The following is a 115,343-nucleotide window of genomic DNA, read 5'->3' on the forward strand; positions in this document are numbered from 1 at the left end:
GAATGCCGCCACTCGAGCTGCTTGAAGTCCGGGCATCAGCATTCCTTGGTGGGTCGGAAGTTAACGTGACAACACCGTCGAACGGTCTGTTTCAGCGTTCTGCATCTCCCGCTGTCTGTCAATCGTCAGGGATTTTGGCAACGCGCGCGATGATGCGATCGTTCGCTACATCCACGTTATGTTTCAGTTCCTGTGTGACTACGATCATCGGCGAGTGAAGGTTTTTTTGCGTATCCAGCGGCCGGAATTTGTCCAGTGCCTTGGACAGGTCACTTCCAATCCGTGCCGCGTCGCGCAGTTCCTGTTTCGATGCGCCTTTTTTTGGAATCTCGAAGTCCAACAAAAGCGCGTTGATCTCGGCAGTCTTGAAATATTTCGGGTCTAATCCTGGTTTCAATTTGACCGCGCTGGCTTTGATCATTGACCAGGACTCGATATTCATTTCGATATCGCATGGTAACCAGCTGACATCCGCGTTTGAGCCGATGGTCTCAAATTCCTTGTCCTGCAATGCCGCGCGAAGATATTCGACGACACCCTGACATACGTCATCGGAGTCTTCAAACACCTCGGGGGTCAGCCCGCAGCTTTGCAACGCCCGGCGCGCCTGTGCGTCACCGTCTATACAAGCACCATAAGCCAGCACACACTTGCCCAGCGTCGTGTTAACCTTGATCGCCTGGCGGGCCAGCCTCCGGTTTTTGGGTTCTGCCCTGGCCAGCAGGAACAACTCCCATCCCTCTTTGATCCGATCCCGCGAGTATTTCTCGAACCAGAATTTGTTCAGGAATTTTCCGATCTTTTCGATGCTGGTCATAGCTGCCGCGCCGACGTGAGTTTGATCGGCCAGACGCGCAGCTTCTGCACCGACACCAGCAATATCAGCAGCAACTTCGGCAGCGTCGTGTATGGTGCCTTTGATCAGCGCATCGCGTTCCCCAACCACAGCAGGTTCATATGGGCTGTAGCTTCCGGCGATCGCGTTCATTTCGCGGGACCACTTGGACAGGGATTTGCGTCGTCGGTGCAGCTTAACGCTATCCATGACCAGAGTTCGAATTTTACCAATCAATCCGGCCGCGGGTACCGCAGCCAGCATAATACCTGTCGCCCCCTTACTGGCCTGATCGGCAATCTTGATACGTTGTTCGGTCTTTTTCACCTCAAGTGTCAGCTGTTCGACCGCTGACATCGCCTTTTCATACTCTTCCTGATAGAGTTTGGGGTCCGCATTGAATTTATCCAAACGCTTCAAATCGGCCTGCTTTTTGAGGTCTTCAAGCCAGGCGTCTTCTTCCTCCATGTCGGCTTCGATAACAGCGCGGAACCCCGGGTCCTTGAGTAGAGTTTTCGAAATGTCGTCATAGAGACCGCGGATTTCGTCCTCGGTTTCTGGGTTGTCCCCGTCCGGATCATCCTGCAGCTTATCGACACGATCGCCCAAAAGCTCCATCTGACCCAATATTTTATTTTCATCTTCTTTCGACAAGTTCATATCTGCGACGGCGCGGACATCATTATGTGTAGCGCGTTCGCAAACAGTCAGCATTTTGTAAACCTCGACTGCGACCGTTTCGGGGTCAAGTTTGCCCGGATCCAGTGACATGAACAGCTTGAGGTCCTTTTGATCCTCGGGGATGTTCAGCCTTTTGGCCGTGTCCCTAATTTTTTGATACGCCTTCTGAACTTTGACCTTGTCCTTGCGAAAGCTCTCATCGGCCATCTGTTTCGAAAGTTCTCTTGTTTCCTCCATAATGTCGCGCTGGTCGTTGACTGTGGCCATGTATTTGCTCATCCCGAATTCGGATTGGCCTTCAGCATGTTCTTCTTCAATTCTGGCGGTGACGGCAAAATCTGCATCGCTGCCGTGGCCACCCCAGCCGGCCTCGATGTCATCGGCATCCTTGTCGTCACGGACCGCGTCGCCGATCAACCCGGCTGTTCCGGTAAACGGGCCAGAGGTCGTGAATAGAAGCACTTGTTTGGCGAAATCGTCCCAGTCGCCTTTCTGCGCGGCGGCTACCATCTTGTCGATCATTGTAACCGAAAGACCCATTCCCTTGGCCAGCATGCCCCAGGAGGATGCCTCATCCCGGCTGTCATTTCCGGTGTCGCCCCAGCCACCGTCGTCGCCCTTGGTTCCCGATGCTGACATCGACTCGCCCGCAGCGTCGCAGATATCGGCGATGGCTCCGACCACAAGCTCGCGGGGGTCTTTCAGGGTTTTCCTGCCCTCGGCGACCTGAGTGAGTTTGGACACCGCTTTCAAACCCGCTTTGCCTGCCAATATCCCGAATTTGGTTTTGTGTTGACGGTTCTGGGTATCTGCGTTCGTGGTCAGGTCTTCTGCTTCGGTTGCGCTAGTGATGCCTGCCGCGACCGAGTCAGCAAAGGCACCTGCCAGTTGAATACCAATATCGCGCCGTTTTTCCTGTTTCGCCCTATAGGCCTGAGCGGCCTCAACCGCTCCAATGGCTGCTGCGGCTCCGCATTTGCGTGCGGCGTCCTGAGCGACGAACTTTCCGTATTGCTGTGTCAGCTTCGCGGCTTCGTATTTCTCTTTTTCCTCGCCTTCCGCACTTTTGATCTGCGCGTCCAGCCATTTGTCGTAGTCCTTAACACCATCTTTCTTTTGCGCTTCGAATTCGGCGCGCGTCAGTTGTAACTGGGTGACTTTCTTGTCGTCTGCAGCGAGTTCATCCAGAGTTTTCTCGTCGTTAATTGTTAAACCACCGAACTTGAGGCGGTTTTTCTCGTATCGAACCCCGTCCTTTTCATTGCGAAGCTGTTCGACTTTTTTGGGGTCTTTTTCTTCTTCGATTTGCTCGGACAGCGAAGCTTCTTCCTTATCCAACCAGTCCTTATAGGGAATTTCCTCGTTTGGATTGTCCTTGAGGTATTTAGCCTGGGTCAGGTCGGCTTCGGTGATCTCGGGTCTGTCCGCTTTCGGCAATGCTTTGATCTCGGCGACGGTTTTACCTTCTATCACTAGGTCATTGTACTCGTCGGGCATCTCGTCGACGTCGAGGTCTTCATCCAGCGCAATGTTTTCTTCCTTGAAGTTGATGAACTTCGCCAAATCCTCGCGACTGGCTTCGGTGATCGAGATATTGGCGTAGTGAAGCGCCTGACTGGCCCCAAGATTGGCGGCCGTCATCAGCAGCTTGCCACGGCGGAGCGCCTTGTCGACCCCCGCCACCTTCATCTCCTTACCTTCTTCGCGGGCCATCAATTCGGTGTAGACGGCGGCCGCATTCTTGAACACCTGCATACCTTCCGAGAAACTGTCAGGCACAAGGTTTGACGGAATAACCCCTTCACGAACCAACGGTGTCCACAATTCTTTTTCGATATCTCGGTCGCTGAACAGGCGTTCACCTTTTTTGTCGACCATCGCCGCCAATTCGTTCGACTTTTCAACCAGCGGCCGCAACATGTCAAAGATTTCGCGGATCGCGGTGGCCGCCGCTTCGGACTTGAATTCGAATGTCTCCTCACCTTTCTTGAGGCTTACAAACTCGCCCGCGCGATCCGCAAAACTGTCCCATTCACTGTCCTCGATTTCGACCGGGATTTTGTCTCCGTCCACTTGCGCCAGTACTTTAATGGTCTTCGGGAATTTTACGTCTGCCGCGTTCCAGGCAGCCCCCAACACTGGATTGGAAAGAGCCATCGCCTGGTTAAGTTTGTGGTTCTTTTTTTCGACGACAAGACCCAACTCACGCAGACCGTCGCGCAGCGCTTGTTTTGTTTCTCCGAAGTCCTCACTGGAATTGAGCGCCTCAATAGCCTTTTCACGCGCGATGAGATTGTCGATTTCGTCTTGAAGATTCTGAGTCAACTGGCCGCCGTCGCCAAAGACCTTCGTCATCCAGACACGTTCTGCTTCAAATGACATTTCGCTCTCCTGGCTTAGGTCTGTTTAACTTCGGCGAGTAAGTCGGCTTCGGTCTTTTCCAGAAAATGTAGCAGGCGGCGCACAGGGCGGCCGTTGTCGAACGGGTTTGTCTTGATCAGACCGCCGATCATTGTTTCTTCCAGGAACCGTCGATTTCTTCGGATCACGGTAAAGGCTTCTTCGCGCAGGGCGATCAGTTCAGGCATGCCCAGACCCTTGGACCGTTTTATCAGGTCTCCACATTTGTCATCGAGGTCCATCCGTTCTTCGATCTGTTCGGCCACGGTGCCAATATTCTTTTTATTCGCGTCGTAAAGACTGACAAAGGCTTTGGCGGTCGGGTCTTCATCTTTGACCTTCCGGGCTTTCTTCGCGACCGCCGGAACATGCTCTCTGTGAAAAGCCTCAAGCCCGTCGTAAAAAGGAGAAAGGCTGTCACGGAGACGTTGCAAAATCAAAGCGAACTTTTCATTCGAGCTCTGATCTTTTGACATCTTCAATGGCACATTTGCTTCTGCGAAATCACGTGCTTCTGATAACAGACGTTCAGCCTCAATCGTTAATTCATCGAAGTCTTCAGGGGTTGCGGCGGTTTTAGCGCGTGTTTTCAATGCCTTGAGTAGAACCTCATTGCTTTCGAAACTGTCGCGTGCAGCCCCTTTCAGCTTTTTCTTTTCCTTGCTGACGAAGTTTTTCAGGGTCTTTTGCGCTTCTTTAAAGTTTGCTTCTGACTTGTTGAGGTTGTCGTTAAGGTCGCCTGAATTGTTTACGTCCAAGATAGTTCTAGCCAGAGCGCTGGCGTCTTGGCGTTTTAATTTGTCAGTCAGCTCATCCACGCTCAGCTGCCCAGATGGCAGCCCGGAAAGTGCTTTTTCGGTTCGAACCAGACTGTTTATCTTCCAGTCCATACGTTCGGTCAGTTTATCCAACTTTCGGTCAGCTTTCTTAACAGAGCTGTTTTTACCGATGTCGACTTCTCCCCAAATTCCGTCGAACAACCTGTCGTACAAACCTGCATAGTCTTCGCGGTCGGCGGCCTGTTCCAGGGATTTTTGCGTCTCGGAGTCAATCTTTAAGCCGCGGATGGTGTTTTCGCCGTTCTTTTGCGAAAGCTTCTCGCAAAACACTTTGAGGGTCTTCTTGAACTGAGCGATGAACGCCTTGGTCTTATCCTTCTTGGCTTTGTCGAACTTATCTTTGAAGTCTTTGTAGTCTGTTCGATAGGATTCGAGGGATTTGATACGAGCCTTCAGCAAATCTTCGTGTTTTTGCAATCGTTTCAAGGCTTCAGCCAGCTTTTCCGGGTCCTTGATGTTACGGTTTTGCAGGTCCAGTTCATCCTGGAAATATTCTTTTGCAAAGTCTGAATACTTAATCACCCGATGTTCGAGAAGGGCTTCGTAGCGTTTTGCGCATTTCTCGTAAGCCTTGTAGTTATCGGAATGCTTCTTCAGAACATCAAGATCCTCGGAGATTTGGTTTTCAAAATCTCGAAGTAGAAGGAAGTCGGCCTGACCCAATTCCTCTGAAGCAGCCAGCATCTGTAACACCTCGAGCTTGGCGGCCAACGGTTTCATGATATCCTGAGGCAAGCCCGAGACCCCGCGCGCTGTTTTGATATTGCCGTGTCCGGTTGCGTCGGCCTCTTTTTGCTGAACCTCGTGATCTTTCACTCTGAGGTAATTTCCGACAGCGCTTTCATGCGATTCTGCGCTTTTTCGGAAAACGGCTTTCAGGATGATTTCTCCGGTGTGGATATGCTTGGCCGCCTTATCTTGCCAGGGTTTAAGTTTCGACGGATCGTTGCCGAAGTGGCTCAGGACATCATCAGAGTCTTTCCATTTCAGATTGTAGCTCTTCGTTGCGCTCTGAAAATCGACCAGGGCTTTATAAGCCTTGGTTTTGGTTTGCGCCTTGTCGTTTGCATACCTGCGGCTCAGCTGTCCTGCGGCAGCGCGCATGTCCTTGAGATAGTTCAGTGTCGCCAGCGCGTCGCGCGCTGTGTGTTCAAGCTGATCTTCCTTCGCCTCTTCAGCCAATTCCTCGGTTGATTTTCGCTCGTCAACGGCTTGGGCGACATTGACTTTCACATCTGAATTGCCCTGAAGCTCTCCGTCTGGAGCGGCTGCGGGTTTTTCGTTGGACAATGCCAGCTTTTCCAAGGTCTCAAGATACAGAAGCCCATTCAACACGGCCTGTGCATCGCTATACCGACCCGCTTCTGACAATTTTTTTGCCAATTTCGCCGAACGTTTCAGTACCCGCTGGCCTCGTCTTGTGAACCGATCGTCTTCTTCCGCAAGATCCGCGCTGATGGTTTTCAGTTTAAGATCAATAGAAGTATTGAGCGCCTTGATTTTCTTCTTGAGCTGTTTTTCGTCTTGTTGACGTGCGCGAAAATCTATTGGGTGACGCCAGGCTTTCAGCAGTTTGACCTCATTCGTCGTCAAGTCGAATGCGTCAATCTCTTTGTCTGTGAAAGTGAAATTCCCACGTTTGAATTTTTCGAAATCGGTTCCGTCATCCGCAAGGGAATAAAGCGCCTCGGAGGCCTCGGCGATTTGCTCCTCAACATTGGCGGCGTTTGGAACTACAACGGCTTTCAGCCGCAATGCCGCCATCAGTTTGGCTGCGAAATCCTTTGCTCTGGCCTCATGCCAATCTTCGTCTTTTTCGCCGCGCATGCGCGCCCCCCGTTTTGAAAATCAACCTGCCCTCAGGACGTGTTTCATCTTAGTAACCGCATCACCCAGAACCGCGCCCAAAGACATGGAGACCCCAAGATCATTCGTGTCGATCAACTTGATTGCCGGATTGCTCGACAAAAAGCTGGCCATGTCGTCAAAGGCTTTTTCTGCTGTATCCAACGCATCTGGCAGGCGCGTTTCGTTTGCGCGGTCCAGTTCGATGAAGGCTGCGTTCAATTGCACGAACAGATTTTCAGAAAAACCGGTCAGACCGCTTTCCGACAGGGTCTGGCAATTTGGGTCGTCAAAGGCAGACAGTTCTTGCCTCAATTTATCGATCTGGCCAGATACATCCCGGTGCGCTTCGTCCCAGATGTTGCGAATGCGGGCCGCGACCTTTTTACCTTCTGTTTCAGGCGCCAGCTTTGCGGAAGGTTCATCCGGTCGTTTTGCCTGTGCGATGGCGTTTTCGACCTGTTCAAGCTGGATAAGAGCCGCCGCTGTATCGCCACCCGCGACCATGGCCTTGGAGGCCGCGAATGTGTGCAGTGCTTTCTCAAGCCCTTGAGTGCCTTCGTCCAGTGCCGACTTCAATAATTTGGCAACCCGCTGCAATTCGGATGTTGGATCGGGCCCATTCGTTGTTTCCGGCTTGGCAGTGTTTATGCCTGCCTTTTTGGCGGCAGTGATCTTATCGGAAAGGATTTTTAGGATCTTGAGTGCATCGGAATATTTGCCTGCCTTCGCCGCTGCTTCGGCCTTGTCCCAGATTGGGTTGGCCTTGTCGGGATCAAGAAGGCCCGCATTTAAAGCGGACTTGAAAACAGGTGCGAATTTTTCGGATCCGATTTGCCAGCGCTTCTTGTTGAGATCGACAGGTTTTGCGTCTTGTCCATCATCCGAGGTAACCGGGGCCTGCAGCGCGGTCCTGAGCCTTTTTGCGACCTTGATTGCCCCTGGATAGTCATTTTCCTCATCGCCTATCCTCAGGGCATAACCCCAGGCCGTGCGAATTTTGGACACGTCTCCTTCACCGGCTTTCAGAAACGCGGCTACGTCAGGGGCCAGATTGTCCTTCAACGTCTTCCATTCAATTGCGTCAGGGTCCGGCGCAGTATCATCGTCGGCGTCATCTGCAGCAGGCTCGGTATTGAACACTGGTTTTTCAGGTTTGTCTTCTGGACCGAGGACTTCAACCCGCATCGGAGCCTCGGCCAGTTTAAGGAACTCTTTCGTTTTCTTGGCCAGTTGCGCGACCACGTCACTTTGGCAATGGAGGTTAAGCGTGTTTCCGTCGCACCACATTGTGCCAGAGGAAAGTTTTTGTGTTTCACCTTCGCTTTTTGCGCGTTTGGTCAATGCGTCGGGCGCCAAAATGCGATCGACCAGGAAGACTAGGTTTTCAGTCGTCTTGCCCAGACAGATCGCAAAGTTCAGTTCCCGCTTTCGAGCAGCCGCAAAATGCCCCTTGAGTTCTTTTGTTTTCTTCTTGTCAATCGCCATGGCTTCCCCCACGTAACGATTTGACAAAAGATCACTTCAAAATTCAACTTAATTGCTGATTTCATCAGCGCCCTTCAGTTCACGAAAATCCCAAAGCATCCAGACTGAATCTGTCGTCGCACCCCTACGTCGACGAGATTTACGTTGTTTCCAAACAGCAGGACAAAAAACCTATCTGGCTTGTATGCTTATAATTTTTCGGTGTGGCGACTAGGTGATCAATTTGGGTTGCCCGTGTCGTACGGGGTCGCGGGCTACCGCAATACTTGTTCCAAGCTGTTGCTATTTGATTTTTCGAATAACCATCGCACCGGACCCAATGACGGCTATTCGGGCCAGATTGTCGTTGCATGCATCTATATTGTCGAGATTATAAGCTGATCGTTTCGGGGAACGCTGTGCCGGAGGTAGGGTGGGCTGCGACCATCGTTTTGTCCCGATTTAAGCCGATTGAAATGTAAAACGCGCGGATGCGCATTGGGGGGGTGGATTTTGGTTAAAGTTCTGCTGGTGGAAGACAATGAAATGAACCGCGATATGCTATCGCGCAGATTGACCCGTAAAGGGTTTGCAGTCGTGGTTGCAAAAGACGGGTTAGAGGGCGTTGCCATGGCGGGCAGCCAGTCTCCGGACATCATATTGATGGATATGAGCTTACCTGAGATTGATGGCTGGGAGGCAACACGGCGCATCAAGGCCAACTCAGACACAGCTTCGATCCCGGTTGTTGCGTTGACTGCTCACGCAATGGCCAGCGACAGGGAAAAAGCGTTGGACGCGGGTTGTGATGATTTCGATACCAAGCCCGTTGAACTTAGCCGCTTACTGGAAAAGATGGAAAACCTGTTGCCCGCGTCCTAGTGGCTGCACAATTATCCCGCTGCAGGTTTGCGCCGCATAACGAAAAACGTACGAACCTGACCTTTGCCTTTGACACGAATATCGGCAGGTTCGGAAAGGTCAAATCGGTGTTCGATCTGTTTGGCTGTTGTTTCGGAAACTTGAACCCGGTTTGGCGCACCGGTTGATTCCATACGGCTAGCCATATTCACTGTGTCGCCCCAAACGTCGTAGAGAAATCGGTGTGATCCAATTATGCCAGCGACCACGGGTCCGCTGTGGATGCCAATTCTGACATCCATGGGGTGATCCAATTCATGGTTCAGAAATTCGACCGCTGCCAACATGCGAAGTGCCATTTCTACGACCACTTCGGCATGGTCACCCCGATGATCCGGAACGCCAGCGGCAGCCATATACGCATCCCCGATTGTTTTGATCTTCTCTACGCCGAGTTCTGACGCGATTTCGTCAAAGTCTGAGAAAACGCGGTTGAGGTTGTGAACCACATGGGCAGGCGGCAGTTTGGACGACAACTCGGTGAATCCAACAAAGTCCGAAAACAGAACAGTTGCTTCACTGTGGCGATCGGCGATCATTGTTTCACCGTCATTCATGCGTGCCACGATTTTCTGCGGCAGGATGCTGTGGAGAAGTTCCATATATTTTTGTTTTTCCGATTCCACTTGCCGAAGGTACTCGCGTTCGCGGTCCCGCCAACGCCGTTTTTCGAGGGCGGCGCTGATCCGGGCTTTCAGTAGGACGGGGTTGAACGGTTTGGGCAAATAGTCCTCGGCTCCGGCCTCGATGCAGCGCGCGACGCTTTCGAGTTGGTCCAGGGCCGAGATCATTATGACCGGAATATCGCGGTAAGCGTCATCATCCTTTAACCGGGCCAAGACATTGAAGCCGTCAATATCGGGCATCATTAGATCAAGCAAAACCAGATCGAACGCGTGTTGCGCCATCATCTTCAGGGCTATTCGCCCTCCGTCCGCGGTTTTGACTTCATGGCCGTCCCGTTCCAACCGACGAGCCAAAAGATTTCTGTTTGCCTCAAGATCATCCACAACGAGGATGCGCCCGATCAGCCCGGCGGTATCCGCAATTTGTTGGGTAGACTGCATGCTCTGGGTGAGTTTTGTGAACATTTCGGCGGCGTCGTCGGACGCTTCCGGAAGGCCAAACCCCCCGTTCGGTTGATGGTCGGACAAAGCCGACAGCCTGTCGATATGTTGCAGCAAAGCGTCGGTGTGCTGAAGCAGGCCCAGAATGTCGGGTTTCAATTGACCTGCGTTCAGTGCTTCCAAATCCTCCAGAAGCATTTCGCTATAGCCCTTGATTGCGTTCATGGGTGTTCGCAAGTCGTGACGCAGTCGTTTTATTCCTTCATCACCGCTGATTGTCAGCTTTATCGCCATTTCGGGACGAAGCAGCTGATCGACAAATGCGTTCAATTCGGTTGCCGCTCTGGAAATACGGCTCAGGTCGGATACGGCATCCTCGGGGACCATCCGTCTAGCTTCGTTCTCAAGTATATCGCAAAGCCCGACAATCACGCTGACCGGAGATATCAGCGTCTGACGTAAATTCGCTAACCACAATGCTTGCGCTTGTTGGGCTTTGGTGTCCGGTCGGTCGGTCACGACCGAAATGTCCGTGAAGCTGAGCGTGGCAGAATTTCATTCAACTGATTCAAGATGGTTTCGATTTCATCTCCATCCTTGCGGATCAGCGTCTGAACGGAACCATTCAAACGTTTCCGATCTTCGTTCGACAGAGTCTTAGCAGTCACGATAACAACGGGTATCTCTTTCCACTGATCATTCTTCCTCATCCTCGCAAGGAATTCGAAACCGTCCATTTCGGGCATCATGAGGTCAAGTAATATTACATCGGGCACTGCTTCCGAAAGCTGATGCAACGCATCCAGCCCGTTGACAGCCTGATCTATCTTCCAGCCTTCCTTCTCAAGAACGCGGGAGATGAATTCGCGGGTCGCTGCTTCGTCTTCGACAACCAGAACGCTCGGCGTCGGCTGACTGGGGCAATGGTCCTTTAGGGCGCTCAGAAGTTCGATGGTATCAATCGGCTTGGCGAGGTATTCACTAGCACCCAAAGACAAGCCCCGTTGACGGTCTTCTGCAAAGGTAAGCATGATAACCGGGATATTAGCCAGTTCGGGATCATCCTTCAGTTTGGAAAGAACCGCCCAGCCGTCGACCTCAGGCATGAACACATCCAGGGTTATCGCATCTGGCCGCACTGTCCGAGCGAGCTCCAGAGCCTCCTCACCCCTAGTCGAAGCCAAAACCCGGTATCCTTCCCGATGCAGTCGCCGACCTAATAGGTCATGTACAGTAGGGTCATCATCCACCAGCAAGATAAGCGGAGCGTTCGGATCAATGTTCGGATCGTTTTGGGAGAAGTCCGAGACCTTTAGCCGATCAACTGACGGATCTTGGCAGATGCGCGGCAGTCTAATTGTAAAAGTGGAGCCTTCGCCCAAAGCGCTAGTGCAATGAACGTCGCCCCCCAACTGTTCACAGAACACCTTGGTAATCGACAAGCCCAAACCAGTCCCGCCATAGTTTCGTGTCGTAGAAGAGTCCGCTTGGGTGAATGCCTCAAAAACCCGGTCGACTTGCTCTGGCGTTATTCCGATCCCGTGGTCAATAACTGAAAACTCGATTAAATCAGCCTCGCTCGACGGTGTAACCGACAGCACGACGTCTCCGTTCTCGGTGAATTTGCAAGCATTGGACAACAGATTGAGAAGCGCCTGACGTATCTTGGTCAGGTCGCAGACCATGTCACCTATGCCTTCGGAGCATTGAATTTTCAGCGTATTTCGGTTTTTTTCGGCCAGCGGTTGCATAGTTGTGCCGACATCATTGACCATCTGGGCGACGTCGAAGGATTCGAGATTGAATTCCATCTTCCCAGCTTCGATTTTGGACAAATCAAGGATGTCGTTGATTAATGCGAGCAAGTGTTTGCCAGCCGACTGAATCTTACGAAGATCGCTCAGGTTTGCTTCGTCATTCTGGTCTATGGCTTCTTCCAGCATCAATTCGCTATAGCCGATAATCGCGTTCAGCGGCGTGCGAAGCTCGTGGCTCATATTTGCAAGAAAGGTGCTTTTGGTCTTGTTGGCAGTTTCCGCGATGTCTCGGGCCACACGCAACTCACGTTCCGCTTGCTTTTGGGTGGTTATGTCACGGCCATAAATGTTTGCGTACCCGCCTTCCGCAATGGGCCACAGCAGAAGGGAATAGATGAGGCCGCCCGCTTCATACTCGAAATCTTGTCGTTCATCATATTGCAAACCCTTGCTAACGCGTTTGCGCCAGCCGGTCCCTACGCGATCCCCGACTTTTAGTTGCAATGCGTTGATCAAGGGGGCGCTTGCTTTGTTTGCATAGATTAACTGACCCTGACTGCTGATGCGCAGTACAGGATTTGGATTTTCTTCCGGGATACGAGCCAATTCTCGCATCCGGTTTTCGGCTTGCTTCAGTTGCGTGACATCCCGGCCATACAGATTGACGTGTTCAGCGTCGGGAACCGGCCAGAGCAGCAAGGTATAGACCATGCCGCCTGCTTGGTATTCAAAGTCTTGCCGTTCATTTTCTCGCAGGCCCAATTCAACACGCTGCATCCAATCCGAGCCAACCTTCGTTCCCACTTTCAGGCTCAGCGCGTCCAACATCGGCTTGCTGGCTCTGTTGGCGTATATCAAAGTACCATCGCTACTGATGCACATCACCGGGTTGGGGTTTTCCTCGGGTATCTGTGCCAGCTCGGCATTGCGTGCTTCGACTTTTTTCAACTCGGACACGTCGCTGTAAATCGCGACTGTGGCGTTGTCGCGGGTTTTGCGTTCGCTTATTTTTATCCACCCCCCGGATGTTCGGCTTTGCATCTGGGTGCCTTCGGGATTGGCATGGCGTTTCAAGCGCTGCACCAGCCATTCTTCTTCGCGCCCGACCGCATCAGCAATCACATTGAGCGAAAGAGCTTTTCGAACAACCTGTTCAAAGCTCATACCTGGTTTGACCAGATCTTCATGCCCTGGATACAGCATTTTTCGATAGGTCTTGTTCGCAAGCACCAACCGGTCTTCGGAATCGTACAGAGCGAAACCTTCTGGAATTGTGTTTATGGCATCGACGAGTCCGTCCAGTTGTTGATCTGGTCGCGAAACACGTAATTGTCGGTCAAGAAACGCCGTTGCACAAAGGATCGCAGCGCTGTGTGCGACGTTCGTGTCGGTCTCACTGAATTCGGTCGCCCGCTCGCCTTGAAGTAGGATGGCGCCAATAACTCGTCCAAGAGATTTGACAGGCAACACCATCGTGGCGACGGAGGTCTTGCTGTCATGTGCGCTATCTCGCTCTGGTGAAGCAAAGTGTACTTGTCGGTTACCGGAAGTCAGCGCGTTGCCGATAAAGTCTTCGGCGATTGGGATTTGCTCAGAGCTCCAGACAACCCAATCCTTGTTGGCTTGTGCGGTAGTGCCTTCCAAATAGAAATCACCACCCGGACTGAGCAAAGCGAACGCGCATTCGTCCATGACCAACAAGGTCTTCAGCTTGAGTGCGACTTGAAAAAGAAGGTGATCGGGATCAGGTGTTCTTTCAACTATGGACGCAATCTCTTCCAACATGGCTTGTCTGGCAGCGTCTGATTGATGTTCATGACGGCTTTTGGACTGATTCATGTCGCGCTCTCCATTTGGCGAGATCAGCGCATCACCGAAACACTGTTCTTCAGGTTTCCAAACTCGAAAACAGTTGAACGGAAGTCGGAAAGCAAAACAAGGTTGATTTCGCTTTGTTCTGATGCGGGCGGAACGTCCGAGGCTGTCGCTGTGGCTTGGCGGCGTAGGACCGGCGGCAGGGGAATTTGGCGGTATGCGTTACTATTCAACGGCCCGAGTAATAGGTCGAAAGCTCTTTAGACAAGTCGAGGAATTGCTGATGCACCTCGTCTATCGAAGGTACGTCCAACTGATCGATGCGTTCGACATACGGGCAGTTAATGGCGCAAATAGCGGTGCCTTCATGATCGAAAACAGGATAGGCTAGATTGGTAACACCGACTGCAGTTGCGGATGGCATCCTTTCGTAGCCAACTTCTCTGATGCGGGCGACATGTTCCATGAACTCGCCCCGGTCAATTTGTGGTTCGCCTCGCGCCAGCCGGTGGATGTCCAGAAGAGCCTCAATCTGTTGATCGGTGCGAAAGGCGGCCATGACCCGACCTGTCCCAGTGTTGCCCAACCCCACGACAGTACCCACGCGCAACGAGAACACCCAGTCACCTGGTGCCGCAACCGAGGCCACCACAACGATGTCACCATTGCTTTCCATACTCAGGTGGCAGGACTGCCAGGCGCGTCGGGTCGTAACGCGCATTTTGGGTGTGGCAACTTCCAACAACCGCTCGACCGGTGGGTGGCGTTGCGACAGCGCAAACATCTTTAGGCTCAACGAATACAGGTCGTCGTCTTTGGAACGAATGACGTAACCGCGCCGGACCAGGGTGGACAGCATTCGGTAGATTTCGCTTTGCGACCGATCTAGAGCGCGGGCGATATCACCTTGTGTCAGTCCATCCCCGTGGAGCGACAAAAGCTCAATAATATCAATGCCTTTTTCGAGTGCTGGCGCACGATACTTTTCGGTTTGTTCCACCACGTCTTCCTCCTAGGGCGAATGCATAAAGCATCGTTTTGCCGACTGCAAAATGTCAATGGGGATTTATTAGTAAATACATGATTTAAATATGAACAGAGGTGGAGGAATCAAGCGCGTCGGAGTTTTAGGAGGCCCGGCGCCTGCCAAGCCTGAGATTGCGAAATATTGCTGACCCAATGAGGTTAGAAGCCATATGGCTAAGAGTTGGCTAAGCAATTGCGCGTTTTGGGGAATGTGCCTTGTTGCATGACTAAAATTTTGGGACCGAGGAAAATGAAGCCAAGAAAAGGCCGCCTGGCCGGAAAAAAAGCGCTTGTTACTGCGGCGGGGCAGGGGATCGGCCGCGCAAGTGTTGAACAATACGTGGCCGAAGACGCTGAAGTTATTGCTTGCGACATAAACGAGGATACGCTGGCCGAACTTGCGGCTGTCGAACGCGTCTCGGTGGTCAAACTGGATGTAACGGATGCTGTCGCGGTGGCCGAAGCAATCGCATCTGCGGGTGAAGTGGATATTCTGTTCAACTGTGCTGGATTTGTGGGCTCCGGAAACATTCTGGAATGCGACGACGCGCAATGGGATTTCAGTTTTGATCTGAACGTCAAGGCAATGTTCCGGCTGGCCAAGCTGGTTATCCCCGGAATGGTTGCCAGGGGCGGTGGTTCAATCGTTAACATGTCGTCGGTGGCGTCTTCGATCAAAGGGGTGCCAAACAGGTTTTCCTACTGTGCGTCCAAAGCCGCAGTGATCGGGCTGACCAAATCAATCGCGTCGGACTTCATTACAGACGGCATTCGTTGCAACGCGATTTGCCCCGGCACCGTAGACAGCCCCAGCTTGCACGATCGCCTGCGCGCGATGGGTGATTACGATCAGGCGTTGAAGGATTTCGTCGCGCGGCAACCTATGGGCCGGATTGGCCATGCAGACGAGATTGCAGCACTGGCGACCTATCTGGCCAGCGATGAAAGCGGATTTACTACAGGGCAGACTTTCGCCATCGACGGCGGCTGGACTGTGTGAGCAAGGAGAGACTTAGATGAAACTGCTGCGCTACGGACCCACGGGTCAAGAAAAGCCGGGACTGATGGACGGAAACGGGGCGATCCGTGATTTGTCGGGCGAAGTCGGTGATATCGCAGGCGCCGCGCTGAGTGATGACTGCCTCGCACGTCTGCGCGCGATCAACCCTGCAACCTTGCCGCTGGTCGAGGGCGACCCGCGCATCGGCGCGTGTGTGGGCCAGGTTGGCAAGTTCATTTGCATTGGCCTCAACTATGCCGATCACGCGGCGGAATCGGGCATGGATCTGCCCGCCGAGCCGGTGATTTTCTTCAAGGCCACATCCGCCATTATCGGCCCCAATGACACGGTTGAAATCCCCCGCAACTCGGTCAAGACCGACTGGGAAGTCGAGCTGGGCGTGGTGATCGGAAAAGAGGCCAAATACGTCTCGGAAGAGGACGCGCTGGACCATGTGGCGGGCTATTGCGTGGTCAACGATCTGTCCGAGCGTGACTTTCAGCTGCACCGCTCGGGGCAATGGGTCAAGGGCAAGTCGGCGGACACGTTTGGCCCCATTGGACCCTGGCTGGTGACCCGCGATGAGGTCGCGGACCCGCAAAACCTGCCGATGTATCTTGAGGTCAACGGGCACCGCTATCAGGACGGTTCGACCAAGACGATGCATTTCGGCGTTGCCACGGTGATCTCGCATCTGTCGCAATTCATGTCGCTGCAGCCGGGGGATGTGATCTCGACCGGGACGCCTCCGGGCGTGGGCATGGGGCAAGACCCGCAAACCTATCTGAAACCCGGCGACAAGATGGAGCTGGGGATCGAGGGACTGGGCGTGCAGCGGCAGGATGTAAAGGCCAGCGCATGACCCGCATCACCGGCATCCGAACCGAAGACTTGCGCTTTCCGACCTCGGACAGTCTGGACGGATCGGATGCGATGAACCCCGATCCCGACTATTCCGCCGCGTATGTGGTGCTGGAAACGGATGGTGCGCATGAGGGCCACGGCCTCACGTTCACCATTGGGCGCGGCAATGAGATCTGCGTGGCCGCGATAAAAGCGCTTGGCGCGTTGGTCAAGGGTTTGGAATTGGATTGGATCACCGAAGATATGGGCCGCTTCTGGCGTCATATCACCGGGGACAGTCAGCTGCGCTGGATCGGGCCGGACAAGGGTGCGATCCATCTGGCGACTGGCGCGGTGGTGAATGCCGCGTGGGATTTGTGGGCCAAAGAGGCGGGGAAACCCGTCTGGCAGCTGGTGGGCGACATGTCCCCCGAAGAGATCGTGCGCCTGATCGATTTTCGCTATCTGACCGATGCGATCACCTCGGACGAAGCGCTGGCCATGCTGCGCGCTGCCGCGCCGGGCAAGGCCGACCGCATCGCCAAGTTGAAAGCTGAAGGCTATCCCTGCTACACGACTTCGGCTGGTTGGCTGGGCTATCCTGACGACAAGCTGCGCCGCCTGTGTCAGGAGGCCAAGGACGCAGGTTTTACTCACACCAAATTCAAGGTGGGCCGCGACCTTGACGACGATATCCGCCGCCTGACCATCGCGCGAGAGGTTCTGGGCGAAGACATGAACATCATGATCGATGCCAATCAGGTATGGGAAGTGGATCAGGCCATCGACTGGGTCAAGGCCCTGTCCTTTGCGCGCCCGTACTTCATCGAAGAACCCACCAGCCCCGATGATGTATCTGGCCACAAGGCGATCCGCGAAGGGGTCGCGCCGGTCAAGGTGGCGACGGGCGAGATGTGCCAGAACCGCATCATCTTCAAACAGTTCATCAAGGAAGGCGCGATCGACATTGTTCAGATCGACAGCTGCCGGATGGGCGGGCTGAACGAGGTTCTGGCCGTCATGCTGATGGCCGCGAAATACAACTTGCCCGTCTGGCCCCATGCCGGGGGCGTGGGTTTGTGTGAATACGTCCAGCATATGTCCATGATCGACTACATCGCGATCTCGGGTGAGAAAGACAGCAAGCGGATCGAATATGTCGATCACCTGCACGAGCATTTCGTCGATCCCTGTGTGGTGAGGAACGGGGCCTATATGGCGCCGGAAAAGCCAGGGTTCTCGATCGAAATAAAACCCGAAACCATCGAAGACTTCCGCTTTTCAGAGGAACTGGCGGCGGAATGAAACAACCGCCTGACCGGGCTGAAGAAACCGGCGGGCATCTTAAATCAACCTGGAGGAACTACCCTAAATGTTTAACTTTGGAAAAACGGCCTTTGGGGCCGCCTGTATTTTTGCGCTTTGCGCAACGGCTGGCCTGGCACAAGAGACCCTGCGGTTTGGCCACGTCTATGAGGCTTCGACGCCTTATCACGCAGCAGCTGTACGTGCGGCCGAGCTGTTGGAAGAAAAGACCGACGGGCGCTACAAGATGGAGGTCTTCCCGGCTTCGCAATTGGGCAAAGAGGCCGCGCTGAACGAGGCGCTGTCGCTGGGTACGGTTGACGCGATCTATACCGGCGTGGCTTTTCTGGGTCAGTCCTATGGCCCGATCAGCATCTCGGACTATCCGTTCACAATGCGGTCCTATGATCACTGGCGAGCCTATGTGAACTCGGATCTGTTCAATGAAATGGCAGCAGAATACAAGAACATTTCGGGCAATACCGTCGCGGCAATGACCTATTACGGCGCGCGTCACGTGACCTCGAACAAGCCGATCCTGGCGCCCGCAGATATGGACGGGCTGAAAATCCGTACCCCGAACGCGCCTGCCTATCAGATGTTCCCCAAGGCCACCGGCGCAAACCCGACACCCATGGCCTTTGCCGAAGTTTATCTGGCCCTACAGCAAGGTGTTGTAGACGCACAGGAAAACCCGCTGCCCACCATCCAGTTCAAAAAGTTCTACGAGGTGCAGTCGAACATCAACCTGACCGGACATATCACCAACTCGCTTGCGGTTGTGGTGTCACCTGTGACGCTGGGCAAGATGGGCGATGACGGGCAGGCGCTGCTTGACGCATTGGCCGAAGCGGCCTCGAGCACATCGGATGAAATTGTTCAGTCAGAGGCTGAACTGGCTGATTGGTTCCGTGAACAGGGTGTTACCGTGAACGAGGTGGATCGCGCACCTTTCATGGCCGCCGTCGCGCCGCTGTTGACGGGCAATGACGTGCCTTGGGATGCTGAGACGTTCGAACGTCTTCAGGCAATCCAGGACTAATCTAGACTGTGCCCGGCCTCGCGCCGGGCGCATTCTGACCGCACAAGGTGGCCCCGAATGACCCAGACCGAAACCCCGCCCGAGATCGACTTTGACGCACTGGCCGCCGAAGACGACGCTCATTTCCAGAATTTCCGCATCACAATCGGAGACTACGGTCTACTGGCCCTGTTCGGGTTGCTGTTTGGCGTGGTCTTTTTGCAGTTTTTCACGCGCTATGTGCTGAACGATTCAGTCGCGTGGACGGAAGAGGCCGCGCGATATCTGCTGATCCTTCTGGGCTTTGCCGGGGCGATCCGGTGTCAGGTTGTCGGCAGCCACATCGTTTTGGAATTTGTCGACAAATACTATGGGTTCCGCCTGCGTTGGGTCCATATCTTTGCGCTGGCGGCAACCTTCGTTTTGTTTGCCGTGATCATGTGGTCCGCGTGGGAGCTGATCCAGAGGACATCGTTCCAGCAAATGGTCTCATTGCCTTTCCCGAAATACTACCTGCACGCATGCGTCATGGCCTTAGCCGGGGCAAACCTGTGCGTCGTCGGTTGGCAGATTGTCTCGCGTTTGAAGCAGATTGCAAAAGGTGAAGACAAATGGGTCTGACTATTCTGTTCGTATCGCTGTTCGGCCTGATGCTGCTGCGGGTGCCGATCGCTTTCTCGCTCGCGCTGTCCTCGTTTGCTTACATTCTGTATTCTGGCCTGCCACCGGTTCTGTTGATGCATAACATGGTCAATGGCATGGACAGCTTCCCGCTGCTTGCCATTCCTTTCTTTATCCTCGCGGGCGCATTGATGAACTCGGCCGGGATCACCGCGCGGATCTTCGGATTTGCGCGCGCCATCGTCGGCTGGATGCATGGCGGTCTGGGCCACGTGAATGTGGGCGCCAGCATCATCTTTGCGGGCATGTCTGGCGCTGCCGTGGCCGACGCTGGCGGACTGGGTGCGATCGAGATCAAGGCCATGCGTGAGGCAGGCTATGATGACGATTTCAGCGTCGGGGTCACTGCCGCTTCGTCGACTATCGGGCCGATCATCCCGCCGTCCTTGCCGCTGGTGATCTTTGGCGTCATGGCGTCGGTGTCGATTGGCAAGCTGTTTGTGGCCGGGATTGTTCCAGGGTTGTTGATGGCAGCGGCGTTATCGGCGATGATCTGGTGGATGTCACGCACACGCAACTACCCGCGTGATGTCAGCTTTAGCCCCTCGGTCATCGCCACCCGGTTTCGGGCCGCGTTCCTTCCGCTGATGACCCCGGTCATCATTGTGGGCGGCATCGTCTCGGGGGCGTTCACTCCGACAGAGGCCGCTATCGGGGCTGCCGCCTATGCGCTGTTTCTGGGCACCATCGTCTATCGCACCCTGACTCCGCGCAAGCTGGCGGTGATCTCGCTGGAAACCATTGAGACGACGGCTGCGATCATGATGATCGTTGGCGCGGCCTCGGTGTTCGCATGGATCCTGACCGCCAATCAGGTCGCCACGCATTTCGCAGAATTTGTGCTGTCATTTACCGACAGCAAGGCCGTTGTGCTGCTGTTGATCATGGCGGTTGTGCTGGTCGTGGGCCTGTTCATGGAGACCATCGCGGCGATTTCGATCCTCGTGCCGGTGCTGATGCCGGTGGCGGCACAGTTCGGGATTGATCCGGTGCATCTGGGCATCATCGTAATCTTGAACCTGATGCTGGGTCTGCTGACCCCGCCGGTGGGCATGGTGTTGTTCGTGCTGTCGCGCGTCTCGAAGGTGCCATTCGAACAATGCGTCCGCGCCACGTTACCGTTTCTGGTGCCGTTGTTGGCGGTCTTGCTGTTACTGACCTTCGTACCTTCGCTGGTTCTGTGGTTACCGAACCTTTTGTACGGCTCGTAAGGAGCGTTCAGGCGTTTGAGCAAGTTTCGAGCCGGTCATTGATTGCCGGCTCGAACTTTACTTGGACCGCCTTGGCATCGCATTGCCGCCTTTTGCCGCTGCAGCGCGCGCGCGATTTTTCTTGCTGCTCGGTTTGCCCTTTGGTGGCGGCGGGCCTTTTGGGCGACGCGGAGGTTTGGCCGCCTGATCGCCAGCCTTGCCAGAGTCGCGCTTGGGTTTAGCGTCGGTTTTCGGCGTGTCAGGGGACTTTCGCTCGGGCTTCTTCCACGCCTTGGCTGGTTTAGGCTCGACACTGCGCGGGGGCTTTTTGCCGGTTTTGGCAAATTCCTTCTTGCTCTTTTCGCCTCGCTTGAAGCTGGGTTTGCCTGCTGCCTGGAAATCGGGGGCGGCGTCCAGTTGAACGATTGCCTTTGTACTCTCAATCGTCATCTCGGGACCGATGGCCTCCAGAAAACCGGCAACGCTGCTTTCGCGGATTTCGATATATGTCTCGGTCTCAGCGATGCGGATCGCTCCGACGTCCGATTTGGTAATGTTGCCCGCTTTGCAGATCATCGGCAGCAGGTATCTTGGAGACGCGTTTTCGTTGCGTCCCTCGGACACTGCAAACCAGACGCTCGGGCCGAACGGAACACTTGGTTTGGGTCCAGGTTCTTTGACTTCGTTTAGTTCCTCGGGCGCAGAATGTTGTCGCGCGTATTGACGGACATAAGCCGCGGCAAGTTGTTCTGGTGAGAACTTCGACAGCAATTCATCCACGGAGTTACGTTCAGAGTCGGAGATGTCCAATTGCCAGTCATCTGAGTTGAACATTCTCTGCAGGTCTTGTGCATTCACCTCTTCGGCGGAGGGTGCGGCGCCCCATTCAGCCGTCAGCTTGGCGAATTTGAGCAGACGCTGAGCCTTTTTAAATGAAGCCGGGGGCACGATCAGTGCGCTGACGCCTTTGCGGCCCGCGCGCCCGGTCCGGCCAGAGCGATGCAATAGGGTTTCATGACTGTTTGGCAGTTCAGCATGGATCACCAGATCCAAGTTCGGCAGATCAATCCCGCGCGCGGCAACATCTGTGGCGACACAAACACGGGCGCGTCCGTCCCGCATGGCTTGCAGGGCATTGGACCGCTCACTCTGTGTCAACTCGCCTGACAGCGCGACTACGGGGAATCCGCGGTTCGACAATCTGGCGGTCAGACGGCTGACCATGGCACGCGTGTTGCAAAAGACGATTGCGTTGGGGGCTTCGTGATACCGCAGCACGTTAATGATGGCGTTTTCGCCGTCGCGTGGGGCGACGCTCATGGCTTTGTATTCGATATCGGCGTGTTGTGTACGCTCGCTGACGGTGCTGACACGCTGAGCGTCTTGTTGGTATCGTGTTGCCAGGCTAACGATGGCGCGCGGCACGGTCGCGGAGAACAAAAGGGTCTGACGGTCGATTGGGGTTTGCTCGAGAATGAACTCCAGATCTTCACGGAACCCGAGGTCCAGCATCTCGTCGGCTTCGTCCAGAACTACGGCGCGGACGTTCGTTAGATCTATCGAGCCGCGCATGATGTGGTCCCGCAAGCGCCCCGGTGTCGCCACAACGATATGCGCGCCTCGAGACAGGGCCCGGCGTTCATCCCGCATATCCATGCCGCCAACGCAGGATGTGATGTAGGCACCGGCATCTGCGTAAAGCCACCCCAGCTCTCGCTTAACCTGCATTGCAAGTTCTCGGGTCGGTGCGATGACCAATGCCAGGGGCGTATCCGCTGTGTCAAACGCCTGTGCATCGCCCAGAATGGTTGGGGCAATCGCCAAACCGAATCCGATGGTTTTACCCGATCCGGTCTGTGCCGATACCAACATATCCCGCATCTGCAGTTCGGGCGCGGTGACGGCCTGTTGGACGGGGGTCAGAGTGTCGTATCCCTTGCGCTTCAGCGCAGTTTCGAGCGTTTGTTTCATGGTTCAGCTTTCCTGGGTGATGCTGTCACCCTCAGAGCGTCCAACACACGGATCATAATCGAAGCGCTGCTCATACCGACAGAAGCTGAGGATGTATAGAGCGGAAAACGTGCGGCCCGACCGCTTGCGAACCTCGGAGCCTGTTTGCGCAACAGGTGGGTTTTCGCAGTCACAGAAGGTTGGTTACCCTTCAAAGTGATTGGCAAGAACCTGTTTCTTCAAGGCCGCACTGCAAAAGATTTAAGGCCGAAAGCGACTAGTCAAAAGCGGTTCTCAATTCCCCTGTGCGTCAGCTCGGACCAATCTTAAAACAGTTTCAATGTTGAAGGCCAAACGTTCGTCCAGCGCCTTTTCTTCCATAAGATCGCGCCCGAACAGAAACGAGCCCGTATGCCGGTTTGTCAGGTAATAATAGCCGATCGCGGCGATCGTGATATTCAACTGAGCAGCGTCGATGCCGCTTCTGAATTCACCTGTAGCCTGTCCCTTGACCAGGATTTCGTCCACCATTCCAACCAGACCGCGCATAGTTTCTGGCAGGTTATCAAGCGACTTTATGTGTCGCGCGCCATGCAGGTTTTCGCTGTTAACCAGTGTAATAAATTCAGGATTATCAAGATAATACTGCCAAGTGAACCGCACCAGGGTTTCCAGTGCATCAGTCGGGGACAAATCTTCGAGGTTCAATTCCCGCTCGGCCTTGCGGATATCCAGATAGGCTTCCTCCAGTACGGTTCGAAACAGGTCTTCCTTACTGCCAAAGTAGTGGTACAGCATGCGTTTGTTGGCTTCGGCCAGTTCAGCGATTTCATCAACGCGTGCGCCACCCAGACCCCGTTTGGCAAACTCACTCTTTGCGGCCATTAGGATTCTGGACTTGGTCGCCTCGGCGTCTCTTTTCTTTTTTGTTTTCGGTATTTCGGCCACGGCTAAACCCTTCTGATGAACCTTTCTATTACTCTGATGAGCCGCAGAGGTGTAGCCACATCTGTTTTGAATGAGCGATTGCCCCCTGTTTTCCATCATTCTTAACGCTTGACACATCATTTCGTAAAGAAGTAACTAGTTAGTGCATTAAAGGCGTGCATAGCCGCGATCAATGCCGCGCGTCCGAACCGGGTCATCAATCGCGGACCCAAGGTGCAGATCGTAATGGGAGGAAAATATGTCGTTCATCAAAAACTATATCGCGCAGGAGACGATAACCCGTCGTAACCTGTTGCTGGCATCAGCGTATGGTGTTGGCGGTGCAGCAATCTCTAGCATGTTGGGTGGAATGGCGCGTGCTGCCATCACGGACCCAACTGTTGCTTGGTCTTATCGCAATCGCACGAACCCATATTGGAATGAGATCGTGTCCGGCGGCGAGGCTTTTGTCGAAAGTCTGGGTAAACCCAAGGATTTCCTGACGCACCTGATCAACGAAGGCTCATCTGAGAAATCGCTGGCGGATGTAAAAGCGCTTTTGTCCAAGACAAATGGCGAACTCGCGTTGGCCATCGACACCAACGATGCTCCGAATGCGCGTCCGGTTGTGGAATCCTGTGTCGAAGCAGGGGCCTATGTTTCGACCCTGTGGAACAAGACCGACGACCTGCACCCCTGGGATTTCGGCGACAACTATGTCAGCCACATGAGCTGGTCCGACGAAGGCCCAGCCGAGCAAACCGCGCGCATTCTATTGGATGCCATGGGCGGTTCCGGTGGCGTTGTTCATCTGGGCGGTATCGCCTCGAATAACCCAGCGATCGAGCGGCTGGCCGGTCTGAAGAACGCGTTGAAAGACTACCCGAATGCCGAGTTGCTGGCGGCAGAGCCCGCCGACTGGGATACGCAGAAAGCCAATCAGGTCATGAGCGCGTTCCTCACCCGGTATGGGGATGACATCAAGGGTGTTCACTGCGCCAATGACACCATTGCTTACGGCGTGCTAGAGGCCCTGCGCGCGGAAGGAATCGAAGATATGCCCATCGTATCATATGATGGTAACCCGCAGGCGGTTGAGCTGGTGGGCGAGGGCAAGATCCTGGCCACCGTCTTCACCAACCCGCACTGGGGTGGCGGTATCACGGCGGCATTGGCGTATTACGCGGCCACGGGTCACTTCAAGCCCTCTGACGAACCAAACGAACACCGCGAATTCTATGGCCCGACCATCATGGTCCGCCCAGAAGACGCCCAAGCGTTCAAGGCCGAGTATCTGGACAGTGTCCCGACCTATGATTGGAAAGATTTCTGGTCCACGTCGAACGGCCAAATTCAATACAAATAATGTGATTGCGAGCCGGCCTCAGAGCCGGCTCGTACATTCGGGTCCGACTTGATCGACCACCACCAGTTCACTCAGTGGGAGGAAGCACGTGAGCAATGTGCTGACACGGGATGTTCTGATCAAATGGGCGCCCCTGATCGTCCTTTTGGTTTTGGTCCTGTTCTTTACGGCGATGGAGCCGCGCTTTTTTTCACTGCGCAACTTTGCGCGGATCGGAATTTCTTCGGCGCCGGCGCTGATGGTTGCTATTGGCGTGACATTCATCATCATAATGGGATCGATCGACTTGTCGATGGAGGGCACGGTTTCGGTTTGTGCCGTGGTGTTTGCTTTTGCTTTCATTGCTTTGGGTGGCACGTTGGCGTCCTGGGCGTGGCTTGCCATCCCTCTGGCCTTGCTTGTCGGCGGGGCAATCGGGTTAGTGAACGGGCTTGTGCATGTCTTGCTGAAGATACCGTCGTTTATGGCGTCTCTGGCAATGGGTTTCGTCGGCACTGGTTTCGCGCTGCTGCTGACAGGGGGCGACCGCATCCGAGTGGAGGACGACCTGTTCCGTTCGCTGCTGACCGAGCGTTGGTTCGGATTTCCCATCATGTGCTATGTCGCACTTCTGTTTCTACTGATCGCTTGGTTCATCCAGTCTCGTACGACACTGGGCCGTAACTTCTATGCTGTTGGCGGGGGCGAGGAACTGGCTCATGCTTCAGGTCTAAACGTCAACCGCGTGCGGATCATGGGGTTTGCACTGGCCGGTGTCTTTTATGCGGTCGGCGCGTTGTTGGCCGTGGGGCGGATCGGTATTGCCGAGACAGCGACAGGGTCGAATTTCATGTTCGTGTCGATCACCTCGGTTGTGGTGGGTGGTACTGCTCTGTGGGGCGGGATCGGCGGTGTCTGGAATACGCTGATCGGTGTGTTGATCGTGAATGTCATTAACAACGGCATGGTTGTGATCGGATTGCCCGGCTACGTGCAAGACGGTGTTCTGGGCATATTGGTCATCGCCGCGGTGGTTCTATCGACCGACCGCAAATCCGTAACCTTCGTGAAATAGGGGCGGGCAGATGTACGAACTGATCAATGTCGACAAGAAATTCCCCGGCGTCCACGCTCTGAAATCCGTGGACTTCAAGATCGGGCGCGGCGAGATCGTGGGCCTCGTTGGCGAAAACGGTGCGGGCAAATCCACCCTGATGAAGGTCATCTATGGGGCATACCAACCCGACGGCGGCGACATCACCATCGACGGCACTAAGGTTCGGTTCCAGAACCCGCGTCAGGCGATGGATCACGGTATCGGCATGGTGTTTCAGGAACAATCGCTGATAACCAACCTGACCGTGATGGAGAACATCTTTCTGGGGTTCGAGCAGCAATTCGTGAGCTACGGCGTTATCAACTGGAAAGCCATGGCCGAGGCCGCGCGCAAGCAACTGTCTAAGGTCAAACTGGACATCGATCCGGCGATGACAACGTCGAAACTATCCTTTGCGCAGCGCCAGCTGGTGGAACTGGCCAAGGTGCTGACCCTTGAAGAACGGATCGACGGCGATCTGGTCATCCTGCTGGATGAACCAACCTCAGTTTTGGCAAAGGAAGAGGTCGAGTTGTTGTTTTCGCTTGTGCGTGAGCTGACAAAACGGGCGTCGTTCATCTTTGTCAGCCACCGAATGGACGAGGTTCTGGACCTGTCCGACCGTATCTATGTGATGAAAGACGGCGAAGTTGTAGACGTCGTCGCCCACGACGATGCGAATGTTGATGCGATCCAACACAAGATGGTCGGGCGCGATGTCGACAAGGAATATTACCGCGAGCAGAAGCAAAAACCTTATCAGGTTGAGGCACAGCCGCTGGTTGCCTTCCAGAACGTGACTGCAACGGGAAAGTACTCGGACATTTCATTCGATCTGCGCCCCGGCGAGGTTTTGTGTCTGGTCGGTACCGAAGGCTCGGGACGCGAGGCGATCTTGCGCACGATCTTTGGGCTCGAAACTCCATCTACCGGTGCCGTAAGCATCAAGGGCGTTCCCGTCAGCAAATTCAACGCGCAAGTCGGGGTCGCCAACGGCGTTGGTTACATCCCTCGCGAACGCAAGGTTGAAGGGATCGTCGCAGGCATGAGCGTTTACGAAAACATGACGCTCAGCCAGATGGGAAACTATGCCAATTCGGGCGTGTTGCGGATTGGTGAGGAAAAAAAACTGGCTCGACAATGGATCGATCGTTTGGCGATCAAGACACCAGATGTCTACAAGGATTGTGGCGGGTTGTCGGGCGGCAACCAGCAAAAGGTTGTGCTGGCCAAATGGCGCTCGGCCGGGTCCGATATCATCCTGCTGGATCACCCGACGCGCGGTCTGGATATCGGCGCCAAAGAAGATGTCTATGACATGGTACGCGAGATGTCGGATGACGGCGTCGGCATCATTCTGGTCGCTGACACTTTGGAAGAGGCCATTGGCCTCAGCCACACGATTATCGTCCTGAAGGACGGTATCGCCCAGAAACGTTTCGATTGCAGCCCAGGGGACAAACCGTCGCTGTATGACCTTGTCCATCACATGATCTGAGGGCGAACACATGAGTTTTGAACGCATCAAACCGCATTTGCCCTGGATCACTCTGTTGGTTCTGGTTCTGGTCGTCGGGGCTGCAGATTCCAACTTTTTGCGCCCTTCCAACTTGATTTCGATGGCGGCGGATATCGTGCCGCTGTTCATCATGGCGCTTGGCATGACGTTCGCAATCTATATCGGCGGGATAGATTTGTCTGCGCAGTCGGTTGCCAACATGACCACAGTCGTGGCCACGATTGCCCTGCCAACCTTTGGCATTGGTGCTGCGTTGATCTGCATTCTAGCCGGTGTTGTGCTGGGCGGGGTTTCGGGCTTTGTCACGACGCGCTTGTTTGTGCCGTCCTTTATCTCGACCCTTGCGGTTGGCGGCATCGCCTTTTCCGCCGCACAATACATGTCAGGGCAGCGCGCGCTGTTCATGGACGCCACACTTCGGGATTCGACCTTTGGTTGGATGACCGGATCGCTGGCGGGCATCCCCAGCGAATTGTTCATCGCCGCCGCGTTGGTTCTGGGTGCATGGTTCCTGCAATCACGCACCACCTTTGGCCGTGCGCTCAAGGCTGTGGGGGCGGGGGAACCTGCCGCCGTGGCCTCGGGCCTGAATGTCAATCGCATCAAGATCATGGCGTTCGCTCTGTCCGGTGGACTGGCGGCGATTGCGGGCTTGCTGTTTGCAGTGAAATTGTCCGGAGGCTCTCCCACTCTGGCAAACGGGTTCCTGCTGCCTGCGATCGTCGCGGTTTTGGTGGGTGGGACACCGCTGACCGGTGGTGTGGGCGGAGTGATCAACACCCTGATTGGCACTCTGATCGTGGCTGTGATCCGGTCTTCGATGCTTTATTTTGAGGTCGAAGCGACGCAACAGCAGATGGTGTTTGGCCTTATTCTGATTGTGGCCATCGCACTGACCATCGACCGAACCAAGCTGAGGGTTGTGAAATGACCCCGACCATGCGAGCGGCGGTGCTGACCGAACCCGGTCGGTTCGAGGTCACTGACGTCGCACGCCCCAACCCAGGCCGGGGTGAAGTTCTGGTTCGCATCATACGGGTCGGGATTTGCGGGACCGACATGCATATCTTTAACGGCCACTACGCGGCCGACAGCCTGCCCCTGATACCCGGTCATGAATTTACGGGCACAATTGCCGAGTTGGGCGAAGGCGTAGCCGGCCTGACGGTTGGTGCGCCGGTTGTGGTCGATATGAATATCGGTTGCGGCACCTGCTATTGGTGCCGCCGGAATGAAATCCTGAACTGCCCCGAGATGCAGCAGATGGGTATCACCATGGATGGCGCCTTTGCCGAATACATCTGCGTCCCCGCGCGCCTTGTTATTCCAGCTCCGCAGGACACAGCTGCCGAAGTGTTGGCGTTGACCGAACCTTTGGCCTGTGTTGTGCGCTGTGCGCGTAAAGCCAACATCACATTTGGCCAGTCGGTCGTGGTACTGGGCGCGGGCCCCATCGGTAACCTGCACGTACAACTCTTGCGCACGATCGGGGCGGCGCCGATCATCGTTGCGGATTTGTCCAAGGCGCGTGTGAACATGGCGCTCGAGGTCGGGGCGGATGTTGGTGTCACCGATCCAGACCAACTGGAACAGGTGGTTAGGGATCATACGGATGGTCGCGGTGCTGATGTGGTGATCGAAAGCGTTGGCCTGCCTGCTCTTTATCAACAGGCCACCAAACTGGCTCGAAAAGGGGGTCATATCGCGGCCTTTGGACTGACTGGTGCAGGAGAGACCCTGCCTGTCGATATCCTGCAAACCATCCTGCAAGAGAATTCGATCAAAGGTTCTGTCGCTGGGATGGGGCAGGATATGCATGACGCGCTGACCCTGTTGACCCACGGTCGGATAAAAACTGAACGCTTTACCCAAGCGATTTATCCGCTGGATTGCATTCAGGAAGCATTTGACAGTTTCCAGGATCGTCCGACTGATCTGAAAACCCAAATAACGATGACGTAAACGCCAGAGAGGGAGGAGCTCAGCATGACCGTCGAAGTCTATACATCCAAACCAGAAGGCATGATCCCGAACAGCCGTTTTCCCCTGCTGATCCATCGAGGAGCGATCCCAGGTGGCGGCGTGGATGCCGTCAAGGCCCGGTTCCGCGCAAATGGCTGGGGCAACAACTGGGAATATCCGGGCGTTTACGAGTACCCGCATTTCCATTCGACATCTCATGAATGTCTGGGATGCGCGCGGGGCTGGATGGAGTTTAACCTATCTGTCGAAGGTTGGACTCGGGTACGGATCGAGGCTGGCGATGTTATCGTCATGCCTGCGGGTGTCAGTCATGAGATGGTCGGCCGATCCGACGACATCATGATGTGTGGCGGTTACGCCGGGGGCCGCGACTGGGACAATATTCAAGAGGCTTTTTTGACTCCGGAAATGTTCCAGGCGGCCGCCAAACGGATCATGATGCTGCCGATTCCGGATAAAGACCCTGCGACCGGTGAAATTCTGCACCAATAGCATGATGCGCCGTCCTCGGTGGATGGTGGGTGGAACGATTTCCGCGATGGCCTGGACGCCTCAGCCTGACGCTTTTTCTCGGAGCCCCGACTATGGACCAAAACGCACAGATACTTACACCGCCTTCTGAGCCCCGTGAATTTGGGTTCTTCATGGACGGCAAATGGGTTCCCGCCGGTGATCGCGACGTGTTCGAGCGGTCCTCGCCGGGTCATGGCGTGCCGGTCACGCGCATCCCGCGCTGTACCGAGGATGATCTGAACGAGATCGTCGCATCGGCGCGCACGGCGTTCGATGATCGCCGCTGGTGCGGGTTGTCCGGGTCTAACCGCGCGGCTGTTTTATTGAAAGCGGCCGATCTGATCCGCCAGCGCACCGATAAGATCGCCTATTGGGAAACGTTGGAGAACGGCAAGCCCATCGCGCAGGCGCGGGGCGAGATTGGCGGTTGCATTGGTATGTTCGAATTCGCTGCCGGTCTGGCGCTAGCTTTGCATGGGGAGAGTTTCAACAACAGCGGCGATGGCGCGTTGGGCATTGTCACCCGTGAGCCGGTTGGCGTTGTCGGTCTGATCACGCCTTGGAACTTCCCTTTCCTGATCCTGTGCGAGCGGGTGCCTTATATCCTCGCTTCGGGCTGCACGATTGTTGCCAAACCTTCCGAGGTGACCAGTGCCACGACTTTATTGCTGGCCGAGATCCTGTCGGAAGCAGGATTGCCGGATGGTGTGTTCAATGTGGTCACCGGATCAGGCAGCGTGATCGGCCAGAAGCTGGCGGAACACATGGATGTGGATATGCTGTCCTTTACCGGCTCGACCGCTGTTGGCCGCTCGGTCGTTGCGGCGGCGGGGCAGAGCAATTTCAAAAAGCTGGGGTTGGAACTGGGCGGTAAGAATCCGCAGATTGTCTTTGCTGATGCGGACCTTGAAGATGCAGCCGATGGTGTGGCCTTCGGCATCGCGTTCAACACCGGCCAGTGTTGCGTTTCCGGTGCGCGCCTTTTGGTCGAACGCTCGATTGCAGAAAAGTTTGCAGGCATGGTCGCGGACAAGCTGCGCAAGGTCCGCGTGGGCGATCCGTTGGACGAACGCACCCAGGCGGGCGCGATCACGACAAACGCGCAGAACCGCACCATCCTGTCCTACATCGCCAAGGGTCAGGAAGAGGGCGCGACCCTGCTGATCGGGGGCGGAACGCCCGAAATCTCGGGCGGGCAATATATCGACCCGGTGGTATTCACTGATGTGACCAACGACATGGCCATAGCGCGCGAAGAGATTTTCGGCCCGGTTCTGGTTGTGATCCCGTTTGATACGATTGACGAAGCGATCTCGATTGCCAACGATACTGAATACGGTCTGGCGGCAAGTGTTTGGACCAAGAATATCGACAAGGCGCTGACCATCTCTCGCCGCGTTCAGGCCGGACGGTTCTGGGTCAACACAACTTTAGCTGGGGGGCCTGAACTGCCGATTGGCGGGTTCAAGGCGTCCGGTTGGGGCCGCGAGGCCGGGATGCACGGCGTCGAGGAATATACGCAGATCAAGTCGATCCATGTCGAGATCGGCAAACGGTCGCATTGGGTAGAGTAATGGCAAACGGATTTGACTGTATCATCGTTGGTGGCGGATCAGCGGGCTGTGTTTTGGCCAATCGCCTGACCGAAGACGGCGCCGTCAGGGTGCTGCTGCTTGAGGCGGGCGGAAAGGACAATCACCCGTTGATCCACATGCCTGTGGGCTTTGCCAAGATGACGGACGGGCCGCATACGTGGGGTTTTAACACCGTCCCGCAAGTCAACGCCAATAACCGTGAGATCCCCTATGCTCAGGGCCGGGTGATCGGTGGTGGAAGCTCGATCAATGCCGAGGTGTTCACGCGCGGCAACCCGGTCGATTATGACCGTTGGGCTAATGAGGAAGGGTGCGAAGGCTGGGCCTTCAAGGACATCCAGAAGTACTTCATTCGGTCCGAACGCAATGCAATCCTGTCCGGAGACTGGCACGGGACCGAAGGGCTTTTGGGTGTGTCCAACATCCCGGACCCGCAAGAGATGACCCGCGCCTTTGTGCGCTCGTGCCAAGAGGCGGGCATCCCGTATAACCCCGACTTCAACGGGGCGGTTCAGGAAGGTGCAGGCGTTTACCAGACGACCACCTGGAACGCGAAACGCTGCTCGGCTGCTGTGGGATATCTGAAACCGGCGATGTCGCGCGGGAACCTGACGGTCAAAACTGGGTGTCAGGTGCATCGGATTGTCATCGAAAATGGCCGGGCGACCGGAGTGGAATTTGATCAGGGTGGACAGGTTGAAACCGCATCGGCGGATCAGGAGGTGCTGGTCACTTCGGGCGCGATCGGAACACCCAAGCTGATGTTGCTGTCGGGTGTCGGCCCCGCCGCGCATCTGCGCGAGCACGGGATCGAGGTGAAGCAAGACTTGCCCGGTGTGGGTGAGAACCTGAACGACCATTTTGGCATCGATATCGTGGCCGAACTGAACGGGCACTATAGTCTGGACAAGTACAACAAGCCTCACTGGGCGGCCTGGGCCGGAATACAGTATTACTTGTTCGGCTCGGGGCCTGTGACCTCGAACGTGGTTGAAGGCGGGGCGTTCTGGTATGGCGACGACACGGCCCCCGTGCCGGATTTGCAATTTCATTTCCTTGCAGGTGCCGGTGCCGAGGCCGGGGTGCCCAGCGTGCCCAAAGGCAGCTCGGGTATTACGCTGAACTCATACACTGTGCGTCCCAAGGCCCGTGGTACAGTGCGTCTGCGGTCAAACAAGGTCGAGGATATGCCGCTGGTCGATCCCAATTTCCTGGGTCACCCGGATGATCTGAAAATCTCGGTCGAAGGGGTGAAACACAGTGTCGAGATTTTCCGGCAGAAAAGTCTGCAAAACTACATCCGCAAAATTCACTTCCCCGGTGACAACGTGAAAACACAGGCCGAATACGAAGCCTATGCCCGCCAATATGGCCGGACATCTTATCACCCGACATGTACCTGCAAAATGGGCCTGGATGAGATGGCGGTGGTCGATCCGCAAATGCGGGTGCGCGGGATTGACGGGCTGCGGATATGCGACAGTTCAGCCATGCCCAGCCTGATTGGGTCTAACACGAACGCACCGACGATCATGATGGCCGAAAAAGCGGCGGACATGATCCGGGGCAATCACTGAAATCGATTTACCTCCCCGAACTGGCGGCGCCTTGAATGGGCGCCGCTTTTTTCTTTAGTCCCAATCGGGGGCCCAAGGCACCAAGTCTTCGGTGACGATCCGATAACCTGCCTGGGTCATGGCGTCGATCCGATCCATATCAACGTTGGACAAGATGAAATCCATCACGTCAAAATTGGCCTGAATGTTAGCGCGTTTTGTAGACATGGTGTTGATCGGAACACCTTTTTGCAAAATCCAACGCAACACGACCTGTCCGGCGGTTTTTCCGTAGCCTAGACCGATCTCGGCAAAAATCGGGTGCTTGAACACCTCTCCGCGCGCCACCGAGCAGTAGGACGACAAAGGGATGCCCGTTTCAGAGGCGGCTGCCAGAAGCACATCTTGGTTCAGCAACGGGTGAAACTCGACCTGATTGGACACGATCGGTGTTTCGATGATCTTGACTGCGTCTCGCATCATTTGCGCGGTATAGTTTGAGACGCCGATGTTCTTTGCCAGACCCTTTGCATGAGCCTGTTCAAGCAATTTCAAAGATGGCGCGATATCCCCCCCTATAGGTGGCCAGTGCAACAACAGGACGTCCACGTAATCAAGGCGAAGCTTCTTAAGGCTTTCTTCCACGGATGGCAGGAACGCGTCGTCACTGAATTTGTCCGGATGCACTTTGGTCGTGACGCACATTTCATCTCGTTTCAGGCCAATTTCGGCCAGCGCGTCACCGGTTTCCTTCTCATTTTCATACATTTGAGCGGTGTCAAAGGACCGATACCCGATCTCGGCTGCAATCGCCATCGAGTCGCGAAGTTCTGCTCCGGTCAGGGGGAATGTGCCGAAGGTACGCTGATAAGTGTTTTGAAAATAGATGTTCACGGTGATCCTCCCAAAGAACAAACTCAATAAGTAACTTATTAGTTACTTGAGGTTCGGTCAATTCCCTTGTTTTGGTTATTTTTGTTGCTTTTCGGTGCACCTGAAGGCATAACTTATAACCAATTAGTTACTTTCGTGAGGATCGCATGAGCAAGCAGATGACGGCACGCGAAGCGGCAAATCTTGTACCCGATGGTGCGACGGTCGCGGTGAATTCTTCAAGTGGTTTGTGTTGTCCGGATGCAGTTCTGAAAGGCCTTGGCGAGCGCTTTGATGAAGAGGGTGCGCCAACAAATCTGACGACCATTCATCCCATAGCTGCAGGTGACTTTTTTGGCACGAAGGGGGTAGATCATATCGCCAAACCGGGTCTGCTAAGTCGGATCATTGGCGGTTCTTACCCATCGGGGCCGAGCAATGCGGAACCGCCGCTTGTCTGGCAGATGATCACGGGCGAACAGGTGCGCGCGTATAACGTACCGTCGGGTATTATCTTTGACATGCTGCGCGAGGCTGCCGCCAAACGTCCGGGTGTCCTGACCAAAGTTGGTATGGAAACCTTTGTCGACCCCGAGATCGAAGGCTGCGCAATGAACGCCGCTGCCCGTGCCGAGCCCATCGTGAAACGGATGGAGTTCGAAGGCGAAGATTGGCTGTATTTCAAATCAATGGCGCCGAATGTGGCGATTATTCGAGCAACCACAGCCGATGAAAAAGGTAACCTGAGTTTCGAACACGAGGGGGCCTATCTGGGCGCGATGGAGATGGCCCTGGCGGCGCGCAACAACGGTGGCGTGGTGATTGCTCAGGCCAAACGCATCGCGGCGGCAGGAAGTATCCGACCACATGACGTGCACGTACCCGGTATTTTGATCGACGCGATTGTCGAAGCGCCCGACCAGTTACAGACCACGGCTACGGAATATGACCCGGCAATTTCGGGCGAATTGACCCGCCCGATCGAAAGCTTTCGAACGGCCGACTTCAACGTCGGGAAAGTCATAGCGCGCCGTGTGGCGAAAGAGTTGAAGGATGGTTGGGCTGTAAATATCGGGTTCGGCATCTCGGCCAACGTTCCGCGTATTCTGGTCGAAGAGGGTTTGCATGGCTCGGTCACGTGGATGATCGAGCAAGGCGCGGTTGGCGGGGTACCATTGTTGGATTTCAAATTTGGCTGTTCCGCCAATGCAGAGGCCTTCGTGCCGTCGCCACATCAGTTCTGTTATTTCCAGGCGGGCGGGTTTGATGCCTCGCTTCTGTCCTTCCTCGAGGTGGACAAACACGGCTCGGTCAACGTCTCGCGTCTGTCAGCCATTCCGCACCGGACTGCCGGAGCAGGAGGGTTCGTGGATATCACAGCGCGGGCGCGCAAGATCGTTTTTTCTGGCAACTTCAACGCAGGAGCCAAGATGGCCATTGAGGATGGTCAGCTGAAAATTCTGAAAGAGGGGAAAGTGGCCAAGTTTGTGGATGAGGTCGATCAAATCTCATTTTCAGGTAAGCGGGCACAGATGCAGGGGCAGGACGTGACATACGTGACCGAGCGCTGCGTGATCAAGCTGACCGAAAAGGGCCTCATGGTGACCGAGATCGCGCCCGGGCTGGACCTGCAACGCGATATTCTGGATCAGGCGGCGACACCCTTGTTAGTTTCAGATGACCTTGTCCGGATGGACGCGGCCCTGTTTGACCCGGCCCTGATGGGGCTGCAACTCGCGGCGGGCTAATGGAGCATTTCCTTCTGGATATTCGGGACGGCATCGCGCGGTTGACCCTTAACCGCCCCGAGCGCCTGAACGCCATGGATGAGGCGATGATGGATGCGCTCATGGCGCTGTGCCGTCAGATCGAACACACCCAGGACGCGCATGTTGTGATCCTGACCGGTGCGGGAAAGGCGTTTTGCGCAGGGGGTGATATCGACGCGTGGTCCAGCCAATCGGCAGACGCATTCGGCCGCCATTGGCTCCGCGATGGGCATCAGGCGCTGGATGCCCTGACGCGGCTGCGACAGCCTGTGATTGCGGTGCTGAACGGGCATGTTTTGGGCGGTGGTCTGGAACTTGCGGCGTGCGCCGATTACCGCATTGCCGAGGATCACATTCGGATCGGACAGCCTGAACCGGCGCTGGGGATCATTCCCGGCTGGTCTGGCACTCAGCGGGCGGTCCGGCGGTTCGGTGCCCAGCTTGTCCGGCGCATGGCGCTTTTCGGCGAGCAGTTCTCGGCCCATGATGCGTTGACTGCGGGGATTGTGGATCAGGTCGTCGAAAAAGGGCAGGGCCTTGCCGCTGCGGATGAGCTGGCCAACCGGATGCGCCATCGTGGGCCGGTGGCTACAGAGCTTGTCAAAATGCTGATCAACGCCGCTGAGGGCGAGGAACGTGAGCGTGTTTTCGAAGCGCTGGCAGGTCGGATCGCTGCCGTCCAACCCGAGTTGAAAACCGGTTTGGCCGCGTTCAAGGATCGCAAAAAACCTGATTTCTGGTAAGCATCAAATCATGAGGGCCTAAATATGATACGTCACCTTGTTCACCTGCGCTTTAAGGACGACGTGTCCGACGAAGAAAAGGCCACGCTCTATCGGGATTTGGCCGGTCTTTCTGGTCATATCGAGGGCATTTTGGACTTCCAAAGCCGAAGCAATGTGTCGGTCGAGACCGATCTGGTGCGGGGCTTCAATGACATGTTCTGGTTTGACTTCCGCGACGAGTCCGTGCGCGATGTTTATCTGGTCGACCCTGCGCATCAGGAAGTCGGAGGCCGGATCGTTGGCAAAACAGTCAATGGCCCTGACGGTGTATTCGTGTGTGATATCGAGGTATAGAAGGCGCAGCTGAACCAAGCTCAGCAACAGGTACGGAACCGGTCCACGATCACGTCCAATACCTCGTTTGGGTCGCGTTTCCACCAGTTGTCGGCCGAGAAGATCTCGACTTCGCACAGCCCCTTGTAGCCTGCATGCTCTACAGCGGAGCGCAGGGCCCGAAGATCCGCGACACCGTCGCCCATCATGCCGCGATCCAGCAGGATATCCGTGGTATCGGCCAGCCAGTCACACAGGTGATAGCCCAGAATGCGCCCGTTCGCGCGTCGCGCCAATGTATCGGCCAGCGTGGTGTCCCACCAGACATGATAAACGTCGACGGCAATGCCCACATTCGGCGCGCCTATCGTATCGCAGACATTCAAAGCATCGGCTGCTGTCATCAGGCAAGTGCGGTTGCCCGCGGTGGCGGGGTTCAGCGGCTCGAGCGCCAGGTTTACGCCGCGGTCGGCCGCATAAGCTGCGGCCCGTGCGACGCGGTCCGCCAGGATTTTCTGGCTGTCCAGAACGCCCTTGGTGCCAGGCTCTGGTCCGCCGGTGACAATGGTCAGGACATCCGTGCCAAGCCCTGCTGCTTGGTCGATAGAGAGGTAAAAGTCATCCATGATCTGCTGGTCCGAGGGCAGCGCCAGTGGTCCGGTCAGGAACGGCGTTCGGCATAGGCCAACCACTTGCAGCCTGGCAGCGCGGACCTTGTCGCCGATCTCGGCCTCGCGTCCGTCCAGTTCTCGCCGCCAGAAGGTGATCCCTCCATACCCACGCGCGGCACAGGCGTCGATGATCTGCTCGGGTGACCATCCCGCACCAAACCCGTCCAGATTATGGCCCAGCGTCGCGGTATTCAGCGCGAGTGCAGAATGATCCTGCGAGAAATCGCGCATCTGGATCAGACCCCGTAGAGTTTCAGCATGTGGCGCATCCGTTCGACCGCCAGATCGGGATCGCGCAGCAAACCGCATTCGTCAGCCATTCTAAAGCAGTCAGTAAAATAGGGCAGAGACCGCGTTGCCTGCGCCCCATTCAGCATGATGAAGTGATCCTGAAACCCGTTCAGCCAGGCCAGGAATACTACGCCCGTTTTATAACATTGTGTGGGTGCCCGAAAGATATGGCGCGCGAGCGGCACAGTGGGGTCCAGCGTGGCGCGAAAGGTTGACGCGTCACCTTCGCTCAGTTTGCTGACCGCATAGGCGGCCGCTGGGGCAAGTGGATCGAAGATTCCAAGCAAGGCATGAGAATACCCTTGATCATCACCTTCGATCAGTTCGGGGTAATTGAAATCGTCGCCGGTATACATTCGAACGCCAGCGGGAAGGCGGCGACGCATGATGACCTCTTTTTCAGCGTCTAGCAGCGAGATTTTGATCCCGTCCACCTTGTCTGCATTTGCGCTGATAACGGTCAAAGCAGTGTTCATCGCATCTTCAAACGCGTCGGAACCCCAGTACCCGGTCAGTTGTGGATCAAACATCTCTCCCAACCAGTGCAGGATGACCGGTTGGTCACAGGCGGCCAGAACATCGCTGTAGACCGAGATATAGTCCTCTGGACCCCTAGCAACCCTGGCCAGCGCACGCGAGGCCATCAGGATAATGCGACCGCCGATCTTTTGGATGGCTTCGACCTGCTGCAGGTAGGCGCGGCGCACGTCGTCCAACGTCTTGGCATCTGCAGGATCAAGGTGGTCGGTGCCGCACCCATTCCCGACCAGGGCATCCGGCAGTTCCTCTTTGGTGCGCCGGATCAGTTCCAATGCGCCTGTCCAGTCCAGACCCATGCCGCGTTGGGCGGTATCCATCGCTTCGGCAATGCCCATCCCCATATCTGCAAGATACCGTCTGAACTCCAACGTCTTTTCCCAGTCCACATGGGCTGGACCCGTAGGGTCGTGGTCGCCGAACGGGTCTGCGACCACATGCGCCGCAGAATACAGCACCCGTGCGGAATTCGGCGTCAGTTTCGAGGGCGCAACCGGTGTGCCTGTCAGGTGATAGTCCTGCAAAGCGCCGGTTGTATCGGGAAGCTGAATTTTCATCGAAACACCTTAGAACCGAGGGACCAGCATACCGGCATCCGCCGAGATCGCCTGTCCGGTTGTGTAGGGAAGCTTGCCGCTTGCCAACGAGGCTATGATGCGCCCCATATCTTCGGGCTGGCCGACGCGGGGAAACAGGGTCAGGCCATCTTTGGCGCGCTGATCATACATCTCGATCACCGGTGCGGTCATGTCGGTCGAGATCAGTCCGGGCTGCACGTCATAGACCGCGATATTCTCTTGGCCCAACCGCACTGCAAAGGTTTTCGAGATCATCGCAGCGGCTGCTTTCGAGGCGCAGTATTCCGCACGCGGGGCCGCCACCGCCACGGCGTTGGATGAGGTGACATTAACGATGCTGTGGAACGCGTCGGCGTCACGCGTACGGCTTAGCAGCCGCTTGGCGAAGGCTTGCGACAGAAAGAACATCGCTTTGGTATTCACAGCCATGCAGCGATCATAGCTTTCTTGGGTCACTTCAAGAAGATCACCGCGTTGCATAACGCCAACGCCTGCATTGTTCACCAAGGTCGTAAGCGGGCCGATTTCTGCCTCGATTTCCGCCAGCTTGCTATCGTGTACGGCGATATCGGACACGTCGAAAGGTGCCGTGACGACCGGTACGCCCATGGCGCGAATTGTTTCTGCGGCAGCTGCAAGTTCGTCATCCGCCACGGGGCCGTTCAGGGCGATCGAGAACCCCTCCTGCGCCAGTGCAACCGCAGCGGCCAAACCGATCCCACGGGACGACCCGGTCACAAGTGCGGCCTGAGGTGTCATGCTGCGGCCCCTTTCGCCAATAGCTCTCGTGCGATGATCATACGCTGAATTTGATTTGTGCCTTCGTAAATCTGCGTGATCTTGGCGTCCCGGTAAAGGCGCTCGACTTCGAACCCCCGGATATAACCTGATCCGCCAAAAACCTGCACCGCGTCCGACGATCGTTGCACGGCCATATCCCCAGCAAAACACTTGGCCATCGAGCACGCCTTGGTCGCATCCAGCCCGGCGTCGATCTTGTAAGCGGCTGAATGTACCAGCAGCCGGGCCGCTTCGACGTCTTTGGCAATATCGGCCAACAGCCATTGAACGCCCTGGAAGTCCGCAATTTGCTTGCCGAATTGCTTGCGCTGTTGGGCATAATCAGTGGCGGCCTCCAAGCCGGCCTGACCAATCCCAACGGCCAACGCAGCTATGCCGACGCGACCCTTGTCCAGCACGCTCATCATCATGTGGAACCCGCGCCCCTCAGTGCCCAGCAATGCGTCGGCGGGTAGTCGGACATCGTCAAAGGACAGGGGGCCAACCTGACTGGCGCGCTGGCCCATCTTGATCTCTTTCGGTCCGCGCGTCACACCTGCTGCGTGAAGGTCGACGACAAAGATCGACATGCCGCGATGACCGGCTTCGGGATCCGTTCTCGCAAGGACAAAGCCCATATCAGCCACGGGCGCGTTGTGAATCCAGATTTTACCGCCGTTCAGAACCCAGCTGTCCCCATCGCGCAAGGCGGTTGTTCGGATGCCGGACACATCCGTGCCAGCCTCGGGTTCCGTGATACAGTAAGCGGGGCGCAATTTGGCAGCCAGCAGGTCAGCCAACCACTTACCTTGTTGGTCCGCGGTGCCGTGGCGCACCAGCAAGGTGGTGACCAGCTCCAGCAATCCACACTGATCCGCAATGGACGCATAGCCGCGCGAAAGCTCTTCCATCACCAGCGCGTAGGTGATCGTGTCAAAGCCGGGTCCGCCCATTTCTTCTGGAACGCAGATTCCAAACAGACCCAGTTCGGCCATTTGGTCGTAGATTTCGGCTGGAAAGCGGGAATCCCGATCCAGCTCTTCGGCCAGTGGTCGGATCACATTGTCGGCAAACTGGCGGGTCATGTCCCGGACCTGAATGTGGGTTTCCGTGAGAAACATAGTTGCGCCCCATAATGTAACTAATCAGTTACTAATATGCGTTGCACCCTTGCTGCGTCAAGTGGGTTGATCGCGTCAGTCGATTGCGATAAATAACCAAACAGTTACTTATTTGAAGTGCAGTTGGGCGGGCGTAGGCTTGCTTTAGGGAGGCTTGCATGAATCCGAACACAAAAAACAAATTTGGCCGCGTCGATCTGGAGGTTACCGCATTTGGCTTTGGTACCGCGCCCATCGGGAACATTTTTCGTGAGATCGACGAAGAGACTTCGGATGCGATGATCCAGCATTCGTGGGACAAAGGCGTTCGGTATTTCGACACCGCGCCGATGTATGGCCACGGGCTTTCGGAATTGCGAACAGGCCAAAGCCTGCGCTGGAAGAACCGGGACGATTATGTGTTGTCATCTAAAGTTGGCCGCGTACTGAAACCGGCCAAACGCAGTGATATCAATTTTGAACCGTGGACCAATGCGGCCCCATTCACGATGCATTTCGATTATACTTATGACGGTGTTATGCGATCCTTCGAGGACAGCCTGCAGCGCATGGCGCTGGAGCGGATGGATATTTGCTTCATCCACGATATCGACGTTTTTACCCGCGGCGACGAACAGCCTGAAGTGTTCAGACAGGCGATGGATGGGGCTTGGAAAGCACTGGAATCTTTGCGCGATCAGGGTGTCGTCAAAGCCATTGGCGTTGGGGTGAATGAATGGGAGGTCTGCCACGCCGCACTCGAGCAGCGAGACTTTGACTGTTTTCTGTTGGCCGGGCGCTACACGCTGCTAGAACAGGATGCATTGGATAAGTTCTTGCCTTTGTGTGAAGAACGGGGTGCGGCCGTGGTTGTAGGCGGTGGTTTCAACTCGGGCATTCTGGCAACGGGCGCCAAAGACGGGGCCAAATATAACTACGCTCCAGCCCCGGCCGAGATTATGGAAAAAGTTCGTAAGATCGAGGCGGTCTGTGCAGACTACGACGTGCCATTGCCCGCCGCTGCATTGCAATTTGTTGTAGCGCACCCGGCAGTTCCCACCTTTATGGCAGGCACCCGGACGGTCGAACAACTGGACCAGAATCTCAACTGGTTCAGCCACGACATTCCGGCTGCCTTCTGGGCGGATCTGAAAGCCAAAGGGTTGTTGCGCGAGGACGCGCCCGTTCCGCAATGACCAAACGGCTTTCAGCGGGGCAATACGAGTATAACGACCTAAAGGTCGGCGACGTGATGAAAACCGGTTCTGCGACGATCACGACGGACTTGATATCGTCCTTTGCTGACCTGACCGGAGACAAATACGCCTTGCACATCGACGACGACCTGGCGCGCGGGCTGGGGTATAAGGCCCGCGTTGCTCATGGGCTGTTGGTGCTGTCGGTTGTCGATGGGCTCAAGTTTCAATCGGATGCGAAGCCGGCAGGTCTGGCGTCGCTTGGGTGGAACTGGCGTTTTGAACAGCCTGTCTTTGCCGGAGATGAGATCAGAGCCGAGTTGACTGTAACCGCGAAACGCCTGACGTCATCGCAAAGCCGTGGCATCGTCACGTTTCAGTTCAATGTGTTCAATCAACACGATCAAATAGTGCAATCGGGCACCAATGATCTGATTTTTGACCTGTAGGTGGAGGCGATATGGTTGTTTCGATCCCTAGGCACGTAATTTCTCAGATGGCGGCAAATAAGGCTGTCCAAACGGCCTTGGCGTTTGCCGATGAAAATGGGTGGAATGTCGCTGCGATCGTGGTCGACCTGAACGGGGATATGATCGCGGCGGGCCGCATGGACAAAACCCCCGCAGCCGTTATGGCTTTCGCAATGGATAAGGCCCGAACAGCTGTGTTGGGGAAACCCACAACCGAATTCGCCAAGCGGATGCTGTCCAGCGCCGAATTGAACCTTGGCATGGTCAACCGTCCGGGTCTATGTGCTTGGGACGGTGGCTTGCCGATCCGCGAAGATGGCGAGTTGATAGGTGCAATCGGTGTGTCGGGGGCGGCCGGACCTGACGATGTTAAATGCGCCACGGCAGGCTTGGCGTCTATTGGGCTATAATTCGGCAGTGTTTGCAGGCAGGACATTCACGAACAAAAGAGTCACGGGCACGTCTGTCTTTCACGCCGATAATGCGTCCCATTCCAAACCGAACTTTTGAAGGTATTTGCGTAAACGATCTGCGTCGTTTTGGGTTGTCCTCTTTTGACGGGATACGGCAAATAGTGTGCGACCTGCCGCGCTGAGGCTAGGCGAATTGCGGCATGTTTGAATTACCTTGGCCAGTTGGGCCAGATCGAACGGATCGATATCGTTGACCGCCGGCCCCAAAAGATCTCTGACCAATGCAAACTCGGCATCCTGCGCCGAGGCGCGCCAGTCAGATTGTAGGGTCCGGATTTCCTCGGTCACCATGGAACGCGTTATGCGCCCTCTGGGCGCTAGGGTGCACAACCGTTTCACTGAACTGCTAAAATCGCGGAAGTTTCCCGGCCACGGAGTCGCGGGGTTGGTGGCGAACCGGACGAAAGCGTCGCGTGCGTCGACATTGAAGCCGACCTGAGTACCCATTGACCGTTCAGCCCGCCCCAGTTCGAAAGCAAGATTGGCCTCGACATCTTCGCGGCGGTCGCGCAGCGCAGGCAACGTGAAGCTCCACATATTCAGACGGGCGAGCAGGTCAGAGCGAAAAGCGCCTTCGGCGGATAAAACTCGCAGATCTCGACTTGCACCTGCTATGATCTGAAACCGGGTGGACACCTCGTGGTCCGAGCCCAAGGGATAGAACCGCCCCGTTTCAATTGCATGCAACAGGATGGATTGTTCGTTCCATCCGAGTTCGTCAATCTCATCCAGAAACAGTACACCCCCATCCGATTCACGCAATAGCCCGCTGCGTTCTGTTCCTGCCTGACCCGTAAAACTGCGCCGCTGCCCAAACAGTGTTGCCATTGCATCGGGGCCATTCAATGTGGCGCAATTGACGTGAACCATCCGGCCCTTGACCCGCCGCCGATCCAATTTGAGGTTGTAAATTCGCTGGGCCAATTCTGTCTTTCCAGTACCTGTTTCTCCTAGCAACAGGATGGGTTCGTTCGAGTTGCTGGCGATCAGCTCTATCCGGTCAATCAGTGCGTTATATCGCGGATTGCGCGTTTCAATTCCGCCCTTCAATTGGTCGCTGTACTCGCGGGACAATTGGTCGAAGCGCTGCTGCAGGGCGTTGTACCTGCTGAGGTCAAGGTCAATGATGTCGAACTTAGGAATGGCGTCATCCGGTCCGGGTGGCCCGGTCTGGATCAGTCGCGCGGGGATGTGGCGACTTTCAGAAAGCAAAAACCAACAGATTTGTGCCACGTGGGTGCCGGTGGTCAGATGGACGTGATACTGCTCGCGATCTTCGTCGAACCCATAGGCGCGGGCAAAGTCGAAAAGCTTGCCGTAGACCTCCTGAAAATCCCAAGGATCAGCCAGGTCCATACGATGCAACAGAACTTCGGTTTGGGGTGACAGCTCTTCGATCTCGCGTTTTACCTGATGGGCGAGGCGATTGAACTTGTGGTCGTGCAGCAATTCAAGCCGATCGACGTTGAAGTGGTCATGGATGGTCAAGCTGGGCGTCGGTTTCCAGCGCCGCTTCTTGCCCATGTCCAGCTGCGTTCCTAGGAATCCAATGACAACGTTTTTCATGGTCTATCTAAATTTATATCTTACTATCCTGTTTTATCGTATCTCTGGTTGCGAATTTCATCAATAGTCAGGAATATCAATTAAAAACAACAAGATACCACGTTTTTAGTTTCTTTTCTTGTCGCGAGCCGTTCCGTGCCAAAACATCCTCACAAACCAATGAGGATAAGGAAATGGCGAACAAATCCGTGTTTGCATCGTTGAAGGGCCGGTTGCTGCCAAAGGCAATTGCAGTGAACGCTCATGGCGCTCCGGCTTATGCGTATTCCGAGGCCCATGCTCTGGCACAGGTCGCCGTGACCGGGACTTTCGGGGGCATGTTTTATCAGTCGCCGCAAGAAGAACTGGAATACGTTCTGGATGTGGCTGAAACCGTTGAGGCAAAGTACCTGGCGCAAGCTGCGATCTATGCCCGTCAATCGGGATATATGAAGGACATGCCCGCTGTCTTGCTGGCTGTTCTGGCCCGGCGTGATCCGGTTCTGTTTCGGGCAGCTTTCGCTCGTGTGGTCGATAACGGCAAGATGCTGCGCACGTTCGTGCAAGTTATCCGGTCGGGTCAAACGGGGCGTAAGTCTCTGGGGTCGGCACCGAAAGCGATGGTGCAGACCTGGTTGAACACAGCGTCTGACCGGGCGCTGCTGAATGCCAATATCGGGAATGACCCGTCTTTGGCGGACGTGATCAAGATGGTGCACCCGAAACCGGCATCAGCCGAGCGGGAGGCGCTGTTTGCCTGGATCGTCGGGCGGCCGTGCAATCTGGCACGGCTGCCGCAGGCCCTGAGGGATTGGATCGCGTTTCGGGAAACCGGCAAAGGTCCAGTGCCGGACGTGCCGTTCCAGATGCTGACGCAACTGGAACTGACACAGGTCCAATGGGCGCGGATTGCGCGCAAGGGCTCGTGGCAGATGGTGCGTCAGAACCTGAACACATTCCAGCGTCACGGCGTTTTCGACGTGTCCCGCAACGTGGATCACGTGGCTGCTTTGCTGCGCGACCCAAAAGCCATCGCCAAGGCACGGGCCTTTCCGTACCAGTTGATGGTGGCCGCGCAAAACGTGGTGCCGGATATGCCGCGCCCGATCGTGGACGCGCTGCATGACGCGATGGAGATCGCCGCGCAGAATGTGCCGCAGGTTGCGGGGCAGGTGGTTGTGTGCCCGGACGTGTCGGGATCGATGACGTGGTCCGTGACTGGGTATCGTCCGGGGGCAACCTCGGTTGTGCGGCATGTGGATGTGGCGGCGCTGGTGGCGGCGTCCTTCCAACGGGTGAACCGCGGGTGTCAGGTGTTGCCGTTCGATTTCGACGTGCGTGATGAGCGTCTGGAGCCGCGCGACACGATCCTGACCAATGCCGAGCGTCTGGCCGCACTGGCCGGAGGTGGGACGAACTGTTCCGCGCCGCTGGTCTGGCTGAATAAGCGCGGTAGCGCACCGGATCTGGTGGTGTTCGTGTCCGATAACCAATCCTGGGTGGATGCCCGGAACGGTGGACAAGGCACAGCGATGTTGAAGGAATGGGAGGTGATCAAGCGTCGCAACCCGAAGGCCAAGCTGGTCTGCATCGACATCGCTCCATACGGGACCACTCAAGCGCAGACGCGTGCCGATGTGTTGAATTTCGGCGGGTTCTCGGATGCGGTGTTTGACCAGATCGCGGCTTTTGCCAGCGGTCAAGCTGGCCCGGATCATTGGGTCGCTGAGATCGAAAAGATCGACGTATAAACAAGGCTCGGGCGGTGCGCCGCCCCGGCCATCAGAACAACATCAGGCAGAATGCCGGTGGGACTACATCGCTGTTACTGATCCGCGCCCGTTGCGGGCGCTGTCTCACCACCCCTTGTCTGTCTGACCCGAGCAAAAGGACGTATCTCGGCGAATGCCGGTGGAACTACAGATTTCGACTCTCCAGGTCGCGGGTTCGAATCCCGCTCGTCCGAGCCCCACGGGGGACGGACGGTAGCTCAGTCGGGTAGAGCAGGGCGTTTCACCAAACTCTTGTCGTCGAGACCCAAAACGAAAGGACACCCCCGGCGAATGCCGAAGGAACTACATGGCTCAACAGGGACAGGTCGAGCGGGTTCAACTCCCCTCCGTGCCGGCGCCCAGACGGCAAACGCATCTGCCCATTCAGATGCGGGGCGGGCCTCCCGAACTGTTTCTTCCCCACTTGTCGCCGGGGCCTGAATTTGAGTGAATATGATGATGGAAAACACATTTGATCCCGTAACGGGCGAACACCTGAAAGACTGGGGACATCGCCCGGGCAAGCAATTCCCCGCCCTGCTGGCGCGCGCGAATGAGATGCGGGCCGAAGGCTTCGGTCTGGTGCGCATCCGGCAGGAGCTGGAGGGCGAGATCCCTCCGACCCCGCCAACAATGGATCTGCGCGCGCCCGGTGAGGTGCAGTTTCACGAGAATATCGACGCCAGTGACCCGGATGAGGAAGACAATGTCGACAAAGTCCGCGAAACGATGACCGCGCTGATGCGGACCCCGACGATTGAGGCCGGGGCGATTATGCCCGATGCCTGTCCGGCCGGTCCGATCGGCACGATCCCGGTTGGCGGCGTCGCGGCGGCGCGCAATGCGATCCACCCGGGGATGCATTCGGCCGACATTTGCTGCTCGGTCATGATCACCGATCTGGGGAATGCTGACCCAAAGGCCGTGCTGGATGCGGCGCAGTCAGTGACCCATTTCGGACCGGGCGGTCGGCCGCAGGGCAAGCGCTTCACAACCTCGCTGAAACTGCTGGATGCGTTCCGTGAAAATCCGTTTCTGGACAACCCGAAATCGCTGCGCATAGCGCAGGAGCATATGGGGACGCAAGGCGACGGGAACCATTTCCTGTTTGTCGGCCGGTCGCGCAAAACCGGGCGGACGGCGATTGTGACCCATCACGGCTCGCGCGGGCCGGGGGCAGTTCTGTATAAGAACGGCATGGCCGTCGCGCATCGTTTCCGCAAGGAGCTGTCGCCGGGTACGCCCAAGCAAAACGCCTGGATTCCGGCTGACACGCAGGAAGGGCGCGATTATTGGGATGCCCTGCAACTGATCCGCAAATGGACCAAAGCCAACCACAACGCGATCCATCAAGCGACGGTTGAGGCCGCGCGTGTGGGCGATGTCGGGGACCGGTACTGGAACGAACACAACTTCGTCTTCAAACGGGGCGATCTGTTCTATCACGGCAAGGGCGCAACCCCAGCGTGGGGTGACTATGCCGCCGATGCGACCGGGCTGACCCTGATCCCGCTGAACATGTCCGAGCCGGTGCTGGTCGTGCGCGGCAAGGATGCAGGTCACGGTCTGGGCTTCAGCCCACATGGGGCGGGGCGGAATTTCTCGCGTTCCGAACATAAGCGCCGGATGGGGTCCGTCACGCCGGATGAGATGTTGAAGGCGGAAACCGAAGGTCTGGATATTCGCTTCCATGCCGGCGGTGTGGATGCCTCGGAACTGCCGTCCAGCTATAAAAGCGCGGACAGCGTTGTGGCGCAGATCAAGTCCTATGATTTGGCCGAGATCGAGGACTATATCGACCCCTACGGCTGCATCATGGCCGGTGATGTGCCGCCGTTCTGGAAGAACAAGAAGAAAGGCCGCAGGTAGCTGCGGCCTTTGTCATTTGTACGCGTTGGTCGGGATTTTGATGAAGCCCTCATTTGTATCCTGCTCGGGCGTTCCCGAAAGCTCTAGTCATCTATGCACGGAATTCGCTAGCTGGTTGGGGTAATAACCAGCCCGGCCGACGTCTGCGGATCGCAGTTGATTTAGGTTAAATCCTCAACCCGTGCGTCAGGTGCATTTCGTTTAACGGACTCGATACCGTTGTCGCGTGCAGAGGTGGTTGTGTAGCTTTCGCTTGTACCGATTACCTGACCATTGCTGGCTTTCAGATTGAACATATGGCCACCGGATTTGGTTTCCTTGCGTTCGAATCTTTCGTCGCTTGGTGCGTTTGTCTTGACGGATGAAATACCGTTCTCAGCGCTTGCTTTCTGGACATAGCCTTCGCTGGCCAGAATGATCTCACCGTTTCCGGCTTTCAGCCGAAACCTGAACTCTCCAGCCTTGTCTTTGTAAATCTCAAATTTGCCAGCCATGTGATATCCCTCAATACGATTGCAATACTTGCCTGTGATGTTGCTACGTTTGGAACCCGGCAACAAGAGTTTTCAGGATATTCTGGGTTTGCACGTGACCAGAGCCGAGCTTCATCAAAAGCGAGCCAGGATTGCATTGCCCGTCTAATCTGAATTTACCGCAATCAAATGAGCGATTGGTAGGATTTGCGCCGCGATCTGATCTCTGAGTTGCGCGAGTGTCATATCGTCATTCTTGACGAACTCGACGAAAGCCTGATTCAGGGCATTGAAGATCAGCGCACCCAAGTCCGACGCAACAAGGCTTTGGCGCACTTGGCCCCGGTCTTGCAGAGCGGCGATCAACTCGGTCACTTGTGCCGCGAGGCGGCGATCCTGCTCGGCATAGCGCCGACCGCTTGGCGTATTGGGGTGCTCGATTGAGTGCGCGATCGCCGTACGCCACATCTCTTTCGAGAGATATTCGAGGGAGTGGTCGTAATACTGGTAAATCAGACCCAGGATCGCGTCCTCCACGCGTAAAGGCGGATTCGCCAGGATCGGCGCGCCCGCTGTGATGACCTCTTCGACCTCCATGGCGACCGTGGCGATCAGGATGTCCCCTTTGGTTTCATAGTAGTTGTAAACAGTGCCGACCGAGACCTCGGCCATCTCAGCCAGATCTTCGATTTTCACGGACCGATACCCGTGTGACCGGAATTTCGCAGACGCAGCTTCCAAGATGCGCCGCTCGCGCGCCGCCTTTTGCCGCTCTCTTAATCCTGCCATTTGGAAAAACGACCTCGTTTGGCATAAATCTAAGTTTAGAGTTGACTACAAAGGTGAGGCTGTTCAAGTTTTTTGTGACAGACCCGGAAAAAAACAGGGCAAACCGAAATCAACAGGAGATGAAACGAATGCAAATTGGACGTAAAATCCTTGGTGCGTCGGCGCTGGCCCTGATGGCTGGTACGGCCTGGGCCGAAGGCGAACTGAATGCTCTGGTGTGGTGCGACCATACCGATCCCGAACTGATCGCTCCGTTTGAGGCGAAGCACAACGTCAAGGTCAATCTACGGGAATACGAGGGAACGGGCGCGGCACTTGCGCTGCTGGAGCAATCCAGGCCCGGCGACTGGGACGTGCTTGTGGTCGACGGGATCGATGTTTTCCGCGCAGTAGAGGCCGGTGTCCTGGCCCCGCTGCCCGAGGGCGCGGTCTCGACTGCGGATTACTTCCCCGAAGTTGTCATGGCCGAAAACAACACAGTTGACGGCGTGACCTATGCCGTGACCGAGAAATTTGGCTACAACACGATCTCGTACAACTCGGCCAAGGTCGATCCCGCAGATATGGAAAGCCTGAGCACTGTCTGGTCCGAGAAATACGACGGGCGGATTTCGATCTATGACTACTACCTGCCCGTGATGGGGCTGGCCGCCATTGCCGAGGGCATTGCAACGGACGCAATTGGCGCGGGAGATTTAGCAAAGATCGATGGTGTCCTTTCAACCATGCGAAGCCGAGCTGCCTCGGTCGCGGGGGTGGTTGCGGCGCAAACGGCACTGGCGACAGGCGAAGTAGATATCGTTGTGGGTGGGGGTGAGTGGCTGACGGCCGTGCTCGCCTCGGAACAGCCGGAACTGACATGGACCATCCCCAAGGAGGGCGCGGTTCGCTGGGCGCAATCCATCGGCGTGGTCGAGGGGGCCAGTAACCCCGATCTGGCGGTTGAGTTCATCAAGTACATCACCAGCCCCGAAGGGCAGGCCCGTCTGGCGACGTCTTCGTGCTTTTGGGGAATGCCCGCAAATGCCAAGGCCGGAGACGTTCTGACCGACGTACAAAAAGACATCCTGCGCTGGGATCAACAGCCTGACTATCTGGCGTTGACACAGCTGTACCCTGCACCGGATGCAGATCTGGACATCGAAATGCAGGATCTGTGGCTGGAAACTCTGCAGCAGTGAACATGTCCAAGGACCAGGTCCGCGGCTGGGGCTTTGTAACCCCGGCCCTGCTGTGGACCATCGCCTTTTTCATCGTGCCTTTCGTTGTGATGGGCGCGATGAGCCTTGCTTCGCTTGAAGGGCGAACGCTTGTTTGGGATCTGTCACTGGCCAACTACGCCAAGCTGCTTGAAAAGAAATATCTATGGCGGGCGATCCTGGTTTCGCTGGAAATCACTCTGACGGTGACGGTGATCTCGGTCGTGCTGACATATCCGCTGGCCTGGATCATTGCCTTTCGTGTGTCACCGCGCTGGCAGCGTCTTGCCCTGCTGCTGGCAATCCTGCCGTTCTGGACCTCCTATGTGGTGCGCTCCTATGCATGGTTGCTGGTTCTGGCGCGTGAGGGCGTGGTGAACGAGACCCTGATGTGGATCGGAGCCATCGCCGAGCCGATCACGCTGGCCAATACGCGCTTTGCTACGGTGACTGGCTTTGTGCATTTCTTTGTGATGCTTCTGACTCTGACGATCTATGCCAACCTGATCCAGCTGTCCCCGAACTATCGCCGGGCGGCAATGGACCTAGGCGCTAACGCGTTTCAAACCTTCCGACACGTGATCTTGCCGTTGACTCTGCCCGGTATCGTCACCGGAGCATTCCTAACGTTTGTCCTATGTATCGGCGACTACGTCACGCCGCAGATTCTGGGCGGCAATACCGAATTGACCGTGCCGCAGGTTATCATGGTGCAACTGGGACGGCGCGCGGATTTTCCGTTGGCCTCGGCGCTGGCCATCGTCTTGATGAGCATCGTTGCGCTGGCCTATCTTCTGTCTGCCCGCTGGTTAAGGCTTGACCGGTTATGATGCGCTTTCTGCCCTGGGCCTACCTGATCGCTGCGTTTGTATTTATCTACCTTCCGGTGGGCGTGCTGGTCCTGTTCTCGTTTCAGGAAGGATCGCTGCCTGTGCCACCGTTCAACGGGCCGTCCCTGCAATGGTATCAGACCATTCTTGGGGACGAGGATTTGATGGCAGCGCTGCGCAATTCGATCCTTGTCGCGTTCGGGTCGTCTGCGGTTGCCGTGGCGCTGGGATTTCTGGCGGCATACGGGCTTGCACGGCACGTTCTGCCAGGATCGGCCCTGATCCGAGGACTGCTGATCGCCCCCCTGACGGTCAGCTACCTGATCGTTGGGCTGGGCCTGCTGATCGTTCTTACGCGCTCGGGCTTTGGCGTTTCGCTTTGGACCGCAGCCATCGGGCATGTGGTCATCAACTTGCCGCTGGCCTTTGCCATCATCTATGCCTCGATGGGAGCACAACAGCAAAACGCCGAACGCGCCGCCCGTGATCTGGGCGCGTCCGAGCCCAAGGTGATCGCGTTGGTGACAGTACCGATGTTGCTGCCCTCGATTGCGGCGGCCTTTTTCTTGTCGGTCACGCTCAGCTGGGATGAGTTTATTATCTCCTTCCTGCTGACCCGCTTTGACGTCACCTTGCCGGTTGAAATCTGGTCGCTGCTCAGGTCGGGCCTGTCGCCGCAACTGAACGCAATCGGCAGCTTTGTCTTCTTGATTTCAGTTGCGGTTGTGCTGCTGCTGGAACTCACCATCTTTCGGAAAGGCCGCCAATGACCGCGTCTGTCACGTTTTCGGGTCTCAATCACTGGTTTGGTCAGTTTCAGGCGCTGTCCGGGATCGACCTGCAGATCGAGGCCGGTGAATACGTGACTCTGCTGGGCCCGTCCGGCTGCGGCAAGACCACTCTTTTGTCGATCCTAGGGGGGTTTCTTGAGCCTACCCAGGGCCGCGTGCTGATCGGCGGTCAGGACATGACCCGTGTAGCACCGGTCAAACGTCCCACGACCACGGTGTTTCAGGATTATGCCCTGTTTCCGCACATGTCCTTGCGCGACAATGTTGGCTTTGGCCTGCGTATGAGCGGTATGGGTCGGAAAGACCGCCACGCACGCGCCGAACAGATGCTGGATCTGGTTGGCCTGAAGGATGCAGCGCTCAAACGTCCTCATGCCCTGTCCGGTGGGCAGCGACAGCGCGTCGCCCTAGCGCGGGCGCTGGCCGTCAACCCGGACGTTCTGCTGCTTGACGAACCGTTGGGCGCGCTGGACCTCAAGCTGCGGCGATCCATGCAGGACGAGTTGAAAAGCATTCAGCAACAGATCGGTACAACCTTTGTCCACGTCACTCATGATCAGGAGGAAGCCATGGCGATTGCCGACCGGATCGTGGTCATGAGCCGTGGCCGGATCGAAGATCACGGTACCCCGGACCGGGTCTACCGCTATCCGGCAACCCTGTTCACGGCGGATTTCATGGGCGAAAATAACCACATTTCAGGTGTGAAATCCGGGGCGGGTTTAGAAACACCGTTTGGACTTTTGCCAACCCTGAACGCCCCGGCCTCGACCAAAGCCGCAATCTGCCTGCGCCCCGAGGATATCCGCGCCGACGATCAAGGATCATTCCCGATGGGGATGGCCACGGTGACTGCGGCGGCGTTTTTCGGAACCTATTGCCGGGCGCATCTTTCACCGGCCTGTGCCCCGGACCTGAGCCTGACGGCCTATCTGGCCCCTGACCGCCCTTGGGCGCAGGGCGATGTGGTATCGTTGTCCGCAGATGTCGAGAATTTTCGCCTGTTCGAACCGGAGACCCCCTGATGCAGCGCGCGCAACCGCAGGATTGGTACCGCACCACCCGCAAAGGTGAAGACATTACCCTGATCGATGAGCCTTTCATCACGCCTTTCTATCGCTGCAACATGTGGCATGTGCGTGGGCGCGACCGCGATATGCTGGTCGACAGCGGCATGGGCGTTGTGTCGCTGCGGACATGGGTGCCTCTGGTGACCGAACGTGCGTTGACGGCGGTCGCAAGCCACACCCATTTCGACCATATCGGCTGTCATCATGAGTTCGAGGACCGCGCGGTTCACAGGGCCGAGGCCGATATTCTGGCCAACCCGACGCGCGTGGCGACGCTGGCCGACCCCTACGTGACGGACGAGATTTTCGACTGCCTGCCGCCATTGCCCTACCGATCCGACACATATGCGGTCAGCGGTGCGCAGGCGACGCGACTGTTGGACGATGGCGATATCGTCGATCTTGGGGACAGGCATTTCGAGGTGATCCACACGCCGGGTCATTCGCCGGGTGGAATTGCCTTGTGGGAGGCTGCAACGGGCATCTTGTTCTCGGGCGATATTGTCTATGATGGCGAGTTGATCGAAGATACCTATCACAGCAATGCCCAGGACTATTACCGCTCGATGGTGCGCTTGTATGATTTGCCGGTGGAAACCGTGCATGGGGGTCACTTCCCCAGCTATGACCGGGATCGCCACCGCGCAATCATTCGCGCGTGGTTGGATGGAAAGAACGCGTCGACGGCGTAAGGCTTTCAGTTTTCGCCATGTAGGTCACGACCCCGTTGCAGATCGTAGCCTCAACGGCGGTGTCGCCTGCGTTGTTATCCGTCAGCACCCGGTCCAGAACTACGATATCGGCTAGCATGCCCGGGGCCAGGCGCCCGAACTGATCATCGCGGCGGCAGGCATAGGCCCCTTCGCTGGTATAGGCGGCTAGGGTATCTTCAAAACTCAGTCGCTCGTCCTTTTGATCGGCGTCCCAGACCTGCCGGGTCAAGGTGATGTCGATCCCGGTCAAAGGTGGCAGGGCGGCAATCGGCCAATCGCTTGAGAAACAGACACGCGCACCCGCCTCTTTGAGCGTCCGCCACACATAGGCGTCAGGCCATTGGTCCCTGCCGATGATCGAAGCCAGAGGCTCTAACGGGAAATCCCCGCATCCCGGCGGATGCGGCGGCATGAACGAGGCGACCACATCAAGCGCGGCAAAGCGGTGCCGGTCTGCAGGGTCGAGCAACTCGATATGTTCCACCCGGTGCCGATTACCCTGTGGGCCGTTGGCAGAGCGGGCGGCCTCATAACCATCCAACACCGCGCGCACGGCCCCATCCCCAATGGCATGAACCGCGATCTGGAACCCGCGCTTGTCCAGTTCCACCGCCAGATCGGCAAATCGGGCCGGGTCATGCAGCGGCGCGCTTTTGTGGCCAGGTGTATCGGGGTAATCCCGCACCCGGTATCCGGTGTGCGCATCCAGTGTGCCGTCCATGAAAAATTTGACCCGGTTGCACCACAGCATCGGGCTGTTCAGCTTACGCCGCATCTGCTCGGCAATCTCGATGTTTTCGACGGGTTCGCCGGGCGTGAAGTGATAGGGTAGCTCAAGCCGGCAACACAGATCGCCTTCGGCTTCGATTTCTTGCAGAAGACTGGCCTGGTACAGGTTGCCGTCCATATTGATGATTGTCGTGATACCGTGCTGGGCGCAGTATTGCAGCCCTTCGCGCATCAATACCTTGTCGGCCTCGCGCTGAGCTTGCGTCACTTCTTGGGCCGGTTCGATCCCCTCCAGCCCCAGAACCTCGCGCCCACCATGGCGGCCAAGCGCCTGTATCGTGGCAACGGCCGGAGGCTCAATCAGCGTGCCAGTGGCGATCCCGTCCGGGTCCAATTCAATATGCGAACCCGGTCCCAGATCGCGCCCCCGCAACACATCTGCAGCCTGTAGCGCCGCGGTATTTGCCCAGCCGTTGTGAAAATCAGCGCTTTGCAGCAACAGCGGGCGATCGGGGCATATCGCGTCAAGAATATGCCGGTCCGGATTTTGGCGACCGTCAAAACTCGCGTAGGCCAGACCCTGTGCCACAAGCAGGCTGTCATCTGGGTTTTGTGCGGCAAACTCCCGAATGGCGCGGGTCAGGGCTGCAGTGCCCGTGATCGCCTCAAGCCGCAATACCTTCAGGGAATAGGCGCCGAAAAACAGATGCATATGGCTTTCGACAAAGCCCGGCAGAACCGTTGCGCCCTCGGCGTCGAGGACCCGAGTGTCGACGGTACATAATGCCTTGATCTCTTCCGTTGATCCAACCGCTGCGACCCGATCCCCCGACACGAATATCGCCTGCTGCCGAGGGCCACCGGGCTCCATCGTGCGCAGATCGGCATTCACGATTGCAAGCGAAGAGGTCATGCGTGCGGCTTTCAACTAGGGGTGGGCTAGGTTCAGTGTCACGGTGTCTGACAAATAGGGGTTCTCGTCGCGCGATTGGGCATAGGCATCTGGATCAATCGAAGCCGAGATCACCTGTCCGCCTTCCCCCGCAAAACCCAACTGCTGACCGTCCGGGGCCACGATCGAGGACATACCCTGATAGGCATAGCTTTCGTCAGAGCCTGCGTGGTTGGCGTAGACGACAAAGACCTGATTTTCAAAGGCGCGCACCGGCACAACCTGTTTCGCAATGAACGCTCCGGCTGGGCCTTCGGCCATCGCTGTTGGCACAATGATCACCTGCGCCCCGGCATGCGCCAACCGACGCACGTTTTCAGGAAATTCGATATCGTAGCAGATCAGAAAACCAAGGGTCAGACCGGCCATTGTGGTCATCACCAAGGACCGCTCGGGCGTCTGGAAGATACCTTTTTCATAGGGGCCATACAGACAGTTCTTGCGATAGATCAGCGGACTATCAGGGTCATCACGGTTGATGATCAAGGCGCTGATATAGCGGGCGTCGCCATCGGCCTCGGGGAAACCCGCGACAAGGCTGATGCCGCTGTCACGCACCGCCTGCGTCAACTGTTGAACCCATGGCCCATCTTTCGGTTGCGCCAGATCGCGCAGAACTGCACCTCGCCCGTATCCGGTGATGGCCAGTTCGGGCGCAACCAGCAAATCGGCATCCGAATCGTGCAGGGCCTGTTCGATTTGGGCTAACCGATCCTCGGTGCTGCCTCCAGCTTGCATCTGAAATGCGGCGATCTTCATGGCACACGTCCCTATGTTCCGGCGCAGTTCGATCAAATTTTCAGCGCCCGCGGTCGCGACCGTATTCAGCGCGCCCGATTTTGCAAATAGTGCGTTGCAAAACGATACATTTCTCTGGCTCAATGCAAGGATGAAAATCACGGGTTCAGACATTCATCTTTTGACCGTTTTCGACAGTGTTGTTCGGAACCGGGGCTTCTCGGCGGCGCAGGTCGAGCTGGGCCTCAGCCAGCCCACGATCTCGAACCACATAACGGCGCTTGAAGAACGTCTGGGCGTGCGTCTGTGCCAGCGCGGGCGGCGCGGGTTTCTGCTGACTGAAAAAGGGCGGATGGTGCATCAGATCGGTCTGGCACTAATGGACTCGCTGGATCAGCATTCGACCCATCTGGCCGAGTTAAAGGGCAATCTGGTTGGACGTCTAAAACTGGCCGTTGTGGACGCCACCACAACCGATGAGGCATTCAAGCTGCCGCAGGCGATCAAACAGTTCACCGAGGCTGCTCCGGCCGTGCGTATCGACCTTGTGATTTCCGAACCGCAAGATATTCAGCAAGGTGTACTGGACGGTACCTACCATATCGGATTTGGTAGTTTTGACAATGTAAGCAATGGCTTAAACCTGACCGACCTGTATCGCGAACATCACGCACTCTATTGTTCGGACACTCATCCGTTGTTTGGGGTTCCGGAACACGCCCTTGGTGATGATGCCATTGCCCAGCAGGCTTGGGTCCACCGCGGGTATTGGAACCAGCAAAGGCAAAAGACCCAGCATTCCTCGGACCGAGACCTTTTTGCGCAAGAAATCGAAGCGCAGCTGATCCTGATCCTCAGTGGGGCATATATCGGGTTGTTGCCGCTGCATCTGGCCTCGGGTTGGGAAAAGCAGGGGCGGTTGCGGCGCTTGCCCAACAGCAGCCGTGATTATTCTTGCCCTATGCAGATCGTCACACGGTCCGGAGCGGTACCTAAGGTAAATGGACTGTTCATCCAGACCCTTCAGCAAATGTATGAGGGGGAATACATTGCTAAATGACAATGTAAGGGTTTGCGCATCGCTATTTTTTGGCCCAACCGAGCCAATTAGGGTCAGCAGGACTTTCGTATGACCTCAGCTGCAGGAACCATAATGCCAGACACGACCGCGCCGCGTTACAACCAACCCCTGGGCGGCAATGACATGCCCCGTTTCGGAGGCGGCACGACAATGATGCGACTGCCCGCGCAGGAAACCGCCGCCGGACTGGACGCCTGTTTCGTGGGCATTCCGATGGATATCGGCACCTCGAACCGGACGGGAACGCGTCACGGGCCACGTGCGATCCGCGCCGAAAGCTGCATGTTGCGGCCCTTCAACATGGCCACGGGCGCGGCACCATTTGCCAAGATGCAGGTGGCCGATATTGGCGATGTGGCGATCAACACGTTTGATCTTAAGAAAACCATGGACATCATCACCGAGGCTTATGATGAGATACTCAGCCACGATGTGGTTCCGATCACACTGGGCGGAGATCACACGCTGACCTATCCGGTGCTGCGCGCGATTGCCCGCAAACACGGTCCGGTGGCCTTGATCCATGTGGATGCGCATTCGGACACGAATGACGAGATGTTTGGCGAAAAGATCGCCCATGGCACTCCGTTCCGCCGTGCGGTCGAAGATGGGCTGTTGCAGAATGACAAGGTGTTCCAGATCGGCCTGCGGGGGACGGGTTACGCGCCCGATGATTTTGACTGGGGCCGCAATCAAGGCTTTACTGTCATTCAGGCCGAGGAGTGCTGGCACAAATCCCTGACCCCCCTGATGCAGGACATTCGCGCGCGGATCGGGGATGTGCCGACCTACCTGACCTTTGATATCGACAGTCTGGACCCGGCCTACGCGCCCGGAACCGGGACGGTCGAAATGGGCGGGCTGACCAATATTCAGGCGCTCGAAATCGTGCGCGGTTGTGCAGGGCTGAACCTTGTCGGCACAGATCTGGTCGAGGTCTCGCCGCAATATGATGTTAGCGGCTGCACTGCGCTGATCGGGGCCAATCTGGCCTATGAAATGCTTTGCGTCCTGCCCAAAAACCGGGCCAACTGAACAAAACCAACAGGAGATCACAATGCCAACCACCCTTTCACGCCGCCGATTTCTAGGCACTGCTGCTGCAACCGGGGCTGCCACACTAGCCGCGCCAGCCATCGTTCAGGCGGCGCAGCCGCTCAAGGTTGGAACCTATGGTGGGTTCTTTGAAGACAGCTTCAAGCAGTTCATCTTCCCCGAATTCACCAAGGCCACCGGGATCGAAGTGAACTCGGTCGCCGTTCCTACCGGTGAGACATGGCTGGTGCAGATCAAGAACGCTGCCCGCGCCAAAACCGCCCCGGCAGATGTGTCGCTGATGGCGGGTATTCCGCGCAGTCAAGGGGCGGATCAGAAAGTGTTCAAGGCGCTGGACGACACCAAAATCCCGAACCTTGCCAACATGACCGACACGTTCCAGGACAGATATGACGACGGAAACCTGTTCGGTGTTGGCGCGGTGTCTTGGTATATCACGCTGTGCACCAATTCGGACGAAATCCCGCAGGCTCCTGACAGCTGGGCCGCGCTATGGGATGAGACATACAAAGATCAGATCGGTCTTCTGGGTCTGGCCTCGAACTCGTACATGCTTGAGGTAACGGCGACGACTTTCTTTGGTGGAACGGACATACTTGATACCAAAGATGGCATCCAACAAGTGTTCGAAAAGCTGTCCGAAGTAGTGCCCAATGTGCGGCTTTGGTACAAGGACGAAGGCGCGTTCCAGCAAGCGCTGCAGGACGGTGAGATTCCGATGGGCCAGTACTATCACGACGTGGCCGGTCTGGCCGCTGCCGAAGGCTTCCCGGTTGTCTCGACTTTCCCGAAAGAGGGTGGGATCGTGGACTCGGGCTATTGGATCGTGCCTGAACACGCCAAACCGTTGGATGAGATCCACGCATTTATCGACTTCATCGCTGCGCCCGAAACGCAGGCGTTGTTGTCGCGCAATGTCGGCACCGCTCCTGTGATCGACCCGAGCCTGACCGATCTGACCGCCGAAGAACTCGCCGCGGTGAGCAGCCCCGAGGCTCCAATCGTTCCGCGGTATGATGTCTACAAAGAGCATGCCAACTGGATTTCCGACACCTGGAACCAGATGATCGCGGGCTAACACCACTCACGACACTGGCCCGTCCCGCGCAGGTGGGGCGGGCCGCTTCCCTTGTTGAAAGAAAAGACCCTTATGCCAGGTTTAAGCATCGAAAACGTCACCAAGAAATTCGGCACTGTGACGGCCGTTAAAGATGTGAACCTTCAGTTCAATACCGGCGAGATGATCTGTTTTCTGGGTCCGTCTGGCTGTGGCAAGACCACGCTGCTGCGGATGATCGCCGGGCTGGACGAACCCACGCAAGGCACGATCCGTTTCGAGGATCAGGACCTGACCGGCGTGCCTGTGCATCAGCGTAATATCGGCATGGTGTTTCAGTCCTTTGCGCTGTTTCCGCATCTGAATGTTGGCGAAAACATCAGCTATGCGATGCGCATTCGGGGCCATTCCCGATCAGAATGCGAGGATCGCGCGCGGCAGTTACTGGACATGGTGCACCTGCCGGGGCTTGAGGGCCGCAAAATCTCGCAGCTGTCGGGCGGTCAACGTCAGCGCGTCGCCATCGCACGGGCCCTTGCGCTGAACCCACATGTGTTTTTGTTGGATGAGCCGATGTCAGCGCTGGATGCCAATCTGCGCGAGGTCATGCAGATCGAGCTGCGCAAGCTGCAACAAGAGCTTGGGATCACCACTGTCGTCGTCACTCATGACCAGACCGAAGCGATGACGATGGCCGATCAGATCGTGGTCATGGGAAAGGCGCAGGTGCTGCAGACCGGCACCCCGATGGAGATTTACAAGACCCCGGTCGACAAATTCGTGGCCGGTTTCATCGGCACCAGCAACCTGCTGCCTGCCAAGATGTCAGGGCCTGACCGTGTACATGTGAACGGGGTTGATCTGACGGTGGACGGCAACACTGGAACCTTCACCAAGGGCGATGACGTTCTGCTGATGACCCGCCCCGAAGAGGTGTTCGTGCATCATCCCTCGGACGTGGATGTGGCCAACTCAGTCACCGGTACGGTGACATTCGTGCGCGATATCGGCGCCACGATCGAGATTTTGGTGGATTGCGCCGGGCACGAGGTGATCTCGGTCCTGACACCAAAGGACTGGCCCAATGTGAAAGTGGGTGATCAGGTCCATGTTGAAATGCCTGCTACGGCCTGCAGCGTGTTGGCGGTATAGGAGGGCGAAATGCAGACAAGCGCGCTTTCCCGCTATATCGGGCTGATCCCGTCCTCGGTGATGATCGGGGCGTTTTTTGTGATCCCCTTCGTCCTGATCCTGCTGACCAGTGTGTCCACGCCTACCGATGACGGAGGTTATGCCACCAGCTTTGACCTCCAGCATTTTGAACGATTTCTGACCTGGTTCTATATCGAGCGGGCGTTGTTCTCAGCAGGTCTGTGCGCGCTGATCGCAGTGCTGAGCCTGCTGATCGCGTATCCCTTCACCTATTTCCTGACCACTTTCCCTCCGCGCTCGCAGACCTTTTGGTTGATCTACATTCTGGCGCAGCTGTCCCTGTCCGAAGTGCTGATCGCCTTCAGCTGGCAAATCCTTTTGTCCCGCACCGCAGGCGTGGCCAACATACTTGTCTGGATCGGGGTGATTGAGAAAAGCTTTGCCATGACCCCCTCGGCAGGCGCTGTGGTCGCCGCGCTGGTCTATTTGACCGTGCCGTTTTCGGTCTTGCTGCTGTTTCCCGCGCTAAGCCGGTTGGACAAAAGCTTGATCGAGGCATCGCGCACGCTTGGGGCTTCGCCTTTGCGGACGTTTTTCACGGTGATCATTCCCGTTACGCGGCCTGCGATCATCTCGGGCGGGGTGACGGTTTTCGTGCTGACGCTAGGGGCCATCATTGTGCCGCAGGTTCTGGGTAAGCCCGAACACTGGACGCTGTCAGTGCTGATTACGGATCAGGCGATATTCAATTTCAATATGCCCTTTGCCTCAGCGCTGGCGGTGGTGTTGCTGGTTCTCAGCGCGACGGTGATCTGGCTGGTCACGAAATTCTCGGGGAAAAAGACATGAGGGCGCTGCGCAGTATCTATCTGGCGCTGTTCGCGCTGTATCTGATCGGGCCGATCCTTGTGATTGCGGCCGTTTCGTTCAACGCCAAAAAGTTCCTAGCCTTCCCGCCGCGCGGCTTTTCCTTCCGCTGGTATGCCGAGGTTTTTGTGGCGAATGATTGGTTTACTGCGCTGAAAAACTCTTTGTTCATCGCCTTCGCCTCGGCCAGCCTTTCGGTTCTGATCGCGATGCCGGTGGCCTATTTCGCGTGGCGCTATGGACTGCGCTATGCCAAGGCGCTGCTGGCGCTTGGGGTAGCACCGTTTATCCTGCCGCCCGTCATCATGGCGCTGGCCTTCCTGTTGTTCTTCACCGGGATTGGGCTGAACGGGCTGATGATCAACGTCATCATTGCCCATGCGGTTTTCCTGCTGGCCCTGCCTTTGGTGACGATCTCTCTGGGGTTGGAAAGCGTCGATCACGCGCTGATCGAGGCCAGCCAGACCATGGGCGCCTCAAACGCCGTTGTCTTCCGCACGGTGATCCTGCCGATTGCCGCCCCCTTTGCCTTTGCGGGGTTTGCGTTCTGCTTTGTCCTCAGCCTGAATGAATACATCATCGCGCTTATGACCGTGGGCTTCTCGGTCGAGACACTGCCGATCAAGATTTTCAACGCCCTGCGCTATGGCTACACGCCGGTTATTGCGTCGATTGCGGTGATCTTCATGGTGATAAATATCGTGATTTTCGCCCTGATCGCGCGGTTCTCGAACCTCGCTCGTATTCTCGGCGCGATGGAGTAACCGAGCCATGCCCCATGATCACGATCCTCTGGAAGAAGGCCCCGCCCTGCGCGTGCGCGCGCTGGAGGAGCTGATGGTGGCCAAGGGGTTGGTCAAACCCGAAACGCTGGACAGTATCGTTGAATATTATGAGCGCGAAACCGGCCCGCGCAACGGCGCGGCTGTGGTGGCGCGTGCGTGGACGGATCCGGAATACAAAGACTGGCTACTGCGCGACGGGTCCGCGGCGATCAATGCGATGGGGTTCAGCGGGTTCCAGGGCGAACATATCCGGGTGGTCGAAAACACGGACGCGGTTCACAACGTCATCGTTTGCACCTTGTGTTCCTGCTATCCATGGCCGGTTTTGGGCCTGCCGCCCACATGGTACAAAAGCCCCGCCTACCGGTCGAGTGTGGTGCGTGAACCCCGCTCGGTTTTGGCGGAATTTGGTGTCAGCCTGCCTGAAGAGGTGCAGATCAAGGTTTGGGACAGCACGGCCGAGATCCGCTATCTGGTTCTGCCACGCCGCCCCGACGGGACCGAGGGGCTTTCCGCTGCAGAACTGGCTGATCGTGTCACCCGCAACGGCATGATCGGCACGGCTTTGGTCTAGGGGCAGGGTATGGATGGCATTCATGATATGGGCGGGATGCACGGGTTTGGCCCGGTTCCCTGCGATCAGGATCGGGCCTTTGAACACAATTGGCAAAAGCGCGCTTTTGCCCTGACCGAGGCTTTGGCTTGGTCCGTGCCTTTCTGCGCCGATGAACACCGCGCGGCAATCGAACGGATTGCCCCCGCGGATTACCTGCGGTTGGATTACTTTGAAAAATGGAGCGTGGCCGCGACGGCGCTGGTACAAGCTGCGGGCCTGGTTGACCCACAGGAAGTCGCATCGGGTTTGAAACGGTTCGATATCCCGCAGGGTGATCATCCGGCGGTCGGTCCGGCTGACATACTGGCGGCCACCAAGGCAGGGGCCGAGATGACATTTCCCCCAACCACTGCCACGCCACGCTTTGCCGTCGGTCAGTCGGTGCGCGTTCGGGCCAACAGTCCCGTTGGTCACACGCGGGTGCCTCGTTATGTACGCAACCACGTCGGGAAGGTCATCGCCGATATGGGGGTGTTTCAGTTCGCCGACTCGATGGCAAGCGGGCAAGGCCCTGATCCTCAGCATTGCTATACGGTCGAATTTTCGTCCAAGGATTTGTGGGGCAGTGCTGCAGACGCCAATGGTTGCGTCTGTCTTGATCTTTGGGAGAGTTATCTTGACGATGTGTGATGCCCATGACGTGGCGTTGCAAAACGTCCGTCGCTCGATCCCCGGGCTGGATGAAAACGGCCCTTTGTTCCTTGCTCCATGGCAGACTCGGATATTCGCTCTTGTCGTGGCCATGGTCCAACAAGGGCATTTCCCTTGGACGACGTTTCAATCCTGCCTTGCGGCCCTGATCACAGAAACGGAAAGGCGCAACCGAGCAGGTACGGCACGGGCGGTGGAAACGGCTTATTTTGATTGCTGGCTGCGCGCTGTAGAAGATACCTTGGCCAGTGAGGGTTCTCTGAATGCCCCGGAATTGGAAAACAAAATTTTGGATATTCAGCAAACAGTTGCCAAGATCAGAGCGGCACAGTCTGCGTAGATCCTGAGGTCCAGCGTTCGGGATTAGCATCGGGGTGAAGGCAGCAGGTCCTTCTGCTTAGATCACGGATTTGGTGCGTCTCTAACGCTCGGCTGTGGTGATAAAGAAATAGACCCACTCTCCTTTGAAGTCGGGGTTCACGTCCCGAGCTTCGGCGACGCGAGATTTGAGGAACTTAAGGTAAGCATCGGCCGGTTCGATTAGTGGGCGATCCTCTTGGTATAGCGGATCTGACGCAGCAAAGGCGACGGCGATTTCCTGTCCGTAGGGTGGACCTATCGTGATGATAAGGCCGGGATCACCCGGCGCGGCCGCGCCCACGCGCAATGCGGACTTTGCAAGTGTCGGCTGCATCGGGGTCGATGCATTCGGTCGCAAATGGATGACTTGCCCTTGGGCATCAAAGTAGTCGACATAGACGTATGCGTCGTAGTCTGCTCCGGTCAAATCAAGAACCAGTTGTTGACCGTTCACATAGCGAAACGCACGCGCGTGAACGTCTTCCCCAATCAATAGTGGATTGGTGATCTGGTCCGTTGATTGTGGCAAGCCAATATAGGCTATTCCGCTGAGTGCGCCGCATTGCGGGCGCGGCAGGATGCGCAACTTGTCCTCGACCTGGATGTTGGAACCCATCTGCGTCTGAAGAGCGGCCAGAACCGGGTTACGCAATCCATCCTCGGGGATATGTCCAATAAGCTGCAAAGTGTTTGTGTCTGGCTGAAACTGAACCTGCAGCCGTGCGCAGGGGACTTGCGCCAAAAGTCCATCGATCCCGTCGCGCAGGTTCTCGGCCGATTTTCCGGCATCTTCCGGCTGCATAAAGCTCTGGATCGCGGCCAATGAGACCGGGTCTATCGGTCCGTCGCCAGAGGTGGAAAACACCTCGGATGCTGCAGTTTGCGGGATGTCGGGAACCGTTTGTGTCAGGACGACGGGTTGGAGTTGCACGGATTGTGAGACGTCCGCAGTGGGTTGCGCCAGAGGCACGGCTTGCGCCAGCGGTTGCTTCAATGAGACCGGATTGGCCTGTACCGCGGCAGAGACCAACTGCGAAGCGGGTAATGTTGTCGCTTGCAGTGGCTGAGATGTGGCGGAAACGAACTGCGCGGGTTCGAGCTTTGCCTCAGACGCCGACAAAGCATCGGTGTCCGGAATAGTCACTGCAACCAGCTGCTGAGGAAGCTGAGCTGCAGTCGCTGTTGACTGTCGGATCGTGCTTTGGCCCAGCTGCGCGCCCGAGGCGTCCTCGGTTTGAGCGGTTTCTGAGTCTGGTTGAGATTCAACGGCCTCGCTTTGTTTTACCCGGTGGGCCGACAGCTGCATTTGTGTTTCGGGAACCGGCTGTTCATCAACCGGTTCGGGCTCCACGCTCCAGATAAGGGCAATGGCGCCTCCGACATGCAGGGCGAGTGAAACGACCAGCCCGATACCCCATAAGACGGTCCCCCGGATCATTGCGGCGATCCCGGAGGGGTTACTACCAACACCACATCGCGAGCGCCCATAGCCTCAAACTGAGCAATACGGGGCAGGATTGAACGTAAAGTTGCTTCGCGATGCGCATTGATGCGGATCAGAATGTCTGGTTGGGCCACCAGCAACGACTGAACGCGACGCTCGATGTCTTCCGGCGCTACGGTCTCACCGTCCAATGCGATTATGCCATCTGCTGCCACCGAGATTGTGATGCCGCCTGCGGGCATGTCCGCGCCGGTCACCGCGACGGGCGGAGCCACGTCAAAGGGTGCCGTGGCATCCATACGTCCGATCAGCATGAAGAAGACCAGCAAAAAGAAAACAACGTCGATCAGGGCAATGATCGTTTCGGGGTGGTGGCGTGGGGCAGGGCGGGTGATTTTCACGGGCTAGCCTCCAGTCGAACCACGCGCATGTTCACGGTCCCGGCCTGGGTGACTGTATCCATTACCGATACAAGAGATTGTAGCCTGGCCCCTCCGGTAGGCAGCACGATGACCTGAAGACCGGGGTCTCGGCTTAGGCGTCGGGTCAATAGGTCGGACAAATCATCATGAGATACCGCTTGGCCCTGATGAAACGGGGCTCCGTCCGTGCCTATGCGGATCAGTAACGTTTCAGCTGTGCCCTCTCCGGTCGTCCCTTGTGCGGGGCTGTCGCGCTGCGCCAGCGCCGGGATCATGTCGAGGTTCAAATACGTCGACGTAACCATGAAGAACACCAGCAAGATCAACATGACGTCGATCATCGGCACCAGCGAGATCAATGGCCGGGTTGGCTTGCGTCTGTTCAGGCTGAGATCGCTGTCCATCGACATCTTCCTAATGCGCGCCGCGCTCCTCCAATACCATGAGTTGGCCCACTGCGTTCTCGATGGATTGTGCGCCGGCTTCGGCCCGACCTGATAGTAATGAAGCCCCAATCGCGGCTGGAATGGCGACCACCAACCCTGCTGCAGTCGTCAAAAGTGCTTGCCATATACCACCTGCCAGAACCGAGGCATTTGCAGCGCCCTGTGCCAGCTCGAGCTCTTGAAAAGACTGGATCATTCCGGTCACTGTACCCAGCAAACCCAGCAGGGGTGAGATCATTGCAATCAATTCCAGCACGCGAATCCAGCTGATCATTGTGGCAAATTCCAAATTGCCGCGCCGTGTCAGCTCGGCCATTAAGGCGGGGCCTTTGAAGCCGTCGATAAGCCCCTGCATCGCGTAGGCACACACCCGGTCCGCTGGGGATTTGCCCGCGGCGGCAGCCTGCTGCGCTGCTTGCCGTTCGCCCTTGGACCATTGTACAAAAGCTGCGTCCCTTACTGGTCCGCCCGAATTGACAGGGGCCAGTTTGATCACTTTGACGACGATTATGGTCAGAGACAGCAGGGATAGCAGCCCCAGAATGGCGATGATTGGGCCTCCGGTGCCCAAGTTTTCCAAGCCCGGCATGACTTATTGCGCCAGATTGGCAGCGGTCTTGCTGTCCAGCGCCAGAAGCGGGAAGCAATCGACAGGGTCGGAATTCTGCGGTTTGCATGCAGGCAGGTCGTGCAGCAGAATTTCAGAAATATCCGAGCACTCAATTTCGGGGATTTCGAACAGTTTCAGAGTGGTCCGCTGAACGGGCAGAGGGGCGGCGTCAATCGACAGAAGCCGGTCGATCACCCCATCTTTGTCAAGGATCGCGAGCGACATTTCAAATTCTTCGAAACTGTTGTCTGTCTGATTGCGAAAAAGGAAAAATGCGCGGCAGCCTCCTGCTTCGCCGGGTTCGAATTTGTTAAGCTCGATTGAAAGCCTGCTTTCGTCCGCCTGGGCCATTAAAGCTGCACATGAAAGCGCGATGGCTGCAATAAGTCTTGTTCTCATTCTTCTCCCCATTCCCGATTGGCGGGCTTGCGCCGTAGTTCCGAAACACCGCTTCGTCCGACTTTGAGCAATCATTGCAGCATTGAACCGCAGGCAAGAAGAAAAAAATACATTGCAACTACATCTAAATCCGTCAGGCAAAAGAAAAATCGCTGTTGCCCACCGTAGCGGCCAAGCAATGTCGTAAAAAAAACGTATTTTTAAGGTTTGACTTTGTGCCGGGTGTGCGGCTGATTCAACACAATGACTGGGCTTAAAACGTGAAATGTGTGCAAGTTTTGTCACTCTGTGAAATAGTTCATATTGGTAGTCGGGAACATCACGTTAAGCGGTGCCAACAAACGAAAAAGCGGTTCTCAACCGCCACGTTATTGGGGAGAGTATGAATTTATCGTCTTATCTGGAGCCCAGAAACGAGGACCAGCCGAGCGGCGAAAACCTGGAATATGATCCGGCGTTTACCGATCTGGAAATAGCCGCGCAGCCCGGCGAAGAACGGCAAATGGGTGACGAGGTCGTCGCTGCCGAAGAACAGGATTGGGGCGATGTCGAGTCCAAAGCGCTGGCGATCATGGAGCAAAGCCATGACCTGCGTGCCGCAGTTTATCTGGCCGAGGCCGTATTGCACACCAAGGGCCTGCCTGCATTTGCGACCTCTCTGAATTATATCAAATCCCTGCTCGAAGATTTCTGGGAGACATGTCACCCCGAGCTGGACGAAGATGATGGCGATGCGACAATGCGGATCAACGCGGTGCGTGGTCTGGCTTCGTCGGATCGCATGGTAAAAGCGCTGCGTCGCACGGGTCTGACGGACAGCCGTATGTTTGGGCGCATGACTCTGCGTCACTTGGACGTTGTGGATGGTCGGATCAATATGCCCGCCGATCTGGACGACATCCCGGACGCCAACAGCGTTGCTGCAGCCTTCAAAGACACCGATGACGAGGTGCTGTCTGCAAATGCCGATGCGGTTTCGTCAGCGCTAGAGGATGTCAGCGCGATTGACGCTGTGTTCTCGGACAAGACGCCAGGCGAAGGCCCCGATCTGGATCCTTTGATTGTGGGGCTCAAGAGCATCAAGCAAGCACTGGCCCAATATGCCGATGTTGGTGAGGTTTCTGCCGATGACATGGTAGATGCAAGCGTTTCAGCGCCTTCTGCGGCCCCGACTGGTGGTGCGGCAGCGCCTGCACCTGCGGGCGGTGGTGCGATCAATTCGCCCGACGATGTGACCCGGATGCTGGATCGCATTATGGACTACTATGCGCGGTGCGAGCCATCCAGCCCGCTTCCCATTTTGCTGGAGCGGGCCAAGCGCTTGGTCAATGCCGACTTTCTTACGATCATCGAAGACATGGCCAAGGAAGGCCTGGACGAAGTACGCCAGATTGGTGGCCTGAAAGATGATGATGACGATGGATTTTAATCCGCGCCCGGCAGCGCCGGGGCGGGGACCGAAACAAAAAACTGACGGATGAATCGAGGAGCAACAGATGGCTGACAGTTCACAAAAATTCATAGCCCGGAACAGGGCTCCGAGGGTTCAGATCGAATATGATGTGGAGCTTTACGGAGCCGAGAAAAAGGTGCAGCTGCCCTTCGTTATGGGCGTCATGAGCGATTTGGCCGGTAAGTCTGAGGTGGAACAGCCTGCCGTCGCTGACCGGAAATTCCTGGAGATCGACGTCGACAATTTCGATGACCGGATGAAGTCGATGGCGCCGCGTGCAGCGTTTACCGTGCCGAACACCCTGACCGGTGAAGGTAATTTGGCGGTGGATATCACTTTCGAAAGTATGGACGATTTCAGCCCTGCTGCTATCGCCGCCAAGGTTGCTCCGCTGAAAGAGCTGCTGGATGCGCGGACGCAGCTGTCCAACCTGATGACGTACATGGATGGCAAAACCGGGGCCGAGGATCTGATTTCGAAAATCATGCAGGACCCCAGCCTGCTGAAAACACTTGCAGCCCAGCCCAAACCGGGCGGCGATGCTGCCGAGGAGGAATAAAAGATGGCCGATCAAGAAGCCAATGTAGAAGCCGCCGAAGGCGCAACAGCGTTTGGATCCTCAGAATTCGAAGCGCTGCTGACCAAGGAATTCCGTCCAAAATCGGATCAGGCGAAAACCGCTGTGGAAAGCGCGGTTAAGACGCTGGCCGAGCAGGCGCTGGCCAATACCGGCCTGATTTCGGATGACGCTTTGCGCTCGATCGAAGGTATCATTGCCGAGATCGACAAGAAACTGACCGAACAGGTCAACCTGATCTTGCACCACGAAGAATTCCAACAGATGGAAAGCGCGTGGCGCGGCCTGCATTATCTGGTGAACAACACCGAAACCGACGAGATGCTGAAAATCCGCGTGATGAACATCTCGAAGAAAGACATGCACAAGACCCTGCGCAAGTTCAAAGGTACCGCATGGGATCAGTCGCCGATCTTCAAGAAACTCTATGAAGAAGAATTCGGCCAGTTCGGGGGCGAACCCTATGGCTCGCTGGTGGCGGATTACCATTTCGACCACAGCCCACAGGATATTGAGCTGCTGGGCGAGATGTCGAAGATTGCTGCCGCAGCCCATGCGCCTTTGATCACCGGGGCCAAGCCCAGCCTGTTCCAGATGGACAGCTGGTCGGAACTGGCCAACCCGCGCGATCTGACCAAGATCTTCCAGACGCCGGAATACGCCGCATGGCGTTCCTTGCGAGAAAGCGAAGATTCCAAATATGTCGGTCTGGCGATGCCGCGCTTCTTGGGGCGTTTGCCTTACGGTTCTAAAACCGAACCGGTCGAAGCATTTGCGTTTGAGGAAGACACAAGCGGTGCCAACAGCGACAGCTATAGCTGGGTGAACGCGGCCTATGGCATGGCGGTTAACATCAATCGCTCGTTTAAGGAATATGGCTGGTGCTCGCGGATTCGCGGTGTGGAAAGCGGTGGTACGGTCGAAGGCCTACCCGCGCATACTTTCCCGACCGACGATGGCGGCGTAGACATGAAATGCCCGACCGAGATTGCAATCTCGGACCGGCGCGAGGCTGAGCTGGCCAAAAACGGCATGATGCCCCTGATCCACCGTAAGAACAGCGACTCGGCGACGTTTATCGGCGCGCAATCGCTGCACAAGCCTGCGGAATACGATGATCCGGATGCAAGCGCCAACGCAAACCTTGCCGCGCGCCTGCCGTATTTGTTCGCGACCTGCCGTTTTGCGCATTACCTGAAATGTATGGTGCGCGACAAAGTCGGGTCGTTCAAAAGCCGTCAGGACATGGAAAGCTGGTTGCAGGACTGGATCAACCAATATGTTGACTTCAACGCCGACATTTCCGCCGAAGCCGAGAAGGCGCGCAAGCCACTGGCCTCGGCCGAGGTTGTGGTCGAAGACGTCGAAGGAAACCCCGGATATTACACTTCCAAGTTCTTCTTGCGTCCCCATTACCAGCTGGAAGGTCTGTCCGTATCCCTTCGACTGGTATCCAAGCTACCGTCTGAAAAAGCTGGCTAAAATTGAGAAAGATCGGCGGCGAGTGAAGTGCTTCACTGCCGCCGATCCAAACCTCAAATATCTCAGTGCTATCTCTAATCTCCAAAGGAAACGAAAATGGAAAACATCTTTATCAAAATGGACTTCCCGGGTGAAGCCCGCGAAAAACAGCACACTGACTGGATCGCTTGTAAAGAGGTCAGCTGGGAAGTTTCGCGCACATTGGACATGGGCGACATGGGCACCACCCAACGCGGCTATGCGAATGCAAACTTCGGCAAGGTTTCTCTGCAAACCGAACTCAGCAAAGCGTCTGCCAAGTTGATGACTTATGCTGCATCGGGCAAAGCCAATGGTGAAATGACCATTCACCTGTGCCGCTCGGGCGATGACGAAAAGAAAGGCATGGAGCCTTATCTGATTTTCACTCTGCGGGACGCCATTGTGGACAGCTACTCGGTTACGGGTGGTGAGGAAACAATCCCGTCGGAAAACTGGACCGTCGCCTATCGCGGTATCTCGATCAAGTACAAGATCGCAGATTTCAAAACCGGCAAGCTCAGCGATTGCAACGAGTTCAAGTGGAACTTGGAAACCGGCGACGTCAGCTGATTTTCACCACGATCCGGGCTTTGGCGGCGCATGTCGCCCAAGCCCTCTGTAATTATTATCCTGACGACGCGAGGCCCGCATGACGCCGGAAGACCATCTAAGAACAGGCGATCTGACTGCCACGCTTACTGCGCTGCAAGACAAAATCCGCGCCAATCCCGCAGATGCCAAACTGCGGATTTTCCTGTTTCAGCTTTTGTGCGTTATGGGCGACTGGAAACGCGCAATCACGCAGTTGAAACTGAGCGCCGAAATGGATGAGGCGGCCACGATGATGGCCAAGACCTACCGCGAGGCGATCATCTGCGAAGTGTACCGTGAAAAGGTCTTTGCAGCCGAAAAGACACCCATGGTTTTCGGCGAGCCCGAAGAGTGGCTGGCCCACCTGATCGAAGCGCAGAAACTGACGGCCGGAGGTAATTTCGAGCAAGCTGCCGAAATGCGGGCGAAAGCCTTTGATGCAGCCCCTGCAACTTCGGGAACTGTCAACGGTGAGGCATTTGAATGGATCGCTGATGCAGATATGCGTCTGGGTCCGGTTCTGGAAGTTATTGTAAACGGTCGTTATTTCTGGCTCCCGTTTTCTCAAATTGCCCGGTTAGAGATCGAAGCCCCCAGTGATCTGCGCGATGCCGTCTGGACGGCGTGCACATTGACTGTCGCCAGCGGCGGAGAAGTCGCTGCGCTGATCCCGACACGGTATCCCGGTACAACCCAGCAGGGTGATGATGCAGCACGTTTGGCGCGGGCGACAAGTTGGATGGATGCGGGCTCTGATACATTTGTGGGCGTGGGTCAGCGTCTGCTGACAACAGATCAATCCGATGTCGCCTTGTTGGATGTGCGCGAACTGGTACTGAACGTGGCCACCGAGGCCGGGGAAACGGCAGGAGATGGCTGAGAAGACCCTTGCCGAACGCCTGCAGCCTTCGCTTCTTGATCGGCTGACGGACGATGCGCCGGACCAGCAAAAAGAGGGTCGCCACGCACGTGTGATCGACGTCGGAAGGCTTAGGGAAATCATCCAGCGCGATTTGTCCTTGCTTCTTAACACCACTGATCAGTCCGATCTTATCGATGAAGACGTTTACCCGCACGCGTCGAAATCTGTCCTCAACTATGGCATTCGCGAGACGTCGGGCGCCTTTTCCACATTGCGGCAAGCGCAACGTATTCAGCGTTCGATTTCCGACTCCATCGAGGTTTTTGAGCCACGGATCGTTAAGGGTTCAGTTGCAGTGGATTTGCGTTCTGAAAAGGGCTCGGGTGAAATGCATGTTGAATATGACATCCGTGCCGTCATGTGGGCGCAACCGATGCCCTTGGAACTCTATTTGCGCAGCCGTGTAGATATAACGACCGGCGAAGTCGCAATCGAGCGGAGTTGACGTAATGGACACCCGGTTGCTTAAGCAGTACGAAACCGAACTGGCCTTTCTGCGCGAAATGGGGGCCGAGTTTGCGGCCGCTTACCCCAAGATTGCGTCGCGTCTGGGCATGGAGGGGATTGAGGTCGTCGACCCCTATGTAGAACGGTTGCTGGAAGGCAGCGCCTTTCTGGCGGCCCGGGTTCAGTTGGAACTGGACATGCAGTTCCCGGCCTTTACCTCGAACCTTCTCGAAATCGTGTATCCGCATTATCTGGCCCCTACGCCCTCGATGATGATTGCCCAATTCGAGCCTGACATTGGCAACGCTGCGCTAAAAGAAGGTTATGAAATTCCCCGTGGTACGACGCTGCGTTCGCATTTGGCCGAAGGCGAACAGACAGCTTGTGAGTTCACGACCTCAGCCGATATGACGCTGTGGCCCATCGAGATTACCGAGGCCGAGTATATCGACGGTCGAGGTGAACTGGTCGCAGCAGGGGTCGCAAAAGAAACTGACGCACGGGCTGGTATAAGGCTTCGTCTCAATCGGACCGATGGCGAGCCCATGTCAGAGCTGGCCTTGGACAGGCTTGTACTACATCTGGACACTCAAAGCGGCAAAGCTTGGGCGCTGCACGAACTTCTGGCGACACAATGTGTCGGTTTGACAGGACGGTCGACGGATCGACGTGCTGACTGGACCGTCCGCTTGACTGGAGCGGATGCGGTTCCCAAAGGGTTTGAACGGGAAGAGGCCCTATTGCCGACGCCGCGCCAATCCTTTGATGGCTACCGGTTGCTTCAAGAATATTTTTCAATGCCTGAACGGTTTCTGTTCGTAGAGCTGACAGAGTTGCAGCCAGCGTTGCGGCAATCAACGGGTACCGATGTCGACATCTACGTTCTGTTGCGCGACGGGATGCGTGATGTTGCTCCGGCGGTCGCACCTGCAGCGTTCGCGTTGAATGCTGTTCCTGCCGTCAACTTGTTCCGTCGCAGATGCGACCGGGTGCACATTACCCAAATGGATATCGAACATCACGTCGTTCCTAACCGAACAGCAGGGCTGGACTTTGAGATTTTCGCGATAGACCGGGTAACTGGAATTCAGTCTGACGAGGAAGGGGACATCCCGTTTCGTGCCTTCTACAGCGAAACTGATCTGACGGCTGCGGGCGATAATCATTCGGCCTACTACACGATCAAACGCCGTATGCGTCAGCGCAATGAAAAAGAACGTCTGCGCGGCGTGCGCACCTCGTATCTTGGATCCGAGGTGTATCTGTCTCTGGTAGACCGGGCCGAAGCACCTTATCCGGGAACGCTGGATCAGTTGGCGGTCGAGGCTTTGTGTTCGAACCGCGATCTTCCCATGCTTCTGGCAGCAGGAGGCGCGGATGTTTTCCACTTGCCCGAAGGGGGCCCAGTCAAATCCGTGCGCACTCCGGTGACGCCCACACGCCCTCATGCAACGCTGGCACAAGGCGATGCGGCCTGGAAACTGATCAGCCATCTGAGCCTGAACTACTTGTCCATCGCCGGCGACGGCAAGGAAGGCGGCGCTGGGGCGCTGCGCGAATTGTTGGGAATTTACGCCCCTCTGGGCAACCGCGTGACGGAAAAGCAACTAGAAGGTGTTGTTTCCGTTAGCAGCCGTCCGATTGTACGGCGCATGAGCGACGAAGTTCTCAGCACCGCCGTTCGCGGGCTCGAGATCACATTGGGCTTTGACGAAAGCTTTTATGAGGGCACCAGTGTTTATGTTCTGGGTGCGGTACTGGAACGGTTTTTTCGAAAGTACACAACCATCAACAGCTTTACGGAAACTGTTCTTAAGACCGAAAGGCGAGGAGAGATTGCCAGATGGCGACCAGCGGCGGGCATGGGCAGGGTCATTTGAACCTGCTTGCCGCTCTGGCGGCACATCCTGAAAGGCATCACGTCTTTCAGGCGCTTCGCGTGATCGAGGCGCATTACGCCGACGCGCCGCGTCTGGGTGAATCCCGCCGTCCGCACGAAGACAAGGTGCGACTGGGTCAGGACGTGTCGTTGGCCTTTCCGCCCACCACGCTGACCCGGTTCGAACCGGCAACGGACGGCGCACCCGGTAAGCTGAGCAATTTGTTTTTTGGCTATTTCGGCCCGCAAGGGCCTTTACCGCTGCATCTGACGGAATTCGCTCGAGACCGGTTGCGTAACCACCGAGATCCGACCTTTGTCGCCTTTACCGACATGCTGACACATCGAATGATGAGTTTGCTTTACCGGGCATGGTCGGCCGCTGAACCAGCCCCCAGTTTTGACCGTGGGGATGATCCCTTCGAACAACGCGTTGCCGCTTTGGCCGGGTTCAAGGGAGACGGGTTCGATGACCGGGACGAAATGCCTGACATGTTGCGTCGGTTTTTCGCCGGACATCTGGGATCAGGAACCAAGACCGTCGAAGGGCTTATCGCGATTCTGTCTGATTATTTCGGCGTCGAGGCTCATGTGCAGCAATTCGTCGGCAGCTGGCTTGAACTTGAACCCGACGATACATGGCAGTTGGGTGGACCCGCGCGTTTGGGGCAGTCCACAAGTATTGGCAACCGGGTCTGGTCGCGCTCTGCCAAGTTTCGCATCCGACTGGGGCCGGTCTCTTTCGAGGATTACAAACGCCTTCTGCCCGGAGGTTTATCGCAAAAACGGCTCGAGTCCATTCTTCGCACGTATGTCGGAGATACACTGGATTGGGAGGTCAATCTGGTGTTGGCCGGTGACGAAGTCCCACGCGCCTCGCTAGGCGGTACAACGCAGCTGGGCCATACAAGCTGGATCAGAACCCGCGACGACCCGGATGAAATGCGTCCGGATGTCGACGATCTGATCCTCTACGCCGGATATATGAACCAAGAATTTGAGGCCGCTGAACCGGTCCATAACGAGAGGTAATGAAGATGACGGAAATCAGCCGCGTGTCGCTGTTCGGCAAGCTGAACAAGCTGGGCTATCAGGCGATCGAAGGGGCCACCGTGTTCTGCAAGATGCGGGGCAACCCTTATGTCGAAATCCAGCACTGGCTGCACCAGATCCTGAACGGTCAGGACAGTGATATTCACCGCATCATCCAGCACTATGATTTGGACCCCGGCAAGATCGCGTCCGAACTAACCCGTTCGCTGGATATGTTGCCGCGTGGGGCGTCCTCGATCTCGGACCTAAGCGATCATCTGATGGACGCGATGGAGCGCGGCTGGGTCTGGGGCTCGCTTCTGTATTCCGACAGCAAGGTGCGCACCGGCTATCTGATCCTTGGTATGCTGAAGACGCCTGCGTTGCGCAACATTCTGGCCAGCATGTCGCCAGAACTGGCCAAGATCGGTGCCGATGATCTGGCCGACAAGTTTGCCGAAGCCACCGATGGCTCGCCCGAGGACACGCTGGGCGCGCAGGATGGTTCAAACGTCGGTGGCGGGGCCGAGCCGGGCGAGGCCAGCGGCGCGATGGCCCCCGGTGCCATGGGCAAGGGTGAGGCGCTGGAGCAGTTCTGCACCGACCTGACCGAACAGGCTCGCAACGGTGAGATTGATCCGATCGTGGGTCGTGACGAAGAAATTCGACAGATCGTCGATGTGCTGATGCGCCGCCGTCAGAACAACCCGATCCTGACGGGTGAGGCTGGAGTAGGTAAGACCGCCGTGGTCGAAGGGTTCGCTCTGCGGATTGCGCGCGGCGACGTGCCGCCCGCGTTGAAAGATGTACGCCTGTTGGTGCTGGATGTGGGCCTATTACAGGCCGGTGCCTCCATGAAAGGCGAGTTTGAAAACCGTCTGCGTCAGGTGATTGACGAGGTTCAGGCCAGCCCGACGCCCATCGTGATGTTTGTCGATGAAACCCACACTTTAGTCGGGGCAGGGGGTGCCGCAGGAACTGGCGACGCGGCCAACCTGCTGAAACCGGCACTGGCGCGCGGTACGCTGCGCACCATTGGCGCGACCACATGGGCTGAATACAAGAAATACATCGAAAAAGACCCGGCTCTGACCCGGCGATTCCAAGTTGTACACGTCGAAGAGCCCGATATCCCCAAGGCGGTTCTGATGATGCGGGGAATTGCCTCGATGCTGGAAAAACACCACCGTGTGCAGGTGTTGGATGAGGGGATCGAAGCGGCCGTTTCGCTTTCCGCCCGCTATATCCCCGCACGGCAGATGCCGGACAAATCGGTCAGCCTGCTGGATACGGCTTGTGCGCGTGTCGCGGTGTCTCAGCACGCGGTGCCGGCCGAGGTGGATGATAGCCAACGCCGGATTGAGGCCCTGACCACCGAGTTGGAGATCATCGAACGGGATGAAACCGCCGGATATGACGTGGCCGACCGGCGCGAGGCGGTGAATGTTGCGAAAGAGGCGGAAGAGGCGCGGTTGGCCGAACTCAACGGGCGTTGGGAGGCTGAGAAGAAAGTGGTCGAGGAAATCCTCGACCTGCGAGCTAAGCTGCGCGCAGGCGGGCAGGAGGTCGAAGGCACCGGCACCGCAGAGGGCGAAGCCGCGACCGAAGAAGCGCCGGATGCACAATCCATCGACCGCGATGCGCTGCTGGCGGAGCTAAAAGCCAAGAACAACGAGTTGGAAGAACTGCAGGGCGACAGCCCCCTGATCTTGCCCATCGTTGATCATCAGGCGGTGGCGAGTGTCGTTGGTGATTGGACTGGCATCCCTGTGGGTCGAATGGTCAAGGATGAGATTGAAACGATCCTGAACCTTGAAACCCGTCTGGCCCAACGCGTCATCGGTCAGGACCACGCGATGAAGATGATCGCTAAGCGTGTGCAGACCAGCCGCGCGGGGCTCGACAATCCCAACAAGCCCATCGGTGTCTTTATGCTCGCAGGTACCTCGGGCGTCGGTAAAACCGAAACCGCGTTGGCGCTGGCCGAGGTGCTTTACGGTGGTGAACAGAACGTCATCACCATCAACATGTCCGAATATCAGGAGGCCCATACGGTCAGCAGCCTGAAAGGCGCGCCTCCGGGTTATGTCGGCTATGGCGAGGGCGGTGTTTTGACCGAGGCGGTGCGGCGCAAGCCGTATTCCGTTGTGCTGTTGGATGAGGTTGAAAAGGCCCACCCCGACGTACACGAAATCTTCTTTCAGGTCTTCGATAAGGGCGTGATGGAGGATGGCGAAGGCCGCGTGATCGACTTCAAGAACACGCTGATCCTGCTGACCTCGAATGTCGGCACCGAAATGATCATGGATATGTGCGCCGATCCCGACCTGATGCCGGAACCCGAAGGCATGGCTAAGGCGCTGCGCGACCCGCTGCTGAAAGTGTTCCCACCTGCGCTGCTGGGACGTCTGGTGACGATCCCATATTATCCGCTCAGCCCCGATATGCTGGGCGAGATCACCAAGCTGCAACTGGGCCGCATTAAGAAACGCGTGCAAGAGGCGCATGGTGTGCCGTTCGAGTACACGGATGCGGTGGTCGAAGAGATCGTCAACCGCTGTCAGGAATTGGATAGCGGAGGGCGTATGATCGACGCGATTGTGACCAACACGATGCTGCCCGATATCTCGGCTGAATTCCTGAAAAGAATGATGGATGGCCAAGAAGTTAGCAAAGTCGTGATCAATGTCACAGACGGCGACTTCACTTATGGATTTGACTGAGCGAGACCGCGCTTTGACGGATCACAAACCAATAGAATTTCGCCAGTGGAGGACCCCCTAGATGGCAAAGACAACAGTCACCAAACATAAGTTTTACGTCGTTGATCTGATCCGATCGAAGCCCAAGCTGGAATACATCGAAATCCCGAAATACCGGGTCGATGTGGCGTTTGAAATCACGAAATCGGGCAAGCTCAAGAAACCCGATCCGGTGCCCTCGACGGCGTTGAAACGTTTGGAAGACGCCGGCCGGCAAGTGCTGGATGATTACGAAAAGACCATCACTCAAGAAGCTATCAAGCTGGACAAGAAGGTCGGCGAATTGATGAAGACGCCTGGGAAAAAGTCCCAGGCTGAAGCTGAAAAGCTAATTCAAGGCGTCAACCAGTCCATCAAGAATGCCATGGCTTCCGCCGAAAGCGCGGCCCAGGTGGCGATCGAAAAAAAGCTGAAAGATGAGGCCAACAAAGACAAGCTGCTGAAAGAAGCGCGCGTCAAAACCACGGTCAAAGTGACCATGGGTGTGGTCAAGATCAGCGGAGCCGTCGCGCGTTTGGTCGCAACTTCAGGCGCGGATGCGATGGCGTATAAGACCATCGCCAAGCAGGTCTATTCTCTGGGCAAAGAACTTCAGCAACAGCTGAAGGGCGAGGAAAAACTGCGTAAGGATCTGTACAAGGCTATCCAGAACTACATGAAGCTGCGCGAAAGCGTCATCATGCAGGCGGCAGAGCGTCAGGGCATTACGGATACTTCGGGTATTTCCGTGAAAAAGCCTCTGGAAGCGATTAAGAAGTTCACCGCTAAAGCGGTGGCGATGGGTGAGGAAGTCACCAAAGGCAAAGACCCCAAGACAATCGCAAAGAACATGCTGGATTTTGCGGCCAAGGCAGTCAAAGGCAAGGCGGATGACGCCAAGAAAGCCAGAGAGAAATATCGCGAACACACGACGAAGACGCGGCATAAAGTTGATGACCTGGGCGCATCTGCAGACAAGCTTATGAAGGCTGCCCGAGGTTCGAAAACCCTGAAAGAAGGCATCAAACTGGGCGCGGAGTGTATGAATGTTAAACGTTCGGCCAGTGAATTGTCGAAAAAGCTGGAAGATCGGGAAAGTTTCCTGACCGAAATGAACACTCTGATGGAAGGTAACGGACTAAAGGTGGATGACACAGCGATCATCGACAAGATCAAGGCGCTGGACAAGAAAACGATCGCGACAGAAGCCAAGAACATGTTCACCAACATCAAGACCGTGAAAGGTATGATCGACAATATCAGTGATGCTGTAGGATGATCGACATCTAAAAAGGCCGGGCGCATCACACGAGCGCTCGGCACCAGCAAGACGACAGGAGGCAAGGGTGGAAGACGGTATCGAGAAGAGCGAAACGCTCCGCGAAACCGTGCGCGCGTTCGTCGAACGCAAGGCGGTAACCAACACAATTCTGGGTGTGATCATTTTCAACGCAATCACGTTGGGACTGTCCACCTCACCTTCGGTTCAGGCCAATGTTGGCCATGTCCTTCGGGTTATCGACACTGTCGTGCTGGGAATTTTTGTGGCGGAATTGCTGCTCAAATTCTACGCTTACCGTCTGAGTTTCTTTAATAACGCCTGGAATATTTTCGATCTTGTGGTTGTAACGCTTGGCCTGCTGCCTAACCGTGATGGGTTGTCGGCGCTTCGGGGGTTGCGTGTTATTCGCGCGATGCGATTGCTGTCAGTCATTCCGCAGATGCGGTCGGTGGTGCAGGCGCTGCTGGACGCGCTGCCGGGGATGGGCGCGGTGATCATCATGATCTCGATCGTGTTCTATGTCTTTGCCGTCATGGCCACGCTGATGTACGGCCCAGACTTCCCCGATTGGTTCGGCACGCTGGGCCGGTCGCTTTACACGCTGTTCCAGGTCATGACGCTGGAAAGCTGGTCGATGGGCATCGTACGTCCGGTGATGGACGTGCATCCGACGGCCTGGATATTCTTTGTCCCCTTCATCGTCATAACTGCCTTTTCGGTATTGAACCTGTTCATTGGCCTACTGGTCAACACGATGCAGTCGGCGGTTGAAGACGAGTCAGTGGAAGAGTTTTCGCACCTTCGGGACCTTGTTCGCAGTGAAACGGATATCGTGGACGAACACGTGATGGAGCTTATGGTCGAGGTTAAAGCCCTCCGCCGCGAGGTCGCGGAATTGAAAGGACAAGGCAATGGCTGACAACTCGCAAAAGTTCATTGCGCGTAACCGGGCGCCGCGCGTTCAGATCGAATATGACGTGGAATTGTACGGGGCCGAAAAAAAGGTCCAACTTCCATTTGTGATGGGCGTGCTCAGCGACCTGTCAGGAAAATCCAACGCCGAGACCCCGTCGATTTCCGACCGCAAGTTTCTTGAGATTGACGTCGACAATTTCGACGACCGCATGAAGGCGATGGCCCCGCGCGTCGAATTCGCGGTGCCGAACACGCTGACCGGCGAGGGCAACCTGTCGGTCGATCTGACATTCGAGAAAATGGACGATTTCAACCCGGCCCAGATCGCCGCCAAGATCGAGCCATTGCAGAAGCTGCTGGATGCACGAACGCAGTTGGCTACTCTTATGGCGTATATGGATGGCAAGGCAGGTGCAGAGGCGCTGATCGAGAAGATCTTGGCTGATCCTGCGTTGTTGGCAACGTTGGCCAGTAGTCAGGTTGATCAGCAAGATACACAGACAACACTCGATGCCCTGCGCGAAATGGCGCCAGAGGAAGCTCCTGATGATCGCTCGGTCGCCGATGCTTTGGCCTCTCTGCCCGACGCTGAAATTGAAGAGCCCACATATGACACGTCAGATGTCTTATCAAATCTTTCCGCTGCTGCGCCGCAAGACGCACCGGAAGACAGGTCTGTGGATGACGCCTTAGCTTCTTTGCCCGAAACTGTCGATACTGACACTCCGCAGGATGAGTTTGCGGATGTGCTTTCAGATTTGGCGGAATCCGCTCCTGTCGACGCACAACAGGATCGGTCGGTCGAAGAGGCCTTGTCTTCGGTTCCTGAGGTGACACATGAAGACGCCGAGGATGATACCACAGGTGTTTTGTCTGATCTGGCGGATCGCGCACCGGAAGAAGTTACAGAACGTGATGCTCTCGAGGACGCATTATCGTCGTTGCCTGAGGTCGAAGACACAAGTGCGGCCGATCACTCGGATGTCTTGTCAAACCTCGCCGATGCGGCGCCAGAGGATGAGGCGTTGGACACCAGTTTGGATGATTTGCTGGGCGATCTGGCCGACATGGCTCCTGATGAGGACACAGCCGACGAAAGTTCTGCGGCAGAGGCTCTGGCGTCATTGCCCGATGTGGCGGATGTCGCGGATGCCGATGACAGTGACGATGTTCTGTCCGATTTGGCCGATGCAGTTCCTGATGACGATCCGGAAGACACCAGTTTAGATGACTTGCTGGGCGATCTTGCTGACATGGCTCCTGATGAGGACACGTCCGACGAAAGCTCTGCGGCAGAGGCTTTGGCGTCGTTGCCCGATGTGGCTGAAGTCGAGGTTTCCGATGACAGTGACGATATTCTGTCCGATTTGGCCGATGCAGTTCCTGATGACGATCCGGAAGACACCAGTTTAGATGACTTGCTGGGCGATCTTGCTGACATGGCTCCCGATGAGGACACGTCTGACGAAAGCTCTGCGGCAGAGGCTCTGGCGTCGTTGCCCGATGTGGCCGAGTTTGACGATGAGGACTCTGATCTTGATGACCTTTTGGCTGATCTTGCCGAGGCTCCCTCTGAGCAGGTTGACGCAAGTGATGACACCGATGACGTCCTGGCGTCACTGCCTGACATTGACGAGGATGAGGACGCAGACAGTTTAGATGACGTTCTCGGCGATCTTGCCGACGCTGCCCCGGATGAGGACGCAGAGGATGACGATGATCTTGACGCGCTGCTGAACGATTTGGCTGAAACCGCTACTGAGCCGGACAGCGCGGACGACATGGACCTGGATGATCTTCTGGGCGATTTGAGCGCTGATGACACCGAACGCGACGGCGAGGCGCAAGAGCCCGACTTGGATGACCTCGATTTGGACAGCTTGTTGGCAGAAGACGAGACTGGAACCGAGGAAAGCAGCGAAGTTGACCTGGATGATCTGGATCTGGACGACCTGTTGGGGGATTTGGATGACGTATCCGAATCCGAAGAACAGGGCGATGCCGATTTGGATGACTTGCTTTCAGGCGATGACGAATTGGATGACGCATCCGTTTACCAAGAGGTCAAGACGGATGGCGAACCGGTGCTGGCCTTTGGCCGCATGAGCGCCGACCGGCCCGAGCCGGAACAGTTGAAACGCAGCCGGTTCCGCATTGCCATCTTCGGTGATTTCTCGGGCCGTGCGGCGCGGGGGCAGATGGAAACTGGCGATGCGCTGGCTGCGCGCGCGCCGATCCTGCTGGACGCCGATACAGTCGAAGATGTGATCTCAAGCTTTGCCACCAACTTGGTTCTGCCCATCGGTAAGGACGGCGCGGGGATTGAGGTCAAGCTGACCGAACTGGACGATCTGCACCCCGACGAGCTGTATGAAAAGGTCGCGCTGTTTGAAGGGCTGTCGGGCCTGAAAGGCCAGCTCGGCGCCGGGGCAACCGCCGAACATGCGGCGAAGCAGTTGACCGCATGGGGCAAGGAATTCGGGCAGGCCGTGGTTCCGCCGCGCAAAACGTCGGGTGGAAATACCGTGCGGGCTGATCTGAAACTCAGTGATTTTCAGAAGCTGATCGGAGATACGAGCGGAGAGCTGGCGCAGCCTTCTCCGGTGGATGATCTACTGAAACGGGTGGTCGGGCCGCATATTCGCAAATTGCCCAGCCCGGACGTTGCGGCGATGAAAACAGCGGTGGATGAGGCGCTGAGTACGGCGATGCGCATGGTTCTGCATCATCCCGAATTCCAGTCGATCGAGGCGCAGTGGCGCAGTCTGGACCTGATCGCGCGCAGCGTTGAGGATGACGATACGCTGGACGTGATCCTCTATGATGTTTCGGCCGAGGAGATTGCGGCCGATCTGGCGTCGGAAGAGGATCTGGCCCAGACTGGGTTGGTCCGTCTTCTGACCGAGGAACCCTTGGATGAGGAAAACGGGCGCGGCGGCTATTCCGCCCTGATCGGGCTTTATACGTTTGAGGAAACCCCGCCCCATGCCGAGTTGCTGGGACGTATTGGCCGGGTCGCGGCCCATGTGGATGCGCCTTTCATTAGCGCGATCACCCCCGCCTATCTGGACATCAAGAAAGAGGATCGCCACCCGCTGGTGGTTAAAGCCTGGGATACGTTCCGCGCGATGCCCGAGGCCGGGCATGTCGGGCTTGCCTCACCCCGCTTTATGCTGCGACGGCCCTATGGGGCCAAGTCAGAGCCGATATATGAGTTCGACTTCGAGGAATTCACCGAAGCTGAAGGTCTGCGTGGGATGCTGTGGGCCAATCCGGCGGTGTTGGTGACAATCCTGTTGGCACAGTCCTTTAAGCAAAATGGCAAGGCTATGAATCTGGGGTCCGTTATGAGCCTTGGTGGGGTGCCCTATCATTTCGTCCTAGACCGATACGGTGACCAGGTGGCGCTGCCCTGTACCGAACGCAACCTGACAATGGACAAGCACGAACACTCGGTTCAGCGGGGCTATATGCCGGTGCTGTCCGTCAAGGGACGGGATGAGATCCGGCTGGGCTCGTTCAACTCGGTCGCCGGGCAAGAGATTCTGGGGCCGTGGTCCGGTGTTCCCGCCCCGGCGCCTTCGCCGGATATACCTGATGCGCCCGAACCCGATGACCCAGAGTCTGATGAAACGATAGTCGAGGATGACTTTGATCTGGATGATCTGGGGCTAGAGGACGATACCGGTTCTGGTGACTCGGACGATTTGGATGATTTCCTTGCTTCCTTCGATGACGATGCGGAAGAAGACGAGGATGACGACGAAATGGACCCGGAATTGGCCGCATTATTGGCTGATCTGTAACGGCGTATCCAACGCGATTTGGAAGGATTAGGAAATGTCTGACAGTCTGCAAAGCAAGGAATGGCCGCTTCGGATCACGGGCAGTTACAAATATAAGGAAGACGAGCTTGTCATTCGTCGCGCGATCATCACCGAGAAGATGGGTGAACTGACTGAGATCCAGGTCGAGATGCTGTCGCCCGACAAAACCATCAAGCTGGAAGAGCTGCTGGGTAAAATTCTTACTATCCATATGGCTGCGGCCGAGGGGGAAGAACGCAAGTTCACGGGTACGATTGTGCGCGTTGAACGGCTGGCGCTGCGGGACGGGTTCGTGCATCTGCTGGCCGAGCTGCGCCCGTGGTTTTGGATGCTGCAACAGACCACCAACAGCCGCATCTTCCAGAACATGACGGTCGACAAGATCATCGAGGACGTTTTCAAAGCGCACGGGTTCTCGGATTTCCAGAAGAAGCTGAGCGGAACCTATGAACAGCGGGAATATTGCGTTCAGTACCGGGAAACCGATTTCGACTTTGTCTCACGCTTGATGCAGGAAGAGGGCATCTATTACTTCTTCGACTATGCGAAGGCGAATAACAAATATGAAACGTTGGTCCTGTGTGACGGGCTGTCGGGGCACACGCCGCTGACCGGAAAGTCGGACCTGTTTTACCGGGCGGGCGACGATTATGAACAGCGCCTGCCCGACAGCGTGACCGAATGGGCCAGCGCGCAGCAAATCGTTCCCGGTGTCGTTGCTTTAGGAGATTTCAATTTTGAGACACCCAGTGCCAAAATGGCCTCGGTGTCGAAAACCACCCTCTCGCCCGATCACAAGCACAACAAGTACGAGCTGTATGACACGCCCGGTCACTACATTGACGCCAACAAGGGCAAGCCCCGCGCGCAGGTTCGGATGGAGGCTGAAGAAACCGAATATGACCGCCGCCGGGGCCGTGCCTCGGTCCGGGCGATGGAGGTGGGCAAGACCTTCACTCTGAAGGAACATCCCGACAAAGATCAGAACCAGGAATATCTGGTCACTGCGGCTACCTTCTATCTACAGACGACCGAAGGCTACGGTTTTGAAAAGAACTCCAAAGACCTGGATACAGGCGCGTTGGAATTTCCCGAAGACAATAGCGAAATGTATATGGTTGAATTCGACGTTCAGCCCAAGAAGGTCCAGTATCGCAACGCCCGTACCACGCCCTGGCCCGAGATTGCAGGGCTTCACACGGCCATCGTCACCGGCCCTTCGGGCAAGGAAATCTACACCGACAAATATGGCCGGATTAAAGTACAGTTCCATTGGGATCGTGCGGGCAAGAAGGATGAGAAGACGTCTTGCTGGGTGCGTGTTGTCACCCCGTGGTCCGGTAAGAACTGGGGCATGATCCATATCCCCCGGATCGGGCAAGAGGTCGTCATCCAGTTTGAAGAGGGCGATCCCGACAGACCCATCTGCACTGGTATGTTGTATAACGCCGAAACGATGCCGCCCTATGATCTGCCGGCAAACCAGACGCAGTCCGGGATCAGGACCCGGTCGTCCGAGAAAGGCAAACCCGACACATTTAACGAACTGATGTTCGAAGACAAAAAGGATGCGGAACTGGTGCGCTTTCAGGCGCAGAAGGATCATGAGAAGCTGGTCAAGAACAAGTCCACGGTCACGATAGGCTACGACAAGCTGGACACGGGCGGCAACGGCGGCGACGGTTGCCTGAGCCAGGTGGTGAAGAAAGACGTGAATGAAACGATCAAGGAAGGGGATCATACCTTCACGATTGAAACCGGCAGCCAGAAGGTCAGCATCAAGACTGACCAGACTGAAACGATCGAGGGCAAATCCACCCGTACCGTTACCGGCAACGACACCGAAACGATCAAGCAAGGCAACATGGTCACGTCGGTCGATTCCGGTAACAAAACGACGACTGTGAAACTGGGGAACATTCAGGTCGATGCCAAGGCGGGCAAGATCACCATGACAGCCATGCAGTCAATCGAGCTGAAAGTCGGGACCTCGTCAATTAAGCTGGATCCGACCTCGGTGACGATCAAAAGCACAATGATCAATGTGCAGGCGACCGCCAAGATGGACGCAAAAAGCCCACTGACGACGGTCAGTGGCGATGCTATGCTGACCCTTAAGGGTGGCGTGACGATGATTAACTAAGGGGCGAACGGATGAGCGAACGATTTGCCAATTTGACCAAGACACCCCAGATGCCTGCCGCCCGGATGTTGGCGGATGCCAATGCGCGGCTGGGCACCAAGCTGGATGCACCGGCCAGTGCGCCTCTGGACGTTGTTCTGGCCGAGCTTGAAGAAAAAGGCGCACCGATTGACATGTTGCGATTGCTGGGCGTGGCTCTACCGCCGCGCGAACGGGTCTGGTGGTCGTGCCTGGCTGCGCGTGACTATATCGGAGCCGCGCCCGATCACAACACGCCATCTCTGGCGGCCTCTGAGGCTTGGGTGTTTCGCCCGACGCAGGAAAATCGCGAAAAGGCCGAGCATACGATTGATCTGGCCGAGCCCGATGATGAGACCATAAATTGCGCCATGGGCGTGCTCTATGCCGACGGCACGCTTGGCACGGGCGAGCTTGCGTCGATGCCGGCCCCGCATGGCGCAGCCGAAGCGCTGGCATTTGCGATGAATGTCACAGCGATGGGCTATCATGATGGCGATTTCGACGCCTATGTGCAATTGCTGATCGACCGTGGCCTTGATATCGCTCGTGGTGGAAACGGCAATCTCGAGGCGAAGGAATAGACATGGGATTTCCACAAGCCCGCGTCGCGGATCTACACACCTGTACGTTTCTGGCCCCGCCGCCTGCGCCCCCCGCGCCGGTGCCTGCGCCGATGCCGATCCTGCCGCCCTGCTGCCCCACAGTGTTGGTGGGCAAGATGCCTGCCGCTCGCATTTTTGACATGGCCACACCCGCCTTTCCGCACCCGATCATCAAAGGCTCGGCGACGGTACTGATTGGCAAGATGCCAGCTGCGCGGGTGATGGATACCTGCGCCTGTGGCGGACCTATCGTCAAAGGTGAATTTACCGTGCTGGTCGGAGGATGAAGACAGAAGAATGACGGTCACGATCAAATTCCAATCCACCGGCATTGTGCCGGGCGACGGGCGTCCTGTGTCGATGCAGGGGGGATCGCTGACCGTAGGGCGTGGTCCGGCCAATGATCTTGTACTGCCCGACCCCGAGCGGACGCTCAGCAAGAACCATTTCGTGATCGAGGATCACAATGGCAACGTGGTGATCGTGGACCTGTCGACCAACGGGACCTTTCTGAACTATTCAAAGATTGCTTTGGGTCGAACGCCGACACCGCTGAACAATGGCGATGTGTTGACGGCGGGCGGTTATGAGATGGTGGTCGAGATCGGCGCCGATTTACCCTCGTTCGAAGAGATGATCCCGCAGCCGATGCAGCAGGGCAATGTCTCGCCCGGACAGTCGCAAAACGCGCCGGACCCGCTGGATTTGCTGGACGCGTCCTCGCCGGGAGGGGATTTTCTGGATGACCTGCTGGGCGGTGAAGCCCCTAAAGGACCGGGTCAGATCGCAACGCCTGATCCCATGGACGGACTGCTGCCACCGCTCGGTGATGATGACCCGTTCTTTGCCAAACCTGCCGATGCGCATCAGGGCTTGGGGGCGAGCGACCCCATGCACAACCCCTCGGCCACGGATGCGTTTTCAGCACCCGCCAGTGGCGGCGGCGCGAACCTGATCCCCGACGATTGGGATGACGATTTCCTGTCGCCGCAAGAGCCGTCCTCTTCGGACCCGTTTGCTGCGTCACCGCCGGAACCGGCCGCTCCACCGGCCAAGCCAACACCGGGCGGGCGTGCGGCCCCACCTCCGCCGTCGGAACCTGTGGCTCCGACGCCTGCGCCCGAGCCTGCGAATGAGCCCACAGTGGTCGAAACGCCTGCGCCTGCTGCTTCAAGCGGCGATCAATCCGCCGCCCGCGCGCTGCTTGAGGCGCTTGAGGTGGACGATCTGCGCATCGACGACGCCGATCTGCCCGCCACGATGGGCCGGATGGGGCGCGTGTTACGGGCAATGATCACGGGTCTGCGCGAAATTCTGATGACGCGTACCTCGATCAAGTCTGAATTCCGCATTGACCAGACGATGATCAGCGCAGGCGGAAACAACCCACTAAAATTCTCGATCAGCGCCGAACAGGCGATCGAGGCGTTGGTGAAACCGCGGGTCAAAGGCTACCTCGCTTCTGAGGAGGCCACCGCCGAGGCGTTGAACGATATCAAGGCCCATGAAGTTGCCATGGTCACAGGCATGGAGGCCGCGCTCAAAGGCGTTTTGTCGCGGCTCGACCCCGAGGTGCTGGCCGGGAAAATCGAAGGCTCCGGCAAACTTGGGTCACTTTTCAAGGGTAAGAAGGCCCAATATTGGGAAGTGTATGAAAAGATGTATGCGGAAATTTCGGATCAGGCCGAGAATGATTTTCACGATCTCTTCAGCCGGGAATTCGCGCGTGCGTATAAGGAACAGCTGGAAAAGCTGAAGTAACGCCCCATCGGGCGCAATAAAAAGGGAGGGCAGCCATTGTCCTGGGACAGCAAGGTGCTTTGGACCGAAGGGTTGTTTTTGCAGCCCCACCATTTCCAGCAGGCCGACCGGTATACAGAGGCGCTGGTGGCCGGGCTTGCGCGCCGGGTGACACCCTATGCCTGGGGGCTGAGTGCGTTTGAGCTGGATGACGAAGTGCTCAAGGTCGGGCAAATTGCGCTTAAATCCTGTTCAGGGCTGACGCCGGACGGGCAGGTGTTTCGCGTACCGCAAGCCGAAGACCATCCGCCCGCTTTGGAAGTGCCCGAAACGATCAAGGATTGCGTTGTTTACCTGACCGTACCGCAGCGGCGGCAAGGCGCGTCTGAGGTGGATCTGAGCGGGGCGGAACAATCCGTCAGCCGCCTGCGTCCCGCCGAACAGGAAATCACCGACGTGATGAGCCAGCAGAAAAAGCCGGTGACGCTGGGCGTTGGCAAGCTACGGCTGCAATTTGCGCTGGCGGTAGACGATCTGGCCGACAAGCTGGCCATTCCGATTGCCCGCATCATCGAAGTGCGTCCGGACAAAGAGATTGTCCTGGATCGCGGCTTTGTGCCCTCGGTCTTGGATGTGCGCGCAGCCCCGGCATTGGCGGGGTTCATGAACGAGCTTGAGGGGATGCTGTCGCACCGGATGCAGGCATTAGCCGGGCGGCTGTCCGAAGGTGGACCTGCCAAGGGTGCTGCCGAGATTTCGGATTTCCTGCTGTTGATGGTGATCAACCGCAACCTGCCGCTGGTGCGTCATTTCGCCAATATCGAAAACGTGCATCCAGAACACGCCTACCGCGTTTGCGCAGCCCTTGCCGGTGAATTGGCCACGTTCATGAGCGCCGAGAAAGAAGCCGTGCAATTCCCCGCCTATCAGCACGACAACCTGACCGAAAGCTTTGCCCCGGTGATCCGAGTGCTGCGCCAATATCTCAGCTCGGTGCTGGAGCAGACGGCGATCTCGATCCCGTTGGAGCCGCGCAAATACGGCATCAGCGTCGGTGTGATTGCTGATCGCAAGCTGATCGGCTCGGCCGGATTTGTGCTGGCAGTTAATGCGGATATCCCCGCCGAAGACGTGCGGCGGCACTTCGCGGGTCAGGCCAAGACCGGCCCGGTTGAGGAAATCCGCCAATTGGTGAACTCGGCCCTGCCGGGCATCACTTTGCGCCCGCTGCCGGTCGCGCCGCGCCAGATCCCGTACCATTCGGGCGTGGTCTATTTCGAACTGGACGCAGCCAGCCCGTATTGGAGCAAGATGACCACTTCGGGCGGGATCGCGGTGCATGTGTCGGGGCAATATCCCGGATTGCAGATGGAGCTTTGGGCGATCCGCAATCAGTAGCCGTCCGGGCCGTTGATTGGTACGAAACAAATTGATGGGGCTGCCTGCGTGGACCACTGGACCATGCGGGCGCTGTGAGGAAGCAGGTAGATCATGTCCGACAACGATCCTTTTGCCGAACCGGACGATACAGATAAGACGGTCATTCGCCCCAACCCGGGTGGGCGACGTCAGGCCGGGACCATGCCGCAACAACCCGCCGCGCCTCAGCAACCGGCGGGTTACCCCGAGCCGATGGAAGCGCCTCAGCCGCAGCCCGCTGCGGCAGGGGACGGATATGGCGTACCTCCGGCGCAGGCCCCACAGTCGCGCCCGCCACAAGGCGGTGGGGAACAGGTGGCCGCAACCGGGATGAACCGGTTGAACGCCTGCGCCGCACCGCTGTTTTCGCTGATCAGCCGTATTCGCAACCGCGCCCAGCACATGGACCCCGACAAGCTGCGCCAAAGCGTGGTGGCTGAAGTGCGCAGCTTTGAAAATGCCGCCCTACAGGCGGGCATCCCGGCGCAATCGGTCAAAGTGGCGCGTTATGCCCTATGTGCGACGCTGGATGATGTCGTGCTGAACACTCCGTGGGGCGGCCAGTCCAGTTGGGCGACGCAATCACTTGTTGGCACCTTCCACCGCGAGACGGTGGGCGGGGATCGTTTCTACGACCTTCTGGCGCGGCTGGAACAGGAGCCTGCGAACAATATCGAGCTGCTGGAATTCGTCTACATGTGCCTGTCGCTGGGCTTTGAAGGTCGCTTGCGGGTCGAACAAGGCGGACCGGACAAGCATCTGCAAATCCGGCAGGGTCTGGCTCGGGTCATCCGAGCGCAACGTGGCCCTGTCGAACGTGATCTGGCCCCGCATTGGGAAGGCGTGGACAAGCCTTACCGCGCGCTCAGCATGTGGAAACCGGTCTGGATTGCGCTTGGCGTGACGGCGCTTTTGCTGGTGATTGAATTCAGCGGTCTGTCCTATGTCCTGTCGAACAAGACGGAAAATCTTGTGGGTCAGATGTCGGTGATTGACGCGGGCCCCGTGACCGAGTTGCAGCGCCGCGCGCCCCCGCCTCCGCCGCCACCTCTGCAACAGCAACCTCAGATCGCGAAGGTCGTCGAATTCCTTCAGCCCGAGATTGATGAGGGGCTGGTCGAGGTTTTTGAGAAAGGCAATACGCTGGTTATCCGCATCAAGGGGTCGGGCATGTTCGGGTCAGGCTCGGACAGTCTGCAAGAAAAATTCCAAGAGCCGGTGCGCCGGGTTGCCGTGGCGTTGAATGCCGAGCCGGGCACGGTGATCGTGACCGGACATTCGGACAATGTGCCAATCCGGTCAGCGCGCTTTCCATCCAACCTCGCCTTGTCGCTGGCGCGCGCAAAATCGGTGATGAATAAGATGTCACCCGAATTGACCGACCCCAATCGCCTCAGCGCGGAGGGCCGGGCCGACAGTGACCCGATTGCCGACAATTCCACCCGTGAAGGCCGCGCCACCAACCGCCGGATCGAAGTCCTGTTGGTGCAGGAGGATACTCAATGACCGCCCGTAGAATCCTGAGATTCATCTTCTTGTCGATTTACACCGTGCTGTTTTTTACAGCGACGGCGTTGTCCTTGTGCCTTTATTTTTTCGGACCACTTATTGGGTCGGATGAATGGCGTCCTTTGGATGGGATGACGGCGCGGTTGATCTGGTGCGGTGTGATTTATGCGTTTTTCCTGATCATTGCGCTAACCATCTTCTTTGTTCGTCGTCGTCGCGAAAAGAAGCTGACCGAAGAAATCACCGAAGCCGTCAGCGACGGCGGCGACATGATCGACAGCGAAATCTCGGAACTGCGCGGCAAGTTGAAAACTGCTATGGCAGAGCTGCGCAAGTCCAAGAACGGACGGCGGCATCTGAATGAGCTGCCGTGGTATGTGATGATCGGCCCGCCGGGCGCGGGCAAGACCACTGCCATTGTGAATTCCGGCCTGAACTTTCCGCTGGCCGATGAGATGGGTAAAACCGCGATTGGCGGTGTTGGCGGCACGCGCAACTGCGATTGGTGGTTCACCGAAAACGCCGTTCTGATCGATACGGCCGGGCGATACACGACGCAGGAAAGCGACGCTCAGGTCGATAACGCGGCGTGGATTGGGTTCCTTGGGCTGCTCAAGAAATACCGTAAGCGCCAGCCGATCAACGGGGCGATGATCGCGATCTCGTTGTCGGATCTGTCTTTGCAGGATGAGATCACCCAGAAAGAACACGCCAAGGCCGTGCGTCGTCGTCTGGAAGAGTTGCGCGAAAAACTGGGCGTGCGCTTTCCAGTCTATATCCTGTTCACCAAGGCCGACCTGATTGCCGGGTTTGCCGAGTTCTATGACAATCTGGGTAAGGAAGATCGCGAACAGGTTTGGGGTTTTACCTTGCCATTGGACAAGTCCCGGTCTGAACAATCCCCGGTTGCCGCCTTTGACGAGGAATTCGCCTTGCTGCTGGGCCGTCTGAACGCCCAATCGCTGGAGCGGATGCAGACCGAGACCGACCCCCAGCGCCGCGCCTTGGTTGCGGGCTTCCCGATGCAGGTGGCCTCGTTCCGCAAGGTGGCGCATGAATTCCTGACCGAGGTGTTTCAGGACAGCCGCTATCAACACCGCCACATGCTGCGCGGGGTCTATTTCACATCCGGCACGCAAGAAGGCACTCCGATTGACCGGCTGATGTTGGGCATGGCGCGTACCTTCGGGATCGGACGTCAGGCGATTGGTTCGGGTCAGGGCTCGGGCCGGTCGTATTTCCTGACCCGCCTGTTTGATCAGGTGATCTTCCGCGAGGCCGGTCTGGTCAGCGCCGATGACAAGGTTGAGCGGCGCTATAAGATCACCAAATGGGCCTCGGTCGCGGCGACGCTGATTGCCGCTGTTGCAGTGGGTGCCCTGCTGGTTCGCAGCTTTTCGGGCAACTCCGAACTGATCTCTGAGGCGCAAGAGGGCGTATCCGCCTATCAGGCTGCAGCGGCGACGCTGCCACCCAGCCCGGTGGGCGATACCGATCTGGTGCCGGTGGTGCAGGCGTTGAACACGCTGCGCGATCTGCCCGCGAACCCGACCCTGTCCGACCCGGACCCTGAAACGCGCCTGACCTATGGCCTGTATCAGGGGGATGTGATTGGCACGCAGGCGGCGCAAACCTACCGCGCGGCGCTGAACCAGCGCCTTCTGCCACGTCTGCTATTGCGGCTCGAAGAACAGATGAGCGCCAATATCAACAACCCCGATGTGCTGTATGAGGCGCTGAAGGTTTATCTGATGTTGGGTCTGCAAGGTCCGATGAACCAGAATCTGGTCAAGGAATGGATGAATATCGACTGGACGGTATCCTTCCCCGGCCCCTCGCGCGAGGAATTCCGCGCTGATCTGAACGACCATCTTGAGGCATTGCTGAGCCAGCCGATGCAGACCGTTGCGTTGAACGGGCCCATGGTCGAGCAGATACAGGGCCTGCTGTCGGAACTGCCGCTGGCGCAGCGCGTGTACAATGGGATCATCTCAAGTCCATCCGCGACGGCTCTGCCTGAATGGCGGATCACCGAAGTCGGCGGCCCTGCTGTTGCGCGCGTTTTGGTGCGGTCCTCGGGCAAACCGTTGAATGACGGGATCGAGGGGATCTTTACCTACCGCGGTTTCAACGACGTATTTGTCGGCGAAGCAGTTGGCGTAGCCAAACGGGTGCAAAAGGAAAGCTGGGTTCTGGGTCCGCGCGGCGAGGCGGAACAGACCGAACTGGCGCTGGCCGCGCTCAGCCGCGATGTGCTGGACCTGTATTACAACGACTACATTGCGCGCTATGACGCGATGCTGGGCGATATCGACATCGTGCCGATGGAAAGCCTCAGCCACGCTGTCGAAGTGACCAATGTGCTGTCCGGTCCAACCTCGCCTATCGTGAATATCCTGAACTCGATCTCGGACGAGACGAAGCTGACCGAAAGCCGATCGGTTCTACCCAATTCGGATGCTCTGGGTGAAGGGCTGTCCAGCGCGGCCAGCCTCGAGTTGCAGTCGGCGACCTCGGTCCAGACGCAAATCCTGCTGGAGGCCTTGGCCAAATCCAGCGGCGCGACCGCATCGCAGCCGGTGCAAGAGCCGGGCCAATATGTCGAGGATCGGTTTGCCTGGCTGCACCAGCTTGTTGACCGGCCCGAGGGGCAGCCCTCGCAATTGGATCAGTTGATGGGGTCGTTGACGGGCGTCTATCAGGAACTGAACAAGATGTCCTTCAGCGGAACCTCGGGCGGCGAGTCAGGGCAGGCGCTGCAGCAGTTTCAGCAAGAAGCGGCTCGCATTCCCGGCCCAATGGAACGCTGGGCGGTGCAGATCATCGACGGATCGTCGGGGATCACGTCTGACAGTACACGGGCCTCGCTGAACGCACGCTGGCAGGCCAATGTGCTGCCCTTCTGCGAGCAGGTCGTCACTGACCGCTATCCGTTCAGTCGTAGATCCGGGGCAGATGTGGCGATGGGCGATTTCAGCCGGTTGTTCGGCCCGCAAGGTCTGATCGACACCTTCTTTACCGACAACCTCGCCAAACACGTGGACATGCGCACGCGCCCTTGGAGTTGGAAAAGCAGCGTAAACGAGGCCGATCTGGGCATTAGTCAGGCCGTTCTGACCCAATTCCAGAACGCCGCCGAAATCCGCGAGGCTTTCTTTGCCGCGGGCCCGCAACCCCAGATTCAGTTCCAGATCATGCCCGAGGCGCTGGACCCCAAGGCAAAGGGCGTCACGCTTGAAATTGACGGACAATCGCTGGAATTCCGCCATCGCGGCGGGCTGCCTTCGCCGATGGCGGTCACGTGGCCGGGGCAGGTTGGATTGGCGCGGGTCACGTTCCAGCCCGATAAACGCAACATCGAAAGTGTGTTGTCCAAGGACGGGCCATGGGCGTGGTTCCGCCTTCTGGACGCGGCCGAGGTGCGGCGGACCAACGTATCGGACCGCAAGAAGGTGATCTTCAATGTCGGCGGCCGGATTGCGATCTTCCAGTTGCAATCTGGCTCGGTCATCAATCCCTTTGCCCTTCCGGCGCTGCAAAAGTTCAGCTGCCCTAAATCGTTCTGATGCAGCGGACTGGGTTTGGCGCGTTTGGTAAGATGCCTTCGGTCGGAGATTTTTTTCGGCTGGGGGTTTCACAGGATTTCGTCCAGCCATGGGATACCTGGATTCAGCACAGCATGTTAAACGCTGCTGAAGCTCTGGGACCTGTGTGGGACGCGCATTACATGTCCGCACCCATTTGGCGGTTTTGTCTGGCGCCGGGATTGGCAGGCCCGCAAAAGATGTTGGGCGTTTTGATGCCATCAGTGGATCGGGTCGGACGACGGTTTCCCCTGACTTTGGTATCGGGCGTATCTAATGAAGGTTCGGCAATTCTGTCTCACTTCCGGGCCGAGGCGACATACCGCCAGCTTGAAGACTTGGCTTTGGCTGCGCTTGAGGATGACATGACGCGGGACAAACTGGCCGAGGGATTGGAGGCGCTGGTGGTTCCATTACAAGAGCCGACTTCTCCGGTTCGGGCCGAGGGAAACACGCTGGTTCTGACGCGCGGGGAAGTCGCTGACAGTCTGTTGCCCGACCTCGCGGCGGGGTTGGTCGCGCATCGCTATCGGTCTCCGACAATCTGGAGCACTGACATCGGCGGCGTCCCTCGGATGATGGTCTGCGAAGGTTTACCGCAAGGATCAAACATGCAAGGTTTGTTTAATCTTCACGCTGCAGTCTGGACCGAGGCAAGGCCACTATGAATTCAAGTCACCGCGTTCGGTACAGCGCCCGCAGCCATGTCGGCCTCAAGCGCAAGCTCAATGAAGATGCCGTTTTGGCCCTTCCCGAGGAAAGCCTTTGGATGGTCGCGGACGGTATGGGCGGCCACGAAGGGGGCGATTACGCCAGCCGTCTTGTCGCTGACATGGTCGCGGCAATCCCCCCGGGACTGCCACCAGCGGATCGACTGGTGAAGTTGCGGGATGTGTTACAGCAAGCGCATTCGGCAATCCGTCAAGAGGCTGAGACCCGTGGCGGTAAAACCATGGGCACGACCGTTGCCTGTATGATGCTGGCCAACGGCCATTTCGTCGGTTTGTGGGCGGGCGACAGCCGCATCTATTTGCTGCGTGACAACCAGATTCAAATGCTGACCACCGATCACTCGGTTGTGGCCGATCTGGTGTTGGCGGGCCAGATGAGCTGGGATGAAGCGGAACAGCATCCCCAATCAAATGCGATCAATCGTGCGGTTGGTGTCGGGGATGTGCTGGAACTGGACAAGATCCGGGGCGAGGTTCAGCCGGGCGACCGGTTCCTGATCTGCTCGGACGGGCTGAGCAAATACGCGACATTCCCGATGCTGGAAAAGGCGCTGTCCGAGATGCCGATTGAAACCGTCGCCGATCAGTTGATCCAGATCGCGCTGGACGGGGGCGGGGCCGATAATATCTCGGTTATCGTGGTCGATATTCCCTGAACCCCGCGCTATTGCGCGAGGGTGGTCAGGATACGGCTGTCCAGCGACAAAATCTGCGTTTCCACATTGCGATCCTGTTCGCGCAGCGCCTCGGCATATCCGGCGGCGGATTCCGTGGTGGGGCGCAGTGTGTCGAACAGTTGATTGTCGGTATGCAGCACGATTACCTTGCTTTTGCCCAAGGTGCTGTCATCAACCTGAAAGGCAATGCCGCCGTTTTCCTGACTTTCGGCGATGGAATACGCCACGCGAACCGACAATGGCCCACTTTCTCCATCCCGCAGCGCGGCAATCCCGTTTTCTTGCCGTGTCACGTTTGGCAGTAAGTGGAACACGTTACCAGACACATCGAGAACCGAGACAGACAGGAACCCGTCTTGCACATCCTGCGGTAAGTCCACGTCAATCACCGGGTTCTGTCCTACGACAAAATCTCCGGTTGGGTTCGGGGCGTCGTTTTGTTCACCGTTGAAAAACGCGATAGAGATGTCGCTGGTCGGAGCACTGGGTAGGTAGTTCTCTATCAGGCATAATGTCGGGTTCAACACGTTCACACCGTCCAGATCAATTGGCCGCTCACCGACCAGGGCGGTCAAAGCGGTATTCAGCCCAACCAGACTGTCCTGAGACGCCAGAGTGCCACTGACCCGAACTGCGGTCTCAGGGCCATACCCGGCGGTGGGGGCGTTTTCCAGTTTCAGCGCACCGCAATCGGCCAGGCCAGCCAAGATCGGGCGGATATCGGCAGCGGGCAGGAACAGTGGCTCAAGCTCTAGTTCGACTGAGCCCTGCAACCCGGCGGGCAGTCCTGCTGAATAAAGCTGTTCCAGCTTGTCATGCAGCGCCTGATCCGTGGTTTGTCCGGTCAATTGAGCATCGTTTCCGTTCACGACCAGCCGCCATTCATCCAGCTCCATCACTGTTTCGATGACGTCACTGACCGCAGCGCCCCAGCTTTCCGAGATTTCCCCAGACGCCAACGTCAGATCAACCGTCCCACCCTGATCGGTGATCTCGCGTGTCATCGTGTCCCGTGTGTCTTCCGAAGGAACAAAACCGACGGCGCGTGGCGGCAGGCCCTCGCGCTTGTCCGCCACCAACGTATAGGGTGCGGCTACGGGATATTGGGGCCCAGTAAAGCTGTCGAATGCGCCGCTGAAATAGGCACCTGCGCCACCGCCGACAATGACCAGCGCGCCAAGGGCGGCAACCAGCCCGGTGCGCGATTTCTCGGGCGTTTCGACCGGAGGTGCAGCGGGTGCTGCGACGGCCGGGGTAGGCTGCGCAGGGGCCGCAGGTTTGCTTTTGGGTACGATTATGGTTGCGTCGTCATCGGTTTCGGCAGGGGGGGATTCCGCCTGTCCCGACCGGGCCGAGGACAAAGCCCTCAATACATCGCTGGTCGACTGATACCGGTCATCGGGGTCCGGCGCTGTCATCTTGTCCAGCACGGTTTTCAGAGGTTCGGGCACATCTGCAGTGTCCAGCGGTTGTTTTTTACTTTCCACAACCTCCAGCAAGTTACGCCCGGAATTGGCCTTTTCGCCCCGGAAGTTCGCCAGCAGCAGCGCGCCCAGGGAATAGATGTCGGTACGCTGGTCGGTCTTTCCCGACAGCTGCTCGGGTGCAGCATAGGCGTATTTGCCAGCGAACTCTCCGCCCACGATGGTTTCTGCGCCGGGGTTGGTATCCTTGGCGATGCCAAAGTCGATGATTACTGCCTGCGCAGGATCACCGTCACGCAGGATGATGTTGTCGGGGCTCAGGTCACGGTGGACGATGTTGCGCGCATGCGCGGCCTCGAGCCCCTCGCAGACGCGTTTGCATATGGTCAGAATGTCGTCTGCCGACATAGGACCATCAGCCAGTTTCCGGTCCAACCCCGGCCCGTCGACATAGTCCATCACCAGATAGACATGTCCGTCGGCAGTACGGTTGTTTTCGGAATAGCGCACCACCGCGTCATGGCGGATGTCGCGGATCTCTTCCTCACGGGTTAACAGAACGAGGTAATCGTCGTTGCTGGAAAATTCGGCCTTCAGAACCTTAAGCGCCGCCAGACGCCCCGATATCTCGGAGCGCGCGCGATAAACGTCAGAGGTACCACCCCGCCCAAGGATTGCCTCGATCCGATATGTATTGTTCACCAGATCGCCCGGCTGAAACAGGTCGCCTGCGCGGGATTCAGTCATGCTGCCCTCGAAATTGTGTTTTATGAGGAGACTAAATCAGCCGAGCGCCTGAAATTCAACGCGGCGGTTTTCGTCGGCGCGCGGATCGTCCTTGTTCAGAGGTTCGGCTTCACCTACGCCCAGTACTTCCAGTCGCCCTTCGGCGATACCGCAATCGCTGACCAGAAAGCGTTTGACTTCTTTCGCGCGCAGCAGAGACAGATTTTGGTTGTAGTCCGCAGATCCTGCGCTGTCAGTGTGGCCGATGATCTGAAAGACGTTAACGTCGACGTTTTTCATCGCTTGGCACAAGGAGGACAGCTTGGGTTTTTGATCATCGCGCAAGGCGGCCGAGGCGAAGTCGAACCGAACCTGAATATTAACCTGATCTTCCGAGGCCACCGGTTGATATTCGGCCGGGGCCGCAGCAACTGTGGTTTCCACAGCGTCGTCGGTTGCTTCAGTCGCGGCTGTTGAGGGGATGATCACCAAGCCGCGCGTTTTTTGCTTGTTGAATGCATCGGTGATTTCGTCGGCTGTTAGTTCATTGGATTGGGCCAAAGCGAATTGCGTCGTGCAAACGAGGGCCATGGCCGAAGCCCCGAAAAATTTAAGTCGAGAAAAAGTAATCATTACCGGAGTCCTTCCCTGTTTGGGACAAAGAGTACCCGTGCCTCAGGTGTGCGACAATGAAGAAAGTCACATTTGTGATTAAGAAATAAAGCCGAGCACGTGACATCTTGCGCGACGACTTTTAGATTTGGGCGCAATTGAATTGAGATACAGGTAAACACATCAGATGCGCATAGTTCCGGCAGTAATTCTTGGAGTTTCGATTATTTTGGCCCCTGTTATCTGGTATGTTTTTCCACTGATTGTTCCTATGGAAAGTAATTTTGAGGGGCCGGCAATCGATTCAGGCGCGCGGATCGAAATCGAAATGCTGAGCCAACAGGTTGAAGATATGCGCAACGAGATTGAGAGGCTGTCGCTCGAGATATCGCGATCCCAAAGCGACGGTTCGGCCGTGTTGCAAGGCGCAGACGGGGCGGACGACTATGGATATGACAGCACCAGCCCAAACGAGATCATTGATGCTTACGCTCAGGTTGTCCTTATCGCCAACCGCAACGAAGTTAATCAAGAACTCAAACTGGCGAGTTCGTCGTTTCTGAAAGAGAAATTCGGGCTGCCGCGCGAAGACTTAACAGATAATTGTCAGTCCATGACCAACCCGCGGTTAGAAGAAAACCTTGTATTAGAAGAAGTCGGCCCGGTTCGGGTACGCATGTTGAAACCGGCAATAGACTCTCTGCGCGTTGTTTTCGAAAACATCCGTCGCACGGACCCCGACCTCTTTGCACGTATTAATACAGCCGGGTCCTTATGTGTGCGGCGGATTCGTGGCGCGACCTCATCCGCATCGGCCCATGCCTATGGCCTGGCTGTTGACTTGAATATCGACGGAGTGTTGGACACGCTGGGCGATGGTAAAACCCAGCTGGGCCTGACTATTCTGGCCGACTTCTTCCGGCAGGAGGGCTGGGTATGGGGTGCGGCCTGGGGTCGAGAAGACTCGATGCATTTCGAGGTTAGCCGCAACAAGATCGAAGAATGGTTGGAGCAGGGACTTTTGTAAAATCGTCGAATGATACGATGCTCTGTGAACTAGGACACGGACAGTCTCGGAATCAATCGTGATATGGATAACCTCAATCCAGACGGGTATCCTGTATTGGGAAATACAATCTTGCTTTGGCCTGCGGGCTAGGCTTTGCTAGGTTCTGTTTTAAGGTTTCACTAAGGGTTACGAATGCCAAAGACTCTACCTCAGGCGATCATGCGGATTCCGCGTCTCAGCATGATATTTGCTCTTGCAACCGGTGGCAGTCTTGTCCTTTCGGACGCGGTGCTGGCCCAAAGCGCGTCGAATTTGGCACCGTCAACATTTCAGCCGCAAAATCAACGCAATACGGGCCCTGTTACTGTCGCCAGAGACCCTGGCGCGCCGGTTCCCGAAGGTGCGGACAAATTGTTTGTGACAGTCGGGCGCGTGGATATTGAAGGCGCTCTGCCGCAAATGGAGGCTGCCAATGCCGCCTTTATTGAACGACTGACGGGAAAGCGTGTTGCTGCCTCTGAAATTTTTGCGGCCACAAATCGCCTTGAAAGCGCGTATAGCAATGCCGGTTTTGTTCTAAGTCGGGTAGTTCTGCCGCAGCAAACTTTGCGAGATGGTGGAACGTTACGGATCGTTGTAGTCGACGGGTTCGTCGAGCGTATTGACGCAACAAAAGTTCCGGAAGAGGTCCGGGACCGCGTGGTCAAGATTACCCAGCCGTTAATCAACAAGCGTGGCATCAAACTGCAGCAGATCGAGCGCGCCTTGCTACTTGCAGGTGATACGTTCGGAGTTCGCTTGGCGTCGACTTTGTCGGCAGGTGACAGTAATGGCGGCACCGTTCTGACTTTGGACGGAGAGTTCAAGGAATTTACCGGTTCATATGGGTTCGACAATACACTTTCAGACGATCTTGGTCCGTTGAATCTGAGCCTTGGACTTGAGTTCAATGGCCTGCTGGATCTGGGTGAGACATTCTATTTTAACCTGGGTGGGTCTCCGACGCGGTTTTTCTCGGGTGACCCTGAGTATCGGATTTTGGCTGCAGGTGCGGTATTCCCGATCGGGTATGATGGCTTTACGATTAACGCCGAGGTGACCTCTAGCGAAGCGCGCCCCGACACGGATTTTTTACCTAACGAAAGCGAGTTCGAACGGTTTTCGCTGCGGTTCTATTATCCGTGGATTAGATCCAGGAAAGTTAATCTTTCGTCGCAACTGATCCTGGATCGTATCAGCGATACGCAGAACCTGTTGGTCGGTCCCTTTGAGATTCCGGTCTTTGACGACGATATCAGCGTGCTGCGCGCCACTTTGGATGGCACACGCGCCTATGATAATGGTGGCTTCCTGCGCGGGAGTGTTGTGCTTTCAAGGGGTTTGGACATCCTCGGCGCGCGAACCTCGGTCGGCCCCGGAGAAACTCCATTCTCGCGACAGGACGCTGAACCGGAATTTACGAAACTCGTACTGTCTGGCCAGTATCAGCGTCCTTTGAATGCCAACTGGTCGTTGGCTTTGAACGGCCGAATTCAAACCAGCTTCGGGGACGCTCTGGTGACGTCCGAACAATTCAGTATCGCAAGCACCAGCGAATTGTCGACCTTTGATGCGGGTTCGTTGCGTGGCGATGACGGATGGGTCGTGCGGTCCGAAGTGGGTCGATCGCAGCGGGTCGAAGTGGCTGGGTTGCCGCTGATCCTGAAGCCTTATGTATTTGGTGCTTACGGCGAATTGGGAATAGAACAACCTACGGTTTTTGAGCAAAGCACGACTACGGCCTACGCCTATGGGATCGGTGCTGATTTGATTGCAATTGAAGACTCGACCTACAAGTCGGGATCGTTACGAGTTGAATATGGGAGAGGTGAACGCGATGACCTGGGGGCAGACGAAAACCGCTTCACTATTGTTGCAAGCCGCAGATTTTAGGGCTCGCGCCACAGTGATCCGCGGCGCAATTTTGACAGCCACGGCAACGCTATGGGGCACGACAGCTCTGGCACAAACGCTGCCCAATGGCGGAACCGTGGCGGCGGGAACTGTTACGATTGCGCAACCCAGCGGCAACCAGCTGGACATTACGCAGGGGTCGGGCGCGGCCGTAGTGAATTGGAACGGGTTTTCGATCGGTTCTGGCTCGACAGTTAATTTCTTCCAGCCCGGGCAAGAAAGCGTGATTTTGAACCGGGTGACAGGGGATACTACCAGCGCAATTCTCGGCCAGTTGAATGCCAATGGTCAGGTGTTTCTGGTTAACCCTAACGGTATCTTTATTGGCCCCAACGGCGCAGTCAATGCGGGTGGCTTCGTGGCCTCGACTCTGGATGTAACGGATGAAGATTTCCTTAACGGGCGCTATCGCTTTGCCGGAAATGGTAGTTCAGCCGCAGTGGAAAACGCGGGAACAATCTCGATTGTTCCGGGCGGGTATGCAGCGCTAATTGGTGGGCAAGTTTCCAATTCGGGCTTGATCCGTGTGCCTCTTGGCAAGGTAGGGCTTGGTGCGGGTGAACAAGTAACACTGGATATTTCTGGCGATGGCTTTTTGCAGGTCGCTGTTCCTTCGGATAGCGATGACGCCATGCTGGAGGCGTTGATTACCAATTCAGGGCGGATCGAAGCCAATGGCGGTTCTGTTCACCTCAAAGCGGCCAGTGCTCGGAATGCGGCGCGACAGGTAATCAACATGTCTGGCGTGATCGAGGCCCAATCGGTTGGCGGAGTATCCGGAGCTGTCGTTTTGGGTGGCAGCGGCGGCGGCGTTCGGGTCAGTGGCACGATCGATACGTCGGCTCAGGAAACACTTGTCGAAACGTCGCTGCGGCCAAAGGTGCGTACTCAGAACGGTGGGTCTATAACCATAACTGGTGAAGCGATCACGCTGGCAGGGGCCACGCTGACGTCCGACGGGGCGGGTGGTGGAGATGGTGGAACCATTCTGGTCGGTGGCGATTTTCAGGGTGGTGGCACACTCCCGACGGCGCAGACAACCTTCGTAGATGCGAGCACCAGTATCTCAGCCGACGGCGGAGACGAAGGTAATGGCGGTCGCGTTATTATCTGGTCCGATGACCTGACCGAGTTCCACGGCCAGATATCGGCCCGTGGCGGGGATACTGCGGGCGATGGCGGCTTTGTCGAGGTCTCGGGGCAGATCGATCTGGTGTATCGCGGTTTTACCGACCTGCGCGCTCCAAATGGGGAAACCGGAGATCTGTTGATCGATCCGGTGAACATAACGATTCCGGGTACGTTTACCGAAGCGGGTCTGGAAGCCCAGCTTGAATCTGCGGATGTGTTTCTGACTACGTCTGTGACCGGCACAGATGACGGCAATATCACGATCAACGCTGATATCGACTGGATGGCGGCAAATACGTTGTTCCTGATCGCGGATAACATGATCACGATCAACGGTGCGATCAACGCGGTCAACGGTGGGTTGTTGCTGAATGCAATGGGGGCGGTCGACGGAGTAGGCCGGATCACCACCGGCCCCGGCGGTAGCATAAGTGTAGCCACGTTCAACTTGGTTGCAGGGTTCTGGGATCAGGTTTCGGCCACGCTGCCCAGCTTTTTCGCGGGCGATTTCATCGTCTCGCCAAACGCCACATTCCTGCGCGCCACGGGCGGCAACGGGTCGGGCGCGAACCCGTTCCAGTTAACCGATATCTATGGTTTGCAGGGTCTCAACGGCTCTAGCCAAGCCTTTGCGCTGGTCAACGACATCGATGCCTCGCCCACGTCCAGCTGGTCATTTGGTTTTGTCCCTACAGATTTTTCAGGCACGCTTGAAGGTAACAGGTTTTCGATCAACAACCTGTTCATAGACAACGACTTCACCTTCGGCGGCCTTTTCGGCACTCTGGACGGTACCGTGCGTAACCTGAGTATCACGAATGCGGATATTACCGCTCAGGGTGGTGGCATACTTGCCGGTGAAAACCTTGGTACAATCTCGGGCGTTAGTGTGTCGGGCAGCTTCACCGGCAGTGACGACGTGACCGGCGGGCTGGTTGGCATTAACGATGGCGGTACAATCAGTGACAGTTTTTCGACTGCCAGTGTGACGGTTGATCCGATCGAGGCTGATTTCGTTTTGGTCGGTGGCTTGGTTGGAGAGAATTCTGGGGTCATTCAGCGTTCGTTCAGTAGTGGTTCGGTGACCGGACTTGGCTTTGGCGAGTTTATCATGGGCGGATTGGTCGGCGAGAACTTCGGTTCGATCGTTGACTCGAATTCCAACTCGGATGTCCGGGGGGTAAGCCAGTTTTCCAGCCCGATGGATACCGTAGCCGTCGGTGGTCTGGTCGGAATAAACAACGGTGGTTCGGTCACACGCAGCTATTCGAACGGCAGCGTGGATTTCTCCGGCAGCGACACTCCGATGTTGGGCGGATTGATTGGCAGTAATTCCGGGACCGTTACCGCATCTTTCTGGGACACGCAGAGTTCCGGGCAGAATAACAGCGCCGGTGGCACGGGACTGTCCACGTTCCAACTGAACGACACAGTGACGTTCTTCAACCTTGCTTCGGCACAAGGCTGGGACTTTGAAAACACCTGGGCTCCGGGATCGGGTGAGACAGGCCCGGCAAATTACACGACCTCGCCGGTTGTGTTTGCTATTCCCGACGATATCGCGGTTGTTGAGGGCGAACAGCCGCCCAATGCGACGACGGGCACGATTTTTGGTGGGCCTTCCGTTTACCTGTTTGGTCCCCCATCTGATTCTTTGGATACGTCCACAGTATTTGAGGGGTTGAACTTCATCGAAAACGACGATGGCACCACGACATTTACGCTGTCGACCTCGTTTTTGCTCAGCTCAGCCGAAATAGGATATCAAGTTGTGTCTTTGCCCGGTTCGGTTGTGACAGTAGTGGAGCCGATACCCGTTCCGCCCACACCCGAGGTAGAAGTTACTCCGACCGTTGATACCACTATAACCGGAGGCGGCGGAGGTGGTGGCACTGCCGTGACAACAGTCGCCGAGGCTGAAGCAACACTTGGGACTGTTGAAAACGTATCCGAGGAATTCGGAGGCGAGATCGCATCCTGTGCCAGCAGTGGTGAGAATGTCAGTGAATACCTGGCCTGTCTTGCCGAAGCGATGGATGACTATGCGTCCGAACTTGACGGTATCGTGAAGGGTTTGCCACCGGGGCTCGAATCCGTCGGTGACATCATTCGCGGCGCCAGCGCGGGTATCCGCGAGGCAGGTGACGAAGCCAATCGCCGCCTGTCGCTGGCCACTACCGCAGAAGAGCGCAACGCGATCCGCCGCGAGGCGGTACAGCAGGCGCGGCGGCAAATCCGTCAGGCCCAGCGTGAGATCCGCAAGGCCATCACGTTGATAAGAGCAACCGATCCCGAGCTTGCCATAGTTCAGAACCAACAGGTAGAAACGATTGTGGCAGCGGTCGGTCAGGCGGATATCGGACTGACCCGCGCCATCGGCCTTTGATACGTCGGAGAGTAGACCATTGGCTCTGAAACGGTGCTTCGCAGCGCTTTTCCTGATGCTGTTCAGTGCGACCATCGCTCTGGCGGACAAGCGGGTTGCGCTGATTATCGGCAATTCCGACTACGTGTCGGTTAGCCCGTTGGACAATCCGATCAATGATGCCTCTGATCTCGCCATCGCTTTGGAGGGGTTGGGGTTCGAGGTGTTTCTGGGCACCGACCTGACACGGGACGAGATGCTGTCGCTGGCGGAATCCTATGGCACGACTGCTGCGGATTCCGACGTATCGCTGCTGTTTTATGCCGGGCACGGGTTTCAGGTGAACGGGCGCAACTATTTGGTTCCTGTCGATGCGCAGATCACCAAGCCCGAAGACATCCCCGAGCAGACAATCCAGATGGAGGAATTCGTCAACCGGATGGAACGCTCGGATGGCATCCGTCTGGTGTTTCTGGATGCCTGCCGCGACAACCCATTCGAAGGAACGGGTTTGGAGGTCGGCGGCGAGGGGTTGGCTCGGGTCGGCAGCGCGGCGGATTTCATGTTCGCCTATGCGACGCAGCCGGACAACGTGGCCTATGACGGCACCGGCCGGAACAGCTTTTTCACCGAGGCGCTGCTGAGCCATATCTATACGCCGGGTCAGGACATTTCGGACCTGATGATCTCGGTGCGTAAGGACGTGCTGGCTTCGACAGGGGGACGTCAGATTCCGTGGGACAACTCATCCCTGACGCGGCAGTTCCGGTTCGACAACAGCCCTGTCACGGCGTCTGAGGAGACGCTGCTGTGGCAGGTTGCCGCCAATGCGCAGGATGCGTCCCTGATGCAGCTCTATATGGATCGCTACCCGCAAGGCGCGCATGTGAATGAGGTCGTGGCCTTTCTGGATCGGGCCGGGCAGGGGCAGACACTGACCCGCGCGGTAACGGTTGAGGACGCAGACGAACAGGCCGAACGCCTTTGGAAACTGGCACAGCGCAGCCGGATGCGCCCGCTGCTGGAGTTCTACCTTGAGCAATATCCCGACGGCGCCCATGCGGCACAGGCGCAGCGTCTGATCGCATCCATCCCGCGCCCCGAGGACAGCACACCCGGCGGCATATGTGAACGTTTGGCTACCCACCCGCGCGACCGCACGGCCAGCATCCCCGGCGTGCCCTTCAGCCGTCTTCAGGAAAACGCCCTGACCGCCATTCAGGCGTGCAGCGCTGCAGCGGCGCAGACGCCAGACCTGTCCCACTACGTGGCCCTGCTGGCGCGGGCTACGATTGCGGCAGGGGATGTGGACCGAGCGGTGACGCTTTACAAGCAGGCAGCCGAAGCGGGGGACTTGAGGGCCATGGTTTCTCTGGCGCAATTGCACGAGGGCGGCACCGGTGTTCCGCAAGATCAGGCCGCTGCGCTATCTCTGTATGAACAAGCCGCCCAAGGGGGCAGCTTTGATGCGATGATCAATCTTGCAGTGACACTGTTCGAGGGACAGATCGTTCCAAAGGATCAAGCGCGCGCAATTGCGCTGTTGCAACAGGCTGCGGATGGTGGGTCAGCCAAGGCGACTTTCAATCTGGGCGTTCTGGCTCAGGATGGGATAGCAGGCACTCCGGATCAGGCGCTTGGCTATTTCCAGCGCGCCGCACGTGAAGGCGAATATCAGGGCTATCTGGCAGCGGCGATCCTGCTGGACGAAGGGCGCGGCGTGCCCCGCGATCCGCTCGAAGCCGCGCGTATGCTTCTGCGTGGTGCTGCCGAGGATGACGGAGCGATCGTGAACCAACTGTCGCTGGCCTCGGACCAGTGGACGCGCGAGACGTTGATGGAAGTGCAAAAGCTGCTGCAAAAGGCCGGGTACTACAACAGTGCCATCGACGGTGTGCCGGGGCCGAATTTCATCTCGGCCCTGCAACAATGGCGCAGCGGCGGGTTCGATCCGATCATCCTGGCGGCGAACTGACGCCTCTAGTTCACCGGCACAAATTCGATCCGGCGGTTGCGGCGTTTGCCCTCAGCCGTGTCGTTCGAGGTCACGGGGCGGCTTTCGCCATAGCCTACGGTCACAAGACGTTCCGGCGCGATCCCCTGATTTACCAAATAGGCGTTCACCGCCTGCGCCCGCCGTTCGCTGAGCACACGGTTGGCGGTGTCTGAGCCATCGCTGTCAGTATGCCCGCCGATCTCGATTGTTAGTTCCGGGCAGCGGTTCACGATGTCATGCAGGTTCGTCAGCAGTGGGATAGAGTCTTCGGACAAGCGCGCGCTGCCCGATGAGAAATAGATGTTTCCGGTGCGGGACAGGATCTCCATCCGACCTTCACAGGCTTCGCGGTCCAGATTGCCCTTGGTCTCAAGCGCCGCAGCGCCGGGGGTGGCCGAGGCCGCGACCAGTTGCGGGGGCGTGCCCGCCTTCGCGCGGTCGAACACGAAGCCAAAGCTGACAAAACCGAAGGGCAGGATGTCAACGCCCGCGGCCTCTTGAAGCTTGCCGCGGCCTTCTTCCAAGTTGAAATCGGGCAGGGCGATGGCAATCGGTGTGGTGTTGGCCACGGCCACGCGGTCGTTGTCGACCAGAGTGATCGCAACCTGCGCAACGCCGTCCTTGGTCACACCGTGTAGCGACAGAGAATAGGGAAGGTCGATAATCTTGTGCCGCGCCTGATGCAGGTCGACCAGTTTTTCGGGAGGAAGCTGGGTGGTGATGATGGCCTCGGGGTATTTGAAGGTTTCAAAGAACAAAAACCGCATCCGCACGTTTCGCAGGTCGATCTTGGTGTCCACGCTGTCCATCTGCACCCGTATCTCGGCGGCACCATCGGGGCCGATCACGCCCGACAGGCTGGCGAAACCGCTGTTCTCTGCGACCGAGCTTTTCTTGACGGATAGAAATTGCAATTCCGAGGCGCCTGCATCCAACGTCCAGCCATGTTCAAACGGATCCGCGATTTGCGCCCATGCTGCGTTAGACAGCAAAATGATGGCTACAGCACAAATGCTTCGCATCAAGTTTGAGCCTGGCATGTGTGAACCTCTTCCTATGCTTGCTGGTCAATTCGGGATATGTCAGGCGATGGCCACAATAAAGTCAAATGACATATTTAAATATAATCAGGCTTACGTGATGCCATGGCGTCACGGGCGTGATAAAGGACCCGAAACAAAGGACCCGACGTGCTTCGCATTTTTTACTTTCTGATTGCGATGATTTCGATCTCGTGGGCCGCGCCGGCGATGGCCGAGCCGCGGATCGCATTGGTTATTGGCAATTCGGCTTATGCGTCGGTGTCGCCATTGGACAATCCGGTTAATGACGCCACGCTGATCTCGGCAAAACTTAAGGGCCTTGGGTTCGACGTTCGCAATTTGACTGACAGCACGCAGATCGAGATGAAGCGCGCCATTGCCCAGTTTGGTCGCGATCTGCGGCAGGGTGGCGAGGATGCGGTTGGGTTGTTCTACTATGCGGGCCACGGGGTGCAGTCCTTTGGATCGAACTATTTGCTGCCTGTCGATATCTCGCTGAGCGACCCCGCTGATCTTGATTTAATGGCGGTCGAGGCGCGTTCGGTCCTGCACCAGATGGCCTCGGCGCATAACAAGACCAATATCGTCATTCTGGATGCCTGCCGGAACAACCCGTTCGAAAATCTGGCCGATATGGATGACAACGGCCTGGCCGAGATGAAAGCCCCCACAGGCACATTTCTAGCCTATGCTACCGATCCCGGCGGCGTCGCACTGGATGGTGAGAAGGGTAACAGCCCGTTTACGTTGAGCTTGGCCGAACACATTGAAACGCCGGGTATGGCTATTGAGCACTTGTTCAAGAAAGTCCGCGTGGATGTTCTGGATCAGACCCGAGGGTTGCAAACGCCTTGGGATACCTCGTCCCTGACACAGGATTTTGCCTTCTCATCGCAGGTTCAGACGCCCACCGTCCAGACCCGAAGCGAAGAGGAGCTTTGGCAGGAGGCAACGACTTCGCGTGATCCGGTTCAGATCATGCTGTTTATGCGCGCCTATCCAGACAGCGCTTATGCTGCCGAAGCAAGCGATCTTTTGCAGACCGTTCTAGCCGAATCCTTTGGAACCGCGCCGCAACCCAAAGTGCCAGAGCAAACGGTGATCGAGGCAAATGAAACCGAACGCCTGATGTACGAACTGGCGTTGGCTGATGACACAGTCCACGCATATGAGGTCTATCTGCAGAGTTTCCCTGAAGGGGTGTTCTCGGGCAAAGCAGCCGATCGTTTGGCTGCCTTGAAATACGGTGAGGAAACCGTGACCCGTAAGACCGAGGCGGATGGTGAGTTGTCAGAAACAGGACCACCGGGCAACACCCCGATGACGCTCGATTCTGTACTGGATTTCGGCAACGACCATGTGCGCGGGCAAACGATTAACCAACTGGTGGCAGGCGCGCCACTGTTCCCTCCGATCGAGGGTTTGCCGGATGAGTTGTGGAAAGACCAGTCCTGTTCGAATTGCCACCAGTGGACGCCCGAGGACCTGTGCAATCAGGCCCAGACCTATGTCAACCGCCCCGAAGCCGGGAATGTCGCCAAGCAACACCCCTTTGGCGGCGGTTTGAAAGTCAACCTGCGCCGTTGGGCATTGGGCGGATGTCAGGGCTAAACGTTTAACCCGACAGTTTAGCTAAATCGGCGCTGAGTGCGCGCGCGTCCGAGATGCTTTTTTGCAGGGCCGTCAGTCTGGCTTCCGGCGTAGCCCCCCCAGGCGTGTCGTTCAAAACACGGTCGATGCGAGCCGCCGTTGCTGCGTCGCCTCCGCCAGTTGCGTCGCGTTGTTGTAGAATTTTGAGCTTGAGATTGGCCAGTTCAGATTCCGACGATCGAATTTGCGCAGCAAGCGCATCATTTCGTGCCTGCGCCGTGGCCACTTCCCCTTCGGCTGCGGTGATACGATCGTCGTAGGCACCGGTAGTAATTCCAGAAACACCGGCGAAGAACCCACCGTCTGCAGGATCAGTCGTGGTTTGGCACGCGGTAAGAAACAGGCAGGCTAGGGCGGTAAAGCGGATCATTCGTGCATCCGTCACAACGACGACGCCAGATCACTGGCGATCCCGCGCATCTGCATGATCTGGTTCGACAAAGCCGTAAGATCCGCATCTATTGGTGAAGTTGCCTGTCCGCGGGCAATTGTAAGAGAGCGGGCCTCGGTGAATTCGGCCTGTCGTTTGGCGGCACCGTCAATGGCCAGTTCCATCTGGGTCAAGTTTACGTTGGCTTCGGCCAGTTCTCTTTCGATCTGCGATGGGTCGGCCGTGCCTGCGGCGATGCTTGCGTTCAGTGCATCCAGTTCGGCTTTCTGTGCAGCCAGAACCTGGTTCATAACGGTTAATGTCGTCTGCATTTCAGTTGTGTTGCGATCCAGGTCTTTCTTGATCTGTCGCAAACGCGCCTCACGCCCTGCATAGCTGCGCTGGACGAAGGCGACGTAAGTCCCTGCTAAAGCCCCGGCGCCAAAACCGATCGAGATGCCTGTGCCCACATCATCACTTCCACCCAGACCAAAGCCGATCCCTCCGCCTACCGCGCCTCCGGCGACTGCGCCCTGCAGGATTGTCTTTTGCATGGCTGCCGCCTGTTTGACCAAATTGGCCTCGGCTTGTGTCATGCCCGAGGGGGTGGTTGCTGGAGCCGACGTCTGAGTGCTGTCGCCACAGGCCGCCAGGACTAAGGTCGCAACAACAAGGCTTGCACCTATTCGGGAGGGATAAGATCGGCCAGCCATTGGTAACTTCCTTTTCTGCTATCATCTGCTTGCGATACATGCCGTAGGAACAAGCCCGCGTCCTGCGTCAGTTGCGCATTGGCAAAATCGAGATTACGTGACCCTGATGCAGGATTGACAATCGAAGCATCAATGTCGGGTGGAAAAAAAATAACAGCACGGGCCAGTACCTCATCATAATAACTGCGGCTCTGGTCCAGACGGCGCAGGATAATCCCGCGCGACCGGTAGATGTCGTAGATATCACTGCGTGCCTGTTGCAAAACCGGCAATGCGTCTGCATTTGAACGGGCGATGTCTTCTATTTGCTTCAAAGCATCTTCGGCAATGGTCAGTGTGCGCTCGACGCTGCGAAGGGCTATAATGTCGGTGCGCAGCCTTTGCATCGTTGTGACCGCCAGATACACCGAAACCTGTGCCGCGTCTTCAAATAGCCGCTCCGGCGTGGCTGTTTCCGCAGCTGGCAAACCCCTCCTATAGCTGTCCAGTGCAGGGCCAAGGTCAGAAGACTGCGGTTCTTTGAGATGCCCCAATGCCATCAAGGCGGTCGCAAGCTTCTGAGGATCGGCTTGTGTGAATGTGGCACTGACCGGTGTCAGCGGAGTCGCCGCCGGCGTTTCAAGGGATGCCAGCTGTTCTCGGGCAAATGTGGCAAACAACCCATCGGGATAGGTTTTCAAGTAAGTTTTGAATTCCCGGCTGTCCGAACTGGAAGAGATACGTCTCCAATGTTCCAGATCGGCAGTGATTTCGTCTTTGGGCGAACTGTTGGGCAGGCCGGGTGCAAAACTGTGTTCGTCCAGCACAGATTCCTCGACCCAAGGGATCTGGCGCCCATCGGTTTCCAAAACCACTTGCTGGCGGACACGACCCAACATCAGTCGAACGTCCAGGTCCGGCGTCGCAATATGGTCCAGTAGCCCATTGGTGAAAACGCTGTTCTTTCCTTGCCCGTCATACGCCACGTTTCCTGGGTCTGTCGCGTAGGCTATCAACAAACCCGCTCCGCCACGCATTCTGACAAGGCCATGTTCGACGAGGCCCTTGTCGGAAAACGGATTGTTACGGCAGGCATCCAAAAGCAGGACGCCGACATCGGGCCCGGCCTTGGTCATAACGTCCCGCACTCGGTCCAGCGTGATCGAACTTCGTTTTAGTGCCTGCAGGCTATTTCCGTTGAAATCGGTGCCGATCAGGTAATTTGCCCCGCCGATCTGTACCCCATGCCCGGCATAGAAGAACACGGCCATCTTAGCGCCCTTTGAGATAGCACCAAACTTGTCTACCGCCTCTTGCATGGTTCGTGCGTTTTGGTTTGTGGCCTGAATGACCGTGAAACCAAGCTCTTGCAACGTGTTGCCCAAAGCTTCGACATCGTTGCCGGGATTGCGCAGTGACATTTCCTGCGTGGCATAGTCCGAATTGCCAATCAATAATGCGACGCGATCGGCTGCGTAGGATTGTGCCGCACTCAAAGCCAAACACAGTAGAATGATGGGTATTCCGATGGTCATGCGGGTCTGGCACATGATTTCACGATAGCCCAACAGATGAACAGATAACAATCTGATTTGGGACGCTCAGTCACCGGGGTTCGGTTAGGCGTTTTTGTCCGGGCAGTGTTTGTTGAGAGCAGCCGAGAGGGTTTGCTGAAAGCCGTGCGTCAATAATATGCGCGCGTCCTGTTGCATCATTTTATTGGCCGGCATTTAGGGCTGTAGCGGCAGGCTTGTTAAACATAGACTAGGTCGACTTGTACAGACATTGATCCTGCGGAAAAGTTATGTTTTCCGATAGTAGTGTTGGGAACCACTATCCAGTCCTTAGTCGGTTTCTGGAGCGAGGGCATCGTAGATTTTCTGACCTTCTTCGGATTGAAAAAAACCCTTGCGACCCAAAAGCCAATATCCACTGGAGGAGGTAGCCTCGTACTGGGAAAGTTGAACAAGACTGCCGGCGTTCAGGTGGCCTTGTAAAACGCCGTGCCACCCCAGTGCGATCCCTGATCCTGCCAGCGCCAGATGTAGCGCCATACCATGATCGTTTACGATGATCCGGTTGTCCAAGAAGTTCCAGTTCTCGGAACTGGCCCCAAGCCAGGATTGCCAGTCCAACCAGCGGTGCTCGGTGTCTTCCAGTTCGATGAAGGGAACGCCTCCGGTTTCGATCCGGTCCTTCAATTTAAGAATCTGCCGGGCGACGCTGGGCGACGCGACCGGGAAAACACGTTCCCGGATCAACAGGCGGGACTCGAACCCGGGCCAGTATCCGTCTCCGAATGCAATCCAGCAATTTGCCTCTTCTCGAAACAAGTCAGCATCCGTTACTAGCGTTACGACTTTGGTGCGCACGTTTAGGTGTTTGGAAAGTGCCGGTAGGCGGGGTGACACCCAATGCGCGGCGACACCGGCATACGTTGCGATCGTCCAGACCTGCTTTTGATCGGCACGTCGAATCCGGGCCGATGTCTCGCGGATTCCATCAAAAGCTCGTGAAACCGAGTGAAACAAATCATGCGCTGGCGGTGTGGGCTCAAGCTTGCCGTTTTTTCGCAGGAAAAGACGAGTCCCCAAGTCTTCTTCTAACTGTTTGATTTGATAACTTATTGCTGGCTGTTGGACGTTCAGGGCATCGGCGGCCCTAGTAAAGTTACCCAGAATGTAGACTTCTTCGAAGGCGCGCAGGCCTTTGAGTGTCGGTGTACGTCGTGACATTGAAAAATTCGATACCCCTTAAAAATTTTTCCATATTTTACAGAATCCGCATTCTAATTAAACAACGCGGACCAGAAATTAGTCAGACAGAAAAAGACACAATGCGCCAGAAGTGATCCGGGTTGGTTTCCAAAAAGTTAACTACGTCTTCTCGTGGCGTGTGGTGGCTTGACGGGTTCCTGTTTCGGCGCTGACAGTGCCACTGAGCTTTCTTCCTGAACGTTCTGAGCCGCCAACAGTTGGCGGCAAGCTAAAAAACTGATCTGGTCGTTTGGGAGGAAAGGCCATGCAGCACAACTATGACGCATTGGCGCAAAATGCAGCGAACTTTGTACCGCTTTCACCGCTTTCGTTTTTGTCGCGGGCAAACTCGGTCCATCGAGACCGTGTCGCGGTTATCTATGGGGATGTTCGCCGCAATTGGAGCGATATAGCCACTCGGGCGAGTGCTGTTGCAAGCGGCTTGAAGGCGTTGGGTTTGTCCAAGGGCGACACGATTTCTATCCTAAGCCCGAACATCCCGGAATTGTTCGAGCTTCATTTCGCCATCCCGCTGATGGGCGCGGTTCTCAACACGCTCAATACACGGTTGGAAGCCGAAACGATCGCTTACATTCTGGATCATGCAGATACCAAACTGGTGATTGTTGATC

94 protein-coding genes and 1 pseudogene (1 of these 95 running past the window's edge) are annotated in these 115,343 nt (G+C 56.7%); 65 read left to right on the forward strand and 30 right to left on the reverse strand.

What is annotated here, in order from left to right; translation table 11 throughout:
• Nucleotides 1-118: 118 nt before the first annotated feature.
• From AC2FF7_RS17555 to AC2FF7_RS17565, 3 genes are all read right to left on the reverse strand, one after another.
• Nucleotides 119-3,898, reverse strand: a complete 3,780-nt coding sequence (locus AC2FF7_RS17555) for a hypothetical protein (protein WP_496906044.1) — start codon at nucleotides 3,896-3,898, stop codon at nucleotides 119-121.
• A 14-nt stretch (nucleotides 3,899-3,912) separates the two neighbouring features.
• The gene (locus tag AC2FF7_RS17560; protein WP_496906045.1) at nucleotides 3,913-6,348 is read right to left on the reverse strand and encodes a hypothetical protein; all 2,436 of its coding nucleotides are present in this window, start codon (nucleotides 6,346-6,348) and stop codon (nucleotides 3,913-3,915) included.
• Nucleotides 6,349-6,603: 255 nt separating this feature from the next.
• On the reverse strand, nucleotides 6,604-8,088 hold the full coding sequence (locus AC2FF7_RS17565; RefSeq protein ID WP_496906046.1) for a hypothetical protein: 1,485 nt from the start codon (nucleotides 8,086-8,088) through the stop codon (nucleotides 6,604-6,606).
• A gap of 492 nt (nucleotides 8,089-8,580) precedes the next feature.
• On the opposite strand from AC2FF7_RS17565, the gene AC2FF7_RS17570 reads away from it, so the two are divergent.
• Nucleotides 8,581-8,949 carry a response regulator gene (locus tag AC2FF7_RS17570; RefSeq protein WP_170355278.1) on the forward strand — a complete coding sequence of 123 codons (369 nt, stop codon included), beginning with the start codon at nucleotides 8,581-8,583 and terminating at the stop codon, nucleotides 8,947-8,949.
• An 11-nt stretch (nucleotides 8,950-8,960) separates the two neighbouring features.
• Here AC2FF7_RS17570 and AC2FF7_RS17575 read toward each other — a convergent pair whose 3' ends face one another.
• The 3 genes from AC2FF7_RS17575 to AC2FF7_RS17585 form a co-directional block, all read right to left on the reverse strand.
• Complete coding sequence (locus AC2FF7_RS17575) at nucleotides 8,961-10,574, reverse strand: adenylate/guanylate cyclase domain-containing protein (RefSeq protein WP_496906047.1); 1,614 nt, start codon at nucleotides 10,572-10,574, stop codon at nucleotides 8,961-8,963.
• Nucleotides 10,571-13,651, reverse strand: a complete 3,081-nt coding sequence (locus tag AC2FF7_RS17580; protein ID WP_496906048.1) for a response regulator — start codon at nucleotides 13,649-13,651, stop codon at nucleotides 10,571-10,573. The genes AC2FF7_RS17575 and AC2FF7_RS17580 overlap by 4 nt, the downstream gene beginning before the upstream one ends.
• A gap of 205 nt (nucleotides 13,652-13,856) precedes the next feature.
• Nucleotides 13,857-14,627 (reverse strand): IclR family transcriptional regulator, encoded by a 771-nt coding sequence (locus tag AC2FF7_RS17585; protein ID WP_496906049.1) that lies wholly within the window; start codon nucleotides 14,625-14,627, stop codon nucleotides 13,857-13,859.
• A 276-nt stretch (nucleotides 14,628-14,903) separates the two neighbouring features.
• Here AC2FF7_RS17585 and AC2FF7_RS17590 point away from each other — a divergent pair, with 276 nt between their 5' ends.
• The 6 genes from AC2FF7_RS17590 (at nucleotide 14,904) to AC2FF7_RS17615 (ending at nucleotide 20,714) form a co-directional block, all read left to right on the forward strand.
• Nucleotides 14,904-15,653, forward strand: a complete 750-nt coding sequence (locus tag AC2FF7_RS17590; protein ID WP_496906050.1) for an SDR family oxidoreductase — start codon at nucleotides 14,904-14,906, stop codon at nucleotides 15,651-15,653.
• A 16-nt stretch (nucleotides 15,654-15,669) separates the two neighbouring features.
• Nucleotides 15,670-16,515, forward strand: a complete 846-nt coding sequence (locus AC2FF7_RS17595; RefSeq protein WP_496906051.1) for a fumarylacetoacetate hydrolase family protein — start codon at nucleotides 15,670-15,672, stop codon at nucleotides 16,513-16,515.
• Nucleotides 16,512-17,801, forward strand: coding sequence for an L-fuconate dehydratase (locus AC2FF7_RS17600; RefSeq protein WP_496906052.1), 1,290 nt, complete (start codon nucleotides 16,512-16,514; stop codon nucleotides 17,799-17,801). The genes AC2FF7_RS17595 and AC2FF7_RS17600 overlap by 4 nt, the downstream gene beginning before the upstream one ends.
• 67 nt (nucleotides 17,802-17,868) lie before the next feature.
• Nucleotides 17,869-18,843: a sialic acid TRAP transporter substrate-binding protein SiaP gene (locus AC2FF7_RS17605; protein WP_480869899.1), complete on the forward strand. Its 975-nt coding sequence runs from the start codon at nucleotides 17,869-17,871 to the stop codon at nucleotides 18,841-18,843.
• A gap of 57 nt (nucleotides 18,844-18,900) precedes the next feature.
• A complete protein-coding gene (locus tag AC2FF7_RS17610) occupies nucleotides 18,901-19,443 on the forward strand; it encodes a TRAP transporter small permease (protein WP_480482295.1) in 543 nt (180 codons plus the stop codon).
• Complete coding sequence (locus tag AC2FF7_RS17615; protein WP_480869896.1) at nucleotides 19,434-20,714, forward strand: TRAP transporter large permease; 1,281 nt, start codon at nucleotides 19,434-19,436, stop codon at nucleotides 20,712-20,714. Before AC2FF7_RS17610 ends, AC2FF7_RS17615 begins: the two co-directional genes overlap by 10 nt.
• Nucleotides 20,715-20,771: 57 nt before the next feature.
• Here AC2FF7_RS17615 and AC2FF7_RS17620 read toward each other — a convergent pair whose 3' ends face one another.
• Together AC2FF7_RS17620 and AC2FF7_RS17625 are read right to left on the reverse strand one after the other, a co-directional pair.
• Complete coding sequence (locus tag AC2FF7_RS17620; protein WP_480869894.1) at nucleotides 20,772-22,664, reverse strand: DEAD/DEAH box helicase; 1,893 nt, start codon at nucleotides 22,662-22,664, stop codon at nucleotides 20,772-20,774.
• 273 nt (nucleotides 22,665-22,937) lie between these two features.
• Nucleotides 22,938-23,687 carry a TetR/AcrR family transcriptional regulator gene (locus tag AC2FF7_RS17625; protein ID WP_496906053.1) on the reverse strand — a complete coding sequence of 250 codons (750 nt, stop codon included), beginning with the start codon at nucleotides 23,685-23,687 and terminating at the stop codon, nucleotides 22,938-22,940.
• A 142-nt stretch (nucleotides 23,688-23,829) separates the two neighbouring features.
• Between AC2FF7_RS17625 and AC2FF7_RS17630 the strand changes: the two genes are divergently transcribed.
• From AC2FF7_RS17630 to AC2FF7_RS17665, 8 genes are all read left to right on the forward strand, one after another.
• Nucleotides 23,830-24,936, forward strand: coding sequence for a sugar ABC transporter substrate-binding protein (locus tag AC2FF7_RS17630; protein WP_170356329.1), 1,107 nt, complete (start codon nucleotides 23,830-23,832; stop codon nucleotides 24,934-24,936).
• Between the two features lie 88 nt (nucleotides 24,937-25,024).
• Nucleotides 25,025-25,990: an ABC transporter permease gene (locus AC2FF7_RS17635; protein WP_170356330.1), complete on the forward strand. Its 966-nt coding sequence runs from the start codon at nucleotides 25,025-25,027 to the stop codon at nucleotides 25,988-25,990.
• Nucleotides 25,991-26,000: 10 nt separating this feature from the next.
• Complete coding sequence (locus AC2FF7_RS17640) at nucleotides 26,001-27,509, forward strand: sugar ABC transporter ATP-binding protein (RefSeq protein WP_480869890.1); 1,509 nt, start codon at nucleotides 26,001-26,003, stop codon at nucleotides 27,507-27,509.
• 10 nt (nucleotides 27,510-27,519) lie between these two features.
• Entirely contained in the window at nucleotides 27,520-28,461 is a 942-nt protein-coding gene (locus AC2FF7_RS17645; RefSeq protein ID WP_496906054.1) for an ABC transporter permease, read from the forward strand.
• Nucleotides 28,458-29,492, forward strand: coding sequence for a zinc-dependent alcohol dehydrogenase (locus AC2FF7_RS17650; RefSeq protein WP_496848112.1), 1,035 nt, complete (start codon nucleotides 28,458-28,460; stop codon nucleotides 29,490-29,492). The genes AC2FF7_RS17645 and AC2FF7_RS17650 overlap by 4 nt, the downstream gene beginning before the upstream one ends.
• Nucleotides 29,493-29,516: 24 nt before the next feature.
• Nucleotides 29,517-30,005 carry a hypothetical protein gene (locus tag AC2FF7_RS17655; RefSeq protein WP_496906055.1) on the forward strand — a complete coding sequence of 163 codons (489 nt, stop codon included), beginning with the start codon at nucleotides 29,517-29,519 and terminating at the stop codon, nucleotides 30,003-30,005.
• 92 nt (nucleotides 30,006-30,097) lie between these two features.
• Nucleotides 30,098-31,600 (forward strand): aldehyde dehydrogenase family protein, encoded by a 1,503-nt coding sequence (locus tag AC2FF7_RS17660; protein ID WP_496906056.1) that lies wholly within the window; start codon nucleotides 30,098-30,100, stop codon nucleotides 31,598-31,600.
• Nucleotides 31,600-33,198, forward strand: coding sequence for a GMC family oxidoreductase (locus AC2FF7_RS17665; protein ID WP_496906057.1), 1,599 nt, complete (start codon nucleotides 31,600-31,602; stop codon nucleotides 33,196-33,198). Before AC2FF7_RS17660 ends, AC2FF7_RS17665 begins: the two co-directional genes overlap by 1 nt.
• Nucleotides 33,199-33,252: 54 nt before the next feature.
• Here AC2FF7_RS17665 and AC2FF7_RS17670 read toward each other — a convergent pair whose 3' ends face one another.
• Nucleotides 33,253-34,071, reverse strand: a complete 819-nt coding sequence (locus AC2FF7_RS17670; protein ID WP_496906058.1) for an aldo/keto reductase — start codon at nucleotides 34,069-34,071, stop codon at nucleotides 33,253-33,255.
• Between the two features lie 146 nt (nucleotides 34,072-34,217).
• Between AC2FF7_RS17670 and AC2FF7_RS17675 the strand changes: the two genes are divergently transcribed.
• The 3 genes from AC2FF7_RS17675 to AC2FF7_RS17685 are packed head-to-tail and all read left to right on the forward strand — an operon-like array spanning nucleotide 34,218 to nucleotide 36,898.
• Complete coding sequence (locus AC2FF7_RS17675) at nucleotides 34,218-35,798, forward strand: acyl CoA:acetate/3-ketoacid CoA transferase (protein WP_480869879.1); 1,581 nt, start codon at nucleotides 34,218-34,220, stop codon at nucleotides 35,796-35,798.
• On the forward strand, nucleotides 35,798-36,562 hold the full coding sequence (locus AC2FF7_RS17680) for an enoyl-CoA hydratase/isomerase family protein (RefSeq protein ID WP_496906059.1): 765 nt from the start codon (nucleotides 35,798-35,800) through the stop codon (nucleotides 36,560-36,562). The genes AC2FF7_RS17675 and AC2FF7_RS17680 overlap by 1 nt, the downstream gene beginning before the upstream one ends.
• Nucleotides 36,563-36,586: 24 nt before the next feature.
• Nucleotides 36,587-36,898, forward strand: a complete 312-nt coding sequence (locus AC2FF7_RS17685; RefSeq protein WP_480869875.1) for a Dabb family protein — start codon at nucleotides 36,587-36,589, stop codon at nucleotides 36,896-36,898.
• A 20-nt stretch (nucleotides 36,899-36,918) separates the two neighbouring features.
• On the opposite strand, the gene AC2FF7_RS17690 is transcribed toward AC2FF7_RS17685, so the two are convergent.
• From AC2FF7_RS17690 to AC2FF7_RS17705, 4 genes are read right to left on the reverse strand one after another with little or no spacing between them, the layout of a single operon-like run.
• On the reverse strand, nucleotides 36,919-37,857 hold the full coding sequence (locus tag AC2FF7_RS17690) for a sugar phosphate isomerase/epimerase family protein (RefSeq protein WP_496906060.1): 939 nt from the start codon (nucleotides 37,855-37,857) through the stop codon (nucleotides 36,919-36,921).
• On the reverse strand, nucleotides 37,785-38,933 hold the full coding sequence (locus AC2FF7_RS17695; protein ID WP_480869871.1) for a dihydrodipicolinate synthase family protein: 1,149 nt from the start codon (nucleotides 38,931-38,933) through the stop codon (nucleotides 37,785-37,787). The genes AC2FF7_RS17690 and AC2FF7_RS17695 overlap by 73 nt, the downstream gene beginning before the upstream one ends.
• Before the next feature lie 9 nt (nucleotides 38,934-38,942).
• Nucleotides 38,943-39,713, reverse strand: a complete 771-nt coding sequence (locus AC2FF7_RS17700) for a 3-ketoacyl-ACP reductase (RefSeq protein WP_480869869.1) — start codon at nucleotides 39,711-39,713, stop codon at nucleotides 38,943-38,945.
• A complete protein-coding gene (locus AC2FF7_RS17705; RefSeq protein ID WP_496906061.1) occupies nucleotides 39,710-40,855 on the reverse strand; it encodes an acyl-CoA dehydrogenase family protein in 1,146 nt (381 codons plus the stop codon). The genes AC2FF7_RS17700 and AC2FF7_RS17705 overlap by 4 nt, the downstream gene beginning before the upstream one ends.
• Nucleotides 40,856-41,013: 158 nt before the next feature.
• On the opposite strand from AC2FF7_RS17705, the gene AC2FF7_RS17710 reads away from it, so the two are divergent.
• The 3 genes from AC2FF7_RS17710 to AC2FF7_RS17720 are packed head-to-tail and all read left to right on the forward strand — an operon-like array spanning nucleotide 41,014 to nucleotide 42,910.
• The gene (locus AC2FF7_RS17710; RefSeq protein ID WP_480482261.1) at nucleotides 41,014-42,030 is read left to right on the forward strand and encodes an aldo/keto reductase; all 1,017 of its coding nucleotides are present in this window, start codon (nucleotides 41,014-41,016) and stop codon (nucleotides 42,028-42,030) included.
• Nucleotides 42,027-42,479 (forward strand): MaoC family dehydratase, encoded by a 453-nt coding sequence (locus AC2FF7_RS17715; protein WP_496906062.1) that lies wholly within the window; start codon nucleotides 42,027-42,029, stop codon nucleotides 42,477-42,479. Before AC2FF7_RS17710 ends, AC2FF7_RS17715 begins: the two co-directional genes overlap by 4 nt.
• A gap of 11 nt (nucleotides 42,480-42,490) precedes the next feature.
• The gene (locus AC2FF7_RS17720; RefSeq protein WP_170755817.1) at nucleotides 42,491-42,910 is read left to right on the forward strand and encodes a GlcG/HbpS family heme-binding protein; all 420 of its coding nucleotides are present in this window, start codon (nucleotides 42,491-42,493) and stop codon (nucleotides 42,908-42,910) included.
• A gap of 60 nt (nucleotides 42,911-42,970) precedes the next feature.
• On the opposite strand, the gene rtcR is transcribed toward AC2FF7_RS17720, so the two are convergent.
• Nucleotides 42,971-44,539: an RNA repair transcriptional activator RtcR gene (gene rtcR, locus AC2FF7_RS17725; protein WP_496906063.1), complete on the reverse strand. Its 1,569-nt coding sequence runs from the start codon at nucleotides 44,537-44,539 to the stop codon at nucleotides 42,971-42,973.
• Between the two features lie 173 nt (nucleotides 44,540-44,712).
• Between rtcR and AC2FF7_RS17730 the strand changes: the two genes are divergently transcribed.
• Together AC2FF7_RS17730 and AC2FF7_RS17735 are read left to right on the forward strand one after the other, a co-directional pair.
• Nucleotides 44,713-46,269, forward strand: coding sequence for a vWA domain-containing protein (locus AC2FF7_RS17730; RefSeq protein ID WP_496906064.1), 1,557 nt, complete (start codon nucleotides 44,713-44,715; stop codon nucleotides 46,267-46,269).
• Between the two features lie 474 nt (nucleotides 46,270-46,743).
• A complete protein-coding gene (locus AC2FF7_RS17735) occupies nucleotides 46,744-48,159 on the forward strand; it encodes an RtcB family protein (protein WP_496906089.1) in 1,416 nt (471 codons plus the stop codon).
• Between the two features lie 161 nt (nucleotides 48,160-48,320).
• Here AC2FF7_RS17735 and AC2FF7_RS17740 read toward each other — a convergent pair whose 3' ends face one another.
• Together AC2FF7_RS17740 and AC2FF7_RS17745 are read right to left on the reverse strand one after the other, a co-directional pair.
• Complete coding sequence (locus AC2FF7_RS17740) at nucleotides 48,321-48,653, reverse strand: YegP family protein (RefSeq protein ID WP_170356350.1); 333 nt, start codon at nucleotides 48,651-48,653, stop codon at nucleotides 48,321-48,323.
• A 144-nt stretch (nucleotides 48,654-48,797) separates the two neighbouring features.
• Nucleotides 48,798-49,421, reverse strand: a complete 624-nt coding sequence (locus AC2FF7_RS17745; protein ID WP_170356351.1) for a TetR/AcrR family transcriptional regulator — start codon at nucleotides 49,419-49,421, stop codon at nucleotides 48,798-48,800.
• A 128-nt stretch (nucleotides 49,422-49,549) separates the two neighbouring features.
• Between AC2FF7_RS17745 and AC2FF7_RS17750 the strand changes: the two genes are divergently transcribed.
• The 5 genes from AC2FF7_RS17750 to AC2FF7_RS17770 are packed head-to-tail and all read left to right on the forward strand — an operon-like array spanning nucleotide 49,550 to nucleotide 54,003.
• The gene (locus AC2FF7_RS17750; RefSeq protein ID WP_170755822.1) at nucleotides 49,550-50,602 is read left to right on the forward strand and encodes an extracellular solute-binding protein; all 1,053 of its coding nucleotides are present in this window, start codon (nucleotides 49,550-49,552) and stop codon (nucleotides 50,600-50,602) included.
• Between the two features lie 2 nt (nucleotides 50,603-50,604).
• Nucleotides 50,605-51,450 carry an ABC transporter permease gene (locus AC2FF7_RS17755; RefSeq protein WP_496906065.1) on the forward strand — a complete coding sequence of 282 codons (846 nt, stop codon included), beginning with the start codon at nucleotides 50,605-50,607 and terminating at the stop codon, nucleotides 51,448-51,450.
• Complete coding sequence (locus AC2FF7_RS17760) at nucleotides 51,447-52,220, forward strand: ABC transporter permease (protein WP_480869855.1); 774 nt, start codon at nucleotides 51,447-51,449, stop codon at nucleotides 52,218-52,220. Before AC2FF7_RS17755 ends, AC2FF7_RS17760 begins: the two co-directional genes overlap by 4 nt.
• Nucleotides 52,217-53,266 carry an ABC transporter ATP-binding protein gene (locus AC2FF7_RS17765; RefSeq protein WP_480869853.1) on the forward strand — a complete coding sequence of 350 codons (1,050 nt, stop codon included), beginning with the start codon at nucleotides 52,217-52,219 and terminating at the stop codon, nucleotides 53,264-53,266. The genes AC2FF7_RS17760 and AC2FF7_RS17765 overlap by 4 nt, the downstream gene beginning before the upstream one ends.
• Nucleotides 53,266-54,003 (forward strand): MBL fold metallo-hydrolase, encoded by a 738-nt coding sequence (locus AC2FF7_RS17770; RefSeq protein ID WP_480869851.1) that lies wholly within the window; start codon nucleotides 53,266-53,268, stop codon nucleotides 54,001-54,003. Before AC2FF7_RS17765 ends, AC2FF7_RS17770 begins: the two co-directional genes overlap by 1 nt.
• Here AC2FF7_RS17770 and AC2FF7_RS17775 read toward each other — a convergent pair.
• Nucleotides 53,960-55,666 carry an amidohydrolase gene (locus AC2FF7_RS17775; RefSeq protein WP_496906066.1) on the reverse strand — a complete coding sequence of 569 codons (1,707 nt, stop codon included), beginning with the start codon at nucleotides 55,664-55,666 and terminating at the stop codon, nucleotides 53,960-53,962. The genes AC2FF7_RS17770 and AC2FF7_RS17775 overlap by 44 nt on opposite strands.
• Nucleotides 55,667-55,681: 15 nt before the next feature.
• Nucleotides 55,682-56,464 (reverse strand): carbon-nitrogen hydrolase family protein, encoded by a 783-nt coding sequence (locus AC2FF7_RS17780; RefSeq protein WP_496906067.1) that lies wholly within the window; start codon nucleotides 56,462-56,464, stop codon nucleotides 55,682-55,684.
• On the opposite strand from AC2FF7_RS17780, the gene AC2FF7_RS17785 reads away from it, so the two are divergent.
• The 9 genes from AC2FF7_RS17785 (at nucleotide 56,463) to AC2FF7_RS17825 (ending at nucleotide 64,048) form a co-directional block, all read left to right on the forward strand.
• Nucleotides 56,463-57,503 (forward strand): LysR family transcriptional regulator, encoded by a 1,041-nt coding sequence (locus AC2FF7_RS17785; protein ID WP_480869845.1) that lies wholly within the window; start codon nucleotides 56,463-56,465, stop codon nucleotides 57,501-57,503. The genes AC2FF7_RS17780 and AC2FF7_RS17785 overlap by 2 nt on opposite strands.
• A gap of 93 nt (nucleotides 57,504-57,596) precedes the next feature.
• Nucleotides 57,597-58,559 (forward strand): agmatinase, encoded by a 963-nt coding sequence (gene speB / locus AC2FF7_RS17790; protein WP_170356360.1) that lies wholly within the window; start codon nucleotides 57,597-57,599, stop codon nucleotides 58,557-58,559.
• Between the two features lie 22 nt (nucleotides 58,560-58,581).
• Complete coding sequence (locus AC2FF7_RS17795) at nucleotides 58,582-59,658, forward strand: ABC transporter substrate-binding protein (RefSeq protein ID WP_496906068.1); 1,077 nt, start codon at nucleotides 58,582-58,584, stop codon at nucleotides 59,656-59,658.
• A 72-nt stretch (nucleotides 59,659-59,730) separates the two neighbouring features.
• Nucleotides 59,731-60,789 carry an ABC transporter ATP-binding protein gene (locus AC2FF7_RS17800; RefSeq protein ID WP_480869842.1) on the forward strand — a complete coding sequence of 353 codons (1,059 nt, stop codon included), beginning with the start codon at nucleotides 59,731-59,733 and terminating at the stop codon, nucleotides 60,787-60,789.
• A gap of 9 nt (nucleotides 60,790-60,798) precedes the next feature.
• Entirely contained in the window at nucleotides 60,799-61,638 is an 840-nt protein-coding gene (locus tag AC2FF7_RS17805) for an ABC transporter permease (protein WP_480869840.1), read from the forward strand.
• On the forward strand, nucleotides 61,635-62,420 hold the full coding sequence (locus AC2FF7_RS17810; protein ID WP_170755832.1) for an ABC transporter permease: 786 nt from the start codon (nucleotides 61,635-61,637) through the stop codon (nucleotides 62,418-62,420). Before AC2FF7_RS17805 ends, AC2FF7_RS17810 begins: the two co-directional genes overlap by 4 nt.
• 7 nt (nucleotides 62,421-62,427) lie before the next feature.
• The gene (gene nthA / locus AC2FF7_RS17815; protein WP_480869838.1) at nucleotides 62,428-63,015 is read left to right on the forward strand and encodes a nitrile hydratase subunit alpha; all 588 of its coding nucleotides are present in this window, start codon (nucleotides 62,428-62,430) and stop codon (nucleotides 63,013-63,015) included.
• A gap of 9 nt (nucleotides 63,016-63,024) precedes the next feature.
• Nucleotides 63,025-63,687: a nitrile hydratase subunit beta gene (gene nthB, locus AC2FF7_RS17820; RefSeq protein ID WP_480869836.1), complete on the forward strand. Its 663-nt coding sequence runs from the start codon at nucleotides 63,025-63,027 to the stop codon at nucleotides 63,685-63,687.
• Nucleotides 63,680-64,048, forward strand: coding sequence for a nitrile hydratase accessory protein (locus AC2FF7_RS17825; protein ID WP_480869907.1), 369 nt, complete (start codon nucleotides 63,680-63,682; stop codon nucleotides 64,046-64,048). Before nthB ends, AC2FF7_RS17825 begins: the two co-directional genes overlap by 8 nt.
• A gap of 81 nt (nucleotides 64,049-64,129) precedes the next feature.
• Here AC2FF7_RS17825 and AC2FF7_RS17830 read toward each other — a convergent pair whose 3' ends face one another.
• From AC2FF7_RS17830 to AC2FF7_RS17850, 5 genes are read right to left on the reverse strand one after another with little or no spacing between them, the layout of a single operon-like run.
• Nucleotides 64,130-65,506, reverse strand: coding sequence for a DUF4384 domain-containing protein (locus AC2FF7_RS17830; RefSeq protein ID WP_496906069.1), 1,377 nt, complete (start codon nucleotides 65,504-65,506; stop codon nucleotides 64,130-64,132).
• A complete protein-coding gene (locus AC2FF7_RS17835; protein WP_170755837.1) occupies nucleotides 65,503-65,913 on the reverse strand; it encodes an ExbD/TolR family protein in 411 nt (136 codons plus the stop codon). The genes AC2FF7_RS17830 and AC2FF7_RS17835 overlap by 4 nt, the downstream gene beginning before the upstream one ends.
• The gene (locus AC2FF7_RS17840) at nucleotides 65,910-66,338 is read right to left on the reverse strand and encodes an ExbD/TolR family protein (RefSeq protein WP_170356370.1); all 429 of its coding nucleotides are present in this window, start codon (nucleotides 66,336-66,338) and stop codon (nucleotides 65,910-65,912) included. Before AC2FF7_RS17840 ends, AC2FF7_RS17835 begins: the two co-directional genes overlap by 4 nt.
• 10 nt (nucleotides 66,339-66,348) lie before the next feature.
• Nucleotides 66,349-66,969, reverse strand: a complete 621-nt coding sequence (locus AC2FF7_RS17845) for a MotA/TolQ/ExbB proton channel family protein (RefSeq protein ID WP_496906070.1) — start codon at nucleotides 66,967-66,969, stop codon at nucleotides 66,349-66,351.
• Between the two features lie 3 nt (nucleotides 66,970-66,972).
• The gene (locus tag AC2FF7_RS17850; RefSeq protein WP_170356421.1) at nucleotides 66,973-67,389 is read right to left on the reverse strand and encodes a hypothetical protein; all 417 of its coding nucleotides are present in this window, start codon (nucleotides 67,387-67,389) and stop codon (nucleotides 66,973-66,975) included.
• A gap of 382 nt (nucleotides 67,390-67,771) precedes the next feature.
• Between AC2FF7_RS17850 and tssA the strand changes: the two genes are divergently transcribed.
• The 22 genes and pseudogenes from tssA (at nucleotide 67,772) to AC2FF7_RS17960 (ending at nucleotide 96,963) form a co-directional block, all read left to right on the forward strand.
• Nucleotides 67,772-68,818: a type VI secretion system protein TssA gene (gene tssA / locus AC2FF7_RS17855; protein WP_480869827.1), complete on the forward strand. Its 1,047-nt coding sequence runs from the start codon at nucleotides 67,772-67,774 to the stop codon at nucleotides 68,816-68,818.
• A gap of 67 nt (nucleotides 68,819-68,885) precedes the next feature.
• Complete coding sequence (gene tssB / locus AC2FF7_RS17860) at nucleotides 68,886-69,401, forward strand: type VI secretion system contractile sheath small subunit (RefSeq protein WP_170356373.1); 516 nt, start codon at nucleotides 68,886-68,888, stop codon at nucleotides 69,399-69,401.
• Between the two features lie 3 nt (nucleotides 69,402-69,404).
• The gene (tssC, locus tag AC2FF7_RS17865) at nucleotides 69,405-70,901 is read left to right on the forward strand and encodes a type VI secretion system contractile sheath large subunit (RefSeq protein WP_170356374.1); all 1,497 of its coding nucleotides are present in this window, start codon (nucleotides 69,405-69,407) and stop codon (nucleotides 70,899-70,901) included.
• A 96-nt stretch (nucleotides 70,902-70,997) separates the two neighbouring features.
• Nucleotides 70,998-71,492: an Hcp family type VI secretion system effector gene (locus AC2FF7_RS17870; RefSeq protein WP_170755842.1), complete on the forward strand. Its 495-nt coding sequence runs from the start codon at nucleotides 70,998-71,000 to the stop codon at nucleotides 71,490-71,492.
• Between the two features lie 79 nt (nucleotides 71,493-71,571).
• Complete coding sequence (locus AC2FF7_RS17875) at nucleotides 71,572-72,393, forward strand: type VI secretion system accessory protein TagJ (protein WP_170356376.1); 822 nt, start codon at nucleotides 71,572-71,574, stop codon at nucleotides 72,391-72,393.
• Entirely contained in the window at nucleotides 72,386-72,880 is a 495-nt protein-coding gene (gene tssE / locus AC2FF7_RS17880; protein ID WP_496906071.1) for a type VI secretion system baseplate subunit TssE, read from the forward strand. The genes AC2FF7_RS17875 and tssE overlap by 8 nt, the downstream gene beginning before the upstream one ends.
• 4 nt (nucleotides 72,881-72,884) lie before the next feature.
• The gene (gene tssF / locus AC2FF7_RS17885; RefSeq protein WP_496906072.1) at nucleotides 72,885-74,762 is read left to right on the forward strand and encodes a type VI secretion system baseplate subunit TssF; all 1,878 of its coding nucleotides are present in this window, start codon (nucleotides 72,885-72,887) and stop codon (nucleotides 74,760-74,762) included.
• Nucleotides 74,726-75,793, forward strand: coding sequence for a type VI secretion system baseplate subunit TssG (tssG, locus tag AC2FF7_RS17890; protein ID WP_496906073.1), 1,068 nt, complete (start codon nucleotides 74,726-74,728; stop codon nucleotides 75,791-75,793). The genes tssF and tssG overlap by 37 nt, the downstream gene beginning before the upstream one ends.
• A 5-nt stretch (nucleotides 75,794-75,798) precedes the next feature.
• Complete coding sequence (gene tssH / locus AC2FF7_RS17895; protein WP_496906090.1) at nucleotides 75,799-78,516, forward strand: type VI secretion system ATPase TssH; 2,718 nt, start codon at nucleotides 75,799-75,801, stop codon at nucleotides 78,514-78,516.
• Nucleotides 78,517-78,577: 61 nt separating this feature from the next.
• Nucleotides 78,578-79,813, forward strand: coding sequence for a hypothetical protein (locus AC2FF7_RS17900; RefSeq protein ID WP_480869819.1), 1,236 nt, complete (start codon nucleotides 78,578-78,580; stop codon nucleotides 79,811-79,813).
• 67 nt (nucleotides 79,814-79,880) lie between these two features.
• Nucleotides 79,881-80,735, forward strand: a complete 855-nt coding sequence (locus AC2FF7_RS17905) for an ion transporter (RefSeq protein ID WP_170356381.1) — start codon at nucleotides 79,881-79,883, stop codon at nucleotides 80,733-80,735.
• Nucleotides 80,728-81,204, forward strand: a pseudogene (gene tssB, locus AC2FF7_RS17910) (type VI secretion system contractile sheath small subunit); the annotation flags it as partial. The gene AC2FF7_RS17905 and the pseudogene tssB (AC2FF7_RS17910), both read left to right, overlap by 8 nt.
• 594 nt (nucleotides 81,205-81,798) lie before the next feature.
• Nucleotides 81,799-84,537: a type VI secretion system contractile sheath domain-containing protein gene (locus AC2FF7_RS17915; RefSeq protein ID WP_496906091.1), complete on the forward strand. Its 2,739-nt coding sequence runs from the start codon at nucleotides 81,799-81,801 to the stop codon at nucleotides 84,535-84,537.
• Between the two features lie 34 nt (nucleotides 84,538-84,571).
• Nucleotides 84,572-86,701, forward strand: coding sequence for a type VI secretion system Vgr family protein (locus AC2FF7_RS17920; protein ID WP_496906074.1), 2,130 nt, complete (start codon nucleotides 84,572-84,574; stop codon nucleotides 86,699-86,701).
• A gap of 11 nt (nucleotides 86,702-86,712) precedes the next feature.
• Nucleotides 86,713-87,303 (forward strand): DUF6931 family protein, encoded by a 591-nt coding sequence (locus AC2FF7_RS17925; RefSeq protein ID WP_170356384.1) that lies wholly within the window; start codon nucleotides 86,713-86,715, stop codon nucleotides 87,301-87,303.
• A gap of 2 nt (nucleotides 87,304-87,305) precedes the next feature.
• Nucleotides 87,306-87,611 carry a PAAR domain-containing protein gene (locus AC2FF7_RS17930; RefSeq protein WP_170356385.1) on the forward strand — a complete coding sequence of 102 codons (306 nt, stop codon included), beginning with the start codon at nucleotides 87,306-87,308 and terminating at the stop codon, nucleotides 87,609-87,611.
• A gap of 10 nt (nucleotides 87,612-87,621) precedes the next feature.
• Nucleotides 87,622-89,085, forward strand: coding sequence for a type VI secretion system-associated FHA domain protein TagH (gene tagH / locus AC2FF7_RS17935; RefSeq protein ID WP_480869814.1), 1,464 nt, complete (start codon nucleotides 87,622-87,624; stop codon nucleotides 89,083-89,085).
• Between the two features lie 36 nt (nucleotides 89,086-89,121).
• Nucleotides 89,122-90,462 carry a type VI secretion system baseplate subunit TssK gene (tssK, locus tag AC2FF7_RS17940; RefSeq protein WP_480869812.1) on the forward strand — a complete coding sequence of 447 codons (1,341 nt, stop codon included), beginning with the start codon at nucleotides 89,122-89,124 and terminating at the stop codon, nucleotides 90,460-90,462.
• A 93-nt stretch (nucleotides 90,463-90,555) separates the two neighbouring features.
• The gene (gene tssL, locus AC2FF7_RS17945; RefSeq protein WP_496906075.1) at nucleotides 90,556-91,989 is read left to right on the forward strand and encodes a type VI secretion system protein TssL, long form; all 1,434 of its coding nucleotides are present in this window, start codon (nucleotides 90,556-90,558) and stop codon (nucleotides 91,987-91,989) included.
• Nucleotides 91,986-95,558, forward strand: a complete 3,573-nt coding sequence (gene tssM, locus AC2FF7_RS17950) for a type VI secretion system membrane subunit TssM (RefSeq protein WP_496906076.1) — start codon at nucleotides 91,986-91,988, stop codon at nucleotides 95,556-95,558. Before tssL ends, tssM begins: the two co-directional genes overlap by 4 nt.
• On the forward strand, nucleotides 95,558-96,244 hold the full coding sequence (gene tagF, locus AC2FF7_RS17955) for a type VI secretion system-associated protein TagF (protein WP_170755855.1): 687 nt from the start codon (nucleotides 95,558-95,560) through the stop codon (nucleotides 96,242-96,244). The genes tssM and tagF overlap by 1 nt, the downstream gene beginning before the upstream one ends.
• On the forward strand, nucleotides 96,241-96,963 hold the full coding sequence (locus AC2FF7_RS17960) for a PP2C family protein-serine/threonine phosphatase (protein ID WP_170356391.1): 723 nt from the start codon (nucleotides 96,241-96,243) through the stop codon (nucleotides 96,961-96,963). Before tagF ends, AC2FF7_RS17960 begins: the two co-directional genes overlap by 4 nt.
• Nucleotides 96,964-96,971: 8 nt before the next feature.
• Here AC2FF7_RS17960 and AC2FF7_RS17965 read toward each other — a convergent pair whose 3' ends face one another.
• Both AC2FF7_RS17965 and AC2FF7_RS17970 read right to left on the reverse strand, forming a co-directional pair.
• Complete coding sequence (locus AC2FF7_RS17965; protein WP_496906077.1) at nucleotides 96,972-99,155, reverse strand: serine/threonine-protein kinase; 2,184 nt, start codon at nucleotides 99,153-99,155, stop codon at nucleotides 96,972-96,974.
• Between the two features lie 36 nt (nucleotides 99,156-99,191).
• The gene (locus AC2FF7_RS17970) at nucleotides 99,192-99,725 is read right to left on the reverse strand and encodes an OmpA family protein (RefSeq protein WP_480869802.1); all 534 of its coding nucleotides are present in this window, start codon (nucleotides 99,723-99,725) and stop codon (nucleotides 99,192-99,194) included.
• Nucleotides 99,726-100,017: 292 nt separating this feature from the next.
• Here AC2FF7_RS17970 and AC2FF7_RS17975 point away from each other — a divergent pair, with 292 nt between their 5' ends.
• From AC2FF7_RS17975 to AC2FF7_RS17990, 4 genes are all read left to right on the forward strand, one after another.
• Nucleotides 100,018-100,773, forward strand: coding sequence for a M15 family metallopeptidase (locus AC2FF7_RS17975; RefSeq protein WP_496906078.1), 756 nt, complete (start codon nucleotides 100,018-100,020; stop codon nucleotides 100,771-100,773).
• A gap of 174 nt (nucleotides 100,774-100,947) precedes the next feature.
• Nucleotides 100,948-102,687 carry a ShlB/FhaC/HecB family hemolysin secretion/activation protein gene (locus tag AC2FF7_RS17980; protein WP_496906079.1) on the forward strand — a complete coding sequence of 580 codons (1,740 nt, stop codon included), beginning with the start codon at nucleotides 100,948-100,950 and terminating at the stop codon, nucleotides 102,685-102,687.
• On the forward strand, nucleotides 102,614-106,225 hold the full coding sequence (locus AC2FF7_RS17985; RefSeq protein WP_496906080.1) for a two-partner secretion domain-containing protein: 3,612 nt from the start codon (nucleotides 102,614-102,616) through the stop codon (nucleotides 106,223-106,225). Before AC2FF7_RS17980 ends, AC2FF7_RS17985 begins: the two co-directional genes overlap by 74 nt.
• A gap of 19 nt (nucleotides 106,226-106,244) precedes the next feature.
• Nucleotides 106,245-108,179 carry a caspase family protein gene (locus AC2FF7_RS17990; RefSeq protein WP_480869794.1) on the forward strand — a complete coding sequence of 645 codons (1,935 nt, stop codon included), beginning with the start codon at nucleotides 106,245-106,247 and terminating at the stop codon, nucleotides 108,177-108,179.
• Between the two features lie 5 nt (nucleotides 108,180-108,184).
• Here AC2FF7_RS17990 and AC2FF7_RS17995 read toward each other — a convergent pair whose 3' ends face one another.
• The gene (locus tag AC2FF7_RS17995; protein WP_496906081.1) at nucleotides 108,185-109,240 is read right to left on the reverse strand and encodes an OmpA family protein; all 1,056 of its coding nucleotides are present in this window, start codon (nucleotides 109,238-109,240) and stop codon (nucleotides 108,185-108,187) included.
• Nucleotides 109,241-109,390: 150 nt separating this feature from the next.
• On the opposite strand from AC2FF7_RS17995, the gene AC2FF7_RS18000 reads away from it, so the two are divergent.
• Nucleotides 109,391-110,854 (forward strand): caspase family protein, encoded by a 1,464-nt coding sequence (locus AC2FF7_RS18000; RefSeq protein ID WP_480869790.1) that lies wholly within the window; start codon nucleotides 109,391-109,393, stop codon nucleotides 110,852-110,854.
• A 4-nt stretch (nucleotides 110,855-110,858) separates the two neighbouring features.
• Here AC2FF7_RS18000 and AC2FF7_RS18005 read toward each other — a convergent pair whose 3' ends face one another.
• The 4 genes from AC2FF7_RS18005 to AC2FF7_RS18020 all read right to left on the reverse strand — a co-directional run bounded on the left by AC2FF7_RS18005 (nucleotide 110,859) and on the right by AC2FF7_RS18020 (nucleotide 114,690).
• Nucleotides 110,859-111,263, reverse strand: a complete 405-nt coding sequence (locus AC2FF7_RS18005; RefSeq protein ID WP_480869788.1) for a hypothetical protein — start codon at nucleotides 111,261-111,263, stop codon at nucleotides 110,859-110,861.
• Nucleotides 111,264-111,274: 11 nt separating this feature from the next.
• The gene (locus AC2FF7_RS18010) at nucleotides 111,275-111,976 is read right to left on the reverse strand and encodes a hypothetical protein (RefSeq protein WP_480869786.1); all 702 of its coding nucleotides are present in this window, start codon (nucleotides 111,974-111,976) and stop codon (nucleotides 111,275-111,277) included.
• On the reverse strand, nucleotides 111,946-113,490 hold the full coding sequence (locus AC2FF7_RS18015; protein WP_496906082.1) for a caspase family protein: 1,545 nt from the start codon (nucleotides 113,488-113,490) through the stop codon (nucleotides 111,946-111,948). The genes AC2FF7_RS18010 and AC2FF7_RS18015 overlap by 31 nt, the downstream gene beginning before the upstream one ends.
• Before the next feature lie 309 nt (nucleotides 113,491-113,799).
• Nucleotides 113,800-114,690, reverse strand: a complete 891-nt coding sequence (locus AC2FF7_RS18020; RefSeq protein WP_480869782.1) for a LysR family transcriptional regulator — start codon at nucleotides 114,688-114,690, stop codon at nucleotides 113,800-113,802.
• A gap of 286 nt (nucleotides 114,691-114,976) precedes the next feature.
• Between AC2FF7_RS18020 and AC2FF7_RS18025 the strand changes: the two genes are divergently transcribed.
• Nucleotides 114,977-115,343, forward strand: the 5' end (the start) of a protein-coding gene (locus AC2FF7_RS18025; protein WP_496906083.1) for an AMP-binding protein. The gene runs 1,259 nt beyond the window's last position; only the first 367 of its 1,626 coding nucleotides appear in the window; it begins with the start codon at nucleotides 114,977-114,979; its stop codon lies off the right edge, out of view.

This window comes from Ruegeria sp. YTSC325, from assembly GCF_059609525.1.

What these genes read in the sequence shown, in the direction of transcription:
- AC2FF7_RS17595 (WP_496906051.1), top strand. Translation starts at nt 15,670, where the DNA reads ATGAAACTGCTGCGCTACGGACCCACGGGTCAAGAAAAGCCGGGACTG.
- AC2FF7_RS17630 (WP_170356329.1), top strand. Translation starts at nt 23,830, where the DNA reads ATGTCGTTCATCAAAAACTATATCGCGCAGGAGACGATAACCCGTCGT.
- AC2FF7_RS17710 (WP_480482261.1), top strand. Translation starts at nt 41,014, where the DNA reads ATGAATCCGAACACAAAAAACAAATTTGGCCGCGTCGATCTGGAGGTT.
- speB (WP_170356360.1), top strand. Translation starts at nt 57,597, where the DNA reads ATGCCAGACACGACCGCGCCGCGTTACAACCAACCCCTGGGCGGCAAT.
- AC2FF7_RS17960 (WP_170356391.1), top strand. Translation starts at nt 96,241, where the DNA reads ATGAATTCAAGTCACCGCGTTCGGTACAGCGCCCGCAGCCATGTCGGC.
- tssE (WP_496906071.1), top strand. Translation starts at nt 72,386, where the DNA reads ATGGCTGAGAAGACCCTTGCCGAACGCCTGCAGCCTTCGCTTCTTGAT.
- AC2FF7_RS17660 (WP_496906056.1), top strand. Translation starts at nt 30,098, where the DNA reads ATGGACCAAAACGCACAGATACTTACACCGCCTTCTGAGCCCCGTGAA.
- AC2FF7_RS17765 (WP_480869853.1), top strand. Translation starts at nt 52,217, where the DNA reads ATGACCGCGTCTGTCACGTTTTCGGGTCTCAATCACTGGTTTGGTCAG.
- AC2FF7_RS17745 (WP_170356351.1), bottom strand. Translation starts at nt 49,421, where the DNA reads ATGGCAGGATTAAGAGAGCGGCAAAAGGCGGCGCGCGAGCGGCGCATC.
- AC2FF7_RS18010 (WP_480869786.1), bottom strand. Translation starts at nt 111,976, where the DNA reads ATGGCTGGCCGATCTTATCCCTCCCGAATAGGTGCAAGCCTTGTTGTT.
- tssG (WP_496906073.1), top strand. Translation starts at nt 74,726, where the DNA reads ATGGCGACCAGCGGCGGGCATGGGCAGGGTCATTTGAACCTGCTTGCC.
- AC2FF7_RS17650 (WP_496848112.1), top strand. Translation starts at nt 28,458, where the DNA reads ATGACCCCGACCATGCGAGCGGCGGTGCTGACCGAACCCGGTCGGTTC.
- AC2FF7_RS17580 (WP_496906048.1), bottom strand. Translation starts at nt 13,651, where the DNA reads ATGAATCAGTCCAAAAGCCGTCATGAACATCAATCAGACGCTGCCAGA.
- AC2FF7_RS18020 (WP_480869782.1), bottom strand. Translation starts at nt 114,690, where the DNA reads ATGTCACGACGTACACCGACACTCAAAGGCCTGCGCGCCTTCGAAGAA.
- AC2FF7_RS17900 (WP_480869819.1), top strand. Translation starts at nt 78,578, where the DNA reads ATGGCAAAGACAACAGTCACCAAACATAAGTTTTACGTCGTTGATCTG.
- AC2FF7_RS17760 (WP_480869855.1), top strand. Translation starts at nt 51,447, where the DNA reads ATGATGCGCTTTCTGCCCTGGGCCTACCTGATCGCTGCGTTTGTATTT.
- AC2FF7_RS17705 (WP_496906061.1), bottom strand. Translation starts at nt 40,855, where the DNA reads ATGTTTCTCACGGAAACCCACATTCAGGTCCGGGACATGACCCGCCAG.
- AC2FF7_RS17965 (WP_496906077.1), bottom strand. Translation starts at nt 99,155, where the DNA reads ATGACTGAATCCCGCGCAGGCGACCTGTTTCAGCCGGGCGATCTGGTG.
- AC2FF7_RS17840 (WP_170356370.1), bottom strand. Translation starts at nt 66,338, where the DNA reads ATGGACAGCGATCTCAGCCTGAACAGACGCAAGCCAACCCGGCCATTG.
- AC2FF7_RS17780 (WP_496906067.1), bottom strand. Translation starts at nt 56,464, where the DNA reads ATGAAGATCGCCGCATTTCAGATGCAAGCTGGAGGCAGCACCGAGGAT.
- AC2FF7_RS17975 (WP_496906078.1), top strand. Translation starts at nt 100,018, where the DNA reads ATGGAAAGTAATTTTGAGGGGCCGGCAATCGATTCAGGCGCGCGGATC.
- AC2FF7_RS17600 (WP_496906052.1), top strand. Translation starts at nt 16,512, where the DNA reads ATGACCCGCATCACCGGCATCCGAACCGAAGACTTGCGCTTTCCGACC.
- AC2FF7_RS17675 (WP_480869879.1), top strand. Translation starts at nt 34,218, where the DNA reads ATGAGCAAGCAGATGACGGCACGCGAAGCGGCAAATCTTGTACCCGAT.
- AC2FF7_RS17810 (WP_170755832.1), top strand. Translation starts at nt 61,635, where the DNA reads ATGAGGGCGCTGCGCAGTATCTATCTGGCGCTGTTCGCGCTGTATCTG.
- AC2FF7_RS17555 (WP_496906044.1), bottom strand. Translation starts at nt 3,898, where the DNA reads ATGTCATTTGAAGCAGAACGTGTCTGGATGACGAAGGTCTTTGGCGAC.
- tssM (WP_496906076.1), top strand. Translation starts at nt 91,986, where the DNA reads ATGACCGCCCGTAGAATCCTGAGATTCATCTTCTTGTCGATTTACACC.
- AC2FF7_RS17875 (WP_170356376.1), top strand. Translation starts at nt 71,572, where the DNA reads ATGACGCCGGAAGACCATCTAAGAACAGGCGATCTGACTGCCACGCTT.
- tagH (WP_480869814.1), top strand. Translation starts at nt 87,622, where the DNA reads ATGACGGTCACGATCAAATTCCAATCCACCGGCATTGTGCCGGGCGAC.
- AC2FF7_RS17615 (WP_480869896.1), top strand. Translation starts at nt 19,434, where the DNA reads ATGGGTCTGACTATTCTGTTCGTATCGCTGTTCGGCCTGATGCTGCTG.
- AC2FF7_RS17640 (WP_480869890.1), top strand. Translation starts at nt 26,001, where the DNA reads ATGTACGAACTGATCAATGTCGACAAGAAATTCCCCGGCGTCCACGCT.
- AC2FF7_RS17850 (WP_170356421.1), bottom strand. Translation starts at nt 67,389, where the DNA reads ATGAGAACAAGACTTATTGCAGCCATCGCGCTTTCATGTGCAGCTTTA.
- AC2FF7_RS17620 (WP_480869894.1), bottom strand. Translation starts at nt 22,664, where the DNA reads ATGAAACAAACGCTCGAAACTGCGCTGAAGCGCAAGGGATACGACACT.
- AC2FF7_RS17720 (WP_170755817.1), top strand. Translation starts at nt 42,491, where the DNA reads ATGGTTGTTTCGATCCCTAGGCACGTAATTTCTCAGATGGCGGCAAAT.
- AC2FF7_RS17995 (WP_496906081.1), bottom strand. Translation starts at nt 109,240, where the DNA reads ATGCCAGGCTCAAACTTGATGCGAAGCATTTGTGCTGTAGCCATCATT.
- AC2FF7_RS18005 (WP_480869788.1), bottom strand. Translation starts at nt 111,263, where the DNA reads ATGATCCGCTTTACCGCCCTAGCCTGCCTGTTTCTTACCGCGTGCCAA.
- AC2FF7_RS17700 (WP_480869869.1), bottom strand. Translation starts at nt 39,713, where the DNA reads ATGACACCTCAGGCCGCACTTGTGACCGGGTCGTCCCGTGGGATCGGT.
- AC2FF7_RS17740 (WP_170356350.1), bottom strand. Translation starts at nt 48,653, where the DNA reads ATGGCTGGCAAATTTGAGATTTACAAAGACAAGGCTGGAGAGTTCAGG.
- AC2FF7_RS17715 (WP_496906062.1), top strand. Translation starts at nt 42,027, where the DNA reads ATGACCAAACGGCTTTCAGCGGGGCAATACGAGTATAACGACCTAAAG.
- AC2FF7_RS17685 (WP_480869875.1), top strand. Translation starts at nt 36,587, where the DNA reads ATGATACGTCACCTTGTTCACCTGCGCTTTAAGGACGACGTGTCCGAC.
- AC2FF7_RS18015 (WP_496906082.1), bottom strand. Translation starts at nt 113,490, where the DNA reads ATGACCATCGGAATACCCATCATTCTACTGTGTTTGGCTTTGAGTGCG.
- tssL (WP_496906075.1), top strand. Translation starts at nt 90,556, where the DNA reads ATGTCCGACAACGATCCTTTTGCCGAACCGGACGATACAGATAAGACG.
- AC2FF7_RS17920 (WP_496906074.1), top strand. Translation starts at nt 84,572, where the DNA reads ATGTCTGACAGTCTGCAAAGCAAGGAATGGCCGCTTCGGATCACGGGC.
- AC2FF7_RS17925 (WP_170356384.1), top strand. Translation starts at nt 86,713, where the DNA reads ATGAGCGAACGATTTGCCAATTTGACCAAGACACCCCAGATGCCTGCC.
- tssA (WP_480869827.1), top strand. Translation starts at nt 67,772, where the DNA reads ATGAATTTATCGTCTTATCTGGAGCCCAGAAACGAGGACCAGCCGAGC.
- AC2FF7_RS17735 (WP_496906089.1), top strand. Translation starts at nt 46,744, where the DNA reads ATGATGATGGAAAACACATTTGATCCCGTAACGGGCGAACACCTGAAA.
- AC2FF7_RS17750 (WP_170755822.1), top strand. Translation starts at nt 49,550, where the DNA reads ATGCAAATTGGACGTAAAATCCTTGGTGCGTCGGCGCTGGCCCTGATG.
- AC2FF7_RS17785 (WP_480869845.1), top strand. Translation starts at nt 56,463, where the DNA reads ATGGCACACGTCCCTATGTTCCGGCGCAGTTCGATCAAATTTTCAGCG.
- AC2FF7_RS17625 (WP_496906053.1), bottom strand. Translation starts at nt 23,687, where the DNA reads ATGGAAAACAGGGGGCAATCGCTCATTCAAAACAGATGTGGCTACACC.
- AC2FF7_RS17680 (WP_496906059.1), top strand. Translation starts at nt 35,798, where the DNA reads ATGGAGCATTTCCTTCTGGATATTCGGGACGGCATCGCGCGGTTGACC.
- AC2FF7_RS17775 (WP_496906066.1), bottom strand. Translation starts at nt 55,666, where the DNA reads ATGACCTCTTCGCTTGCAATCGTGAATGCCGATCTGCGCACGATGGAG.
- AC2FF7_RS17755 (WP_496906065.1), top strand. Translation starts at nt 50,605, where the DNA reads ATGTCCAAGGACCAGGTCCGCGGCTGGGGCTTTGTAACCCCGGCCCTG.
- AC2FF7_RS17985 (WP_496906080.1), top strand. Translation starts at nt 102,614, where the DNA reads ATGGGAGAGGTGAACGCGATGACCTGGGGGCAGACGAAAACCGCTTCA.
- AC2FF7_RS17800 (WP_480869842.1), top strand. Translation starts at nt 59,731, where the DNA reads ATGCCAGGTTTAAGCATCGAAAACGTCACCAAGAAATTCGGCACTGTG.
- AC2FF7_RS17690 (WP_496906060.1), bottom strand. Translation starts at nt 37,857, where the DNA reads ATGCGGTTTGCTGCGCGATCCCGATCTGGCGGTCGAACGGATGCGCCA.
- AC2FF7_RS17915 (WP_496906091.1), top strand. Translation starts at nt 81,799, where the DNA reads ATGGCTCCTGATGAGGACACAGCCGACGAAAGTTCTGCGGCAGAGGCT.
- AC2FF7_RS17805 (WP_480869840.1), top strand. Translation starts at nt 60,799, where the DNA reads ATGCAGACAAGCGCGCTTTCCCGCTATATCGGGCTGATCCCGTCCTCG.
- AC2FF7_RS17870 (WP_170755842.1), top strand. Translation starts at nt 70,998, where the DNA reads ATGGAAAACATCTTTATCAAAATGGACTTCCCGGGTGAAGCCCGCGAA.
- tssC (WP_170356374.1), top strand. Translation starts at nt 69,405, where the DNA reads ATGGCCGATCAAGAAGCCAATGTAGAAGCCGCCGAAGGCGCAACAGCG.
- AC2FF7_RS17795 (WP_496906068.1), top strand. Translation starts at nt 58,582, where the DNA reads ATGCCAACCACCCTTTCACGCCGCCGATTTCTAGGCACTGCTGCTGCA.
- AC2FF7_RS17845 (WP_496906070.1), bottom strand. Translation starts at nt 66,969, where the DNA reads ATGCCGGGCTTGGAAAACTTGGGCACCGGAGGCCCAATCATCGCCATT.
- nthB (WP_480869836.1), top strand. Translation starts at nt 63,025, where the DNA reads ATGGATGGCATTCATGATATGGGCGGGATGCACGGGTTTGGCCCGGTT.
- AC2FF7_RS17655 (WP_496906055.1), top strand. Translation starts at nt 29,517, where the DNA reads ATGACCGTCGAAGTCTATACATCCAAACCAGAAGGCATGATCCCGAAC.
- AC2FF7_RS17825 (WP_480869907.1), top strand. Translation starts at nt 63,680, where the DNA reads ATGTGTGATGCCCATGACGTGGCGTTGCAAAACGTCCGTCGCTCGATC.
- AC2FF7_RS17665 (WP_496906057.1), top strand. Translation starts at nt 31,600, where the DNA reads ATGGCAAACGGATTTGACTGTATCATCGTTGGTGGCGGATCAGCGGGC.
- AC2FF7_RS17730 (WP_496906064.1), top strand. Translation starts at nt 44,713, where the DNA reads ATGGCGAACAAATCCGTGTTTGCATCGTTGAAGGGCCGGTTGCTGCCA.
- tssF (WP_496906072.1), top strand. Translation starts at nt 72,885, where the DNA reads ATGGACACCCGGTTGCTTAAGCAGTACGAAACCGAACTGGCCTTTCTG.
- AC2FF7_RS17590 (WP_496906050.1), top strand. Translation starts at nt 14,904, where the DNA reads ATGAAGCCAAGAAAAGGCCGCCTGGCCGGAAAAAAAGCGCTTGTTACT.
- AC2FF7_RS17645 (WP_496906054.1), top strand. Translation starts at nt 27,520, where the DNA reads ATGAGTTTTGAACGCATCAAACCGCATTTGCCCTGGATCACTCTGTTG.
- AC2FF7_RS17605 (WP_480869899.1), top strand. Translation starts at nt 17,869, where the DNA reads ATGTTTAACTTTGGAAAAACGGCCTTTGGGGCCGCCTGTATTTTTGCG.
- AC2FF7_RS17980 (WP_496906079.1), top strand. Translation starts at nt 100,948, where the DNA reads ATGCCAAAGACTCTACCTCAGGCGATCATGCGGATTCCGCGTCTCAGC.
- rtcR (WP_496906063.1), bottom strand. Translation starts at nt 44,539, where the DNA reads ATGAAAAACGTTGTCATTGGATTCCTAGGAACGCAGCTGGACATGGGC.
- AC2FF7_RS17930 (WP_170356385.1), top strand. Translation starts at nt 87,306, where the DNA reads ATGGGATTTCCACAAGCCCGCGTCGCGGATCTACACACCTGTACGTTT.
- AC2FF7_RS17830 (WP_496906069.1), bottom strand. Translation starts at nt 65,506, where the DNA reads ATGATCCGGGGGACCGTCTTATGGGGTATCGGGCTGGTCGTTTCACTC.
- tssB (WP_170356373.1), top strand. Translation starts at nt 68,886, where the DNA reads ATGGCTGACAGTTCACAAAAATTCATAGCCCGGAACAGGGCTCCGAGG.
- AC2FF7_RS17610 (WP_480482295.1), top strand. Translation starts at nt 18,901, where the DNA reads ATGACCCAGACCGAAACCCCGCCCGAGATCGACTTTGACGCACTGGCC.
- AC2FF7_RS17970 (WP_480869802.1), bottom strand. Translation starts at nt 99,725, where the DNA reads ATGGCCCTCGTTTGCACGACGCAATTCGCTTTGGCCCAATCCAATGAA.
- tssH (WP_496906090.1), top strand. Translation starts at nt 75,799, where the DNA reads ATGACGGAAATCAGCCGCGTGTCGCTGTTCGGCAAGCTGAACAAGCTG.
- nthA (WP_480869838.1), top strand. Translation starts at nt 62,428, where the DNA reads ATGCCCCATGATCACGATCCTCTGGAAGAAGGCCCCGCCCTGCGCGTG.
- AC2FF7_RS17770 (WP_480869851.1), top strand. Translation starts at nt 53,266, where the DNA reads ATGCAGCGCGCGCAACCGCAGGATTGGTACCGCACCACCCGCAAAGGT.
- AC2FF7_RS17695 (WP_480869871.1), bottom strand. Translation starts at nt 38,933, where the DNA reads ATGAAAATTCAGCTTCCCGATACAACCGGCGCTTTGCAGGACTATCAC.
- AC2FF7_RS17565 (WP_496906046.1), bottom strand. Translation starts at nt 8,088, where the DNA reads ATGGCGATTGACAAGAAGAAAACAAAAGAACTCAAGGGGCATTTTGCG.
- tagF (WP_170755855.1), top strand. Translation starts at nt 95,558, where the DNA reads ATGCAGCGGACTGGGTTTGGCGCGTTTGGTAAGATGCCTTCGGTCGGA.